This is a genomic window from Pseudomonas fragi, from assembly GCF_002269505.1.
GTDB classification, from domain to species: Bacteria; Pseudomonadota; Gammaproteobacteria; order Pseudomonadales; family Pseudomonadaceae; genus Aquipseudomonas; species Aquipseudomonas fragi_D.
Genome location: NZ_NQKQ01000005.1, coordinates 114,006 through 214,075 on the forward strand (window position 1 = coordinate 114,006; position 100,070 = coordinate 214,075).

General features: G+C 57.3%; 84 protein-coding genes (1 of these 84 only partly in view). 48 read left to right on the plus strand and 36 right to left on the minus strand.

The genetic code is table 11. The annotated features are described in order from the left end of the window. The 13 genes from fdx to CJU81_RS06765 all read left to right on the plus strand — a co-directional run. Positions 1–149 carry the end of an ISC system 2Fe-2S type ferredoxin gene (gene fdx / locus CJU81_RS06705; protein ID WP_003443365.1) on the plus strand. It extends 193 nt beyond the left edge of the window, so only the last 149 of its 342 coding nucleotides appear in the window; its start codon lies beyond the left edge, outside the window; it ends in the stop codon at positions 147–149. A gap of 12 nt (positions 150–161) precedes the next feature. Further along, on the plus strand, positions 162–362 hold the full coding sequence (gene iscX, locus CJU81_RS06710) for a Fe-S cluster assembly protein IscX (RefSeq protein WP_016779607.1): 201 nt from the start codon (positions 162–164) through the stop codon (positions 360–362). 94 nt (positions 363–456) lie between these two features. Continuing rightward, positions 457–882, plus strand: coding sequence for a nucleoside-diphosphate kinase (gene ndk, locus CJU81_RS06715; RefSeq protein ID WP_016779608.1), 426 nt, complete (start codon positions 457–459; stop codon positions 880–882). 28 nt (positions 883–910) lie between these two features. Continuing rightward, on the plus strand, positions 911–2,059 hold the full coding sequence (gene rlmN, locus CJU81_RS06720; RefSeq protein WP_095035995.1) for a 23S rRNA (adenine(2503)-C(2))-methyltransferase RlmN: 1,149 nt from the start codon (positions 911–913) through the stop codon (positions 2,057–2,059). 12 nt (positions 2,060–2,071) lie between these two features. Continuing rightward, positions 2,072–2,830: a type IV pilus biogenesis/stability protein PilW gene (gene pilW / locus CJU81_RS06725; RefSeq protein ID WP_095035996.1), complete on the plus strand. Its 759-nt coding sequence runs from the start codon at positions 2,072–2,074 to the stop codon at positions 2,828–2,830. After that, on the plus strand, positions 2,830–3,831 hold the full coding sequence (locus CJU81_RS06730) for a RodZ domain-containing protein (RefSeq protein WP_095035997.1): 1,002 nt from the start codon (positions 2,830–2,832) through the stop codon (positions 3,829–3,831). Before pilW ends, CJU81_RS06730 begins: the two co-directional genes overlap by 1 nt. A gap of 3 nt (positions 3,832–3,834) precedes the next feature. Then, complete coding sequence (ispG, locus tag CJU81_RS06735; RefSeq protein ID WP_086795918.1) at positions 3,835–4,944, plus strand: flavodoxin-dependent (E)-4-hydroxy-3-methylbut-2-enyl-diphosphate synthase; 1,110 nt, start codon at positions 3,835–3,837, stop codon at positions 4,942–4,944. A gap of 22 nt (positions 4,945–4,966) precedes the next feature. Further along, positions 4,967–6,256 (plus strand): histidine--tRNA ligase, encoded by a 1,290-nt coding sequence (hisS, locus tag CJU81_RS06740; protein ID WP_016779612.1) that lies wholly within the window; start codon positions 4,967–4,969, stop codon positions 6,254–6,256. A gap of 40 nt (positions 6,257–6,296) precedes the next feature. Next, entirely contained in the window at positions 6,297–6,938 is a 642-nt protein-coding gene (locus CJU81_RS06745) for a YfgM family protein (protein ID WP_095029241.1), read from the plus strand. Beyond that, positions 6,931–8,082, plus strand: a complete 1,152-nt coding sequence (gene bamB / locus CJU81_RS06750; protein ID WP_095035998.1) for an outer membrane protein assembly factor BamB — start codon at positions 6,931–6,933, stop codon at positions 8,080–8,082. Before CJU81_RS06745 ends, bamB begins: the two co-directional genes overlap by 8 nt. Before the next feature lie 138 nt (positions 8,083–8,220). Beyond that, positions 8,221–9,690, plus strand: a complete 1,470-nt coding sequence (der, locus tag CJU81_RS06755; RefSeq protein WP_016779615.1) for a ribosome biogenesis GTPase Der — start codon at positions 8,221–8,223, stop codon at positions 9,688–9,690. A gap of 123 nt (positions 9,691–9,813) precedes the next feature. Further along, positions 9,814–10,962 carry a pyridoxal phosphate-dependent aminotransferase gene (locus tag CJU81_RS06760; protein WP_095035999.1) on the plus strand — a complete coding sequence of 383 codons (1,149 nt, stop codon included), beginning with the start codon at positions 9,814–9,816 and terminating at the stop codon, positions 10,960–10,962. Next, positions 10,950–11,741 (plus strand): amidohydrolase, encoded by a 792-nt coding sequence (locus CJU81_RS06765; RefSeq protein WP_095036000.1) that lies wholly within the window; start codon positions 10,950–10,952, stop codon positions 11,739–11,741. Before CJU81_RS06760 ends, CJU81_RS06765 begins: the two co-directional genes overlap by 13 nt. A 210-nt stretch (positions 11,742–11,951) precedes the next feature. Here the strand turns inward: CJU81_RS06765 and leuA are convergent, their stop codons facing one another. Continuing rightward, positions 11,952–13,631: a 2-isopropylmalate synthase gene (gene leuA, locus CJU81_RS06770; protein ID WP_095036001.1), complete on the minus strand. Its 1,680-nt coding sequence runs from the start codon at positions 13,629–13,631 to the stop codon at positions 11,952–11,954. Positions 13,632–14,065: 434 nt separating this feature from the next. On the opposite strand from leuA, the gene CJU81_RS06775 reads away from it, so the two are divergent. The 6 genes from CJU81_RS06775 to CJU81_RS06800 all read left to right on the plus strand — a co-directional run bounded on the left by CJU81_RS06775 (position 14,066) and on the right by CJU81_RS06800 (position 21,066). Next, a complete protein-coding gene (locus CJU81_RS06775) occupies positions 14,066–14,971 on the plus strand; it encodes a hypothetical protein (protein WP_254924804.1) in 906 nt (301 codons plus the stop codon). 60 nt (positions 14,972–15,031) lie between these two features. Further along, positions 15,032–15,559 (plus strand): CS1 type fimbrial major subunit, encoded by a 528-nt coding sequence (locus CJU81_RS06780; protein WP_095036003.1) that lies wholly within the window; start codon positions 15,032–15,034, stop codon positions 15,557–15,559. Positions 15,560–15,707: 148 nt separating this feature from the next. Continuing rightward, positions 15,708–18,215, plus strand: a complete 2,508-nt coding sequence (locus CJU81_RS06785) for a TcfC E-set like domain-containing protein (RefSeq protein ID WP_095036004.1) — start codon at positions 15,708–15,710, stop codon at positions 18,213–18,215. A 102-nt stretch (positions 18,216–18,317) separates the two neighbouring features. Beyond that, complete coding sequence (locus CJU81_RS06790) at positions 18,318–19,508, plus strand: hypothetical protein (RefSeq protein ID WP_095036005.1); 1,191 nt, start codon at positions 18,318–18,320, stop codon at positions 19,506–19,508. 245 nt (positions 19,509–19,753) lie between these two features. Continuing rightward, positions 19,754–20,545, plus strand: coding sequence for a winged helix-turn-helix domain-containing protein (locus tag CJU81_RS06795; RefSeq protein ID WP_095036006.1), 792 nt, complete (start codon positions 19,754–19,756; stop codon positions 20,543–20,545). Next, positions 20,545–21,066: a hypothetical protein gene (locus CJU81_RS06800; RefSeq protein ID WP_095036007.1), complete on the plus strand. Its 522-nt coding sequence runs from the start codon at positions 20,545–20,547 to the stop codon at positions 21,064–21,066. Before CJU81_RS06795 ends, CJU81_RS06800 begins: the two co-directional genes overlap by 1 nt. Here CJU81_RS06800 and CJU81_RS06805 read toward each other — a convergent pair. Further along, positions 21,063–21,887, minus strand: a complete 825-nt coding sequence (locus tag CJU81_RS06805; protein ID WP_095036008.1) for a M23 family metallopeptidase — start codon at positions 21,885–21,887, stop codon at positions 21,063–21,065. The two genes, CJU81_RS06800 and CJU81_RS06805, sit on opposite strands and share 4 nt — an antisense overlap. Positions 21,888–21,890: 3 nt before the next feature. Continuing rightward, a complete protein-coding gene (gene xseA / locus CJU81_RS06810; protein WP_176464807.1) occupies positions 21,891–23,270 on the minus strand; it encodes an exodeoxyribonuclease VII large subunit in 1,380 nt (459 codons plus the stop codon). 80 nt (positions 23,271–23,350) lie between these two features. On the opposite strand from xseA, the gene CJU81_RS06815 reads away from it, so the two are divergent. The 5 genes from CJU81_RS06815 (at position 23,351) to CJU81_RS06835 (ending at position 29,598) form a co-directional block, all read left to right on the plus strand. Next, positions 23,351–24,094: a sulfite exporter TauE/SafE family protein gene (locus CJU81_RS06815; protein WP_095036010.1), complete on the plus strand. Its 744-nt coding sequence runs from the start codon at positions 23,351–23,353 to the stop codon at positions 24,092–24,094. Positions 24,095–24,144: 50 nt separating this feature from the next. After that, positions 24,145–24,693 (plus strand): sugar ABC transporter ATPase, encoded by a 549-nt coding sequence (locus tag CJU81_RS06820; protein ID WP_095036011.1) that lies wholly within the window; start codon positions 24,145–24,147, stop codon positions 24,691–24,693. Positions 24,694–24,922: 229 nt separating this feature from the next. Beyond that, the gene (gene guaB / locus CJU81_RS06825; RefSeq protein ID WP_095029226.1) at positions 24,923–26,392 is read left to right on the plus strand and encodes an IMP dehydrogenase; all 1,470 of its coding nucleotides are present in this window, start codon (positions 24,923–24,925) and stop codon (positions 26,390–26,392) included. A gap of 103 nt (positions 26,393–26,495) precedes the next feature. Next, positions 26,496–28,073, plus strand: a complete 1,578-nt coding sequence (gene guaA / locus CJU81_RS06830) for a glutamine-hydrolyzing GMP synthase (RefSeq protein WP_095036012.1) — start codon at positions 26,496–26,498, stop codon at positions 28,071–28,073. 307 nt (positions 28,074–28,380) lie between these two features. Then, a complete protein-coding gene (locus CJU81_RS06835) occupies positions 28,381–29,598 on the plus strand; it encodes a tyrosine-type recombinase/integrase (protein WP_003443327.1) in 1,218 nt (405 codons plus the stop codon). A 23-nt stretch (positions 29,599–29,621) separates the two neighbouring features. Here the strand turns inward: CJU81_RS06835 and CJU81_RS06840 are convergent, their stop codons facing one another. Next, positions 29,622–30,452, minus strand: coding sequence for a helix-turn-helix domain-containing protein (locus tag CJU81_RS06840; protein ID WP_003443326.1), 831 nt, complete (start codon positions 30,450–30,452; stop codon positions 29,622–29,624). 109 nt (positions 30,453–30,561) lie between these two features. Here CJU81_RS06840 and CJU81_RS06845 point away from each other — a divergent pair, with 109 nt between their 5' ends. Both CJU81_RS06845 and CJU81_RS06850 read left to right on the plus strand, forming a co-directional pair. Further along, the gene (locus CJU81_RS06845) at positions 30,562–30,789 is read left to right on the plus strand and encodes a helix-turn-helix transcriptional regulator (protein WP_003443325.1); all 228 of its coding nucleotides are present in this window, start codon (positions 30,562–30,564) and stop codon (positions 30,787–30,789) included. A gap of 108 nt (positions 30,790–30,897) precedes the next feature. Further along, positions 30,898–32,010: a replication initiator protein A gene (locus CJU81_RS06850; protein WP_003443324.1), complete on the plus strand. Its 1,113-nt coding sequence runs from the start codon at positions 30,898–30,900 to the stop codon at positions 32,008–32,010. A 153-nt stretch (positions 32,011–32,163) separates the two neighbouring features. Here the strand turns inward: CJU81_RS06850 and CJU81_RS06855 are convergent, their stop codons facing one another. The 5 genes from CJU81_RS06855 to CJU81_RS24355 form a co-directional block, all read right to left on the minus strand. Then, entirely contained in the window at positions 32,164–33,141 is a 978-nt protein-coding gene (locus CJU81_RS06855) for an IS5 family transposase (protein WP_095036013.1), read from the minus strand. Between the two features lie 719 nt (positions 33,142–33,860). Beyond that, complete coding sequence (locus CJU81_RS06860) at positions 33,861–34,175, minus strand: hypothetical protein (RefSeq protein WP_047282256.1); 315 nt, start codon at positions 34,173–34,175, stop codon at positions 33,861–33,863. Then, positions 34,172–35,845 (minus strand): P-type conjugative transfer protein TrbL, encoded by a 1,674-nt coding sequence (gene trbL, locus CJU81_RS06865; protein ID WP_003443313.1) that lies wholly within the window; start codon positions 35,843–35,845, stop codon positions 34,172–34,174. Before trbL ends, CJU81_RS06860 begins: the two co-directional genes overlap by 4 nt. Before the next feature lie 195 nt (positions 35,846–36,040). Further along, positions 36,041–36,781 (minus strand): P-type conjugative transfer protein TrbJ, encoded by a 741-nt coding sequence (gene trbJ, locus CJU81_RS06875; RefSeq protein WP_003443308.1) that lies wholly within the window; start codon positions 36,779–36,781, stop codon positions 36,041–36,043. Next, on the minus strand, positions 36,778–37,011 hold the full coding sequence (locus tag CJU81_RS24355; RefSeq protein WP_003443306.1) for a TraK family protein: 234 nt from the start codon (positions 37,009–37,011) through the stop codon (positions 36,778–36,780). Before CJU81_RS24355 ends, trbJ begins: the two co-directional genes overlap by 4 nt. Before the next feature lie 373 nt (positions 37,012–37,384). Between CJU81_RS24355 and CJU81_RS06885 the strand changes: the two genes are divergently transcribed. Both CJU81_RS06885 and CJU81_RS06890 read left to right on the plus strand, forming a co-directional pair. Then, positions 37,385–37,759: a plasmid mobilization protein gene (locus CJU81_RS06885; RefSeq protein WP_095036014.1), complete on the plus strand. Its 375-nt coding sequence runs from the start codon at positions 37,385–37,387 to the stop codon at positions 37,757–37,759. A 101-nt stretch (positions 37,760–37,860) separates the two neighbouring features. Further along, positions 37,861–42,741, plus strand: a complete 4,881-nt coding sequence (locus CJU81_RS06890) for a DEAD/DEAH box helicase (protein ID WP_095036015.1) — start codon at positions 37,861–37,863, stop codon at positions 42,739–42,741. Positions 42,742–43,888: 1,147 nt separating this feature from the next. On the opposite strand, the gene CJU81_RS06895 is transcribed toward CJU81_RS06890, so the two are convergent. Then, entirely contained in the window at positions 43,889–44,764 is an 876-nt protein-coding gene (locus tag CJU81_RS06895; RefSeq protein WP_010655639.1) for a LysR family transcriptional regulator, read from the minus strand. A gap of 132 nt (positions 44,765–44,896) precedes the next feature. Between CJU81_RS06895 and lldD the strand changes: the two genes are divergently transcribed. Continuing rightward, positions 44,897–46,036 carry an FMN-dependent L-lactate dehydrogenase LldD gene (gene lldD / locus CJU81_RS06900; protein ID WP_003443295.1) on the plus strand — a complete coding sequence of 380 codons (1,140 nt, stop codon included), beginning with the start codon at positions 44,897–44,899 and terminating at the stop codon, positions 46,034–46,036. Between the two features lie 13 nt (positions 46,037–46,049). Beyond that, the gene (locus CJU81_RS06905; RefSeq protein WP_003443292.1) at positions 46,050–47,078 is read left to right on the plus strand and encodes an FUSC family protein; all 1,029 of its coding nucleotides are present in this window, start codon (positions 46,050–46,052) and stop codon (positions 47,076–47,078) included. Between the two features lie 508 nt (positions 47,079–47,586). Here CJU81_RS06905 and CJU81_RS06915 read toward each other — a convergent pair. The 4 genes from CJU81_RS06915 to CJU81_RS06930 form a co-directional block, all read right to left on the minus strand. Beyond that, entirely contained in the window at positions 47,587–48,129 is a 543-nt protein-coding gene (locus CJU81_RS06915; protein WP_095036016.1) for a hypothetical protein, read from the minus strand. A gap of 25 nt (positions 48,130–48,154) precedes the next feature. Next, positions 48,155–48,481, minus strand: coding sequence for a hypothetical protein (locus CJU81_RS06920; protein ID WP_095036017.1), 327 nt, complete (start codon positions 48,479–48,481; stop codon positions 48,155–48,157). 24 nt (positions 48,482–48,505) lie between these two features. Further along, entirely contained in the window at positions 48,506–48,817 is a 312-nt protein-coding gene (locus tag CJU81_RS06925; RefSeq protein ID WP_095036018.1) for a hypothetical protein, read from the minus strand. A gap of 93 nt (positions 48,818–48,910) precedes the next feature. Continuing rightward, positions 48,911–49,222, minus strand: a complete 312-nt coding sequence (locus CJU81_RS06930; RefSeq protein WP_095036019.1) for a hypothetical protein — start codon at positions 49,220–49,222, stop codon at positions 48,911–48,913. 116 nt (positions 49,223–49,338) lie between these two features. Here CJU81_RS06930 and CJU81_RS06935 point away from each other — a divergent pair, with 116 nt between their 5' ends. Together CJU81_RS06935 and CJU81_RS06940 are read left to right on the plus strand one after the other, a co-directional pair. Next, positions 49,339–49,896 (plus strand): hypothetical protein, encoded by a 558-nt coding sequence (locus CJU81_RS06935; RefSeq protein ID WP_095036020.1) that lies wholly within the window; start codon positions 49,339–49,341, stop codon positions 49,894–49,896. A gap of 301 nt (positions 49,897–50,197) precedes the next feature. After that, the gene (locus CJU81_RS06940; protein WP_095036021.1) at positions 50,198–50,854 is read left to right on the plus strand and encodes a trypsin-like peptidase domain-containing protein; all 657 of its coding nucleotides are present in this window, start codon (positions 50,198–50,200) and stop codon (positions 50,852–50,854) included. Positions 50,855–50,915: 61 nt separating this feature from the next. Here CJU81_RS06940 and treR read toward each other — a convergent pair whose 3' ends face one another. Further along, positions 50,916–51,620 (minus strand): trehalose operon repressor, encoded by a 705-nt coding sequence (gene treR, locus CJU81_RS06945; RefSeq protein WP_095036022.1) that lies wholly within the window; start codon positions 51,618–51,620, stop codon positions 50,916–50,918. A gap of 194 nt (positions 51,621–51,814) precedes the next feature. Between treR and treP the strand changes: the two genes are divergently transcribed. The 7 genes from treP to tadA all read left to right on the plus strand — a co-directional run bounded on the left by treP (position 51,815) and on the right by tadA (position 61,244). Then, entirely contained in the window at positions 51,815–53,257 is a 1,443-nt protein-coding gene (treP, locus tag CJU81_RS06950) for a PTS system trehalose-specific EIIBC component (RefSeq protein WP_095036023.1), read from the plus strand. A gap of 27 nt (positions 53,258–53,284) precedes the next feature. Next, a complete protein-coding gene (treC, locus tag CJU81_RS06955; protein ID WP_095036024.1) occupies positions 53,285–54,928 on the plus strand; it encodes an alpha,alpha-phosphotrehalase in 1,644 nt (547 codons plus the stop codon). 113 nt (positions 54,929–55,041) lie between these two features. Beyond that, a complete protein-coding gene (locus CJU81_RS06960) occupies positions 55,042–56,265 on the plus strand; it encodes a maltoporin (protein WP_095036025.1) in 1,224 nt (407 codons plus the stop codon). Positions 56,266–56,324: 59 nt separating this feature from the next. Then, positions 56,325–58,850: a phosphoenolpyruvate--protein phosphotransferase gene (gene ptsP / locus CJU81_RS06965; protein ID WP_095036026.1), complete on the plus strand. Its 2,526-nt coding sequence runs from the start codon at positions 56,325–56,327 to the stop codon at positions 58,848–58,850. A 2-nt stretch (positions 58,851–58,852) separates the two neighbouring features. Continuing rightward, positions 58,853–59,128, plus strand: coding sequence for a PTS transporter subunit EIIB (locus tag CJU81_RS06970; RefSeq protein WP_095036027.1), 276 nt, complete (start codon positions 58,853–58,855; stop codon positions 59,126–59,128). A gap of 251 nt (positions 59,129–59,379) precedes the next feature. Continuing rightward, a complete protein-coding gene (locus tag CJU81_RS06975) occupies positions 59,380–60,756 on the plus strand; it encodes a multicopper oxidase family protein (RefSeq protein ID WP_095036028.1) in 1,377 nt (458 codons plus the stop codon). Continuing rightward, entirely contained in the window at positions 60,756–61,244 is a 489-nt protein-coding gene (tadA, locus tag CJU81_RS06980; RefSeq protein ID WP_095036029.1) for a tRNA adenosine(34) deaminase TadA, read from the plus strand. The genes CJU81_RS06975 and tadA overlap by 1 nt, the downstream gene beginning before the upstream one ends. A 98-nt stretch (positions 61,245–61,342) precedes the next feature. Here the strand turns inward: tadA and cmoB are convergent, their stop codons facing one another. The 6 genes from cmoB to lon all read right to left on the minus strand — a co-directional run bounded on the left by cmoB (position 61,343) and on the right by lon (position 67,363). Then, entirely contained in the window at positions 61,343–62,299 is a 957-nt protein-coding gene (gene cmoB / locus CJU81_RS06985) for a tRNA 5-methoxyuridine(34)/uridine 5-oxyacetic acid(34) synthase CmoB (RefSeq protein WP_095036030.1), read from the minus strand. Next, the gene (cmoA, locus tag CJU81_RS06990) at positions 62,296–63,039 is read right to left on the minus strand and encodes a carboxy-S-adenosyl-L-methionine synthase CmoA (RefSeq protein ID WP_095036031.1); all 744 of its coding nucleotides are present in this window, start codon (positions 63,037–63,039) and stop codon (positions 62,296–62,298) included. The genes cmoB and cmoA overlap by 4 nt, the downstream gene beginning before the upstream one ends. A gap of 84 nt (positions 63,040–63,123) precedes the next feature. Beyond that, complete coding sequence (locus CJU81_RS06995; RefSeq protein ID WP_095036032.1) at positions 63,124–63,759, minus strand: lysoplasmalogenase; 636 nt, start codon at positions 63,757–63,759, stop codon at positions 63,124–63,126. Between the two features lies 1 nt (position 63,760). Beyond that, positions 63,761–64,153, minus strand: a complete 393-nt coding sequence (locus CJU81_RS07000) for a protease inhibitor I42 family protein (protein ID WP_095036033.1) — start codon at positions 64,151–64,153, stop codon at positions 63,761–63,763. Between the two features lie 75 nt (positions 64,154–64,228). Further along, positions 64,229–64,723, minus strand: coding sequence for a hypothetical protein (locus CJU81_RS07005; protein ID WP_095036034.1), 495 nt, complete (start codon positions 64,721–64,723; stop codon positions 64,229–64,231). Between the two features lie 210 nt (positions 64,724–64,933). Next, positions 64,934–67,363, minus strand: a complete 2,430-nt coding sequence (lon, locus tag CJU81_RS07010) for an endopeptidase La (RefSeq protein WP_095036035.1) — start codon at positions 67,361–67,363, stop codon at positions 64,934–64,936. 313 nt (positions 67,364–67,676) lie between these two features. Here lon and CJU81_RS07015 point away from each other — a divergent pair, with 313 nt between their 5' ends. Continuing rightward, the gene (locus CJU81_RS07015) at positions 67,677–70,019 is read left to right on the plus strand and encodes a putative bifunctional diguanylate cyclase/phosphodiesterase (protein ID WP_095036036.1); all 2,343 of its coding nucleotides are present in this window, start codon (positions 67,677–67,679) and stop codon (positions 70,017–70,019) included. Positions 70,020–70,118: 99 nt separating this feature from the next. Here the strand turns inward: CJU81_RS07015 and CJU81_RS07020 are convergent, their stop codons facing one another. From CJU81_RS07020 to CJU81_RS07035, 4 genes are all read right to left on the minus strand, one after another. Beyond that, the gene (locus CJU81_RS07020) at positions 70,119–70,763 is read right to left on the minus strand and encodes a hypothetical protein (protein WP_141232583.1); all 645 of its coding nucleotides are present in this window, start codon (positions 70,761–70,763) and stop codon (positions 70,119–70,121) included. 259 nt (positions 70,764–71,022) lie between these two features. Continuing rightward, entirely contained in the window at positions 71,023–73,440 is a 2,418-nt protein-coding gene (locus tag CJU81_RS07025; RefSeq protein WP_095036038.1) for a glucose/quinate/shikimate family membrane-bound PQQ-dependent dehydrogenase, read from the minus strand. A 130-nt stretch (positions 73,441–73,570) separates the two neighbouring features. After that, complete coding sequence (locus tag CJU81_RS07030) at positions 73,571–74,917, minus strand: carbohydrate porin (RefSeq protein WP_217902751.1); 1,347 nt, start codon at positions 74,915–74,917, stop codon at positions 73,571–73,573. A gap of 303 nt (positions 74,918–75,220) precedes the next feature. Beyond that, complete coding sequence (locus CJU81_RS07035; RefSeq protein ID WP_095036040.1) at positions 75,221–77,257, minus strand: TonB-dependent receptor; 2,037 nt, start codon at positions 77,255–77,257, stop codon at positions 75,221–75,223. 218 nt (positions 77,258–77,475) lie between these two features. Here CJU81_RS07035 and CJU81_RS07040 point away from each other — a divergent pair, with 218 nt between their 5' ends. Together CJU81_RS07040 and CJU81_RS07045 are read left to right on the plus strand one after the other, a co-directional pair. Beyond that, positions 77,476–77,706 (plus strand): VF530 family DNA-binding protein, encoded by a 231-nt coding sequence (locus CJU81_RS07040; RefSeq protein WP_095029204.1) that lies wholly within the window; start codon positions 77,476–77,478, stop codon positions 77,704–77,706. Between the two features lie 7 nt (positions 77,707–77,713). Continuing rightward, positions 77,714–78,358 carry a Pr6Pr family membrane protein gene (locus tag CJU81_RS07045; protein WP_095036041.1) on the plus strand — a complete coding sequence of 215 codons (645 nt, stop codon included), beginning with the start codon at positions 77,714–77,716 and terminating at the stop codon, positions 78,356–78,358. Positions 78,359–78,452: 94 nt separating this feature from the next. Here CJU81_RS07045 and CJU81_RS07050 read toward each other — a convergent pair whose 3' ends face one another. The 3 genes from CJU81_RS07050 to CJU81_RS07060 form a co-directional block, all read right to left on the minus strand. Beyond that, positions 78,453–79,232, minus strand: a complete 780-nt coding sequence (locus CJU81_RS07050) for a siderophore-interacting protein (protein WP_095036042.1) — start codon at positions 79,230–79,232, stop codon at positions 78,453–78,455. Beyond that, on the minus strand, positions 79,229–79,807 hold the full coding sequence (locus tag CJU81_RS07055; protein ID WP_095029201.1) for a PadR family transcriptional regulator: 579 nt from the start codon (positions 79,805–79,807) through the stop codon (positions 79,229–79,231). The genes CJU81_RS07050 and CJU81_RS07055 overlap by 4 nt, the downstream gene beginning before the upstream one ends. Before the next feature lie 121 nt (positions 79,808–79,928). Continuing rightward, positions 79,929–83,039, minus strand: coding sequence for a transglycosylase domain-containing protein (locus CJU81_RS07060; RefSeq protein ID WP_095036043.1), 3,111 nt, complete (start codon positions 83,037–83,039; stop codon positions 79,929–79,931). A gap of 394 nt (positions 83,040–83,433) precedes the next feature. Here CJU81_RS07060 and CJU81_RS07065 point away from each other — a divergent pair, with 394 nt between their 5' ends. Continuing rightward, positions 83,434–84,846, plus strand: a complete 1,413-nt coding sequence (locus CJU81_RS07065) for an amino acid permease (RefSeq protein WP_095036044.1) — start codon at positions 83,434–83,436, stop codon at positions 84,844–84,846. A gap of 116 nt (positions 84,847–84,962) precedes the next feature. On the opposite strand, the gene CJU81_RS07070 is transcribed toward CJU81_RS07065, so the two are convergent. Beyond that, entirely contained in the window at positions 84,963–86,063 is a 1,101-nt protein-coding gene (locus tag CJU81_RS07070) for an OpgC domain-containing protein (RefSeq protein ID WP_176464810.1), read from the minus strand. 192 nt (positions 86,064–86,255) lie between these two features. Further along, positions 86,256–87,875: an FMN-binding glutamate synthase family protein gene (locus CJU81_RS07075; RefSeq protein ID WP_095029196.1), complete on the minus strand. Its 1,620-nt coding sequence runs from the start codon at positions 87,873–87,875 to the stop codon at positions 86,256–86,258. Positions 87,876–88,180: 305 nt separating this feature from the next. Here CJU81_RS07075 and CJU81_RS07080 point away from each other — a divergent pair, with 305 nt between their 5' ends. From CJU81_RS07080 to CJU81_RS07090, 3 genes are read left to right on the plus strand one after another with little or no spacing between them, the layout of a single operon-like run. Further along, positions 88,181–88,618 (plus strand): NUDIX hydrolase, encoded by a 438-nt coding sequence (locus CJU81_RS07080; RefSeq protein WP_095036046.1) that lies wholly within the window; start codon positions 88,181–88,183, stop codon positions 88,616–88,618. Further along, a complete protein-coding gene (locus CJU81_RS07085) occupies positions 88,618–89,256 on the plus strand; it encodes a LysE family translocator (protein WP_095036047.1) in 639 nt (212 codons plus the stop codon). Before CJU81_RS07080 ends, CJU81_RS07085 begins: the two co-directional genes overlap by 1 nt. Positions 89,257–89,268: 12 nt before the next feature. Next, positions 89,269–89,808, plus strand: coding sequence for a GNAT family N-acetyltransferase (locus tag CJU81_RS07090; RefSeq protein WP_095036048.1), 540 nt, complete (start codon positions 89,269–89,271; stop codon positions 89,806–89,808). Between the two features lie 18 nt (positions 89,809–89,826). Here the strand turns inward: CJU81_RS07090 and metR are convergent, their stop codons facing one another. Further along, positions 89,827–90,744: a transcriptional regulator MetR gene (metR, locus tag CJU81_RS07095; protein ID WP_016779668.1), complete on the minus strand. Its 918-nt coding sequence runs from the start codon at positions 90,742–90,744 to the stop codon at positions 89,827–89,829. A gap of 107 nt (positions 90,745–90,851) precedes the next feature. Between metR and metE the strand changes: the two genes are divergently transcribed. Beyond that, positions 90,852–93,164, plus strand: a complete 2,313-nt coding sequence (metE, locus tag CJU81_RS07100) for a 5-methyltetrahydropteroyltriglutamate--homocysteine S-methyltransferase (protein ID WP_095036049.1) — start codon at positions 90,852–90,854, stop codon at positions 93,162–93,164. A gap of 89 nt (positions 93,165–93,253) precedes the next feature. Here metE and CJU81_RS07105 read toward each other — a convergent pair whose 3' ends face one another. The 5 genes from CJU81_RS07105 to CJU81_RS07125 all read right to left on the minus strand — a co-directional run bounded on the left by CJU81_RS07105 (position 93,254) and on the right by CJU81_RS07125 (position 99,420). Continuing rightward, a complete protein-coding gene (locus CJU81_RS07105) occupies positions 93,254–94,645 on the minus strand; it encodes a sigma-54-dependent transcriptional regulator (protein ID WP_095036050.1) in 1,392 nt (463 codons plus the stop codon). Further along, positions 94,642–96,402, minus strand: coding sequence for a sensor histidine kinase (locus CJU81_RS07110; protein ID WP_095036051.1), 1,761 nt, complete (start codon positions 96,400–96,402; stop codon positions 94,642–94,644). Before CJU81_RS07110 ends, CJU81_RS07105 begins: the two co-directional genes overlap by 4 nt. Positions 96,403–96,471: 69 nt before the next feature. Beyond that, complete coding sequence (locus CJU81_RS07115; RefSeq protein ID WP_095036052.1) at positions 96,472–97,341, minus strand: alpha/beta hydrolase; 870 nt, start codon at positions 97,339–97,341, stop codon at positions 96,472–96,474. Next, positions 97,338–98,732 (minus strand): aspartate aminotransferase family protein, encoded by a 1,395-nt coding sequence (locus CJU81_RS07120; protein ID WP_095036053.1) that lies wholly within the window; start codon positions 98,730–98,732, stop codon positions 97,338–97,340. The genes CJU81_RS07115 and CJU81_RS07120 overlap by 4 nt, the downstream gene beginning before the upstream one ends. Further along, entirely contained in the window at positions 98,725–99,420 is a 696-nt protein-coding gene (locus CJU81_RS07125) for an MtnX-like HAD-IB family phosphatase (protein ID WP_095036054.1), read from the minus strand. The genes CJU81_RS07120 and CJU81_RS07125 overlap by 8 nt, the downstream gene beginning before the upstream one ends. Positions 99,421–99,649: 229 nt before the next feature. Here CJU81_RS07125 and CJU81_RS07130 point away from each other — a divergent pair. Beyond that, positions 99,650–100,070, plus strand: a 421-nt coding sequence (locus tag CJU81_RS07130) for a MipA/OmpV family protein (RefSeq protein ID WP_141232584.1), incomplete at its 3' end; no start/stop codon positions are given.

Here is a 100,070-nt window from a genome sequence, read left to right on the forward strand (position 1 = left end):
CTGACGAGCTGGAAGAGGACTATCTTGATAGAGCATGGGGTCTGGAAGCGACTTCGCGCCTGAGCTGTCAGGCCCGCGTTGGCACTGAAGACATCACTGTCGAGATTCCGAAGTACTCGCTCAACCATGCTGCCGAAGCGCCGCACTGATAAGGAATTGTCATGAGCCTTAAATGGGTTGATGTGCAGGAAATCGCGATCCAGCTGGCTGAAGCTCACCCGGATGTCGATCCGCTCTCGGTGAATTTCGTCACGCTGCGCAATCTGGTCATGGCGCTGCCGGAGTTTGACGATATCCCTGATCGGGGTGGCGAGAAGGTTCTCGAAGCCATCCAGGGTTTGTGGATCGAAGAAGCCGACTAAGCTTGCAACGCACGTAATTATGCAATACCCAAGAACCCGCGTATAATTCGCGGGTTTAATTTTTCGCTTAAATCACTGTTTCTGGAGTTACACCATGGCTGTTCAACGTACTTTCTCCATCATCAAGCCTGACGCCGTTGCTAAAAACGTTATCGGCAAGATCGTTACCCGTTTCGAAGACGCTGGCCTGAAGGTTGTAGCTTCCAAACTGAAGCAACTGTCCAAAGCTGAAGCTGAAGGCTTCTACGCTGAGCACAGCGAGCGCGGCTTCTTCGGCGACCTGGTTGCTTTCATGATCTCCGGTCCTGTTGTTGTTCAGGTTCTGGAAGGCGAAAACGCTATCGCTCTGAACCGCGAGCTGATGGGCGCTACCAACCCTAAAGAAGCAGCTGCCGGCACTATCCGTGCTGATTTCGCTGAATCCATCGACGCTAACGCTGTTCACGGTTCCGACTCTGAAGCCGCTGCTGCTCGTGAAATTTCGTACTTTTTCGCAGCTACTGAAGTAACCACTCGCTAAGTATTGGCTTGTGAGTGAGGGTGAAGACATGATTGCAACGACTGGCAAAACCAACCTGTTGGGTTTGACTCAACCGGAAATGGAGAAATTCTTCGACTCAATCGGGGAGAAGCGTTTCCGTGCCGGTCAGGTCATGAAGTGGATTCACCACTTTGGCGTCGATGATTTCGACGCCATGACTAACGTCAGCAAGGCCTTGCGCGACAAGCTCAAGGCTATTGCTGAGGTTCGTGGACCTGAAGTCGTCAGCGAGGACATCTCCAGCGATGGCACCCGTAAATGGGTGGTACGTGTAGAGTCCGGCAGCTGCGTCGAGACCGTTTATATTCCCTCGGGCAAACGTGGCACCTTGTGCGTTTCGTCCCAGGCTGGCTGTGCCCTGGACTGCAGTTTCTGCTCCACCGGCAAGCAAGGCTTCAACAGCAACCTCACCGCCGCCGAAGTGATTGGCCAGGTGTGGATTGCCAACAAATCCTTTGGCAGCGTCCCGGCAACCATCGATCGTGCCATCACCAACGTGGTGATGATGGGCATGGGCGAGCCGCTGCTGAACTTCGACAACGTCATCGCCGCCATGCATCTGATGATGGATGATTTGGGCTATGGCATCTCCAAGCGCCGGGTGACCCTGTCTACCTCGGGCGTGGTGCCGATGATCGATGAGCTGGCCAAGCACATCGACGTCTCTCTGGCGTTGTCGCTGCACGCACCCAATGACGCATTGCGCAGTCAATTGGTGCCGATCAACAAGAAGTACCCGCTGGCCATGCTGCTTGATTCCTGCCGCCGCTACATGGCGACCCTGGGCGAAAAGCGCGTGTTGACCGTGGAATACACCTTGCTCAAGGACGTGAACGATCATGTTGATCACGCCCGCGAAATGATCGAGCTGTTAAAAGATACACCGTGCAAGATCAACCTGATCCCGTTCAACCCGTTCCCGCATTCCGGCTATGAGCGCCCGAGCAACAACGCCATTCGCCGTTTCCAGGAACTGTTGCAACAGGCCGGCTACAACGTGACTGTGCGCACCACCCGTGGTGAAGACATCGATGCGGCGTGCGGGCAACTGGTAGGGCAGGTCAATGACCGTACTCGCCGCAGTTCGCGCCTGATCGCGGCCCGTGAGCTGAGTGCCGACGCCGATACAGCGCAAAACGCTGCCTCTGCGCCCTGAGAGAGGACATCCATGATCCTGCGCGCTGCGCTCCCGGTTGTTTTGGTCGGCTTTTTGGCTGGCTGCGTGTCATCGGGCGACTCAAGCTCGATGGCTGGCGACAAAGGGCGTAGCGAGGCGCGTCAGGCCTATGTTCAACTGGGCCTGGGCTATCTGCAGCAAGGGATGACCGAACAGGCCAAAATCCCTTTGCGCAAGGCACTTGAACTCGACAAGAACGACCCGGACACCAACGCCGCACTGGCCTTGGTGTTTCAGTCTGAAATGGAATATGCCCTGGCCGAGCAGGCATTTCGTACCGCGCTGAACGGTCGGCCTGGCGATGCCCGGATTCTGAATAATTACGGCAGCTTCCTGTTTGAGCGTCAGCGCTATCTGGAAGCCAGCGATCAGTTTCAAAAAGCGGCGGCAGACAACCTTTACCCGGAACGTTCCCGTATCTACGAAAATCTGGGTATAACGTCGCTCAAGTTGGGGCAGCGTGAAACGGGGCGCCAGCAGCTTGAAAAAGCCCTGCGCCTGAACCCTCGGCAACCCCGTGCACTGCTTGAAATGGCCGAGATGGCCTATCAGGACAAGCAATATGTGACGGCGCGTGACTTTTACGATCGTTTTAGCCTGCTTAGCGGGCAAAATGCACGTAGTCTATTGCTCGGTGCGCGACTGGCGAGTGTTTTCGACGAGCGCACCCCAACTGCCAACCCTGGCCAGCAACTACAACGACTCTATCCCGGCACGCCGGAATATCAGCAATACCTGTCGGAGCAATGATGAAAGCGGCGCAACCCGAAGTTCTAGCAGCGACTCGTGTCAATCCCGGTGAGACCCTGCGTCAGGCCCGTGAAAACAATGGCTGGACGCTGGCTGAAGTCGCCTTGAAACTCAATCTCACGGCCAGCTCCCTGAGCAACCTTGAGACGGGCGCGTTCGACAAGCTGCCCGGGCATACCTTTGCCCGTGGCTACATCCGCGCCTATGCCAAATTGCTGGGCATGGACCAGGCAGCCCTGGTGCGTGAATTTGACCTGTACACCGGCACTGACGCCAACGGCAGCAACGTGCACAGCCTGGGTCGCATAGAAGAGCCGGTGCGTGTGTCGCATACCATCTTGCGTATCGTCAGCCTGTTGTTGCTGATTGCCGTAATCGGTGGCGGCTTTATCTGGTGGCAAGACCAGACGTCCATGCGCGCCAAGGACCTGATCGGCCTGGCCCCGGAACACGTTGAAGTCGAAGGCGCTGACGGCACAACCCGCATTCATCCGCTGGACGAGCCTGAAGATCAGGCAGTCGCCGAGGCCAAGGCCGAAGGCGAAACCCCGCCAGTGACTGAAACGATGCCAGAGCAGGGTGCAACCACCGCACTGGCGCTGCCGGGTGCTGCACCCGCTGAGTCCCAGACGCCAGCCGCCACTGCAGCTCAGCCTGCTCCTGTAACGGCGCCTGCACCTGCACCTGCTGCTGTTGCGCCGGTAGCGGCACCTGCAACGCCAGCCGCACCTGCAGCCACGGCTAGCGCCCCGGTAGCCGGTGCTGGCAAAGTAAGCGTGCAATACACCGCTGATTGCTGGACTCAAGTCACCGATGGCACGGGCAAAGTGCTGTTCGGCGGCTTGAAGCGCAAGGGCGAAAATCTAGAAGTGAGCGGCAAGCCACCACTGAGCTTGCGCCTGGGCTATGCCCGCGGTGCTCAGGTGAGCTACAACGGCCAGCCTGTGGACGTCGCTCCTTTCACCAGTGGCGAGACTGCTCGCCTGAAGTTGGGTCAATAAGTCATGCACGGCGAATCACCAATCAAGCGTCGCGAATCTCGCAAAATCTGGGTCGGCAATGTGCCTGTAGGTGGCGACGCCCCTATTGCTGTACAGAGCATGACCAACAGCGACACCAATGACGTCGCTGCAACCGTTGCGCAAATCAACCGTCTGGAAGCTGCGGGCGTCGATATCGTGCGGGTTTCCGTGCCTGATATGGACGCGGCCGAGGCGTTTGGCCGGATCAAGCAACTGGTCAAGGTGCCATTGGTCGCCGATATCCACTTCGATTACCGTATCGCCCTGCGCGTTGCGGAGCTGGGTGTGGATTGCCTGCGAATCAACCCGGGCAATATCGGTCGTGAAGACCGCGTGCGTGCCGTGGTTGATGCTGCACGCGATCGGGGTATCCCAATCCGTATCGGTGTAAACGCCGGCTCCCTGGAAAAAGACCTGCAAAAAAAATACGGCGAACCGACGCCGGCCGCTCTGGTCGAATCGGCACTGCGTCACGTTGAGCACCTTGAGCGCCTGAATTTCAAGGACTTCAAGGTCAGCGTGAAAGCCTCCGACGTGTTTATGGCGGTTGAAGCCTACCGTCTGCTGGCCAAGGAAATCGTCCAGCCGCTGCATTTGGGCATTACCGAAGCCGGTGGTTTGCGTTCAGGCACAGTGAAATCTGCCGTGGGCCTAGGTATGCTGCTCGCCGAAGGAATTGGCGATACCATCCGCATCTCCCTGGCAGCAGACCCGGTTGAGGAAGTAAAAGTCGGTTACGACATCCTCAAGTCCTTGCACCTGCGCTCGCGTGGCATCAATTTTATTGCGTGCCCAAGCTGCTCGCGGCAGAACTTCGACGTGGTGAAAACCATGAACGAACTTGAAGTTCGCCTCGAAGACCTGCTGGTGCCGCTGGATGTTGCCGTGATCGGTTGTGTGGTCAACGGCCCGGGTGAAGCCAAGGAAGCCCATGTGGGGCTCACCGGTGGTACACCCAACCTGATTTACATCGACGGCAAGCCGTCGCAGAAACTGACGAATGACAATCTGGTGGATGAGCTCGAAAGACTGATCCGGCAGAAGGCGGCCGAAAAGGTCGAAGCTGACGCAGCCGTTATCGCGCGCGGCTAACCAGACGAATAAAGGATTTATTGTGAGCAAGTCTTTGCAAGCCATTCGTGGCATGAACGACATCCTGCCGGAGCAGACGCCTCTGTGGCGCTACTTTGAAAGCAAGGTTTCGCGTTTGCTGGATAACTACGGTTACAAGCAGATCCGCATGCCAATTGTCGAATTCACCGAGCTGTTCAAGCGCTCGATCGGTGAAGTGACCGATATCGTCGAAAAAGAGATGTACACCTTCGAAGACCGCAACGGCGATTCGCTGACGCTGCGTCCTGAAGGTACCGCGGCGTGCGTGCGTGCTGTGCTTGAGCACGGCATCACCGGTGGCGGCCAAGTGCAAAAACTCTGGTACATCGGCCCGATGTTCCGTCACGAGCGCCCGCAAAAAGGCCGTTATCGCCAGTTCCACCAGATCGGTGTCGAGGTGTTCAACCTTGATGGTCCGGACATCGATGCCGAGCTGATCGTGCTGACCTGGCGCCTGTGGGGCGAGCTGGGTATCCGCGACGCGGTCAAGCTCGAACTCAACAGCCTGGGCACCAGCGAAGCCCGTGCGCGCTATCGTGCCGCCCTGGTCGAGTATTTGTCCTCGCGTCTGAGCGAGCTTGACGAAGACAGCCAGCGCCGTCTCAAATCCAACCCGCTGCGTGTGCTCGACACCAAGAATGCCGATACCCAGGCTGTTCTGGTCGATGCACCGAAGCTGGTGGACTATCTGGACGAAGAGTCCCGCGTGCACTTCGAGGGCCTCAAGGCACGCCTCGATGCCGCCGGTATCCCGTACACGATCAATCCGAAACTGGTTCGTGGCCTGGATTACTACAGCAAAACCGTATTTGAATGGGTGACCGATAAACTGGGCGCCCAGGGCACCGTCTGTGCGGGCGGCCGTTATGACGGTCTGGTCGAGCAGATGGGCGGCAAGCCTACTGCCGGTGTCGGTTTCGCGATGGGCATCGAGCGCCTGATCCTGCTGCTCGAAACCCTTGAGCAAATCCCCGAAGAAATCGCACGTCAGGTCGATGTTTACCTGTGCGCTTTCGGTGAGGCCGCTGAACTGGCCGCCCTGGCGTTGAGCGAGCGTGTTCGTGACCAACTGCCGAACCTGCGCCTGCAGATCAATGCCGGTGCGGGCAGCTTTAAAAGCCAGTTCAAAAAGGCTGACAAGAGCGGCGCACTGTATGCGCTGATCCTGGGTGACGACGAATTGGCCCAGCAAGTGGTAGGTGTAAAACCCCTGCGTGGCCAGGGCGAACAACAAACGATTGCCTGGGATGCTCTAGCTGAGCACTTGGCCACCTGCATTGTGCAGGGTTGAAGCTGCAAAACAGCCGATTTAGCGAATAAGGAGTGTTGGGGTGTCGAGTAACGAAGATGATCAGCTGGGCGAGTTGAAAGACTGGTGGCAGCGCAACGGCAAACCCCTGCTGACTGGCGGCTTGCTTGCGCTGGTAGTGGTGTCCGGCTGGCAGCTCTGGCACAAATATCAGACGAATCAGTCGCAAGGTGCGTCGGTTCTCTACCAACAACTGCTGGAAACCACGCTTACCCCTGACGGCAAGCCGGATGTGGCCCGTGTGGCAGATCTGGCCAACAAGTTGAAGAGCGAATACGCAGGCACTGCCTACTCGCAATTTGGCGGCCTGTTCGTGGCCAAGGTGGCAGTGGACAACGGCAAGCTCGATGACGCAGCAGCCGAACTGAAAGCCATTGTCGACAAGCCGGCTAATGCCACTCTGGGTGAAGTGGCGCGTCAGCGTCTGGCTCAGGTGCTGGCGGCACAGGGCAAGGTTGACGATGCCCTGAAGCTGCTGGAAGGTGATTCGGACAAGGCATTCCAGGCCAGCCGTGAAGAACTCAAGGGCGACCTGCTGGTGCAGCAGGGCCGTACTGACGACGCTCGTGCAGCTTACGAAAAGGCTAAGGCCGGATTGTCGGATGAAGCAGCAGTAGGCGGCTTGCAAATCAAGCTTGATGACCTGGCCAAAGGGGATGCGTGACGTGATGCGATGGAAACATGCGGCATTGCTGGCTCTGGTCGTTTTGGCCGCGGGTTGCAGCAGCAACAGCAAAAAAGAACTGCCACCGGCCGAGCTGACCGACTTCAAAGAAGAAGTCGTGCTGCAAAAGCAGTGGAGCCGGTCGATCGGTGACGGTCAGGGCAAAACCTACAACATGCTGGTGCCAGCGGTTGAAGGCAACAATATCTACGCTGCTGACGTAACGGGCGTGGTGATGTCTCTGGACCGCATGAACGGCGACGTTGAGTGGAAAAAAGACCTTGATCTGCCTGTTTCCGGCGCAGTTGGCCTGGGCTATGGCCTGGTCATGCTCGGCACCTTGCAAGGTGACGTGATTGCCCTGGATGCCAGCACCGGCGAAGAAAAATGGCGCTCTCGCGTTAACAGCGAAGTGCTTGCACCTCCTGCGACCAACGGTGATGTGGTGGTGGTACAGACCCAGGACGATCGCCTGATCGGCCTGGATGCTGACACCGGCAATCAGCGCTGGACGTATGACAGCACGCCGGGCGTGCTGACCCTGCGTGGTACGGGGGCGCCACTGGTGACCAATCACCTGGCCATCGGCGGTTTGTCGACGGGTAAAGTGGTCGCTCTGGATACGCGCAACGGCGTACCTGTGTGGGAGCAACGTGTTGCCATCCCGCAGGGTCGCTCCGAGCTTGAACGCATTGTCGATATCGACGGTGGCCTGCTGATGTCCGGCGGTACACTGTACGTCGCCAGCTATCAGGGCCGCATGGCAGCACTGGAAATGGAATCGGGTCGCGTGCTCTGGCAACGCGATGCTTCCAGCTATGCCGGTGTCGCACAAGGTTTTGGCAGCGTCTACGTCAGCCTGGCGTCGGGCACTGTAGAAGGCGTTGACGAGCGTTCGACCACCGCACTGTGGAGCAACGATGCTCTGGCTCGCCGCCAACTGTCGGCACCGGAAGTCTTCTCCAGCTACGTGGCGGTCGGTGACATGGAAGGCTATCTGCACCTGCTGAGCCAGGTCGATGGTCGTTTCGTGGGCCGTACCCGCGTTGACAGTGATGGCCTTCGGGCACGTCCGCTGGTGGTCGGTGACATGATTTACGTGTTTGGTAACAGCGGCAAACTGGAAGCCCTGACCATTCGCTAAGGCGTCTATGCTTGAGGCTTCAGGGCCTCGGGCAGCCTTGCTCTGGCAAGGTTTGCGGCACATTTGTGCTGTTCCGAACTCTGGCCGCTGCCTTGCAGCGGCTTTTGTATTTTCTGAAATAACGAAGTGGAGAGCCGCATGGTTCCCGTAATCGCCCTGGTGGGCCGACCAAACGTCGGCAAGTCCACCTTGTTCAACCGCCTGACCAGGACTCGTGACGCCATCGTTGGCGACTTGTCCGGTCTGACCCGTGATCGCCAATACGGTGAGGCCAAGTGGCAAGGGCGTTCCTACATTCTGGTCGACACCGGCGGTATCTCCGGTGACGAGCACGGTATGGACGAAAAGATGGCCGAGCAGTCGCTGCTGGCCATCGAAGAAGCTGACGTCGTTCTGTTCCTGGTAGATGCAAAGGCCGGCTTCACCGCCGCTGACCAGATGATCGGCGAACACCTTCGCAAACGTAACAAGCGTTCTTACGTGGTGGCCAACAAGGTCGACAACATCGACCCGGACATGGCTCGCGCCGAGTTCGCACCGCTGGGCATGGGCGACGCGATCCCGATCGCCGGTGCCCACGGCCGTGGTATCACGCAGATGCTGGAAATTGCCCTGAGCAACTTCCCGCGTGACGAAGAAGAGCCGGAAGACGGTGAAGAAGAAGTCGTTCTCGAAGGTGAGGAAGCCAAGCGCATTCCTGGCCCTAGCGAAAAAGACGGCATCAAGATAGCCATCATCGGTCGTCCAAACGTCGGCAAATCGACACTGGTCAACCGCATGCTCGGTGAAGACCGGGTTATCGTGTATGACCAGCCCGGCACCACTCGCGACAGTATCTACATCCCGTTCGAGCGTAACGACGAGAAGTACACGCTGATCGACACCGCCGGTGTGCGCAAGCGCGGCAAGATCCACGAAGAAGTTGAAAAATTCTCCGTGGTCAAAACCCTGCAAGCGATCAAAGACGCCAACGTGGTGATCTTTGTGATGGACGCCCGCGAAGGCGTGGTTGACCACGACCTCAACCTGTTGGGCTTTGCCCTTGAGGCTGGTCGGGCGCTGGTTATCGCGATCAACAAGTGGGACGGCATGACCCCGAGCGAGCGCGAGTTCGTCAAGGTTGAGCTGACCCGTCGCCTGTTCTTCGTCGACTTCGCCGATATCCACTTTATCTCGGCGCTGCACGGCACTGGCGTGGGCAACCTTTACCAGTCGGTGCAGAACTCCTTCAAGTCGGCGGTCACCCGCTGGCCGACCAACCGTCTGACCCAGATTCTGGAAGACGCGGTCAGCGAGCACGCACCACCGATGGTTAACAGCCGCCGGATCAAACTGCGTTATGCCCACTTGGGTGGTGCCAACCCGCCGATCATCGTGATCCACGGTAACCAGGTTGAGAAGGTTCCGAAGTCTTACGTCCGTTATCTCGAAAACACCTACCGTCGTGTCTTGAAGCTGGTCGGTACGCCGATTCGCATCGAGTTCAAAGGTGGCGAGAACCCGTACGAAGGCAACAAGAACTCGCTGACCGACCGTCAGGTCAACAAGAAACGCCGCATGATGTCGCACCACAAGAAAGCCGAGAAAAATCGCAAAGACAAACGCTAATCGCGTAAGGTCAAAGCGTAATGAGAAAGGGTCCGAAAGGACCCTTTTTCGTGTCCGGCGTTTGGGCTATTCTCGGTGGGTCCTGTGCCGCAGTCAGTGCCGGGAACTCAACAGGGAACGGCCATGATCACCAGCAAGTTGCCGAACGTCGGCACCACCATCTTCACGCGCATGTCGCAGCTCGCGGCAGAAACCGGCGCAATCAACCTGTCTCAGGGGTTCCCTGACTTCGATGGCCCGCAGGCGTTGCGTGATGCCGTTGGCCAGCACATTGCCAGTGGCCATAACCAATATTCCCCTATGACCGGCCTGCCCGCGTTGCGTCAGCAAGTGGCGGCCAAGATCGCCCGCAGTTATGGCGTGCAGGTCGATGCCGATACCGAAGTGACCATCACTCCCGGTGCGACCCAGGCCATTTTCTGCGCGATCCAGGCCGTGATTCATGCAGGCGATGAAGTTATCGTGTTCGATCCGTGCTACGACAGTTACGAGCCTTCTGTCGAGCTGGCGGGTGGTCGTTGCGTGCATGTGCAGCTAGGGCTGGATGACTTTTCGATCGATTGGCAAAAACTTGAAGATGCGCTGAGCCCGCGCACGCGCATGATCATCCTCAACAGCCCGCACAACCCTAGCGGTGCGTTGATCAGCCGTGCCGAGCTGGACCAGTTGGCCCGCCTGATTGCTGGCCGCGATATCTACATCATCAGCGATGAGGTGTATGAACACCTGGTGTTCGATGGCGTGCCCCACGTCAGTGTTTTGTCCCACCCTGAACTGTACGATCGCGCTTTCGTTGTCAGCTCATTCGGCAAGACCTACCACGTAACCGGATGGAAAACCGGTTATGTCGTGGCTCCGCCGGCCCTGACCGCCGAGTTGCGCAAGGTTCACCAGTACGTCAGTTTTTGCGGGGTGACGCCCCTGCAGTATGCCTTGGCTGACTTTATGAGCGCCCACCCCGAGCACGTTGAAGAGTTGCCCGGGTTTTACCAGGCCAAGCGAGACCTGTTTTGTGATTTGCTGAGCCCATCGCGTTTTACCTTCAAACCGGTGGCAGGGACGTATTTCCAGTTGGTGGATTACTCCCGTATTCGTCCGGACCTGAATGATGTCGACATGGCTGTGTGGCTGACCCGCGAGCACGGCGTGGCGACCATTCCGGTATCGGTGTTCTACCAGACCCCGCCCGCAGGGCAGCGGCTGGTTCGCCTGTGTTTTGCCAAACGCGAGGAGACGCTGCGTGAAGCAGCAGAAAAACTATGCGTGATCTAAAGGGATTACCCGATCTAACTGTGGCGCTGGTACAAACCACGCTGGCCTGGCATGACCGTCAGGCCAACTTCGATCATTTTGACGAGCTGCTGGAGCAGGCCCGCGGCGCCGACCTGGTGGTGTTGCCGGAAATGTTCACCACCGGTTTCAGCATGGAGTCCAGCACCCTGGCTGAGCCTGAAAACGGCCCGAGCACTGACTGGCTGCGCAAGCAGGCCAAAAGGCTGAATGCCGTGGTGACGGGCAGCGTGATTGTGCTCGCTGCGGATGGCAGCCACCGCAACCGTCTGTTGTGGGCGCGTCCAGATGGCGAAGTGCTGCACTACGACAAGCGCCACCTGTTCCGCATGGCAGGTGAACATGAGCATTTCACCCCGGGTGAGCGTCAGGTCCAGTTTGAGGTCAAGGGCTGGCGTATTCGCCCGCTGATTTGCTATGACCTGCGCTTCCCGGTGTGGAGCTGTGACCCCCATGACACTGATCTGTTGCTATACACCGCCAACTGGCCAGGTGCGCGACGGCTGCACTGGAACCGTTTGCTGCCTGCGCGGGCCATCGAAAACCTGTGTTATGTCGCTGCGGTAAACCGGGTGGGCACGGACGGTAAGGGTCTGGTGTATACCGGAGACAGCCATATCCTCGATTTTCAGGGCGAGTCGTTGCTCAGTGCCGGGGAGGCGGACGGCGTGTTCACCATGAGCCTCAATGCGGCTGATCTGGGCGCCTATCGTGAGCGGTTCCCGGCCAATCTGGATGCGGACGATTTCGTGCTGCGCTGATTTGTAGAAGCAGTTATCAGACTGTGTGTACGACGTAAAACCTGTGGGAGCGTGGCTTGCCCGCGATGGCCTCACCGCGGTCTGCCTGCCAAATCGCGCCGCCTGAATCGCGAGCAAGCCCGCTCCCACAGGGGCTAGTGATTGCCGGTCATGCAATAAAAAGCCCCCAAGGCTCTCGCCTTGGGGGCTTTTGCGTTTCAGGCCAGCTGCTTACGCAGCTTTCGCCTCGGTTTCGCTCAAGGAGCGGTTCAGGGCGCTGAACAGGGCCTTGAAGCTTGCCGTGGTGATGTTTTCATCAATGCCCACGCCATGCACGGCACGCCCACCATTGACCCGCAGTTCGATGTAGGCCGCAGCCTTGGCGTTGGTACCCGCGCCAATCGCATGCTCGTTGTAGTCCATGATCTCGGCATTCACTGGCAGGCCGGCAACCAGGGCTTCCAGCGCGCCGTTACCTTTGCCGCTCCAGCGCAGGTTGGTCTCGCCATCACCCTTGGCCGACACTTCGACTTCGACTGCACTGTGACCGTTTTCTTCCTGCAGGCGGTGGCTGACCAGCGCGTACGGGGTGTTGGCCTGCAAGTATTCGGTGCGCAGCAAGCTGTGAATCTGCTGGGCTGTCATTTCCAGGCCCAGGCGGTCGGTTTCGCGCTGTACCACCTGGCTGAATTCGATCTGCATCCGGCGTGGCAAGCTGATGCCGTATTCCTGCTCCAGCAGGTAAGCAATCCCGCCTTTACCCGACTGGCTGTTAACCCGAATCACGGCTTCGTAGCTGCGACCGATGTCGGCGGGGTCGATTGGCAAGTACGGCACTTCCCACAGGGCGTCCGGTTTTTGCTGGGCGAAGCCTTTGCGAATGGCATCCTGGTGCGAGCCGGAGAACGCGGTGTGCACCAGGTCGCCCACATACGGATGACGCGGGTGAACCGGGATCTGGTTGCACTCTTCGACAACCTTGCGCACACCATCGATGTCCGAGAAGTCCAGTTGCGGGTCCAGGCCCTGGGTGTACATGTTCAGGGCCACGGTCACCAGATCGACGTTGCCGGTACGCTCGCCATTACCAAACAGGCAACCTTCGACGCGGTCGGCACCCGCCATCAGACCCAGCTCGGTGGCGGCAACGCCGGTGCCACGGTCGTTGTGGGTGTGCAGGCTGATCAGTACGCTGTCACGGCGGTTGATATTGCGCCCGAACCACTCGATCTGGTCGGCGTAGATGTTCGGCGTTGCACATTCAACCGTGGCAGGCAGGTTGAGGATCATTTTGTGCTCAGGGGTCGGGTTCCACACCTTGATCACCGCGTCACACACTTCCTTGGCGAACTCCAGCTCCGTGGCGCTGAAAGTCTCTGGCGAATATTCGAACGTCCACTGGGTGTCCGGCTGCTGGGCGGCGTATTTGACGAACAGCTTGGCCGCGCTGACCGCGATTTCCTTGATGCCGTCTTTGTCCTGGTTGAACACGATGCGGCGGAAAGCAGGGCAGGTGGCGTTATACAGGTGAACGATGGCTTTTTTCGCCCCGCGCAGTGACTCGAATGTACGGGCGATCAGGTCTTCACGGCCCTGGGTCAGCACCTGAATGGTGGTGTCGTCCGGGATGTGACCGTCTTCAATCAGGGTTCGCACAAAATCAAAGTCGGTTTGCGACGCAGCCGGGAACGATGCCTCGATTTCTTTAACGCCAACGCTGACCAGGGTCTTCCAGAAACGCAGCTTCTTTACCGCATCCATCGGTTCGATCAGCGACTGGTTGCCGTCGCGCAAATCGGAACTGCACCAGATTGGCGCCTGGGTGATGGTTTTAGACGGCCAGGTGCGGTCGGGCAAATCAATGACCGGGAAGGCGCGGTATTTGGAAGAGGGGTCTTTGAGCATGGTCATCAGGCAATCCTTAATATGCGAGCCGACGATTCAGACGCGGCCAGCCGGAAAAATACAAAGCAGAAGGCGAGGCACCGCAACTAGCTTTGCAGTCGTGCACTGACGAGGCAAAGGCTGCGATGTTGGCGAAGCAGAATGAGGGTCTGTGATGTGTTCATGACCTCAACCCTAACCATTGGTGAGAAGGATGGCAAGCCAACAAAAAAGATTGAGATAACTGCTCGTATATTGAGCGAATTCGGTTTTTTATCGCGCTTTTAAGTTACAGGCATCCTTAATGTTGCGCGGCTTTAGTGTCTAGCTTGCATTCGATGCTGTTCGCGGCAGGCAATATCGGTCTTCACCGGTTGAGCCTGTCAAAGGTGTTTGCAGATCAACAGGGGTTTGAGCGTCCCAAAGCCGCGTGCAGTCGTTGTCATAAACCATGAAAACCCGTGAAAAGCCTTGTTTTGCAGTGCTCAAGCGTGAGCGCTGATGAGGCTTTTAGCTTCACTGCTCAAATTGTCGCAATACTTGATTCCGCTTCCACAGCAGCAAACAGTGCTGTTGAAGAGAACTGTAATCAGCTGCCGAGTATGACGATGCGTATCTATAGCTCTCTCTTTGTGATGGGTTGCATATGGTGCTTGAGTGCACAGGCAATTGCTTCGCCAGCCATCAACCCTGGGCCGATGTTCGGTTTTCTGGAAAGTGGCAAAAGCGCTGTGTTGAAACGTATTTACAACTCGGGAAGCAGTACTGCGTTCGTCAAGGTCGTGGTTCAGGAAATTATTTACGACGCCCATGGCCAGCCTGCAGAGCAGCCAGCCAAGGCGCTCTCGGCGGGGCCCTTGACCGCGCAAAATACCCTGCTGGCGAGCCCGGCGCGGATGATAATTCCCGCCAATGGCATGCAGTCCACCCGTTTGCTGTTTATGGGCAAACGTGAGCATGAGCGTTATTACCGGGTGCGTTTTATTCCCGTATTACCGACCAGTGCCGACAGTTTTGATCAGAGTGCTGACGATCAGAAGGGCTACGAAAAAGAACTGGCTGCACAAGTAACGCTGTTAACGGGCTTTGGCACTTTTTTATTTGTCAGGCCGGACAAGGTCACGTTTGATACGCGTTTTAATGATGGCAAAGATACGTACAGTGTTCATAACGCTGGCAACAGTGTCATCGCACTGGATTTCGTGAAAACTTGTCATGTTGAAAGAACTGCCGAGTGTTCGGGTATCGCCCAACACTATGTACTGCCCGGCAGTACTTATATCTTCACCAAAGAAGACAATAAACTTCACAGTTTTGTACTTCAAGAAGGCACGGCGGAACGAAAAATATCATTCACCCGAACGTGAGTATAAATCGCAATAAAAATGTAACACCCCTAACTATAAACCTGAAAAAAGGATGCAAAAATGCAACGCACTTTTATGGCTACTATCAGTCCACTGGCCCTTGCCTTGTCCGCCATGCTGGGCGCGACCCAGGTGTCTGCAGCCGACCCTGTTGAAATACAAGTTCAATTGGTCGCCAGTGTTCCCACCACCGCATTTTATGTCGTACCTGCTGAAACCGGCTGGATTGGTGTTCCGCAGCGTATGGAGTGGACACCCGATCCAGTTCTGGGCGGTAAATTGAGCACTCTGCGCAAGGCGTTTGACGTCAAAAACAGTTCGGGTGCAATCGCCGCTCGTTTGACCGACAGTACGGGTGCGTATTTGTCCGATGGTGCGAACCGAATGGTGCCACTTGACGTTTATTTCAATAACAAGGAACTGAATCAGGTTACCAGCCAGGAAGTTGTCAGTGCCACTGAAGCGGCTGCCGGAAAACGTGTTGACCTGAGTATTGCCGCTGTCGAAACGGGGAGCCCGATCCCGCCGGGTGAATACACCGGTATTGTCAACATGACCTTCGACGCCGTTCCGCCTGTCGCACTGTAAACCGTCTTTAGTAATACCTGAGTCATTGCGCTCTCTTTTCAGGTGGTCGAACAACGGCTGACAGTTTCGGCCGCCTGAAAAGTGCAATCAAGCGGGTTTTACATAAACGAAGTCCGTTCGTTTTGGATAACTACTATTGAACTCTGTCATGGGTCGAACCCTGATTGTGTGCTGCTCGATAATTCTTTCGGTTGGCATCAAGGCTGACGTTGATACACCGTCAACTTTGGGTGTGTTAAGTCAGGCCGAACACTTGCCTGCCGGTTTTGAGGAACACTTCTTCGATGTGCCCCTGGCCGTGCGCATCGATGTGAATGCCACGATGCTCGGGGACGCTCTGGTCATCCTCGGCCGTGATGAGACAGTCCGCCTGCTGAGCTTTACCGATACCGGGGACAGCCCATTGCCCGAGGCCGATCGCGCCGAGTGGCTGGCGCTGTTGTCCACGGCCACTGCGCTGGGCAGTTGTACGCAAAACTGTGCAAATGGCCTGGTGGCTCTGCATTACAACTTGCAGGATTCACAGCTGTCGATTTTGACCGATGCGGCTGAGCGCGAGCGCGCTCCCGCTCAATACCATGACCTGCCCCAAGACGGCAGCAATGGCCTGATTCTGCACAACCAATTGAATATTGCCCGCAGTGGAGGTTCCGCCACCGGCACCGCGGCGCGCTATAACGTCCAGGCCACTGGCAGCCTGGGTAACTGGACCCAGGTGGCGTCAGCCGAACTGGCACGAACCGGCGACCCCGACGCCCCGACTTACCATTCGCTTAACCAGCTTTATGGTCAGCGCGAATTTGCCGGCAATTTTTTCCGTCTGGGGTACTTCACCCCGGATGCGCTGGGGGTTTATCGACGACCGCGAAATTTTGGCGCCAGCCCGGACACCACCCTCGGTTTCATGTACGGCACCAGCGACAGCCTGGCCGTCAACAGCTCCAGCCCCAGCACCTACCCCATCTATGTGACGCCAAGCCGTCAGGGCCTTGTCGAGGTGTATCGCGATGGAGTGCTGATTTACAGCCAGGCCGTCGCCAGCGGTTTGCAGACCCTGGACACCCGCCGTTTGCCCGGTGGTATTTACCCGGTGCAGGTGCGCCTGATTGAAGACGGACAAGTAACGTCCAGCAGCGAAGAAATGATCTACAAACCCAATAACTGGCGTAATGCCGATCAACCCTGGCGGTACAGTTTTTTTGCCGGCAAGCGGCGTCAGTTATTCAATAACTGGGGCGATGACGTTCGTTACGATCAGGGTTTGACCTACGGTGCTCTGGTCAATTACCTGCTGCATCCGCGAGTGATCCTGGGCGTTGACGCGCAGCGCGTTGCACAAAAAATGCAGTATGGCAGCTCGCTAGACTGGGGGCTGTCGGACCATTTCAGCCTGTATGCCAATGTGTATCAAACGGCCGGTTACGGTACCGGCATGGATGTGCAGGCCCGCTATCAATACCAAGGCGGCAGTGTGATGTTTTCCCATTCGCGATCCTGGCTGGATACCCGCGATGATTTTGATTATCTGGATACCGTCGCGATCCGTGCGAAAAGCCGCTACACCGGCCGTACGCAAAACTCGGCCCTGTCGGTGACCCAGCGCCTGAGCCTGACCAGCAGCCTGACCGGGCGGGTCAGCCACAGCAGTGGTAATACCAACGGCACGGGGGTTGATCTGAGCTGGTTGCGCAATGGCAAGCTGTTTGGCAGCGACATGAGCTGGCAGGTGTCGGTGTTTGACCGGCCTGCGAGCATCAGCACCGGGAGCCGGCGCAATCGCGGGATCGACCTGAGCATCAATATGGCGCTGGGCAAGCCTGGCGGCAGTCTGTCGGCCAGTATCGGCAGTCGCACGTCCCGCGATGGCGAGCGTGAGCTCAATGGTTCGCTGGGATACAACAAGACCCTGAGCGGCGACTTTTTCAAGAGCTACGCCACCGGCCTTACCGCCGACAGTTACGGCGTAGGTCTCAATGGCTCGACCCAGTTTGAAACCCGGGTAATTAACGGCGATGCCTACGCTCAACGCTCTTCTTATGACGGTGAGTTGAGCGGTGGCTTGAACCTCAACAGCACCGTAGCTGTCGGCGCGGGCAACCTGGCGGCCAGCGGCAGTTTTTATGGGGGCGAGGGGGCAATGATTGTCGATCTGGACTCGGACATCGACAACCTGATATTGCGCGCTGATGACATGGGCGGCAGTTATGGCGCGCAGCTCAAGCCCGGCCGCAACATGGTGCCTGTGAGTGCCTATAAAAGTGGCTCGGTGCATTTCGACTTTGCCGGCAGCGACGCTCATGCGGCGACGATTCATCCCAACGTCAGCCGTTATCACGTCAACAAGGGTGGCGTGGCTTATCAACAGGTGCGTGTGCTTAAAACATTGTCGGTGCTGGGCCGCCTGGTGGATCCGCAGGGGCGCCCGTTGGGGGGCGCCCATATCCTCAATCACGCCAGTAGCAGTGTCTCTGAGGCCGACGGGTTCTTTGTTCTGGAGATGAGCGAGTCTTCGCCAACCCTGCATGTTCGCCACAGGGGGCAACCCGCCTGCAGCGTTGTGCTGGAGCCGACTAAACACAAGCGCGAAAACAATGTGCTGGTAGTGCCCGATATCGTTTGTACGTCGGTTTCAACCGTTGCCTCCAAGGGAGTTTGATTGGTGAATTTTTTATCCGGCAGGTGTATGCAAGGTTGGCTTAAACGGCTGTTAGTGCGGGCAGGGGCTGTTTGCCTGGTATGGATATGCACTGCATCGTTGATGGCCAGCGAATACACCGTCACGGCGCAGTACACGCCAGACCCTGGCAACCCCGGCAATACGATGTTTATCAACACCAGCGTCGACAGCGGGGTGTGTGCTGAAGTGCCTCGTCTCTGTACGGCGGACAGGTTGAGGAGCTTTATGACCTCGATTGACGCTGTTTCGGACGTTGGGCTTATTGCCAGAGAGGCATATACCAATGAACGTTATGGTGCTTTTTTCAGCCTCGACGGCCTTTTCCGGTTTGTAACTTTGACCAACGAAGCCACTGGCAGCACGCGGACTCTGAGGTTTGCCGTGGCCGGCTATGGAGGGCGCTATGAACTCAGTAAATCGGTGGACGGTGGCAGTGGGCACAACGCTTTATGGTGGGGTAAAACTGAGCCGGGCGGTGCCTGGTGGCAGGCGCCCATTCCTTGTTTCGGCGGTGGCACGCCCGGGTATACCAACCTGAGCTTTGATTTCTTTTGGCGAACGCCGCATGAAAAACGTTCGTGTGTGAAACTTCCGGTCTTTGATATTCCGGGGCCGTTCAAATACACCCATTTCAACCTGGCGTATTCATTGCTGACCCCCAACCCGCTGGATATGGATGCCGGTGTTTATAGCGGACGTCTTGTGTATAGCGTAGGCCCGGGGGGCGATATCGATTTTGGTGATCGAACGGTTGCCAATGACAACAGCCTGACTATCAACTTTCAGTTGAAGGTCAATGCGTCGCTTAAAGTCGATTTTCCGCCGGGGGCTTATCGGGCTGTTTTACAACCGGTACAAGGTTGGCAAGGCTGGATGAATAGTGGCAAGCCAGTGCCATCGCTGAGTGCCAGTCATGTGTTCAGAATCGCCGGGACCGGTTTTTTCAAGGCCTATCTGAACTGTGAACATTTGATCGGTCAGGACTGTGCCATTAGTACCGATACGCAAAGTGGCGCCTCGCAGGTACCAGTGGATATTGCGGTCAGCTTACCGGCCAGTATCGTGCAGTGGCCGGGTAATCAGCCTGCGTTGAAGGTGCCTTTAAAGTATGGCGTTGAAAATGCGGCGCTGTTCAAAATGGGCGGTTTACACGGCTCGCAGTCGGCAAAAATGCACTATGACGTGCGTGCCGAGCACGTGGCTGAAATGGTCGAAAATCCGGGCAGTACGTACAGGGGGCTGGCGACTATTATCTTTGATGTGAACCTGTGACGGTGATTAACCGCATTAAACATTTTTTGCAAGGTGGGTTTATGGCGTGTCGGCAATTTTCATAAAGGTGGAAAGTATGGGTCTTAATATCGGTTATATCTGACACGTCATGATCGCGCGGTGTGTAACGAATCATCGTGTTGTAGGTGGCTGGTTAGGGTGCTATTAAAGCTTTTTGGTCTTTGTTATATAAGTCTGTAAGCGAGGGGTTTACACTTCAGCGGACCGAATTTTAAGGCTGCAATATGGCCCGGTATTTAATAGCCAATGTGATGTTGTTTGATGATGAGTTGTACGAAGTTTCAGATTTGGGCAGTACTGTCGCACCTGTGGTAATAGGGGCGGCAGCCAGCCGCTGTTTTTCTACATTGCTTGAAGCCCAGGGGGCGATTGTCACTAAAAAGGCGTTGTTGCATGCGGGGTGGGAACGCTATGGGCAGCAAGTGTCCACCAACAGTGTAAACCAGTCCATTGCCCAGATCCGCCGCTGTCTGTCCACCGTCGGGCATAGCGATTTCGTGGTGACAGTGCCGCGAATCGGCTACAAAATCAGCGATACCCTGTCAATTGAGAAACTCGGTGAGAGCTCACCTTCAGTCGACAGTGCACCCTTGCCGAAATTGATGGCTGATCAGGCTTCAGTGGCGACAGTCGTCAAGTATAGGGGGCGCCAAGCGCTGCTTTGCTTGAGCGGATTATTGTTGTTTAACGCGTTGCTGGCCTTTGGCTGGCAAGGTGGGCAGTTGAGTTCACCGTTGGCGCCGGCTATCGAATTCAGCTACTTACCCATACCGGGTACGGCCAACCTGCATCTGTTTTCAGCACCGGGCTTAAATATCAGCCCTGAACGCATCAATGCCCATTTGTTTAAGTTAAAGAATAAACCTCCCGCGTTTACCGGGTTGGCAAGTTACGCCTATGTGTATTTGAACGGTGCGTTAAGAGATAACGCCTACGGGTATTTTTTATGCCGCGATCCGATAGAGGTCAGTATGTCGGGGTGTATTTCATATATGGTTGTGGATGAGTCCGAGTAATGGCAGCTGCTAAGTGGAGCTCGTTGGGGGTGATGGTCTTTGCTCTCATCAGTTTGCCCTGGCTGGCGGCAGCCTGGATTTACTCGGCAGATCAGGTGGTGTGGGAGTGCCATCTGGACTTTGAAGTATTGGCCATTGCATCCGATCAGACTGCCGAGCGCACACTGGGCTCGTACAGCCAGTTTTTTCACGGAAACCACAGCGGTTTTTCGCGGATCAGCGGCCGTAAGGTAAGCACCCTTGCGGACGGTCAAACCCGGGTACAGAACTTTCACCGATTTGTCGATTTCAAGTATGTGCAGGCCGGGCCTTATCTGAAGAATACCGTCGCCAAGATCACGCGCAAAAAAGGTGACACCTTGAGTGACGGGCAGGAACTGGTGTTTATCAGTTCACCGGGAGAGGACGTGTATATGCAAGTGCTGAAACTTGGCCCCAGCACCTATTCGTTTGGTGGCCTGGGCATGCCCCGGCAGATCTGCCAGGGCAGGCAGGGTTGGCTGATGCCCAGGTTGCGTTAGGGCTGGAATGCACCAATGAAAATCGCCGGATCGACCCGGGCATCGTTGAGGCTGACATTCCAGTGCATGTGCGGGCCCGTAGCGCGGCCTGTCGAGCCGACCTTGCCGACCACATCGCCGCGCGCCAGTTGCTGACCAACTTTGGTGTCGATTTTCGACATATGGCAGAACATGCTGATAAAGCCCTGGCCATGATCCACAAACACGGTATTGCCATTGAAGAAGTAATTGCCGATCAGGATCACCTTGCCCGCTGCCGGGGTCTTGATCGGTGTGCCAGCAGGCACCGCGAAGTCGAGACCGGCGTGAGGGTTGCGCTCTTCGCCATTGAAGAAGCGGCGCACGCCGAACTTGCTCGACAGCGGGCCATTGACCGGTTTGTCCAGCAACAGGTTGCTCGGGGTATTGGGGCTGAAGGTGCGGTAAGCCTTGATCTGGATCGCCAGTTCGTTGTTGATGCGCTTGATATCGGCCGGGTCGGGATTGACCTGACGCTTGTTTTTCAAGGTGATGTGCTGCTCGGGGTATTTTTTGCTGCCCACCGCAAAGCTCAGGTTGCGCCCGCCGGAGGTGATCTGCTGGGTACCGGGTTTGACTGTCAGCGGGATGCCGACAATCGCCCGCCAGGTGTCCTGCTCCTTGATCACCATGACCGGCTTGCCGTCATAACTGGCCTTGGGCGCTTGGGCGCCGGAGCCCAAATCAATCACGGCCACACCGCCCGGCACCGGTTTGTTCAGCAAGCGGGTGATATAGCTGTCAGCCGCCTGAGCATTGAGGGTCAGGCACAGCAACAGCACAACAGAGAAAAAACGCGGCATTGGTCAGTCCAGTAGAGAAAGGGTGACGGGCGTGAGGTGATTGTCCTCGACACGCACTTGCAGTTCGCCTTCGCCCAGCTTGGCCCTCAAACGTTGACCGTTTTGGGTTTGCGCGGCGCTGTGGATGGCATTGCCCTTTTCATCGAGCAGGATGCTGTAGCCACGGCCCAGAGTGGCCAGCGGGCTGACCACATGCAGGGTTTGCATCTGGTTTTGCAGTTGCATGCGGCGCGACTTTAGGCCTTCTCGCATGGCCCGTGGCAAGCGCTCGGCCAGGCTGTCCAGGCGCTGGCGCAGCATGGCCAGTTGGCGGCCCGGATGCTGCGCGGCCAACCGTGTTTCGAGGCGGATCAGGCGTTCGCGGCGAGTATTGAGGCTACGCTCGAAAGCCCGGCGCATACGCATGTCCAGGTCATCCAGGCGCTGGGCCTGCTGGCGCAGGCGTTCGCCGGGGTGACGCAGGCGTCGCGCCAGGCCGTCGAGGCGCAAGCGGTCGCGCATCAGGCGGTCGCGGATACGCATCACAAGACGACGATGCAGGCTGTCGATGCGCCGTTGCAGGTCGCTGGAGTCCGGTGCCAGCAACTCGGCTGCGGCGGACGGAGTCGGGGCGCGCACATCCGCGACAAAGTCGGCGATCGATACGTCGGTTTCATGGCCGACAGCGCTGACGATGGGCGTGACACAGGCATCGATGGCGCGGGCCACGGCTTCTTCGTTAAAACACCACAAATCCTCCAGCGAACCGCCGCCACGGGCCAGGATCAGCGCATCAAAGCCCCGTGCATCGGCCAGCTTGAGCGCCCGGACGATCTGCGCCGTGGCTTCGCGGCCTTGTACGGCGGTGGGGATCAGCGTCAGCTCAACTTGCGGTGCTCGGCGACGGAACACGCTGATGATGTCGCGGATCACCGCGCCGGTGGGCGAGCTGACGATGCCGATGCGTTGCGGGTGAGCGGGCAGGGCGATCTTGCGTTCGGGACTGAACAGGCCTTCGGCGCTGAGCTTTTCCTTCAGCGCATCGAAGGCCAGACGTAGCGCGCCATCGCCGGCGGGCTCCACGGTGTCGAGGATCAACTGGTAATCGCCACGGCCTTCAAACAGCGAGACCTTGCCGCGTACCTTGACCGCCAGCCCGTCTTTCAAGGCCTGACGCACCCGTGCCGCGTTGTTGCGAAACAACGCACAACGCACCTGGGCGCCGCTGTCCTTGAGGGTGAAATACACGTGGCCAGAGGCCGGGCGGGCGAGGTTGGAGATTTCGCCCTCTACCCAGATATTGCTGAATACGTCTTCGAGCAGCACCCGCGCCCGGCCATTGAGCTGGCTGACGGTCAGGACTTCCCGGTCGAGATTGAGTCTTGCAAAGGGGTCTTTAATCATGCGGGCCATCATAAGGGCGGATTGTTATCACTGCACCTGTCTGATAGAAGTCTGCGCACTAAAAACAAGGAAGCAGAGCAATGGATTTGCCGTTTAGTGGTGGTGAGTGGGTGTTGCTGGAGCTGGCCATTGCCCTGGCCTATATCGTGTTTGGGGTGGCGGGGTTTGGTACCGCGCTGGTGGCCGGGCCACTGCTGATCCTGTGCTTGCCGCTGTCGAAAATCATTCCGCTGCTGGTGCTGCTGGATTTCGTCGCGGCGTTTGGCAACTGGCTGCCGTCGCGCCGGGATGTGGCGCGGCCCGAGCTGCTGCGATTGCTGCCGTGCATGGCCATCGGCTGTGTGGTCGGCGTGACATTTTTGCTTAACCTCAAGTCCGACCTGTTGCTGCTGTTGATGGGGCTTTTTATCACCGCTTACGCCTTGTACAGCCTGGCGGTCAAGGTGAAACCGGCACAGGTAGCTGCCGGCTGGGCCATCCCTGTGGGGATCACGGGCGGATTGTTTGGTGCGCTGTTTGGCAGTGGCGGTTTTCTGTATGCGCTTTATCTGAATGCACGCTTGCCCAAAGACGCTGCCCGCGCTACCCAGAGTGCGTTGATCAGTTGCAGCACCGTGGTACGCCTGACGCTGTTTGTGCTTGCGGGCGTATATGCCGACGGCGAGTTGCTGTTGCTGGGCGCCTGCCTGTTACCGGCAATGGCATTGGGGTTGTGGGTCGGCCGACGACTGACGCGCAAATTATCCCGTGAGGCTTTTGTGCGAGTGGTGACGTGGTTGGTGCTGGCCAGCGGGATTGCGCTGATTGCGCGTTACCTGAGTTAAACTGCGCGGCCGAACCCTGCAGTCGCTCTCATCCATATGTGCCGTACCCCATGAACTCGCAAAGCATCATCGTTCCCAAAATCTCCACCTTGCCGGTACACGAGCCGCGTGCCCGGGCCATCGTGCGCTGGCTGGTGCGCAAGAACATCATCGAAGAAGAACTCACCACCTGCGGCCGTACTGGCAATGGCATGGCCTACGCCATCGCGCCCGGTGCCCGTGAGGTGGTGCTGCACCCCGAGGCGCTGCCTTTCGGGCAGCCGGTCAATGGCCTGGAGATCATCACCAAGCGCTGCATCTACACACCGGCCAAAGGCTTTCTTGAAGAAGCTGGTTGCGCCGAGTGCCGCAAGGAAGTGGGTGAGGCGCTGTTCGACAGCCTTGAAGACTGGATGCCGGGGCGTACCGACAATTTCATCTGCCCGCTGTGTACCCATGAAGACGACATCAACGGTTTTCTGTTTTTACAGCCGTGTGCGTTTTCCAATCTGGGTTTTATTTTCAACAACTGGGCCGAGGCGGGGTTCAAGCAAAGCTTTCTCGACGAGTTTGCCGACTGGCTCGACCAGCCGGTGGCGTGGGTGAAAGTCGAGCTGTGAACCTGTAGTCGCTGCCGAAGGCTGCGAAGGGCATCGCGCGGCCTCCAGTTAACGGGTTGCTCCGCAACCCTTCGCAGCCTTCGGCAGCGACTACACGACTGTTTTTCTGCCTTCAAAGTCAGCTAATCATTGGCCCTTAGCGAAAAACTCTCTAAAGGTTTCCGTTGAGAGACTCAGGTGTTTTGAGTACAATGGCGCGCTTCCATTTTCCCGCTCGGGAGCCCCAGCGATGCTGCGTATCAGCCAAGAAGCACTCACATTCGATGACATCCTTCTCGTCCCCGGTTATTCCGAGGTTCTCCCGAACGAAGTCAATCTAAAGACTCGTTTGACCCGTGGCATTGAACTGAATATTCCGCTGGTTTCCGCTGCAATGGACACCGTAACTGAAGCCCGTCTGGCAATCGCCATGGCTCAGGAAGGCGGTATCGGTATCATTCACAAGAACATGACCATTGAGCAGCAAGCTCACGAAGTTCGCAAGGTCAAGCGTTTCGAAGCCGGTGTGGTTAAAGAGCCGATCACTATCGAGGCGGATGCCACGGTACGTGAATTGCTTGAACTGACCCGCCAGCACAACATCTCCGGCGTTCCTGTACTGCACAATGGCGACCTGGTCGGCATCGTGACGTCCCGTGACGTACGCTTTGAAAACCGTCTGGAAGCTACCGTTCGTGACGTGATGACGCCAAAAGAGCGTCTGGTCACGGTCAAGGAAGGCGCCGACAAGGAAGAAGCCCGTGAGCTGCTGCACAAGCACCGCATCGAGCGCGTGCTGATCGTCGACGACAACTTTGCCCTCAAAGGCATGATGACCGTTAACGACATCGAAAAAGCCAAGGCTTACCCGTTGGCCAGCAAGGACGACCAGGGTCGTCTGCGTGTGGGCGCAGCGGTCGGTACCGGCAAGGACACCGCTGATCGTGTGGCCGCCCTCGTGGCTGCCGGCGTTGACGTGGTTGTAGTCGACACCGCTCACGGTCACTCCAAAGGCGTGATCGACCGCGTTCGCTGGGTCAAGCAGAACTTCCCGCAAGTTCAGGTCATTGGCGGCAACATCGCCACTGGCGCTGCCGCTCTGGCCCTGGCTGAAGCCGGCGCTGACGCAGTCAAGGTCGGTATCGGCCCTGGCTCGATCTGCACCACCCGCATCGTTGCCGGTGTTGGCGTTCCGCAAATCAGCGCAATTGCCAATGTGGCCGCTGCCCTTGAAGGTACTGGCGTACCGTTGATCGCCGACGGCGGCATCCGTTTCTCGGGTGACCTGTCCAAGGCCATCGTTGCCGGTGCTTCCTGCGTGATGATGGGTTCGATGTTTGCCGGTACTGAAGAAGCGCCGGGCGAAATCGAGCTGTACCAGGGCCGTTCGTACAAGGCTTACCGCGGCATGGGTTCGCTGGGTGCGATGTCGCAGTCCCAGGGCTCCTCTGACCGTTACTTCCAGGACTCCTCCGCGGGTGCCGAGAAGCTGGTACCGGAAGGTATCGAAGGTCGTGTGGCGTACAAAGGCTCGCTGACGGCGATCATTCACCAACTGATGGGCGGTCTGCGTTCTTCGATGGGTTACACCGGCTGTGCCGACATCGAGCAAATGCGTACCAAGCCGGAGTTCGTGCGTATCACCGGCGCTGGCATGGCTGAATCCCACGTCCACGACGTGCAGATCACCAAAGAAGCACCTAACTATCGCGTAGGTTGATAGTGGTCGCGCCCGGGTTCACGCCCGGGTGCGATACGAATTAAATCACCGGGGCTGTTTGATTCAGCCCCGTGTCGTTTCTGAAATTAATCGAGATTTTGTCATGGCCCTCGACATTCACGCTCACCGCATCCTGATCCTGGACTTCGGTTCCCAGTACACCCAGCTGATCGCCCGCCGCGTGCGCGAAATCGGCGTTTACTGCGAACTGCACCCGTTCGACATGGACGACGCAGCGATCCGCGAATTCGCCCCTAAAGGCATCATCCTGGCCGGTGGCCCGGAGTCGGTACACGAAGCCGGCAGCCCGCGCGCCCCACAAGCTGTATTTGACCTGGGCGTACCGGTTTTCGGTATCTGCTACGGCATGCAGACCATGGCCGAGCAACTGGGCGGCAAGGTTGAAGGTTCCGAGCTGCGCGAGTTCGGTTACGCCCGCGTTGACGTGGTTGGCAAAAGCCGCCTGCTGGACGGCATCGAAGACCATATCGACGCCGACGGCCTGTTCGGCCTGGACGTGTGGATGAGCCACGGTGACAAGGTCACCAAAATGCCTTCCGACTTCCACATTCTGGCCAGCACTCCAAGCTGCCCGATTGCCGGTATGTTCAACGACGAGCGCGGCTACTACGGCGTGCAGTTCCACCCGGAAGTGACCCACACCAAGCAGGGCGGTCGCATCCTGTCGCGCTTTATCCTCGACATCTGCGGCTGTGAAGCCCTGTGGACGCCGTCGAAAATCGCTGAAGACGCGATTGCCAACATCCGTGCCCAGGTCGGTACCGACAACGTATTGCTGGGCTTGTCCGGCGGCGTTGACTCCTCGGTCGTTGCGGCTTTGCTGCACAAGGCCATCGGCGACCAGTTGACCTGTGTATTCGTGGACAACGGCCTGCTGCGCCTGCACGAAGGTGAGCAAGTGATGGCCATGTTCGCCGAGAACATGGGCGTCAAGGTGATCCGTGCCAACGCTGCCGACCAGTTCCTGAACAACCTGGCTGGCGAAAGCGACCCGGAGAAAAAGCGCAAGATTATCGGCCGTACCTTTATCGACGTGTTCGATGCCGAATCCTGCAAGCTGGACAACATCAAGTACCTGGCCCAGGGCACCATCTACCCGGACGTGATCGAGTCAGCTGGCGCCAAAAGCGGCAAGGCTCACGTGATCAAGTCGCACCACAACGTGGGCGGCCTGCCGGACGAAATGAACCTCAAGCTGGTTGAACCGCTGCGTGAGCTGTTCAAGGACGAAGTCCGTCGTCTGGGTCTGGAACTGGGCCTGCCGTACGACATGGTCTACCGTCACCCGTTCCCGGGCCCGGGCCTGGGCGTGCGCATCCTGGGTGAAGTGAAAAAGGAATACGCCGACATCCTGCGTCGTGCTGACCATATCTTTATCGAAGAACTGCGCAAGGCCGACTGGTATCACAAAGTGAGCCAGGCATTCGTGGTGTTCCAGCCGGTGAAATCGGTTGGTGTTGTAGGCGATGGCCGTCGTTACGCCTGGGTAGTTGCCCTGCGTGCCGTAGAAACCATCGACTTCATGACCGCTCGTTGGGCGCATCTGCCTTACGAACTGCTGGAAACCGTCAGCGGCCGGATCATCAACGAAATCGAAGGCATCTCCCGCGTAACTTATGACGTGTCGAGCAAGCCGCCGGCAACGATTGAGTGGGAATGATTGGACGTCCGGCACTGACCGGCACCAACTAGCAAGAAACACCCTGAAGCCCGCGTAATTGCGGGCTTTTGGTTTTTTGGGTCTGGCAAGTTCTGGCAGCTTTGTGCATCGCCAAGCACCGTGTTTATGTGGCATGGTACGGGGCATTGACTGAGCCAAATGCCATGCTCGGTGTTCGATACCATGTCGCCTTTGTGGGTAAGGGCATGGTATCAAGACTCATAATCCACCCGGTTTTATTGGGTTTTCTCGCGGTTTTGGGTGTGTTTCTGAGCATGGTATTTTTTGAACGGAATTCGCGAGCCTCATGCTGACCGATACCAAGCTACGTAATCTCAAACCGAAAGAAAAACTCTACAAAGTGAACGACCGTGATGGACTTTACGTAGCTGTCACGGCTGCGGGCGCAATCTCGTTTCGCTACAACTACTCCATCAATGGACGACAGGAGACGATCACGTTTGGTCGCTATGGTGTAGGTGGAATCACGCTTGCAGAAGCGCGAGAGCGGCTTGGTGAAGCCAAAAAGATGGTTGCGGCTGGCAAGTCACCTGCCAAGGAGAAAGCCCGTGACAAGGCACGTAGCAAGGGAGCAGAAACGTTTGATGCCTGGGCCGAGAAATGGCTTCGCGGGTATCAGATGGCTGACTCGACCCGTGATATGCGGCGCTCTGTTTATGAGCGTGAGCTGAAACCGAAGTTTGGTAATCAGAAGCTGGTGGAAATCAACCATGAGGACCTGCGAGCGCTGACCGATGCAATCGTGGAGCGAGGTGCTCCAGCAACGGCGGTGCACTCCCGTGAGATCGTAATGCAGGTTTTCCGATGGGCGATTGAGCGTGGCCAGAAGGTCGAGAACCCGGCCGATCTGGTACGTTCTGCGAGCATCGCTAAATTTGAGCCTCGTGACCGCGCTTTGGGTCCAGACGAAATCGCGTTGATGTACCAGTACTTGGACCGTATCGGCACCGCCTCCTCCGTGAGAGCGGCGGCTAAACTGCTGTTGCTCACCATGGTTCGAAAAAGTGAGCTGACCAACGCCACCTGGGATGAGATCAATTTTAGTGAAGCCCTGTGGACCATTCCGAAAGAGCGGATGAAGCGACGCAACCCCCATTTGGTGTTCTTGTCTCGGCAGGTGCTGGATTTCTTCATCGCGTTGAAGACGTTTGCCGGTGGTTCAGAATACGTCTTTCCTTCCCGGTACGATTCTGATCTGCCAATGAGTACCGCAACCATCAATCAGGTACTGACGCTGAGCTATCGGCTCGCGCAGAAAGAAGGGAAGCCGCTGAGTAAGTTCGGACCGCATGATTTGAGACGGACAGCTAGCACGCTGCTGCACGAGGCGGGCTACAACTCAGACTGGATTGAGAAATGTCTTGCACACGAGCAGAAGGGTGTTAGGGCTGTCTATAACAAGGCCGAGTATCGAGAGCAGCGTACTGCGATGTTACAGGACTGGGCCGATATGATTGATGAGTGGACAGCCAATCGGCCCCGTTCGGGCGACGGTTACAGATAATCAAGTTAGAGCTTCGGTCGTTTTTATCTCATTGCCTGTTTTCGCCCCCGTCGCTTGATGGCGGCAGAAACTGCTTGGCGTGATACGCCAAGTTGGCGGGCGATTTCCGCTTGATTCGTAATGCCTTGGTTTAACAAATCATCCATTGAGCTTGTTGGTGACTTGAGTGCCTGGAGCTGGTTATAGGCATTTTTCCTGACTTCTGCCCATGTCTCGATATCCCACCTAGGGAGGACGGCAGCTCCTTGGGACCAGATTTTTTCAATTAAATCCTCATACTCTAGTGTGAACCTCCGGTCGCGCTGGTAAGCGCGGCGAGCTTCATCGCTACGCCGCGGATTGTGAACTTCACAGTAGAGTTTACTCGGTCTCGCTGCGCCCTCGGGATGGGCCGGTAGGGCTGAAGGCCGCAGTAATTCGCCGTGGCGTGCCCAAGTAGAAACCAGCATTCGGCGCTCCACATGCTCACGGAATGCTGCGACCGAAAAGTCCCCGCGCAACTCCTGCATGTCGCAGTATCTCCCCAGCATGCGCGGGGGTTCGTACTTGCCGAACTCTCCCTTCAATGCTCGTTCATAGCGAGCCACCAAGGTATCGGTTTTTTTCCGGGCTTCTGTACGAATAGATTCTGTTAGCGGCACTGCTTTGATATTTCCGCGTTTTAGACGCTTGAAGACCTTTGGCGCCGCCATGCTGATCGCATATTCGGTAGATCGCCAGCATAGCTCGCAGAAGCACCACTCGTAGTGGTTGCTCAACTTCGCACGGATGCGATCAGACGATGTATCGCTTTCTCTAACCAGCACTTTCAGAAGCGGATCGTATGTGCTCGACGCTTTTTCATATTTTCCCATCGCCCGATGATAGCTCTGGATGACAACTAAATTCTAACTTTTTTGCGTCCTGATTCTGGCGTTAGAAGGCATTGTCAAGCATCTGATAACTCTGAAGGAAAGTGACCTCATGGAGAACAAGCCAAAGAGTAAGACGCTCATCAACCGCAAGAAATTGCACGCGATGATCCCGCTTGCTGAGCGCACCATCTACAACATGGAGCAGCGGGGCGAGTTCCCGCGCCGTATCGCACTAACCAGTCGGAACGTTGCGTGGGATCTGACTGAAATCGAAGAATGGATTGACGCGCGCAAATCGTCGGGCACTCACGCTATTCGCCCAGGAATGGGGGTTTAGCCGTGGCGAGTGATGTACTGGCGGTGTCCGGGAATGAACCGCTTGTGCTGAGTTTTATGCTGCCGGTTGTAGATGGATCTGAACTTGATTGCGGGATGAGCTGTTGGCATGCATCGCGTCATATGCTGGGCCAATCCCTTGACTAGCGGCGGCCATGGGCAACTTCTAGTTGGCAGTCTGTTGTCACGGATCGAAGAAAATCACGCCGCGTACCGCAAGAAGCTGGAGGCCGCAGCACTTCCGGGCGAGTCGATTAGGGAAATAGAGGAGCGACTGCGTACCGAAGAAAAAAAGAGGCCTCCACGCCAGGATCTGCCAACGCCAAGGTCGCCAGTTGCAGCTAAAAAGGCGATACCTTGCCCGCGTGAACACGAAAGGCAGGCTGATTCCGTTGTACCTTCGCGGTACGAAGTAAGCGCCCGCGATAGCCGCAGCATGATGGATGTGGCTGTGTTCCGAATATCCAAGCAGAAAAAACGGGCGGGAGAAATCAGCCGCTACAACCTTTCAGACGGTTACGTCGAGGTCACAGCTGGCCCATATGGCATGGCGTCAATTTGGGATTATGACATCGTGCTAATGCTGATTTCTTATCTAACAGAGGCTATGAATCGCTACCGAGAAGGGAAGGGTGAGAAGCCGTGTCGTGTGTTCAAATCGCACGTGTCTGACATTTTGAAATTCTGCCGGAAGGGCGACGGAAGCCGCCAATTTAAAGAAGTAGAGGGTGCTCTAGATCGCCTCAAAGGTACGACTATCAAAAGCGTGCGGGAAAGCTCCCCACGAAACGGTAAGCGCAGCATGCGGGAGGTAGAGTCCGAGGGATTGATTAGCCACTATCGCGTAATTTCGCGTACTGACACCGGCAAGGTGGCCAGTGTCGAGATTGAGGCACCTAACTGGATATATCGGGAAGTCACTTCGGGGGCAAAGCCGGACATTCTGACAGTGCACCCTGATTATTTCCTGATCGAATCGGGAATAGGGCGTTTTGTCTACCGATTGGCGCGCCGTGCCGCAGGTAAAGACGATGCAAAGTGGGCATTTAAAACTCTATATGCGCGTAGCGGCAGCACCGGGACGCTCAAAAAGTTCTCGGAGAACCTGCGCAAGGTCATCGCAACAGATGATTTACCCGAGTACGGCTTGGTGGAAGAAGTTGGCCTGAGTGGGCCGCAGCTTGTAATGATGCGTCGATCAGATAAGAAAATACTGAAATAAGGTCCCTAAGGAAGGTCTGAAGTAAGCAGCCGTTTTTAACGGTCTCGCTGTCTGAGGTGCAAAAAACACCGACTTAATCGAAAAACAGACCTTTCCTCCTGTCAGTTCACTATTTTTTGCGGAAGAGCACCTTTTCAGGGCTCATTGTCCACATCACAGGCGCACCTCGCCTGCATTCAATAGTCGTTTTCGCATCATCCAAAGGTTCGATAAGGCAAACAGTGTGGTCTGCTGCGCGGTGTTTTTCACCAAGCCTCGGAAGCGGACTTTCGTATAACCAAACTGGCGCTTTATTACCCGGAAGGGATGCTCAACCTTGGCCCGGACTTGGGCTTTCGCGTATTCGATTTTGCGGCGCATGCGACCGATCAGGCTCTTTTTTGCATGCTTCTTATAGCTGCTGGGTCGCGCTGCGATCGACCAGATCATCTGGCGATGTTGATGCTCCGCACGCTTCTCCACGCCGGTGTAACCGGCATCGCCAGAGACGTAAATTTCCTCGCCATGCAGCAACTGATCGACCTGAGTCACGTCCGCCACATTCGCCGCCGTACCCACTACGCTATGCACCAGACCGGATTCAGCATCGACACCGATGTGCGATTTCATCCCGAAATAGTACTGATTTCCTTTCTTTGTCTGGTGCATTTCGGGGTCGCGTTTACCGTCCTTGTTCTTGGTCGAACTGGGCGCATGAATGATCGTCGCATCGACCACAGTTCCTTGACGTAGCAGCAAACCTCGGTCGCCCAAATAGCCGTTGATGACCAGCAAAATCCCACCGGCCAGCTCATGTTTTTCCAACAGCCGGCGGAAGTTGAGGATAGTGGTTTCATCCGGAATCCGATCCAAATGCAGCCCGGCAAACTGGCGCAGAATCGTGGTTTCGTAGAGGGACTCTTCCATCGCCGGGTCGCTGTAGCCGAACCAGTTTTGCATCAGATGAACCCGCAGTATGGCCATCAACGGATACGCCGGACGACCGCCTTCACCCTTCGGATAATGCGGCTCGATCAACGTAATCAGGCCTTTCCAGGGCACGACCTGATCCATCTCAATCAGGAAACGCTCACGGCGGGTCTGCTTAGGTTTGCCTGCGTACTCGGCATCAGCGAAAGACATTTGCTTCATCGGGGCTCAACCGTTCAGTTCGTGGGACAGGCGTATTTCACCAGACTTGGAAGTCTTTTTCAGAGTTTCCCTAATAGACGGTACTCCAGAACACTAAAGGCCCGGAGATGGCCATTTTTCCGTTTGAATGTGTACTCCTGTGGATAGACCGTCTATTGGGGGCCATTCACCGTCCATTAGGGGCTGATCCACCGTCTATTAGGGGGCGCATCACCGTCTATCAGGGACTGCATATTGTTGTAAGTGATTGAAATCAATGGGTAATAAAACCGTTTTTCTTCCTAAATCTTTATTTAAATCTATTAAATCTCTTAAAGCCTATTTTGCTTTGGCAGTGTCCGTCCTCTAAGCACCTGCCCTCTCTGATATGAAAAAGCGTTCCCTACGCTCACAAACTGTTGCTTGAGATCGACTGCGGCCGTCGTAGCGCACATCCATATCATCGAACCAGATTCCGGCAGGTCTGCCACCAGACAGATCGTAGAGAGCAACGACGGACACCAAAAAGAGAGCATGTGAGCGATTTCAGGTAATTTGGCAGCCAAGCAGCCAGCACCGACTATTACGTAACACACTGGACGAGCTCTCGATCTATTCAGTGATTTCATTGGCAATGCAAGGGCGCACTTTCTGGCTCGGGCTTCGCACAAGATGGTCTAGAGAGTCTTGGTGGTGTGTAATAGACGGGAATAAAAAGCCCCGCAAAGCGGGGCATGTCATCAATGCTTGGATTCGTTGAGCCTCTGCTGTTCAGCAAGCAGGTCCAGCCGGATTTCGTCGAGGTGCTTGCGTTGACGTCTGGAACCAAAGAATGGCAACAGATGAAGATCGCCCAAGTCGGAAAATGTCTTTATCCCCACAGGTACCATCCCCAGTTGCACCTCCGCGTGTAGGCGGATGTAACGTCCGTCAAGCGTATCTAGTAAAGGGCCATGCCCTTTGGCTCGCAGAAGTCGTCCAAGCGCCCAGAAACCTACACCAAGAACGAAGAAGCTACCCAGCATGAAAAAGCCAAACAGAATGTCTGCAATCATGATTGTTCACCCGGTGATTGAGTCTTAGGCGACGGAGCCGCTTCTTTGGTGCCGCTTTCAGTTTCTGCAGCTGTGGCCAAGTCAGCTCCATGTATTACGTTTGCAGGCTCCCTTCCTTCTCCGTTGTCCACGTTGTCACCACCTGAGTTAGGAACAGCTTGTGGAGTACCGGCGCCCAGCGAAATTCCTGCGGTCCCCTCCATACCGGGCACAGACATAGCGGCCATGAGTCCAACTGCTCGGGTTGCGGCTGATGCCACGTTATGGGCAGACAACCCTCCACCATTGTCTTGCGCACCTCCTGCGTACTGCTGAGAGGCTTGCAAGGTCGATTGCAAACTACTGCCGCCCTGATCCTCTTGTGGATTCGTCTGCGGCTGCGCGGCGGCTTTGCCCTTGGAATCGTCGCCGTTGCCTAGCGCAGCTTTCGCCGCCTTTTTGGCTGCCTGCTGCACGCCTTGGCTTGGCTGCGTCAGTGGGCTGCCGCCGCTAGGGCCACTAGAGGCGCTACCGCCGATTTTAGCTCCGGCTGATTTAGCGGCAGAACTACCGCCAGTGCTGGACCCGAGGCCCGAGCTAATAGCGCCAGTGCTGGCTGTGCCACCACCACCGGCAAAGCTGGAGTTGATTGCGCTGGCCAGACCTCCGGTGCCAATACCCCCGGGCGCGGCCGCTACACTTGCGCCACTACCACTACCACTCGCACCGATTGCCCTGGCCGCTGCCGGAGCTAATGCGCCTGCCGTGGCAATGGTAGCCGCCGCGGCTGCTGCACCAGCTACACCAGCCGCGGCCATGCCGCCAATCGCACCGCCGCCACCCGAAGAAACGCCGCTAATCATGCCCGCGATCAGTTCGGGAATGGTCTTGGTCAGGTAGGCGCATACCAGCGATAACCCCACCAAGGTCATCAGAGAGGCTTCGTCATTGGTATAAGCAACCTGCCACTTCTTCGCGACAGTCAGAATCAAGCCGACTATCAACGTCACCATAAATAGCTTGGCACCCACGGAAACTGCGTAGCGAATAACAGCCATCGTGTATTCCCGTGTCCACTGCGATGCGCCGAAAGCCATGAATAGAACAGAGGCGTTGATAACGACATAAGCCTCGACCAATGTCACAAAAATGAATGCCGCGATGAAAGCAAAAGCCATCAGAACGAGGATGGCAGCCAAGGCAACGACGATACTCTGCGAAGGGTTGAAAACGCTCATTCCGGTCAGGATGGCACGAGAAAACTCGACCGCCGTCGCAAACATATCTCCTGGCATTAGCTCAGGGCTTGGCAAGCCTGCTGCATGTGCCCCAGCTTGTCGGAAACTGTTCACAACCGCGCTTGCCCACTCCGTTGAGTGATCGAGCAGTATCAGGAAAAAACCGATGACCATGATGAAGCGGATTAGCTCGCCAACTAGCTCGCCGAAGTCGACTTGTTTGAATACCATCGGGAAGAATGTCCACACAAACTGGATGAGTGCCAGACTCCAAAATAGGTTCACCGCATAGCCATGAAGGCGAGGGGCCCATTCGTTAGAAGCCTCAAGAATCATGTCCAGCAAGCCCTGCATTGAGGTGTCGCTTTGGGCTAGATCGACTCCTGCAGCTGCACTCCCTGCAAGCAGCATTAGAAATAGTCCGCTGCAGCCAGCAATCATAGGTACGCGCATGTCAGTACCCCTTGGCGCCACCGCGACTGTTCGGGCGCTCATTGAATTGTTTGTCGGCGGCATGAGACTGGTTGATCTTTTCGGTAACCACTATGCGGTCATTAGAGATGGAACATATGATGCCGACCAGAGCTGCCCCTCCAAGTCCAGATGCTACACACAGCACAATAAGAAGCCATTTAGAGAACTTCATAGTCAGTACCCCTTCGCGCCGCCGCGAGTATTTGGGCGCTTGTTGAATTGCTCGGAGGCGGCGTCGCCGACCGACTGACGCGCGGTTTCTTGGGCTATGTAATTGCCCTGCAGGGTAATTTGAGTCGCCACCAAGTCGCGCAGTTTCTGAAGCTGCTGCACGTTTGAAGCGGCAATCTCGTTCCCAGCTTGGATGGCCTGCATCCGACCCGATGATGACTGCGAACGGTTCACCAGTTGTTCCAAGTGTGCATCTTCCGTCTCAAATGTGCTGGTATTCATGCCTGCTGCCTGCATAGCTCTTTTTGCGTTATCAAAGCCTTGCGCCGACCATTTTTCGTAGCGATCCGGCATTACGTCAGTCGCCTTACTGCTCGACTGGAGAAATTTCTGCAAATACGCCTCATACCCGGGAAACTGCGTATTGAATTGCGAATCGAGATTCGCCACATTGCGGCCTAATGACTGCGCCCTGTTGTAGATGCTTGTTACACGCTGCATGTCTTGGGTGATCCGGCCAAACATGCTGTTTGGCAACGGAGTCCCCTGCGTGACCATATTGTTGTATTGCTGAACTTGTGTCGAAAGCTGCTCTGCAGTGTTCAACGCCGTATTGACTGCTTCTGCGTACTCGAACATCTGTTGATAGAATGTAGAGCAGTTTGTGCAGTAGATAGCAAAGGCGTTCTGCCATGTAAAAAGCAAAGTAAAAACTGTTATTAATAATCTCCATCCATTTATCATTTTTGTCTCCAATGCGAGCCTGTCATGATAAATGAACGCGATTGCTTACAATAGCGAGCGACGTAACGTGTGAACTGCACATATCCAAAGCTAAATCGATCAGCGTATTCGGTGTAGAGCCGAGTAAGGGGGTGGCCGAGCAGTATTTTCGTTTCTAACTCCTTCCTGATCGAGAAGAACTCAGCACGGCCAGCTCTTCTTTTGATAGGCTTTAGACTATTACTTTGCATCGACTTTCTCCGTTTGTTCCTATTGGTTTTAGCACGGATAAAAGCCTAGGGAAACATACAATAACTGCGCAGCTAAAATTAATGAAATTTAGCGTGATTGTATGCAGCTCAAGGAAGTTTAAGGCAACTCTAGGCAATTCAATGCGACTGTATGCGATTTAGCGAAATTCAAAGCGATTGATGAGTTTTTAGTTTTAAATCGCATTAAATCGCTTACAACAGTATGGCAAGATGTGTGTTGTACGGGTACGGGCAAGCCCGAACCCATCCAACACCGCCCCTTATTCGCCTGCGGCTCAACGGTATCTTGCTCTGCGAGGCCCGCCGCCGCTGCCTCGTCTAAGAGCGAAAAGCAACAACAGGAGCAGAAGCAATGACAGAGGACACCAAAGGAAAAGCCCAGCCTCGACGGCGCGGAAAGCCGATAGAGGTGTGGGTTACAGATGAGGAAAAGGCGACCATCAGTGAGCGTGCCGAAGAGGCTGGTATGTCCCGCTCCGGTTACCTCCGAGCATTGGGTCTGAATACACCCATTCGCTCGGTCGTCGATCTGAAAGCGGTGGCTGATCTTTGCAGAATTAACGGCGACTTGGGGCGGGTTGCCGGTTTGTTGAAGCTGTGGCTTTTGGAGAAAAACGGGCAGGGAGCAAGCTCGGTCGAGATCGAGCGGATGATGGTCGAGTTTCGAGAGCTGCAGGCGGGTGTTCGGGAAAAGATGAGCGCTGTCGTTTTTGTTAGAAAAGCGTAGGGCTTGACGCCGAAACTCTTTGGATTGTGCAATCCAATTCAGTGCTGAAAGTTGCTAGAATTGCGCATTTTTCCCGTTAGCCGCTTTGAAAGGAAATGCACATGTCGGCTCTTGCTGCGCTTTTGGATTCTTATCGTTCTGCCTCTGTCACCGAGCGCGAGAAGGGCACCTACTTTGAGGAACTGATCTGCGTTTACTTGCGCAATGAAGCGACCTACCGCGATCTGTACGATCAAGTATGGACGTATGCCGACTGGGCCAAGGAGCAGGGCTTGAGTGGTAAGGATGCAGGCATTGATCTTGTGGCTCGTACCCAGGGCACCGGCGAGTATCACGCCATCCAGTGCAAGCTGTTCGCCGAGGACTACAAAGTCCAGAAGAAGGACATCGACAGTTTCTTCACCGCCTCGGGCAAAGCGCCGTTCTCGCACCGCATCATCGTTACCACCACCAACAACTGGAGCGAGCACGCCGAGGATGCCTTGCAGGGCCAACAGCCTCCGGTCAGCAAGATCGATCTGCAAGCCTTGGAAGACAGCCAGATTGACTGGGCCAAGTACCAGTCCAGCAAAGCGGTCGCACTCAAATCCAAGAAGCAACTGCGTGAGCACCAGCAGACAGCATTGAATGCTGTAGCCGCAGGCCTCAAGGATGCTGAGCGCGGCAAGCTGATCATGGCTTGCGGCACTGGCAAAACCTTTACTAGCTTGAAGATTGCTGAGCGCCTAGCTGGTAAGGGCAAGCGTGTGCTGTTTTTGGTGCCTAGCTTGTCCCTGCTGTCGCAGACACTAACGGAGTGGACGCAGGAAACTGAAACCCCGCTGCACAGCTTCGCAGTCTGCTCTGACAGTGACGTAGGCAAGAAGCGCAAGGCCGAGGATGACGCGGTTCAGGTGTTCACCCACGAGCTGCGCTACCCGGCCACCACCAAGGCGGATCGTCTGGCTGCGGAAATGCTCAAGCGTCATGACGCGGAGCACATGAGCGTGGTGTTCTCCACCTATCACTCAATCGACGTGATCAGCCGTGCTCAGCATGAGCATGGCTTGGCTGACTTCGATTTGGTGATCTGCGACGAAGCCCACCGCACCACTGGCGCGACCTTCGGTGACGACGACGAAAGCAATTTCGTACGGATTCACGATGGTGCCGATATTCGCGCTGCCAAGCGCTTGTATATGACAGCCACGCCACGCATCTACGGTGACACTGCCAAGGTCAAGGCTGAATCCGGCGAAGTCACGCTTTGCTCGATGGATGACGAAGCCCTGTACGGCAAGGAGTTGTTCGTCATCAACTTCTCCGAGGCTGTCCAGCGTGGCCTGCTCACCGATTACAAGGTGCTGGTACTCACCGTCGAGGAGAGCACTATCAGTCGCCGCCTTCAAGACATGCTGAAGGACGAGAACAACCAGCTCAAAGTAGATGACGCGGCCAAGATCGTCGGCTGCTGGAAGGCGTTGGCCAAGCAGGGCCTGCATGAGCAGCTACTCGGTGATGATGAGCCGATGAAGCGTGCGGTCGCGTTCTGCCAGGTCATCTCGCCCAATTACAAGGGCACCAAGCACAAGGTCAGCTCCGTCAACATTGCCGACATGTTCCAGTCGGTCGTAGAGGCTTATCAGGAGTCCGAGGAGATCGACGAGGCTGCGCGTCTGACCTGCGAGGCCGAGCACGTTGATGGCGGCATGAATGCCAGCCAGAAGGAAGCCAAGCTGAAATGGCTGAAGGCTGAAGCACCTGCCAATACTTGCCGTATTCTCAGCAACGTGCGCTGCCTTTCTGAGGGCGTGGATGTGCCGGCATTGGACGCGGTTCTGTTCCTCACCCCGCGTAACTCCCAGGTTGATGTGGTGCAGTCCGTTGGCCGGGTGATGCGCAACGCGCCGGGTAAGAAGCGTGGCTATGTGGTGTTGCCGGTGGTTATCCCGGCCGGCATGGAGCCTCACGAAGCGCTCAACGACAACCAGACCTACAAGGTGGTCTGGCAGGTGCTCCAGGCGCTACGCTCGCACGACGACAGCTTCGACGCCATGGTCAACAAGCTCGATCTGATTGGCTCAGACCCGCGCAAAATGGAAGTCATCGCCATCACCGACAAGGCTGAGAAAAAGGCCAAGAAAGCCACTGGCACGAGTAACGGCAAGGCAGGTAAAGGCCAGTACGGCATCGGCAGCAAGAACCATGATGCTCCCGGCCAGATGACTCAACAGGCCGAACTGACCTACGAAGTAGGCGAAATCGAGAAGGCCATCTACGCCAAGATCGTCGAGAAGTGCGGCAACCGCCACCACTGGGAAGACTGGGCCAACGACATTGCCAAGATCGCCCATACCCACATCGACCGTATTCAGGGCATTCTGGAGAACCCGGAATACACCAACGAAAAAGCCACTTTCGAAGCGTTCGCCGCCGAGCTACGCGACGACCTCAATGACAGCATCACTGATGGCGAGATTGTCGAAATGCTCGCTCAGCATCTGGTTACCAAGCCAGTTTTCGACGCATTGTTTGATGAGTACAGCTTTGCCAGCCACAACCCAATGTCAAAGGCCATGCAAGGCGTTCTTGATGCACTCCACGAGCACCACCTGGCCAAGGAAGCGGATACCCTAGAGAAGTTCTATGCCAGTGTGCGTCAGCGCGCAGCGGGTATCGACAGCGCTCAGGGCAAACAGAAAATCATCGTCGAGCTATATGACAAGTTCTTCCGCAACGCGTTCCCAAAAATGACCGAGCGGTTGGGCATCGTCTACACCCCGGTCGAAGTGGTGGATTTCATCCTCCACAGCGTCAACCACCTGCTGCAACAGGAGTTTGGCCAAACCCTTGGTAGTAAGGGTGTCCATATCATCGATCCGTTCACCGGCACCGGCACTTTCATTACTCGCCTGATCCAGTCGGGTTTGATCAAGTCGGATGAGCTGCCACACAAATACCGGCATGAAATACACGCCAACGAACTTGTACTGCTGGCCTATTACATTGCCGCGATCAATATCGAGGCGGCCTACCACAGCGAAGTTTTAGCCGACTACACACCGTTTGAAGGTATCTGCTTGACCGACACCTTCCAAATGTATGAGAAGGACGATCTGGTAGATGTACTGCTGGAGGACAATAGCGCCCGGCGCAAGCGGCAGAAAGCACTGGATATTAGGGTAATTGTAGGGAATCCGCCGTATTCAATTGGTCAAGGTAGCCAGAACGACAATAACCAGAACGTTAGTTATCCTTCTTTGGATAAGCGCATCGAAGAAAGCTACGTTGCGCGCTCTGAAGCAATCCTGTCCAAAGGGATGTACGATAGCTATATCCGGGCAATTCGTTGGGCTAGTGACCGGGTTGGTGATGCAGGTATTATCGGATTTGTCACCAATGCGGGCTTTCTCGAGGCTAATACCGCAGATGGTTTGCGTAAGTGCCTAGCAGATGAGTTCTCCAGTCTTTATGTATTTCATCTGCGTGGTAATCAGCGCACCAGTGGTGAAATCTCGCGCAAGGAAGGCGGCAAGATTTTTGGCAGTGGCAGTCGTGCACCCATTGCCATATCAATATTGGTAAAGAATCCTAGCTCACAGGCCTCTGGACAGATTTACTTTCATGATATTGGGGATTACCTGAGTCGCGAAGAGAAACTGGAGAAAATCGGTAGCTACGTCAGCGTGGCAGGTATTCCGCAATGGCAGCAAATCAATCCCGATGAACACGGCGATTGGCTAAAGCAACGTGATAACAGTTTCAGTCAGTTCATTGTATTAGGTGACAAGAAGGGCGATGCACCTAAGCTATTCGAGAATTTCTCGCTCGGGGTGGTAACTAATCGCGATGCCTGGGCTTATAACTCCAGCTCGAAAAAGCTGGCGACCAACATGAGTAATATGATTGGATTTTATAATGCTGAGTCTGAGAGTTTTAATCTAGTTAATAAAGAGTTGGATACAAAGGCTCGGCAGAAGAAGGTAGATGAATTTATTGATACCAATCCGGCTCGTATTAGTTGGTCTCGGGGTCTTAAGCAAGCTGTTGCTCTAAATAAGCGATATCAGTTCGCCCCGGAGCTTATTGCCCGGAGCGTAATCAAGCCCTTCTCAAGGCAGTGGCTGTACTTCAGCAGGGACCTCAATGAGATGGTGCTGCAAATGCCGAAAATTTTTCCAAATGAATCTGCGAATAATAGCGTTATTTGCGTTCCTTCATCCGGCGGCACCGTTGGGTTCAGTGTGATGATTGCAGCGTCTGTCGTGAATCTAAAGTTCGTCGGTGATGGTGGTACTCAGTGTTTCCCTCTCTACCTATATGACGAAGCAGCTCAGGCCTCAGATGACGACCTTTTTGGCGAGCCGCTTGAAGGCGGCCTGCGCCGCCGTGATGCTGTCACCGACGTGGGTTTGGCGCATTTCCAGAGCGCCTATCCCGGCGAATCGCTTAGCAAAGAAGACCTGTTCTACTACGTTTACGGCATCCTTCATTCGTCGGACTACCGGCAACGCTATGCAGACAATCTGAGTAAGGAACTGCCACGCATTCCGGCAGTGAAGAAGGCCGCCGACTTCTGGGCTTTCAGCAAGGCTGGCCGCACATTGGCTGAGCTCCATCTGGACTACGAAACTGTCGAGCCGTATCCACTGACCATCGAAGCCAAGGCTCCGCTCACCAATGCCGACTACCATGTGGAGAAAATGAAGTTCGCCAAGAAGGGCGACAAGAGCACGGTCATCTATAACCAGCGCATCACCCTCAAGGGCATCCCCGAGGCGGCCTGGGACTATGTGGTGAACGGCAAGGCCGCACTGGAATGGGTGATGGAACGCCAGGCGGTGCGTACCGACAAGGCCAGTGGAATCGTCAATGATGCGAATGATTGGGCTGTCGAGACTATGGGTAATCCCAAGTACCCGCTAGAGTTGTTCCAGCGAGTAGTGACCGTGAGCCAGAGAACCCAGGACATCGTGAACGGTTTACCGGCTCTCGATATCTGACCATTGAGCGTGTGATGCGCCGAGCAGAATGCAGAGGTAGCGATGAAAGACCGTAGTCACGATGAGGCAATGGCAGAGCTTTTCCAGGCTGATCCGTCATATGCGGCGGAACTGCTAGCCGAGGTTGTTCGTTATGGTAATGCGGGTGAGTTGGTCATCCTGGAACGGCAGCTATCGGCAGCTTTTGCTACGAGAGAGGCTAACCCTGCTTCTTGAGCGGGGTTTGACTCTGTATGGCATTTTCCATGGTTTTTTCATTTTGTTATGTCTGAATGTATTGTTTTATAAGGCGTTTATTGGTCGATTGATAATAGAGTGGGAGTTAGCCTGAAGTTGGTATATGCGAACTTAGTCGTTTTCTGATGTATATAGGGCCCGCGAATTGCGGGCCTTATTTTTGCAAGTCTGTAGTGAGGCGAGTATTCCCATTGTTGTGAGCTGTGCCCAGCGTTGGCTTGATTTTGGTTAGCCTAAACCGGTGTGAGTACCTGGTTGCTAAATTCATGAGCGCTTATCTGCGGAGTTTGATCGCAGTGTAGTCATATATGCCTCGTAAGTTGGCGCTGTTTTCTAACTCCATCTTAAAGGCACTCGTCATGCGATAAGATGTCATGGTTTATCGCGGGTTATTCGCGGGTGACAAGGTCAATGACTTCAACACCAAGAAGGTTTTTAATGGCAGTCGGGAAGCAGGAAATTTAGACTCCAATACTAGTAGTGCGCGGACATCCTTTATCTGCGAATGCGCAAGTAGTACTGCCTCCATCACAGTCCGGTATTTTACGCACTGGAACAGGCCTCTAGTGATATCGGGGACCGAAGAGATTGAGAGGGGGTTGTGTGCTACGAAATCCTTTAATTTCTTATGGTGCTCGCTTTCACCTCCTCCGGCGATTTGACAAGCCAACTCAAGAGCGTGCGAGAAATCGGTTTCGGTCAGTTCAAGGTCTAAAGTTTTTAGGACCTTGTCCCATTGTGGAAACGTAAAAACGTGATTGAGTTCGGCTTTGACAATTACCTGCTTCTGATGGCGGGGCAGAGTAGCGAACTCTTCTTCCTTAACTAAAAACCACCCGACCCCTTCACCAGGTAGGCCGGTGTTTTTATTGACTACCAGCGCTTGGATATCCGAGCAAAAGCCATTGCACTATCTCAGCTCTTTGGCCAGATCTAACCAAGCCATTGCAGCCGGAGGCAAATGCGCACCGGCACGCCAAGCGAGTGCAATATTCCAATCCGTGTGTGGCTCTTCAAGAGGTACTAGAGCGATGCCCGCATGTTTATGTTTTTGCGCAAGCATTCGCGGTAAAAATGCCACCCCTAAACCTGCAGCTACCAGGTCGGCGATGAAATCAATCTGCCCGCTGCGGGCCGTCACCCGGGGCACAATCCCTCTTCGATCACAAGCGGCCATAATTAATGCGTTAAGCGCAAACCCCTCATCAAAGAGGATGAATGGCGAATCCGCCAGATCACTGAAGTTCATTCGCTTGCGTCGCGAAAGCGAATGGGCGCTAGGCAGCACAACCACTAAAGGCTCGTTGCGCACTTCCTGATAAGCGAAAGTTTCATCGATCGGAATCAGTAGTGCTGCCAAGTCCACCTCTCCGGCCTCCAGGCACTCACACAGTTTCTTACTACCGTGCTCTATCAGTTCTATATTCACCATCGGATAGCGGCTGCGATAAGTAGCAAACATCTCAGCGAACAATACCCCGGAGCCTACAGGCGGCAAGCCGATCCGCAGCGTACCGCCCTTCAGGTCGCGCAGTTCATTGATCTCTGCGATCAGATCGTTCCGCTCTGCGAGTAATACCAGTGCGCGCCGATAGGCAATCTCACCTGCGGCCGTCAACTCGCTTTTATGGCCGATACGGTTCAGCAGTGGCGTACCTAGCTCATCCTCGAGCGTCCTGACTGCCTTGCTGACTGAGGACTGAGTCAAAGACACAACCTCCGCAGCTTGGGAGAAACCTCCCTGGCGCACCACTTCTACAAACACCCGCAGCGTTCTGAGATTCATGTGTATTCCAATAGCGACTCAATTCGAGTAGAAAAAGTTATTTTTATCATACTCAACAATCCCTTATCGTGAAATTCACTCAGCAACGTCCTACGTCGCTGAAATTTTCTAGAGACCTAGGAGTTGTAGATAATGATTATTTCATCGGCATCCGACTATCGAGAAGCCGCGAGACGCAAATTGCCGCGATTTCTGTTCGACTACATCGACGGCGGCGCCTATGCCGAACACACAATGCGTGCCAATAGCGCTGACCTCGCCAGCATCAGCTTGCGTCAACGCATCTTGAGAAATGTTGACAGTTTGAGTCTCAAGACGACGCTCTTTGGAAAGGAACAGAGTCTGCCGATCATCCTCAGCCCCGTCGGACTGACCGGTATGTATGCCCGTCGTGGTGAAGTACAAGCGGCCAAGGCTGCGGCCACGAAAGGCATTCCCTTTTGCCTGTCCACAGTATCGGTCTGCTCGATTGAAGAGGTTAGTTCCCAGAGTTCGCAATCGATCTGGTTTCAACTCTATGTGCTCAAGGATCGCGGATTTATGCGTAATGCCCTAGAGCGTGCTCAAGCAGCCGGCGTTACCACGCTGGTGTTCACCGTAGACATGCCGACGCCAGGCGCTCGTTACCGTGATGCCCACTCGGGCATGTCTGGGCCACTCGCAGCTTCACGGCGCATCCTGCAAGCCACCACTAGGCCGGATTGGGCGTTTAATGTCGGTATCCTCGGTCGTCCGCATGATTTGGGCAACATCTCCAAGTACCTGGGCAAAGCCACCACCCTGGAAGATTATGTTGGCTGGTTAGGCAATAACTTCGACCCCTCTATCAGCTGGAAGGACCTGGAATGGATCCGCGAGTTTTGGAAGGGCCCGATGATTATCAAGGGCATCCTTGATCCACAGGACGCCAAGGACGCAGTAAGTTTCGGCGCTGATGGCATCGTGGTCTCCAACCACGGCGGTCGCCAATTGGACGGTGTGCTGTCCACCGCTAGGGCTTTGCCTCCCATCGCCGAAGTAGTGGGTGATGACCTGACGGTGCTGGTGGACTCTGGCATTCGTTCCGGGCTGGATGTTGTGCGCATGCTCGCCTTAGGCGCCAAGGCATGCCTGCTGGGGCGCTCGACGGTTTACGCTCTGGCCGCCGACGGACAGCACGGGGTAGAGAATATGCTGGATATCTTCTCGCAAGAAATGCGCGTGGCAATGACGCTCACTGGTGTTACCTCGATTGACAAGATCGATCGAACCGCATTGGTTCCAGTTGAGTAATGAAGGTTCGATCATGTCGCAATCACTGACCGTTAAGATGTTGGAAGCGGTACGCAATGTACCGATTGGCTACGTAGTGTGTGGTGGTGTTGTCTGTACTGTGCCGGCGCTCCTCGCGGCTCGCTTACACAACCCCTTGTTCTGTTGGTCAGCGATTGCCGCATTCTGGAGCTATCTGTCGATTCCGAGCGATAAGTCCCCAAAGGGTTGTATCTTCGGCCTGGTTTTCGGCATCACCGGCGCCGTGGCGTCAGGGCTAGGTGCTTGGACGATGGTATGGCCGCAACTGGCTATAGCACTGTCGGCCCTCTTTGCGTTTGCTGGCGCTTACGCCCAGGTTTGCGGCGCGCGCATTAGCATTCCCGCTTTGCTGACAGCGACGGCATTTGCGGTATCCACTGCATTCCCGGCAAAGGACTTTGCCCAGGGATTTGCTTATGCACGTTACTTTCTATATGGCAGCCTATGGGCTACAGGCTCCGCATTGCTGTTCCAATGGTGTCAGTACGACCAGCCTGATGCTGCAAAGCGGCCAGTTTTATGGTCGGCACTCAGAACAAATTTCACACCGAAATCTAACTTCTTTCTGCATGGGCTTCGCGTTGCGCTGTCGGGAGCACTGTCAGTTTGGTTGGTTCAATTGTGGTCGTTGCATTACGGATACTGGATGACCCTTACGGTGTTTCTGATCATGCAGCCCTACATGCATTCAACGTTGAGGATGTCTCTGGAGCGAGTCGGCGGCACCTTCTTAGGGGGAGCCATTGCTGCCGTTCTTGGTTACGCAATCCATGATCCGTTTTTGTTGGCTGCACTGATACTGCCTGTTTCTATTGGCACCCTGGCAGGGCGCTCTGTGAGCCACATCAGCTATTTGATGTTCCTCACTCCACATTTCATACTGGTCGCGCAGGTTGGCCAGTCAGGAGGATCGGAGCTGGATTTGGTATTTCTACGAATGCTCTACAGCACCGGTGGTGCACTTTTAGCGATCATCGCTTCGCTTGTGATTTTTCCTCGCTGGCAAACGGCTGAGCCGTAGAGGACTAGGGGAGTGTTTCCTAGACCGCCGGTTTGAAAGCCCCTTCCCGTGCAGCCAACCAGTAACACCGCGCAAAAACTCAGTAATAGGCTCCGCGTGAACATGGCGTTCTTCCTCATGGTTTGACTCGGATGTTTGTAGGCCCTGATCGTGCCGTAGTCACGTGCGCCCTATCAAAGAGCGCTATACCCCCTCTACAGGTGCTTGTCATGCGATGAGAGGCGGGAGGGCTGAGCATCTAGAGCGTCGTTCGGGAATGGTTCTTTTCATGGTATGCCTTTTGTTTTGTTTGATAGTTATCTGCTTTTAAAGGTTTTATTGCGCTTGTTGATAATAGAGTGGGAATGATTAGACGTCCGGCACTGACCGGCACGATCTAGCAAGAAACACCCTGAAGCCCGCTTAATTGCGGGCTTTTGGCTTTTTGGGTCTGGCAAATTCTGGCAGCTGTGTGCATCGCCAGGCACTGTGTTTAGGTGGCTTGGTATGGAGCCGCGCTGATTACGGGCTAGAAGTTATCAATCGCGTTACACATCGACACCTTGCCATCAGGCTTAGGCTCGACAGCTACCCATTGCTTGCCGTCAGCTGAAAGCTCATCCAGCAGGAATGAACAGTCTGCCGACATCGATGCCTGCACCTGGTAATCCACCCCGGGCCGAGGTACGAAGGTCATGGTTTTGGCACACTGCCGGGCATATTGCAGGCGCCCCAGGTAATGGAACGCGATCGGCTTGTTCGCCGGCACCACAAGCTCTGACGAGACTGCACCTGCCAACGAATAGATCGGCCCGGCAATGCCGAGGTTTTCGCCGTTATGGTCGGGGAAGCCGGATTTCGCCGATGCCATCACTCCCGCGCCGGGCACATTCCAGTCCAGGCAATCACGCCCCGGCACGGCGCGCACCAGGCCGTCGGTGAGCAGACGAATACGGGCAGTCTCGCCGCTCTGCGGGGGTATGTAGCCGGAGGACAGCGAACGCACGTTTGCCACTTGGCCGCAGCCACTGAGCGCTAGCAGAACCGCGGGGATTACAGTGAACAGTCTCATCAGGCAATCGACTCGCAGGGGCAGGTTAAGGCTGGCGGCAGTTCTGGCTGACTGACAGATGCGGCGCAGGTTCATAGGTCACGCGCTGCAAACCATCGCCGTCCTGGAACAGGAAGTACTTGGTGCGACAGTCCTTGAACATTGTCGAGTAACCCTCGGCCCGGAAGCCTTGACCGTCCACCTGTTTGGTCACGGTATTGTTGCGGCTGACCACTTCAAGCACTTTTTGATAGCTGTCCCCCATGTTGACCCCGGGTTCGCCGGTGATGGCGGTCGAGGAGGTGCAGCCGCCCAGTGTTGCTGCCGCCAACACCAATGCGGTGCCGTACAGTCCGTTGCGTAGATCGTTCATTCCCTGTGTCCTTTTGGTGACGGATTAACGGCGGCCGTCGCACACCGGCGATTCTCCGATACGACCGAGCTTGCACATGTCCACGTTATCTTTGCGTTTGTAGCCTGCGTCTTTCATGCAATAGAAGTTCAGTAACCTCACATCGATTGGCGACCTGTCTCCTGCGCCATCAACATTGGTATATCCGCACGCACGCATCGCAGCAATGATCCCGGTCTGCGATACGCCCTCCTTGTACCATTTTGTGTAATCCGGAGCCGGCGGTTGAAAGCCCCTGCCTGTGCAGCCGATCAGTATCAAAGCGCAAAAACTCAACAGCAGGTTTCTGCTAAACATGGCGTCCTTCCTCATGATATGACTCGGACAACCTGTGATACGCCGTTGCCTGATGCTTTCTGGACAGGCCAGAGCATTCCGGCGCGCAGATCATTACCGGCGGCCTTCGCACACGGGTGACTCGCCAATACGGCCTAGCTTGCACAGGTCGATTTTATCCCTGCGCGAGAACCCTGCATCTTTCATGCAGTAGAACCGGGTCAGCACAACATCAATCGGCGAGGTATCTCCCACGCCATCAAGATTGGTATATCCGCAAGCACGCATGGCGTTGTCGACGCCTGATTGAGTGACCCCCTTTTTGTACCACTGCGTGTAGTCGCCTGGCGGAGGTTGAAAGCCTCTTCCTGTGCAGCCAACCAGTAACACAGCGCAAAAACTCAGCAACAGGCCCTTCGTGCACATGGCGTTCTTCCTTGGGTTTTGACGCGGGTAGAGTGTGATGCGCCAACATCGTATAGGGAACTTTCATTCAACAAATGGTTCCATACTGTCCTTCACTCAGACTGTTCAAGGATCGAATGAAAACTTATCTGGCAGTTCCGTTAGCAATCACACTCGCCCTTGTGATGACCGGTTGCAGTAGCCGTAAGGCGGGTGATCTCACTTCAACGCCGGTCGTACCACTGGTCATGAATGACCATCAAGCCAGCTTGACCTTCCGTACCATCGGCGGGGAGGGTGATCACCCTGTCAGTTACATGTACGGGTATTCCGACGGTCGAATGGATGACGCGGGTGATCGTGTTTATGACACGGCTTACTTCAAACGCATACCGGCCTATCTGAAGAGAATTGGCGGTGGCACTGACAGCATCAGCAAGCTGGTCGATGCAGACAAAGTGGTGCACGTGGAAGGGACGGTCAAGGCCAAGCAGTTCACCTTCAACGGTATTCCAATGCCTACGCCGTTCGACAAAGAGCAGCCTGTTGCGCAGCAATTCACGCCACAAGCCAAGAAGAATTACGTGGTTGAAACCGTTATCGCCGACACTTGGGTCATGAGCGTGTATGAAGTCAGCGCCACCGGTGAGCGCAAAAGTATTGGCGTTCGAAAAAATGATGGCGCCGCAGACTGACTGAGCAGGCAAGAGCATAAGTCCGGTGTGATGTGAAAAAGGCGATCATCCCTTGGTGTTGATCGCCTTTTTTGTGGTCGGCGTTCTAAACCATCAAACTTTCGACGCCAATTATTTGAACGTCGCACTTGCTCAAAAGGCAATTGAGCTTAGTTCGATTGATTCATACGCGTTATTAAAACTTCATCCATAAATAATAAGGTATCAACCAAAACAATTGGTTAGGCGTGCTGTTTTTGCTGAAGTCAAAATACTGACAATAAAAGCCAGTTGCATCCTCCCTATAAGTCGGTGATTTATCATGATCAAGATCATGGCCTTCTTGTTAATAGGAGTTGTTACTGCAGGATGCAACGGATTCGTGAAACCCGACCTGTCGGGGCCGGTTAATGACGCGTACTTTCCAGTCTTTTCAGGCTTTCCCATGCCGTTTATGTACATGGCCTCGGCCGTGCAATGGAATGAGGATTACGCCGTCACAACAGGGCACACGCCCTTTATCCCCAACGTTGCATACCGTTGCAGCACACACTGCGATCTGGTCTTTATCAAGCATAAAGCCAATGGCCACTACCCTGCATGGCGTGCATCGCGCGTGGGCGAGAGCATTACGGCCGTGGGCGTGAGCCCTTACCTTGTGACCACAACGGGCAAGGGCAGGGTTTATAAAACACCCTTCAGCAATACCGAAGAACGTAGCGGTGACCTGTATGCCATCCATGATGCCCCGCTGGTCAAGGGCATGTCGGGTGGGCCGGTAATCGCCAGTGACGGTTGTGTGGTGGGGATCAATGCCGGTTTCTATTCGACCAGCCTGAACAGTGCGATAACGTTGCCCGAGCTGAAAAGCGCGCAGAGGGTCAGCATCTTTATTCCGTACTCTATTGTTGCCCGCGAATGGCGGATGTTGCAGGCGCAGCTTGATGGGGGGCATGGCTCGAAGTTTGCGACCAAGTAAAAAAGCCCCTCAACCAGCCCTCTCCTGGAGGGAGAGGGCTGGGGCAAGGGTGCTTTTGATGTCAACGCCGCGCCACATCCGAAAAGTAGAACTTGTCCAGCGTGTGCCGTGACTCGGTGTACTCGAACTGGCGCCCATCTTGTAAAAACGTCTGGTTGCTCACCACGATCACATGGCTCTGACCGTCCAGGTCCAGGTGCTGCTGGTCGTCCTTGCTGCGCGGCACCGCTTCGATGGTGCGCTGGGCATAGCTGATCTGCAGGTTCAGGGTCTGCTCGATGTAGGCGTAGATCGAGTGCTCGGCAATGTCCTGATCCAGCCCCGGGATCAAGTCATTGACAAAATGGTTGATGTCCAGAATCACGCGCTTGCCATCAATATGGCGTACACGCTTGATCCGGGTGATCAGGCTGCCCGCTTCAGCATCGAACTTTTCGCACAGTGCGCCTTCGAGCGGGAAACGGGTGAACTCCACCACGTTGGTACAGACGTTGCCGCCCAGGCGCGGGTAAGTCTCCTGAAAGCTGACGATACCGCCTAACTGGAACTCGATCGGGCTGGATGACAACACGAAGGTGCCCTTGCCGTGGATTTTCTGTGCAAAACCACGCTCCTGCAGTTGTTCTATGGCCTTGCGCACTGTGCCACGGCTGGCCCCGTAGCTCGCCATCAACTCGGCTTCGGACGGCAGGCGGGCACCGCGGGCCAGGCGTTCAGTGGTGATACTGGCAAGCAGATCCGTGTAGATCTGATTGTATTTAGTCATGGCGAGGGCTCTATACCGATTGGGCTCGGGGCCCGGAACCTTAAGGGCTGAAGGGAAGGCAGCGCAAGTGCGCGGCGGATAAATCGCAAACTCGTCTGTACCAGTTGTTGCTTTAACTCGTACAGACGAGTATTTTTTACTTCGGCGTGCTGCCACAACGACGCTCCATAATAAAAATCAAGCGGAGAACACGCATGAGCCACGACTATTCCCAGATCGCCAGCGAGCTGCTGCACAGCCTCGGTGGTGCCGCCAACGTTGAGCAGGCCGCGCATTGCGTCACGCGCTTGCGCGTGGCCCTCAAAAACCCGGACCTGGTCGACAGCGCCACCCTTAACCAGATTGATCTGGTGAAAGGTTCATTCTTTAACGGCGGCCTGTACCAGATCGTGATCGGCCCCGGCGAAGTCGAGAAGGTCTACGCCGCCCTGCGTGAGCAGACCGGCCTGGCCGCCGCCACCATCGCTGACGTCAAGCAGCAGGGCGCCGACAAGGCCAACGCCATGCAGCGTCTGGTACGGGTGTTCTCCGATGTGTTTATGCCCATCCTGCCTGCCCTGATCATTGCCGGCTTGCTGATGGGTGTTAACAACCTGCTCGGCGCCAAGGGCATGTTTATCGACGACAAAACCCTGCTCGACGCTTATCCGCAACTGGACGGGGTGTGGAGCCTGATCAACCTCATGGCCAATACCTCCTTTGTATTCCTGCCTGCGCTGGTGGGCTGGTCGGCGGCCAAGCGTTTTGGCGGCAGTGAAATCCTCGGCATTGTGCTAGGTCTGATGCTGGTTCACCCCGACCTGCTCAATGCCTGGAACTACGGTAAGGCCGTGGCCGGGCTGGAGGGCCAGAGCCTGCCGTATTTCAACATCCTGGGCCTGTTCCAGATCGAGAAGGTGGGCTACCAGGGGCAGATCCTGCCGATCCTGATGGCCGCCTATGTGATGAGCGTGATCGAGAAATGGCTGCGGGCACGGGTGCCCAATGCCATCCAGTTGCTGGTGGTGCCCATCACCACCATCGTTATCACCGGTGTTCTGGCGCTGGCGATCATCGGCCCGGTGACCCGTCACCTGGGCATCCTGATTACCGAAGGCGTGGTGCTGTTGTTTGACGTGGCCCCGGTGCTCGGCGGGATGATTTTCGGCCTGCTGTATGCGCCGCTGGTGATTACCGGCATGCACCACATGTTCCTCGCCGTGGACCTGCAGCTGATTGCCAACCACGGTGGCACCTTTATCTGGCCGATGATCGTCATGTCCAACCTGGCCCAGGGCAGTGCCGCGCTCGGGGTGTTCTATATGAGCCGCAATGTGCGTGAGCGCGGCATGGCCTCTACCTCCGCAGTATCCGCGTACTTCGGTATCACTGAACCGGCGATGTTCGGGATCAACCTGCGCTACAAATTCCCGTTCTACGCGGCGCTTATCGGCTCGGCACTGGGCAGTATTTTCCTGTCGCTGAACAAGGTGCTGGCCTCGGCCATCGGTGTCGGCGGCTTGCCCGGCTTTATCTCGATCATCCCGCAGTACATCCCGATGTTTGTGATCGGCATGCTCATAGCCATTGCCGTGCCTTTTGTCCTGACCTGCGCCCTGAGCCTGAAAATCATTCGCCCCGGTTATCGCGTCGCCTGATCGATCACCCCACTTCAAGGAATCCCCATGCAAGACTGGCAGCGCTCGGTGATCTATCAGATCTACCCCAAAAGCTTTTACAGCCACGCCGGCAACGCCACCGGTGACTTGCTGGGGGTGGTCGACAAGCTCGATTACCTGCAGTGGCTGGGCGTCGATTACCTATGGCTGACACCCTTCTTGCGCTCGCCCCAGCGCGACAACGGTTATGACATCAGCGACTACTACGCCATCGACCCGAGCTACGGCAGCATGGCCGATTGCGAGTTGCTGATCCGTGAAGCCGGCGCCCGTGGCCTCAAGCTGATGCTCGATATCGTGGTCAATCACACCTCCATCGAGCACGAATGGTTCCAGCAGGCGCGCAGCAGCCTCGACAACCCTTACCGTGACTTCTACATCTGGCGCGACCAGCCGAACAATTGGGAATCCAAGTTCGGCGGCTCGGCCTGGGAATACGAGGCGCAAACCGGGCAGTACTATCTGCACCTGTTTGACCACACCCAGGCCGACCTCAATTGGGACAACCCGAAGGTGCGCGCAGAGGTCTACAAACTGATGCGCTTCTGGCGGGACAAGGGGGTGGGCGGTTTCCGCCTGGACGTGATCAATCTGATCTCCAAACCGGCGCACTTCCCCCAGGATGACAGCGACGGGCGCCGCTTCTATACCGACGGCCCCAACGTGCATGAGTACTTGCAGGAGATGCACCGCGAAGTGTTTGCCGGCCACGATCTGGTCAGCGTCGGCGAAATGTCGTCCACCAGCCTGGAGCACTGCATCCGTTATTCGTGCCCCGACAGCCAGGAGTTGTCGATGACCTTCAACTTCCATCACCTGAAGGTCGATTACCCGAACATGCAGAAGTGGGTGCGGGCTGATTTCGATTTCCTGCAGCTCAAGGGCATCCTCTCGGCGTGGCAGGTTGGCATGCAGGCCGGTGGCGGCTGGAACGCGCTGTTCTGGTGCAACCACGACCAGCCCCGTGTGCTTTCACGCTTTGGCGATGACGGTGAATACCCTGTGGTCTCGGCCAAGATGCTCGCCACCGCGCTGCACTTCCTGCAAGGCACACCCTATGTGTATCAGGGTGAAGAAATCGGCATGACCAACCCGGGGTTCGAGCGTATCGAGCAGTACCGTGATGTCGAAACCCTGAATATCTATCGCCTCAAGCGTGAAGCCGGGGTGCCCCACGACGAGTGCATGGCCGCGATCAAGCAAAAGTCGCGGGACAACAGCCGCACGCCGATGCAATGGGACCATCAGCTCAACGCCGGTTTCAGCAGCGCCGAGCCGTGGATTGGCATCCCTGCCAACGCTGCGTTTATCAACGTTGAAGACCAGCGCAATGACCCGGCTTCGGTGCTGCATCATTACCGTCACTTGATTGCCTTGCGTCGCGAGGAGCCGTTGCTGCAGCACGGTGAATACCGTCTGTTGTTGCCCGAGCATAAGCAGGTGTGGGCCTATGTGCGTGAGGGCGATGGCGAGAGTTTGCTGGTGATCAACAACTTCTACGGCACGCCGTGCGACATCGAATTGCCGCAAGGGGTGATTGACGCGGGCATGAGCCAGCGGCTGCTGATCAGCAATTACGACGACTGCCCCGTGAGAACAAGCGCCGTGCATTTGCGCCCCTACGAGTCCTTCGTCCTGCATCTGAAGTAACCCTCTGTGGGAGCGAGCCTGCTCGCGAAAAAGGCTACCTGGTCTTCGCGAGCAGGCTCGCTCCCACAAAATTGACTACCGGTTTTACCCATAACAATAAAAAAGGTCGTGCCATGAAATCATCACTCAACTACAGCATCTGTATCGCCAGCCTGTGCCTGTTGGCTCCGTTGTCGGCCAACGCCCTGGAGTTCGCCGGGTATTTGCGCAGTGGCGTGGGCAACTCGCTCAATGGCGGCAAGCAATCCTGCTTCAAACTGCCCGGCGCCGAGGCCAAGTACCGGCTGGGCAACGAATGCGAACAATACGCCGAGCTGGAGCTGCGCGAGGACGTGTACAGCTTTGACGATGGCTCGGTATTGAGCGTCGATGGCATGGCCTCGCTGTACAACCAGTACGATCGCCAGCTGACCTTTCAGGGTGACAACGGTTCGGCGCGCCTGCCGCAGTTGTATGCGCAATGGTCCAATCTGCCGGGCCTCAACGGCGGCTCGCTGTGGGCCGGGCGTCGCTACTACAAACGTAATGATATCCATATTTCCGACTTCTACTACTGGAACCAGAGCGCCACCGGTGCCGGTATCGAGGACGTGTTGATCGGCGGTCTGAAATACAGCTACGCGCTGTCGCGCAAAGACAATCTCTACCAGGAAAACTACGTCACCCGCCACGACTTCAACGTGGCCGGTTTCAATACCAACCCCGGCGGGGAGCTGGAGTTGGGCCTCAGTTATCTGGACAAACCCGAGCGCACCGATGCCCACAGCGGCTGGGCCATCACCGCGCAACATGTGCAAAGCGAGTTTCTGGGCGGCAAAAACAAGTTTGCCGTGCAGTACGGTGAAGGCTCGGGCACCGGCCTGGGCTATACCGGCGACTTCCGTCTGGATAACAGCAGCAAGCGCTACCGGATTGTCGAATTCTTCGACTGGCAAGTGACGCCCCGTTTTGGCGGGCAGGTCGAGGCGGTGTACCAAAAGGATTTTCGCCCCGACGGTGGCAATCAGGAGTGGCTGTCTTTGGGCGTGCGCCCGACCTATGCGATCAGCGAGCAGTTCAAGCTGGTCACCGAGCTGGGGCATGATCAGGTAAAAGCGGCGGACGGTACGCGCAAGCTGAGCAAGTTCACCTTTGCGCCCACCTGGTCACCCAAGGGCCCGGGTTTCTGGACGCGCCCGGAATTACGCCTGTATTACACCTATGCCAGCTGGAACGCCGCGGCACAGCGTGCGGCCAATGAGTTCGACGCAGGCTCGGCGCTGTCCGACAGCGGTGCATTCGGCTCGGCCCGGCACGGTTCCAACGCAGGTTTGCAAGTCGAGTACTGGTGGAAGTAAGCGAGCTGTCGGGGCTCGCGCTCCATCGGCATTTAACCGAATCAACTGCAGGTGAAGTCATGGTCACATCCCAACAAGTGGAATTGCTGGCACCGTTGTCCGGTGTGTTGATGGTGCTGGATAACGTGCCCGACCCGGTGTTTGCCAGTCGTCTGATTGGCGACGGCCTGTGTATCGATCCGACATCGCAGGTGCTCTGTGCACCGCTGGCCGGGGTGATCAGCAACTTGCAGCACAGCGGTCACGCTATCAGCATCACCCATGCCGATGGCGTGCAGGTGTTGCTGCATATTGGTCTGGATACCGTCAACCTGGGGGGCAAGGGCTTCACCGCGCTGGTCGAGGAGGGTCAGCAGGTGAGCGCGGGGCAGGCGCTTATCGAGTTCGATGCTGACTACATTGCCCTGCACGCACGCAGCTTGTTGACGCTGATGCTGGTGGTCAGCGGCGAACCCTTTGAGGCTCCGCCGCCCGGCAGTGTTCAGGTCGAAACTGGCCAGCCGCTGCTGCGCCTGCAACGGCAGCAGGCCCGGGCGCAGACCGAAACGCAAACCGGCAGCTCACAGCACTCGCAGCCGCAGCGTCTGCCCAATCCCAACGGCTTGCACGCCCGTCCAGCAGCGGTGTTGGCCCAGGCGGCGAAAGGCTTTGCGGCAAGCATCCAGCTACACAAGCAGGGCGAGAGCGCCAATGCCAAGTCGCTGGTAGCGATCATGGCCCTGCAGACGGCTTACGACGACAGCGTACATCTCAGTGCCTGTGGCTCTGATGCCGAGCAAGCGCTCAAGGTGCTGTGTGAACTGCTGGCTGGCGGTTGCGGTGAATCGGTCGCGGCTGTGGCGCCAGAAGCACCGCCGCTGGCCGCGCCAGAACCTGTGGCCAGTGACGAGTTGCGCGGGGTCTGTGCGTCACCCGGCTCGACCTTCGGTCATGTGGTGCAACTGACTGCAAGTGCGTTACAGATCAGCGAACTGGCAACCGACCAGCCCCACGAACGCGAGCAGTTGCAACTGGCCCTGGCAGATGCTGCAGCGCAGTTGCAAGCGCTGTGCGACAACGCGCCGGGCAAGGCTCAGGCCGAGATTTTCAAAGCCCACCAGGAACTGCTCGAAGATCCGGGTTTGCTGGAGCAGGCTTTAGGCTTGATCAAGCAGGGCAAGAGCGCAGCATTCGCATGGCAGAGTGCCACGTACGAAACCGCGACCCTGTTCAAAGGCCTGGGCAACCGCTTGCTGGCCGAGCGGGCGCTGGATCTGGAAGATGTCGGCCAGCGCGTGCTCAAACTGATACTCGGGGTTCAGGACAGTGCGCTGGAGTTGCCGGAGCAGACCATCCTGATTGCCGAACAGCTGACCCCGTCACAGACCGCAACCCTGGATACCCGCAAGGTCGCAGGCTTTGCCACGGTCGGTGGCGGTGCCACCAGTCATGTGGCTATTCTGGCCCGGGCGCTGGGCTTGCCGGCGCTTTGCGGGATGTCGCCGCAGGTGCTGGCGCTGGCCAATGGTACGGCGGTGTTGCTTGATGCGGATCAGGGGCGGTTGCACCTGGAGCCGGATCCGCAGCAGGTGCAGCAGTTGACCCTCCAGCGCGCCCGCCAGCACCAGCGCCAGCAGCAGGACTTGCAACAGGCGGCACTGCCAGCCTGTACCCGTGACGGGGTACGTGTCGAAGTCAGCGCCAATATCGCGTCCCTGGCCGAGGCAGAGCAAGCGCTGACCCTGGGGGCAGAAGGCGTTGGCTTGCTGCGCTCCGAGTTCCTCTATCTGGAACGCAGCAGCGCCCCCAGCCATGCCGAGCAGGTTGCCACCTACAGCGCCATCGCCCGTGCCGTAGGTACTGAATACAACCTGGTGGTGCGCACGCTGGATGTGGGTGGCGACAAACCACTGGCCTATGTATCGATGGCACACGAGGCCAATCCATTTTTGGGGATGCGCGGCATTCGCCTGTGCCTGGAGCGCCCGCAACTGTTGCGCGAACAGTTCAGCGCGATTCTGGCCAGCGCCGACCTGACCCGTCTGCATATCATGCTGCCGATGGTCACGCAGCTGTCCGAGTTGCGTATGGCCCGCCAGTTGCTTGAGGAGCAGGCGCTGGCGCTGGGGATCACGACTCTGCCCAAGCTGGGGATCATGATTGAAGTCCCGGCTGCGGCGTTGATGGCGGACCTTTTCGCCCCCGAGGTGGACTTCTTCTCGATTGGCACCAACGACCTGACCCAGTACACCCTGGCGATGGACCGTGACCATCCGCGCCTGGCCAGCCAGGCCGACAGCTTTCATCCGGCGGTATTGCGCCTGATCGACATCACGGTCAAGGCCGCCCATGCCCATGGCAAATGGGTCGGGGTGTGCGGCGCGCTGGCCTCCGAGCCGCTGGCAGTGCCAGTTTTGCTGGGTTTGGGTGTTGATGAGTTATCGGTGAGCGTGCCCTTGATCCCGAGTATCAAGGCGCGGGTCCGGGAGCTGGATTTTGCCGCATGCAAGGCCCTGGCGCAGCGCGTGCTGGGCCTGGAGAGTGCAGGGCAGGTACGGGCTGCATTGCAGCCAATGGTGCAACCCATGACCGAGTTGGAGTATTGAACATGTTCGATAAAGCGCTCAAAGCATTCTGGAAGGCCCTGACCCCGGATCTGGTGGCTGATGAAACAGGCCAGTCGGCATCGATTCTGGACGAAACTGTAATCACGGCGCTTGGCGGCGCCAGTAACGTCAAGTCCGAACAGCGGGTGGCCTTGACCCGGATTCGTGTGGAGCTGGCCGATATTACCCGCCTCGATCCGCAAGCCCTGCGTGTGGCAGGGGTGCCTGGAATCTTGAGCCTGCCGGACGGGGTGGTGCATCTGGTGGTGGGGGTGTAAACCTGTAGTCGCTGACGAGGTACGAGGCTGCGATCGGCTGCGCAGCAGTCGTAAATCAGCGGGTTCGGTGCATCAGATGCATTGAATGCTAAAGGTTTACGGGCGCTTCACCCCCGATCGCAGCCTCGTACCTCGTCAGCGGCTACAAAGGGCCGCACCCTGTTGCCCTTACTGTTTCGCAACTGCAGGTGTATCGTATTCGCCTTTTGCGGGCCCAACGCCCGCGCCGGATACGAGAGGTAGTTGAATCCATGTCCTTTACCCGTCGACAAATACTCGGTGGTCTGGCCGGCCTGGTAGTGGTGGGTGTTGGCGCAGGAGGCGCTTCGCGTTACTGGCTGGGCAAGGTGGCCGCCGAGAACGCCGGTCACGATTACGAACTGATCAGCGCACCACTGGACGTCGAGCTGGTGCCAGGTCATATCACCCAGGCATGGGCTTTCGGTCCATCGGCTCCAGGCACCGAGCTGCGGGTACGTCAGGGCGAATGGCTGCGGGTGCGGTTTATCAATCACCTGCCGGTCGCGACCACCATTCACTGGCACGGTATCCGCCTGCCCCTGGAAATGGACGGCGTGCCTTACGTCTCGCAATTGCCGGTTCTGCCCGGTGAGTACTTCGATTACAAGTTCCGGGTGCCCGATGCGGGCAGCTACTGGTATCACCCCCACGTCAACAGCAGCGAAGAGCTGGGCCGTGGCCTGGTGGGGCCACTGATTGTCGAAGAGCGCGAGCCCACCGGCTTCAAGCATGAGCGCACTTTGAGCATCAAGAACTGGCACGTCGATGAAGAGGGCGGCTTCCTGCCATTCAGCATCACCCGCGAAGCCGCTCGGGGTGGTACGGCGGGGCGCCTGTCGACCATCAATGGCAGCCATGTGCCGACCATCGACCTGCCTGCCGGGCAGATCACTCGCGTACGCATTCTCAACCTCGACAACACCCTGACCTATCGTTTGAATATCCCTGGTGTGGAAGCGATGATCTACGCGCTGGACGGTAATCCCGTTGAACCAAGGCCATTGGGCAAGGATTACTGGCTGGGCCCGGGCATGCGTATTTGTCTGGGGATCAAGGCCCCGGCGGCGGGCGAGGAGTTGTCGTTGCGTGACGGCCCGGTGCGCCTGGGCACCTTGCGTTCGGTCGCCAGCACCGATGCACCGGGCGAATGGCCCCCGGCGTTGCCCGCCAACCCGATTGCCGAACCCGACGTGGCCAAAGCCGAGAAGATCAACTTCAACTTTGAGTGGGTCGGCTCGATGTCCGAGGACCTGGGCCCCGATCAGCCGCCGAGCCTGTGGCAGATCAACGGCGTGGCCTGGGATATCAAGGACAAGACCTGTGCCGATCGTCCTATCGCCAAGCTCAAGCTGGGTCAGAGCTATATTTTCGAATTGAAGAACATGACCCAGTACCAGCACCCGATCCACTTGCACGGCATGAGTTTCAAGGTGTTGGCGTCCAATCGCAAAAAGATCATCCCGTATTTCACTGACACCTACCTGCTGGGCAAAAACGAACGTGCCCGCGTGGCGCTGGTGGCGGATAATCCCGGTGTGTGGATGTTCCACTGCCATGTGATTGATCACATGGAAACCGGCCTTATGGCCGCCATTGAGGTTTCCTGATGCGACAAGGGCGTCAACCCCTGATTATCGACCGTAGCCGCGATCAAGACTTTATGCGTGAAGCGCTGGCCCTGGCCGCCCAAGGCGCAGCACTGGGCGAAGTGCCGGTGGGTGCGGTACTGGTGCAGGACGGTGAAATCATTGGTCGTGGCTTCAACTGCCCGATCAGCGGCAGCGACCCCAGCGCCCATGCCGAGATGATGGCCATTCGCGCCGCTGCCACAGCAGTCAACAACTACCGGTTACCGGGCAGCACGCTGTACGTGACGCTGGAGCCGTGCAGCATGTGTGCGGGGCTGATCGTGCATTCGCGAGTGGCGCGGGTGGTTTATGGCGCGCTGGAGCCCAAGGCCGGGATTGTGCAGAGCCAGGGGCAGTTTTTTACCCAGGGCTTTCTGAATCATCGGGTGCTGTTTGAAGGCGGGGTACTGGCTGAAGAATGTGGGGCTATCCTCAGCGAGTTCTTCAAGGCCCGCAGGGCTCGCTGAACCTGTGGGAGCGGGCTTGCTCGCGATACAGACGCCTCGATATGTCTGATACACCGAGGTGATGCTATCGCGAGCAAGCCCGCTCCCACAGGTCGTGGTTATTTCTTCGCGATGATCACCGCCCGCATCGGCGCCGGCAGGCCTTCAATGGTTTTGCTGTGGTCGTTCGGGTCCAGGTAATCGCTCAGCGACTGGTATTTCATCCATTCGGTGGCGCGCTGTTCTTCAACCGTGGTGACGCTCACGTCCACGCATCGCACATCGCTGAAACCGGCACGGCGCAACCAGCGCTCCAGCGCCGGGATCGAGGGCAGAAACCACACGTTGCGCATCTGCGCATAACGGTCCTCAGGCACCAGCACCTGGTTCACGTCACCTTCGATCACCAGGGTCTCCAGCACCAGTTCGCCACCTTTGACCAGACAGTCTTTCAATGCCAGCAAATGCTCGATGGGCGAACGGCGGTGGTAGAACACTCCCATGGAAAATACAGTGTCGAAACCTTCCAGGTTCGGCGGCAGGTCTTCGAACGGGAACGGCAGGTGCCAGGCCGCTTCCTGCTGCAAAAAGCGTTGCACGGCCTGGAACTGGCAGAAGAACAGCCAGTTGGGGTCCACACCGATTACGCTATGGGCGCCTGCACCGAGCATGCGCCACATGTAGTAGCCGTTGCCGCAGCCCACATCAAGGATGCGCTTGCCCTTGAGGTCGATATGCGGCGCAACCCGAGACCATTTCCAGTCCGAGTGCCATTCGGTATCGACGTGTACGCCAAACAGGTCGAACGGGCCTTTGCGCCACGGTGACAGGCCCATCAGGGCTTCGCGCATCTGTGCACGGGTGGCGTCGTCGCAGTCGGTGTCTAGGGTCAGACCGTTCAACAGGTCGATTTCGCTCGGCTTGACGTCGGGCAAGGCATCCAGCGCGCTTTGCCAGCGCTCCAGGTCGCCGTGGCCTTTCTCCATTTTGACGTCGAGCTGGGCTTGCAGGGTGTTGGCCCATTCAGCCAATGGAGTGCCGGCCAGACGCCGGGCAAGAGGGGACAGATCAATCATGGCAAGGCAATCAACGAGGCAAAGTTAAGACACTGGAACCACGGCACGACTTTCGAGAACCCGGCCGCCAACAGGCGTTCGCGGTGTTCTTCGAGGCTGTCGGGCTTCATGACGTTTTCGATGGCGCTGCGCTTTTGCGCGATCTCCAGATCGCTGTAGCCGTTGGCGCGTTTGAACGCCACATGCAGGTCGGTCAGCAGCCCGTGCTCTTCGGGATCACTGAAACGCAGCTTTTCCGAGAGGATCAGGGCGCCACCCGGCAGCAGCGACTGGCGGATACGGCCCAGCAGCGCCAGGCGCTCTTGCGGGGCGATAAATTGCAGGGTGAAATTCAGCGCCACCACCGATGCAGGCTCGAACGCCAGGGCCAGGATGTCGCCTTCGATCACTTCAACCGGCAGCAGCTCCTGAAACATCGAGTTCTGCCCATTGAGGTACTCGCGGCAGCGCTCGACCATCGCCGCCGAGTTGTCCACCGCAATCACCTTGCAGCCTTCAGTGCGCACATGGCGGCGCAGCGCCTGGGTGACCGCGCCCAGCGAACAGCCCAGGTCGTACAGCACGCTATCGGGCTGGGCGAACTGGGCGGCGAGCACGCCGAGGTTCTCGACAATGGTCGGGTAGCCGGGCACCGAGCGTTTGATCATGTCCGGGAACACCCGCACAACGTCTTCGTTGAAGGCGAAGTCCGGCACCTGGGTCAGGGGCTGGGCGAAAATACGGTCGGGTTCTTTGCTCACGGCGGTTCCGGCGGTGGAATTTTCAAAAGGGGCGGCATTTTAGCCAAGTTGGCGCCGGGATGCGCGGTCTGTCTGATAAACCGTTCAGCGTCTGTCCTGGCTGAATGTCGAAGCGGCGATGCCCCATTGGCCCAGCCAGTAACTGAGGATGATCAGGTAGGGCGCTGCGGTGAACGGCAATACGAAGCGGTCGATGCCAATCAGGCTATCCGATATCACAAACGCCAGCGCCCCGGCGGCGGCCAGCCCGGCCGAGCGTTTCGGTACGCTGCTGCCCAGGCGGGCCAGGGCACGCCAGAGCATGGCGCTGATGGCCAGGGCATAGACACTCACTGGCACCAGCAAATCGCCCAGGCCCTGACTGGCCATGACACTCAACAAACTGCCACCGGCAAGCAGCGCCAGGATCAATGCCGGCACGGCTGCGCGGCGACAGTCCACCAGATAGGCCTTGAGATAGGCCAGGTGGGCGACCAAAAACGCCCCGAGGCCAAATACAAACAGGTCCTGTGGCCAGGCCAGCAGAATGTCACCCAGCAGGGAAAACCCCAGGCCGATGCTGATCCAGCGCCGATAGGTGCTTGCAGGCCCGCTGTGCAGCCAGCCGAGTAACGCCAGTACCGGAATGGGCTTGGTCAGCAGGCACAGCAACATGGCGTGCGTGCTGACGCCATAGAGGTAGGTGGCAGCACCCATGATTGCAAGGATCAGCCACGCCATATCAGTTGACCGTAATCGGGCAGTCGAACACCTGTGCCGGCTCGGCTTCGGGTTCCCACGGTTGTTGAGAGGTCAGGCGCAGACGCCCGCTGCCAGGGGCAAATACCTGAAAGCGCCAGGTCGATTGACCGCCGCTGCCCAGTAACTGGCCATTGTCGCTGCTGGTGTAGACCTCCGGGCCCAGGCTGCGCAGCACGCCGCCTGCAGAGTCCTGAATGGCCCAGCGGTAGCCGGTGGTGGGGTTGCTGGGCAGGGAGACGATCAGCTGCTGGCCCACATGCAGTTGCTGGGGGCAGTCACTTTGATCTTCGAGGGTAACGTTGTGTGCAGGCTGTTGGGCACAGGCCGTCAGCAGGCTGAGGCCGAGCAGGGGAATAAGGCGTACTGGGGGCATTGAAGGCTCCGGTCGGGCAAACACAATGGCGCAGCATAACCCATGACGGGCGCTGTGCCATTTGTCCTCGGCCGGCTAGAAAGACGCATGGGGCGGGCTGATGCTGAAGTCGCCGCACATCTCCATGCTGTTGCCGTTGTGGTCCAGCCCTTCCATGGTGAATAGCCGGGCGCTGTAGCAGCTCTCGACCACGCTCAGGTGCAGGCTGCCGACATCGGCCTGGTTCAAGTGATAAACCTGGCGCCCGTCGATTTCAACGCACTCGATGTAGGACATGGATAGGATGGGGCCGTGCTCGTCTTTTTTGTACAGGTAGATGCCCGACTGGATATTGATATCCAGCGTGAAGGCCACCGCACGATAAGCGGTTGAGCCAAAGTCATCGAACTCGCCGGTAATGACGATTTTCTTTTGGCTGCTGGCAAAGGTCATTTCCTGCGCGGTAAACGCGGGTCGGTCCAGCAGATCTGCCTTGAGTTCGCCCCGGGTTCTGGGATTGAAGATTTTTTGTCCTGACTCCTTGAGCCTCAGGACATCCGGGTTCTCATATACAGGATGATGAAGTGCCATATTCTTTTCCTGCATTATTTTTGTGGGAATTGGCTCTATTAAGGATGGGAAATGAACAATCGTCTACTGTCATAAATGACAGTAGACCTGTCTAGTTCGCGACTTACGCGGTTTTTTGGATCCAATGTTTGGGTGTTGATACAGGCAGCCCGACTTGCCTGTTTGCCTGCAGTGATGCGATCGCAGGCAAGTCGGGGCCTACAAACAGTTTTAAAACAGCACCTTGGCCACATCGGTAAAGCGCTTGGCGAAGTGTACGGTGATGCCTTCTTTCAGATATTCGGGCAGTTCTTCGAAATGGCCGCGGTTCGGTTCGGGCAGAATCAGTTCGTTGATTTTCTGTCTGCGTGCGGCAATTACTTTTTCGCGCACGCCGCCAATCGGCAACACATGCCCGGTCAGGGTCAATTCGCCGGTCATGGCGATGCCTTTTTTCGGCGGCTGATTGCGTGCCAGGGACAGCAGGGCACTGGCCATGGTTACGCCCGCGCTTGGGCCGTCTTTGGGCGTGGCGCCTTCAGGTACATGCAGGTGGACAAAGGCTTCATCGAAGAACTTGGGATCGCCGCCAAACTGCTTAAGGTTGGAGCTGATATAGCTGTAGGCAATTTCAGCCGACTCTTTCATGACTTCGCCCAGTTGCCCGGTCAGCTTGAAGCCGCGATTGAGGGTGTGAATGCGGGTTGCCTCGATCGGCAACGTTGCTCCCCCCATGCTGGTCCAGGCCAGGCCGGTAATGACCCCGGTACCGCTGATTACCTGCTCGTTACGGAACACCGGCATGCCCAGTGAGGCTTCAAGGTCTTTGGGGCCGATCTTGATCACGGCTTTGGGGTCGGCAAGCAACTTTACCACGGCCTTGCGTACCAGTTTGCCCAGTTGTTTTTCCAGCTGGCGTACCCCGGCTTCGCGGGCATAACCGTCAATCACGGCGCGCAGGGCGCTGTCGCTGATGCTCAGTTTGTCTTTGGCCACGCCGGCTTTTTCCAGCTGCTTGGGCCACAGGTGACGCTTGGCGATCGCGACTTTCTCTTCAGTGATGTAACCCGAGAGTCGAATCACTTCCATACGGTCAAGCAACGGGCCAGGGATCGAGTCCAGGGTGTTGGCAGTACATACAAACAGCACTTTGGACAGGTCCAGGCGCAGGTCCAGGTAATGGTCGAGGAAGTCGACGTTCTGCTCAGGGTCGAGGGTTTCAAGCAAGGCCGAGGCGGGGTCGCCCTGGAAGCTCTGGCCCATCTTGTCGATCTCGTCGAGCATGATCACCGGGTTCATCACTTCAACATCTTTAAGTGCCTGCACCAGCTTGCCCGGCTGGGCGCCAATGTAGGTGCGGCGATGGCCCTTGATCTCGGCCTCGTCGCGCATGCCGCCGACGCTGAAACGGTAGAACGGACGGCCCAGGGACTCGGCAATCGACTTGCCGATACTGGTTTTACCCACACCCGGCGGGCCGACCAGCAGCACAATTGAACCGCTGACCGAGCCTTTGTAGGCCCCCACGGCGAGGAATTCGAGGATGCGCTCTTTAATGTCATCGAGCCCCGCATGGTGAGCGTCGAGCACCTTGCGCGCGTGCTTGAGGTCAAGTTTGTCCTGCCCCAGCACGCCCCATGGCAGCGCCGAGGCCCAGTCCAGGTAATTGCGGGTGACGGCGTATTCCGGAGATCCGGTTTCCAGGATCGACAGTTTGTTGAGCTCGTCATCGATGCGCTTTTGCGCCTGGGCCGGCAGCGTTTTGCCTTCAAGGCGCTGCTTGAACTGTTCGATATCGGCGCTGCGGTCATCCTTGGTCAGTCCAAGTTCCTGCTGGATTACCTTGAGCTGCTCTTTGAGGAAGAACTCGCGCTGATGTTCGCCGATCTTGAGGTTAACTTCGGCTGAAATTTCTTTTTGCAGCCGCGCGACCTCAACCTCCTTGCGCAGCATGGGCAGGACTTTTTCCATGCGCTTGAGCATCGGCACGCAATCGAGCACCTGCTGCAGCTCGTTGCCTGTGGCCGATGTCAGGGCTGCCGCGAAATCGGTCAGCGGCGATGGATCATTTGGGCTAAAACGATTGAGGTAGTTTTTCAGCTCTTCGCTGTACAGCGGGTTGAGTGGCAGCAACTCCTTGATCGCATTGATCAGGGCCATGCCGTAGGCCTTCACCTCATCGGTGGGCTCTTTGGGCTGCTGCGGGTATTCGACCTCAACCAGATACGGCGGGCGGTGATGCTTGAGCCACATGCTGATACGCACGCGGCTCAGGCCCTGGGCCACGAACTGCAGTTTGCCGTTTTCGCGGCTGGCGTGATGCACTTTTACCAGCGTGCCGTATTCAGGAAGGCTTTTGGTATCGAAATGACGAGGGTCATCAGGTGGCGTGTCGACAAAAAACAGCGCCAGGGAATGATGAGGGGATTTGCTGACCAGTTCCAGGGTCTCGGCCCAAGGCTCTTCATTGACGATGACCGGCAGTACTTGCGCCGGGAAGAACGGCCGATTGTGTATCGGGATGATGTAAACCTTGTCCGGCAAGTTCTGCTCAGGCAACGCCAATTCAGTCCCTCCAGAATGGGGTTGATGTACGGATTCGGTATGTTCTACATCGGTGTACTCGGTTGTATTGTCCGGAAACTCTTGCTGGTCGCTCATGGGGCACCTGCGCAATTGGGTATGAGGATTAGATGGGGCGTGGTGCCAGTGGTTTCAATGGTGAAGAGACTTTCATCCTGAATTGCCCTGGGAGGGGCGTTGTGCGGATTATTTAGAGGCGAATTGCAAACCTTGATCGCCAATAACTTGACTGTAGACGCCCAACATTTATTAGGTGATCTTCTGTTGTGCGGACGCGGAACAGCGAAAAATAAAAAGACGGATCAGAAAGTCATTTATTTGACTTTCGTCAGGATGCAGAGGGAACGCTTATGTGGAAGTTGGCATTCACTCAACGGATTGAGGATGCAGCATGAAGCTGCGTAACAGTTTTCAGGCGCGTATCAGCCTGTTTCTTGCCTTGCTCCTGCTGCTGGTAATAGGTGCGGTGTACTTCGCCGTTAAAGCCGTAACCATTACCGTGGCCAGCGACCAGGCGCAAGAGCAGCTCAAAACCGGCACCCGGGTATTTGAGCGCTTTATGGAGTTGCGCTGGCGCCGTATCCAGTACGGCCTCAACTGGCTGACCAATGACTCGGATTTTCGTGAGGCGACGATCAATGGCAGCCCTTCGCTTATAGAGCACGCCCTGCGGGAGTTCGAGTCGAGCCTGCATGGCAGTGAGCTGTTTGTGCTGGACCTGGACGGCAATATCATTACCAGCACCCTCAAGGGCCTGCCCCCCGGGCAGGAGTTCCCTTATGCCAAGGCACTGCGGCTGGCCCGTCGCAACACGCAAACCATGGTCATCGGCATCCTTGCGGGGCGCCCCTACATGCTGGTGCAAGGGGTGGTGCTGGGGCCTTTGCCAGTAGTGCGCGTGGTCTCGGGGATGCCGATGGACGACGTGTTTGCCCATGAATTGAGCTCGCTGAGCAACCTTGAAGTGTCGTTCATGACGGTCAAGCCAGGCGAAAGCGGCATACTGAGCAGCACCCAGCCGGACTTTATGAGCGCCAGCATCGTCGAATTCGTGCAGGAGCACACACCGGGCGCGGCGATCCACTTCAGCGAATTCCACGGCCAGCGCTTTCTGGGCCAGATGCTGCAACTGGCCAACTCCGGCGACCCGGACAACGGGCAGGTAATGGCGGTGTTGCAAAGCCCGCTGGATCAGACGATGCAGGCATTCAACTCACTGGACCGCAAGTTTCTATGGATCTCCGTGGGGGCATTGCTGGCGTCATTACTCGGTGCATTGTGGCTGGCGCGGGCAGTTTCGCGCCCGGTCAGCCTGTTGGCGGAGGCAGCGCAGCGCATTGGCCGGGGCAACTATGAAACGAGGGTGGAGCTAACACGCAGGGACGAACTGGGATTTCTCGCCCGGGCGATCAACGCCATGCAAAGCGGGATTGCCGTGCGCGAGCAGCAACTGGCGCATAACGCCTTGCACGACCCGCTTACCGGCTTGCCCAACCGTGCCCTGGCCATGGAGCGCCTGGGCAGCGCGATCAGCGCAAGGCGCAGTGTGGTGTTGATTTACCTGGGGATCGAAAACTATCGTGTGATCAATGAAGGCTTCGGCCCCGAGGGTGTGGAGCTGATCATGCGCGAATCCGCCCGCGTGATGCTCGACGCCTTGCGTGAACGGGATACGGCGGCACGCATCACTGGCAACGAGTTCTTGTTACTGCTTGAAAGCACCCAGATCGATGTGGGTGTGGCGATGGCGGATAGGTTGTATGCATTGCTCAAGCGTCCGCTGAGCATCGATGGGCATGAGGTGGCGCTGGAGGTCTGCATGGGCATTGCGATCTACCCGCTCAATGGGCAGAGCGCCGAAGAGCTGATCAACCGCGCAGCGATTGCACGCCGCGATGCCGCCGCTTTGCCAGGTTATTTACAGGTGTACCAGCAGGATCGAGACCTGGCCCATCAACGGCAAATTCAGCTGATCAGGGACTTGCGCAGTGCCGCCAGCGAAGGCCAGTTGCAATTGTATTACCAGCCCAAAATGGATATCCGCAGTGGCCATGTGCGCCAGGCTGAAGCGCTGTTGCGCTGGCAACACCCGGAACTGGGCATGGTCTCACCGGCGGAATTTATCCCGCTGGCTGAGCGCACTGGCAGCATGTTCCTGCTGACGGGCTGGGTCATCGAGGAAGGTATTCGCCAGTTGGCCGAGTGGAACCGCAAGGGCCTGTATCTGCAGCTTTCGCTGAATATTTCGGCGGAGGATTTGCACGGTGAAACGCTGTTGATGACAGTCGAACGCCTACTCAAACGTTATCAGTTGTCGGCCGAGCAACTGATATTCGAAATCACCGAAAGCACGGCCATGCGCGACCCCGAACATTCGCTCAGCGTGCTCGAAAAGCTGCGTGATGGCGGCATCAGCTTGTCGGTGGATGACTTCGGCACCGGTTATTCGTCGCTGGCGCACCTTAAGCGCTTGCCGGTGCAGGAGCTGAAAATCGATCAGTCGTTTATCCGCAACCTCGACGAGACCAGCGAAGACGCGGTGATCGTGCGCTCAACCATCGAAATGAGCCACAACCTGGGGCTCAAGGTGGTGGCTGAAGGCGTGGAGTATCAACATACCCTCGAACTGCTGGAGCGTTGGCACTGTGATACGGCCCAGGGCTATCTGATCAGTCGGCCCATGGATGCCGTGGCGTTCGAGGCCTGGACGTCGAAGTTTCGGGCTGTTGTCTGAGGCACATAAACGGTGGCTATCCACAGATAGCCGCCGTTTTCAATGGCAGCTTAACCACTTGCTCATAGGGTTGAACCTCATTAAACCCTTACTGGTGTGTTAACGCCAAATGACTAGCTCGATATTTCCTTTGTCGATCATACCGTCTTGTTGATCGGCTCTGCTGTGCTGGTCCAATTGTCTGTTGAGGTCGGGGCGACTCAGGATTTCTCGGGCCAGCGATACATTCAAATCATCACCTGCACGGCCGCTCATGGGTTTGTTGGCCATCTCGCGAATACTGTTTTGCGTGATAAAGCCCGGCTTGTTTTTATCTTCGAAGGCATCCCAGTTGTTTAGCAGGCCCTTGGCAAGTTGTTTGTCGTCCATGCCTGCAGGGTGACTGGAGAGTGGCCCCTGCTCTGGAAAATTCTGCCTGTTATCGAAGTTCAAAGCTTGCATGTTGGAGGCTCCACCGAACGCCGGATTACCCATCATAGAGCTTATAAAACTCTTGAATTGTTCGAACATGTTTGACAGGAAACTGCTTTGGAAATTGTTGTTGCCATTGTTGCCATTGTTGGCATTGTTGTATTGCTCATACTGAGCGGGGGAAGGGGCGCTTCCAAACGGGATGGTGTTGTTGAACGACGGTGATTGCCCCTGATTCAGCGTCATGAACGGTAGGGGCTTTGTGTTGGTATTCCAGGCCCCGGAATTTCCACTATGCCAACTGCTATTTATTCCGTGGATAGATGATGTCATCGGTTATCTCCAATAGATTTCAAGGGTGTGACGCGCAATCCAGATGAGGTGCACTGACAATAAGTGCTGACTTCAAGCATCCGGCAAGGTCACTCGGTTGTGTGTGGCGCCGGAGCCGATTTAAGTTCAGTGTCTGCCAGTGAAGGCGGGTTTAAGTTATGTCACCGGTTAACTCGAAACCTTCCCTTGTTGATCTGAAGACCACAAAAAAAGGCGGCTATCTCTCGATAGCCGCCTTTTTCAGTACCCGCTGTAAAGCTTACTCAGCGAGTTTGAACGCCATGACATAGTCACCTTTTTTAGTGCCCAGACCGCCATGACCGCCCGCCATGACCAGCACGTATTGGGTGCCGTCCTTGCCGGTGTAGGTCATTGGAGTGGTCTGGCCGCCAGCAGGCAGGCGACCTTCCCACAGTACTTTACCGTTGCTTACGTCGTAAGCACGCAGGTACTGGTCAAGGGTACCGCTCAGGAAGGCCACACCACCTGCGGTGGTGAAGGTCCCGCCCAGGCTTGGAACACCCATGGACAACGGGATCGGAACCGGCGAGCTGTCACGCACGGTACCGTTTTTGTGTTTCCAGATCACTTCGTTGTTGGTCAGGTCGACTGCAGCAACATAACCCCACGCCGGTGCCTGGCAAGGCAGGCCCAGTGGCGACAACAGTGGCTCCAGAATCACGCCGTAAGGTGCGCCTTTGTTCGGTTGAACGCCGGAGGTTTCGCCTTTGCGCGGGCCCATTGCAGCCACGTCGGCCTGCGGAACCAGCTTGGAGGTGAACGCCATGTAGCTCGGGTTCAGGAAGGCAATCTGGCGAACCGGGTCAACCGAGATGCCGCCCCAGTCGAACACGCCGAAGTTGCCTGGATAAACGATCGAACCTTGCAGCGATGGCGGGGTGTACATGCCGTCATAACGCAGGGATTTGAAGTTGATCCGGCACAGCATCTGGTCGAATGGAGTCACGCCCCACATGTCACGCTCGGTCAGTACCGGCGGGATCATGTTCAGGTCCGAACGAGGCTGTGTCGGTGCAGTGTGGTCACCTTCTACAGCGCCGCCCGGGGCAGGGATCTCGGTGATCGGCACAATGGCTTCGCCAGTGCGACGGTCCATGACGTAGATGCTGCCTTGTTTGGTGGAAGCCAGCAGGGCCGGTTTCACGCCATCGGCGGTTTTCAGGTCCATCAGGGTTGGTTGACCACCTACGTCCATGTCCCACAGGTCATGGTGAGTAAGCGGACGGTACCAGCGGACTTTACCGGTGTTGATGTCCAGGGCGGTGATGCCAGCGGCATAACGTTCGGAATCTTCGGTACGGTCGCCGCCAAATTGGTCAGGGGTCTGGTTACCCATCGGCAGGTACAGCATGCCGAGGTCTTCGTCGACAGCGAACATCGACCACATGTTGGGCGAGTTACGGGTGTAGGTTTCGCCTTCAGCAATCGGAGTGGTTTTCTCCGGGTTGCCGCTGTCCCAGTTCCAGACCAGCTTGCCGGTACGTACGTCGTACGCACGGATCACGCCCGACGGCTCGTCGTTGGAAATGTTGTCGGTCACGTGGCCGCCAATCACGACCAGATCTTTGGTCACGGCAGGTGGCGAAGTGGAGTAGTAACCACCCGGTGCAAAGTTGCCGATGTTGTGACGCAGGTCTACCGCACCATTGGTACCGAAGTCTTCGCACACTTTACCGGTGTCGGCGTTCAGGGCGATCAGACGGGTGTCGGCAGTCGGCAGGAACAGGCGACGCGGGCACGAGTTGCTGGATGTGGCAGCAGCAGGCTCGGCAGCGCTTTGTTCAGTGCTGGCTTTGGCGTAGGCATTTTCGTCGTGATAAGTCACGCCGCGGCAGGTCATGTGTGCCCAGCCTTTGAAGTTTTCAGCGTTCTGAGTGCTGATCTTCGGATCGTAACGCCAGATTTCCTTGCCGGTGTCCGGGTCAAGGGCAATTACCTGGCTGTGTGGAGTACACACATACAGCATGCCGTTGACTTTCAGCGGGGTGTTCTCGGCGGTTGTTTCGCCGGGATCGCCTTCACCTGGCATGTCACCGGTGCGGAATGTCCAGGCTGGAACCAGCTTGTGGGCATTCTCAGGGGTGATTTCTTTCAGCGGCGAGTAACGGTCACCAAAAGCGGTGCGGCCGTAGGACTGCCAGTCGCCATCGGGCATGGCCGGTGCGGCGTTGGTCATGCCGGGTACGGCATCACGATCCAGTTGGCCTTTGATTTCACCCGGGCTGGTGAATTGGCTGGCCAGTGCAGCAGCACCTGCCAGAACCACGGCAACGCTCAGTGCGCCGGTAGCCAAAGGTGCCGACTGACCGCGCAGAACCGGACGACGGAACCATGGCAGCAGCAGGACGATACCGATGGCGAACCACATGGCCAGGCGCGGCACCAGTTGCCACCAGTCCAGACCGACTTCCATCAGTGCCCATACGGTGCTGGCGAACAGCGTCAGCGCGTATAGAGCCAGTGCGGCGCGGCGACCGGCAATCAGCAGCGCGCCCGACAAGCCAAAACCGATACCGGCCAGTAGGTAGTACCACGACCCGCCCAGCGTGACCAGTTTGATACCCCCGGCCAACATGGCCAGGCCCATTAGCAGCAGCAAGATACCGAGGAGGCTCGGTAGCAGGCGGCTTCGACTGAAAGCACCTTCAGTGCTCATAGTGTGGTTCTCCGTTACGTTAGAGGTGTTCCCGCGAGAGTGGGTCTTTAAGGGACGAACTGGCACGGGAGTGAATCAGCTAAATAGGTTCTTGAATGCAACCTTCAAGGTTGCCGTTGCAGTCCGTTTGTCAGAACGAACTTTGAATTTTCAGACCGCCAATCAGTGCGTCATCCAGCTGGCTGACGCCGCCCGGGTGACGGATGTATTGCAGGTTCGGTCGAACGGTCAGCCAGTTGGTCACGTGGACGCCGTAGTACAGCTCGGCGCTGTATTCAGTGTCCTGGGGAGGCAGGTAGTCCGGGTTGTCGAAATCGTAGATGGCGCGGGCCTGGTTGGTGGCCTGGGCGTTTTTGCGATAAGCCGGGTTGACGTGTACGCGGGCCATTGCAAAACCGATGTCGTCTTTTGGTCGTGCATCGAACACGCCTTTATAGACGACGCCCGCCTGGACATAGTTGTCCACGGCGTTGGTTTTCTTGTCGTGCATAGTGGCGTTGGCGAACACACTCAAGCCCCTCGACTGATCGCTGGCGCGGGTTGTGAGCTGCTGTTGCACACCCAGCCACATCCCGTGTTTGCTCGAACTGCTGCGATACGCTTCACCAGTCAAGGCCGCTGGCTGGCCGTTGGCATCTTTGTAAGCATCGGTTGCCTTGGCATTACTGTAGTAGTAACCCGCGCGGTATTCCCCTGGCAGGCCATTAACTTTTGGCGTCCATACCAGTTCGATCGGCAGCACCGCGCCCTGGGTGCCGCTGCCGCTGAGCTTGAAGCCGTTGCCGCGATCCAGGTTGGACGGGTTTTGCTCATAGGCGCCGACCTGTGCGTACAGCTCGGGGGTCAGGTGATACTTGACCCGCAGGGCCCACTGGCTGACGGGCCAGTTGTACCAGATGCTGCCCGCCCAGTTACCGACCTGCGAGCCGCAGAACGCCAGGTTCTGGAAGTCGCAAGGGAACGAGTTGAAATCCTCGCCCTGGCCAAAACGGCCGACTTTGATGTCGAGCTTCTGGTCAAAGAACTTCTGCTGGTACCACATTTGCGTCAGGCGCGTGGTCTGGCCACGGCCCCAGACTTCCTGGGCCGAAGTGAAACCGCCCACCCGCGGATCGTTGATGCGATCGTTGCTGATGTTGTTACCGCTGCGGTGGGTAATGGTCAGCTGAAATTCAGCGTCGTCCCAGCCCAGGATTTTTTGCAGGTCCAGGTGCGTGCCCAGGCCGAACTGGTCGCTGTAGCGCGCGGTGCGGTCATGGTCATAGCCGCCGTGCAGGTTGGAGCCGACTTCGCCTACATAGTCGAGGGAAAAGGAGTAACCCTGCTTTTCCAGTTCGCTACGGGTACCACCCCAATCGCCGAGCATCCATTTGGAGTCGGCGTCAAAAGCAGGGGCCGCCTGTACGCATGTAGCCAGGCCCAGAGCGGTAATGCCGCCGATCAACGCCAGGGCTTTTTGCCCGGCAACAGGAAGCATCGCGCTGTGTTTGCGCATATTCAGGAATGTGGACATAGGTCGAGATGCGAGTCTTTATAGGTATGGCTGTGGCAGTGGGTAGCGCTGTCTTTGGAGGCAGGGCTGACACTTCAGAATTGAGGGCAGAATGAATCGTTTCAGCCCTCTATGCGGAAATGATAAAGCCCCGAAACGTTTAGAAACAGCACTTTAAGTGACATGGATCATTTCTGATTCAGTAACAGTGTGCTGCGACGGTTCGTCCCAGGGCTCTTTTGTCGCGCCCCACCTTGGTTGCAGGCCGCGTATTTACTGCTGTGCAGCTTAGAACGTGGTGCGCAGGCCGACCTCGATGCCACGCCCTGGCGCGGGGGCGATGTCACGCAAAATAGAGCTGGCATAACGCACGGTCTGGTTGGTCAGGTTGTCGCCTTTGACGAAAGCCAGCCACTGGCTGCTGCCCACATCGAAGTGATAACCGGCGCTGGCGCCCAAGGTTGTGTAGCCATCGGTGCCCGATTCGTTGGCCGGCACACGGCCCTGATTGCTGGCGTGCTCGACGTCGATTCGGGCTTGCCAGCGGTCCAGTTCCCACAGCAGGCCACTGCTCAGTCGCAGGGGGGCGATGCGAGGCAAGGCTTCGCCCGTGTCGAGGTTGGTGGCGCGGGTGTAGTCGCCGGACAATTCCAGGGCAAATTTACCGTAGGCGTTTTCGCCGAGCTTCCAGTGATCCTTGGCTTCAAAGCCAGTGAAGCGCGCCCGAACCCCGGAATAGGTGTATTCAGGAATGCCGTCGGCGTCCGGTTCACCTTCGTCGTTCAGCGTACGACCAGTGCCCAGCAGGCCGATGTAATTGGAGAAGTGGCTGTAGAAAACGCCAACGCTGCCCTTGTGGGTGCCATTGTCAAAGCGCAGGGCCAGGTCGCTGGATACGGCTTTTTCCTTCGACAGATTGGCGTTGCCCACTTCATAGGTGCCGGTCGCGACGTGAGCGCCATTGGCGTACAGCTCGTAGAACGTCGGGGCACGTTCTGTGTAGCCCAGGGTGGCAGCCAGCGACCAGATCGGGGTGAGGGTGAACACGGCACCTGAAGACAGGCTGCCTGCGGTGAAGCTTTTGGAGCGGTCGGCCGCGGCAAAGCGTTCGTTGCCCTTGGCATCCGGGTCGACCACGGTGCGTTCAAGACGCCCGCCGAGGCTGAGCTTGAGGCGTTCAGTGGCTTGCAGCTCTTCGAGCACAAACACCGCACCGCTATTAGTGTCGGTTTGCGGCACAAAGGCCTCTTCGCCCAGAGCGGAAAACTCGTTGCGGTTGACCTGGGCGCCGATCACGCCTTCAACCGGGCCGATCGGCACATGGCGCGCTTCGACGCGAGCTTCGTAACCCTTGTTCTTGAACGTGGTGCCGACTTCGCCGCCCTCTATTTCGCGGTGTTCGTAATCGGTGTAGCCGGCGTCTACTTTCAGCGAGCTGAACGGGCCTTGCAGGTTGCGGATTTCGGAGGCGAAGGCGTAGTGATCCTGCTTCATGCGGATGCGTACATCCTGCTCCGCCGGTGAGCCGTAATTGGCGTCGTAAGTGCTGTACGACAAGCCTGCGTAGCCATCCTCCCATGTGTAGGAACCGCCCACGGCACCGCCGTCCTGGCGGCCATTACTGTTGCCCAGGCGGCCTTTTTTCTGGTCAGCGTCTTCGCTTTCCGGGGCATGGCGGCTACGGGCATAACCCGGGATTTTCAGGTCATTGAACTCGCGGGCGTTGGCATCCAGATGCAGCGCGAAGGTGCCATCACCGGCTTCCAGTTTGCCAGCGCTGCTGCGCGTGGTGTTGGCGCCGCCGTAGCGCAGTTCGCCTGCACCCTGGATACCTTCGATGGCTTCGGTGGGGATGCGGTTGTCGAACGTATTGACCACGCCGCCGATGGCGTTGCCGCCGTACAACAGGGCCGCCGGGCCACGGACGATTTCGATGCGCTGAACATTGACCGGGTCCAGCGGCACCGCGTGATCGTATGACAGCGATGAAGCATCCAGCGCTCCCACACCGTTACGCAGGATGCGAATACGGTCGCCATCCAGGCCGCGAATGATCGGTCGGCTGGCGCCCGGGCCGAAGTAGGACGAAGACACGCCCGGCTGTTTATTGAGGGTTTCGCCCAGGCTGCCTTGCTGTTGCAGGGTCAGGTCGTCGCCTTCCAGAACCGTGGTCGGCGCAGCCAGCTGGCTGTTGCCCAAGGGGTTGCCGGTGATGACTTGCGGTTGCAGCTCCAGAGCATAGGCAGGGGAGGCGAGCAATAGTGCGGTGGCGAGCGGAGTTAGACGAAGGCGTCGCAGGTGACGCGGGAAAGCAGGGGAGGACATTGCAAGTTCCTTGGCAAGGTGACGGCAGAAAGCGGCGCTGAGCGCTCTTTGAGTGGCATGTTATGGTTACAATATAACATCACTTTAATCTGTCCAAGCGGAACTTTCATTCGGGGCTCCGGTCACGGCTAGACTTGCTGCATAGCGAATGCACTTCCCCCTGAGCAGGTGCTCGGCTAAGGTGCGCGGCTTTCTCTCTTCTGCTTTAAAGGCCCGGCATGACTGAACCCAACAACAACCCATTGCACGGCGTGACGCTGGAACAGATCCTCACTGCGCTGGTAGCGCACTACGAGTGGGCAGGGCTGGCCGAGCGTATTGATATTCGCTGCTTCAAGAGCGACCCGAGCATCAAGTCGAGTTTGACGTTCTTGCGTAAAACCCCTTGGGCGCGGGAAAAGGTCGAAAAGCTCTACGTGAAATACGCCCGTACCAAACGCGAGCTGTGATCGGCGCATGAGGGTGTTGTCCAGGCACAGGCTTTGTCTGCTGCTGGCGATCCTGGGCTGGAGTGGCCTGGGGATTCAGCTTGAGCTGGTTCTGCTCGCCCGCTGGGAGAGCGGCGCGAGTGTGGTGGGCGGATTGCTGAGCTACTTCAGCTTTTTCACTATTTTGACCAATACTCTGGCCGCCTGCGTGCTGACTTATGCGGCGGATAACCGCACGTCAAAGGGCAAGACGTTTTTCTTGCAGCCGTGGGTCAGCAGCGGTATTGCCGTGAGCATTGTCGTCGTGGGTGCGGCATACAGCCTGCTGCTGCGCCAGCTCTGGCAACCCGAAGGCCTGCAGTGGCTGGCCAATGAAATACTGCATGATGTAATGCCGGTGCTGTTTACGCTGTACTGGTGGTTTTGCGTGCCCAAGGGATTGTTGCGCGTGAGGCATATCGGGCTTTGGGTGCTGTATCCGTTGCTGTATTTCGCCTACATCCTGTTGCGCGGGCACTTGCTGGGTGTGTACCCGTATCCGTTTGTCGATGTCGAAAAACTGGGCTATGCGCTGACGTTTATCAATGCTGGGGGGATTCTGGCGGGGTTTGTGGCGGTGGCGCTGGTGGTGGTGGCGGTGGATCGCTACAGGGGGAGCGTGCGTAGTCGCTGACGAGCAGCGCGAGGCTGCGATTGAAGCCGATTTTGCGGCGGCTTCAAGAAAACGGGTTGCTCCGCAACCCTTCGCAGCCTTCGGCAGCGACTACCTATTCCTCTGAACCCTCCAGGCGCCAGTAGCCCACAGCTTTGACGAACTCTTCGTTCAAACCATGGGTGTCCAGCAGCACTCGGCGCACTTTGCGCGACAGCGCACTTTCGGTAGCAACCCAGGCATACAGCTGACCTTCGGGAAGGCTCAATGCTTCGACGGTCTTGAGCAGGTCTTCGCCCGGCACATCACGGTGCACCCAGATCACGTCAATCGCTGCGGCGCTGTGCAAGGGTTGTTCTTCCTGCGCGTTTTCAACCTCGATAACCACCAGGGCCCGACGGTTGGCAGGCAGTTCCTCAAGGCGGCGGGCAATGGCCGGTAGCGCCGTTTCGTCACCGATCAGCAGGTAGCTGTCGAAGATGTCCGGCACTACCATCGAGCCCCGCGGCCCGCCGATATGCAGGTATTGGCCGGGCGCGGCCTGGGCGGCCCAGGTGGCGGCAGGGCCGTCACCGTGCAAAACGAAATCGATATCCAGCTCAAAGGTGTTCAAGTCAAAGCGGCGCGGAGTGTAGTCGCGCATCGGCGGCATGTTGCCCTTTTGCCCGGCGCTCAGCTCCAGAGTCTCCAGCGCGGCCTGTTCTTCAGCAGTTTGCGGAAAAAACAGCTTTACGTGATCGTCACTGCCAAGGCTGATAAACCCTGCCAGTTGCGGGCCGCCGACGGTTATGCGGCGCATGCGCGGGGTCAGGTCGACCACGCGCAGCACTTCGAGTTTACGACGTTTGATTTCATGCATGACCCGATGGATGGTCTGTGGGCTGGCAGCATTCATTCAGCGTTCTCCTGCGCAGGCTGGGCAGATACAGGGCCATCGACGATGGCTTTGGCGGTGTTGTTGAGCAAGTCGCGTACCCGCAGGATTTCTGCCGGGCTCCAGCGACCGTGGTGCATTTGCAGGGCATGGCGCAGGTTGTGCACGGCCTCGTGAATCTCGGCCGGACGATCATGGCCACGCAGTGAGCGCTTGCTCACATCGATGCGCATGCGCACACCGTCCAGCGCCACGGCCTGGTCACTGAGAAATTGACGACCGACTTCGGTCACGGTGTAGCGCTTTTTCCCGCCTTCTGCGTCGCCCTGGATCAGTTCGCTTTCTTCAAGGAAGGTCAGGGTCGGGTAAATCACACCGGGGCTGGGGCTATAGGCGCCGTCAAACAGGCCTTCGATCTGGCGGATCAGGTCGTAGCCGTGGCAAGGCTGTTCGGTGATCAGTGCCAACAGCAGTAATTTCAAATCGCCCGGGGCAAAAACCCGGGGTCCGCGGCCACCGCGTTCACGACCGGGACGTTTTTCGAAGCCGTCTTGACCCGCGCCATGTTCGCGGTGATGGGGATGATGGTCTCTCATTGTCTTTTCGCTCTTTCATTAAGTTAGACATAACTTAAGATATATCTTAAGAAATGTAAAAACCCAGTCGACGAACGGTAATGATTCTCAATAGTCAACACTGGCTGTGGGAGCGGGCTTGCTATTTTGCTGCGGTTTGTACCGGCGCTGGTGCCTGGCACAAGGTGTTGGTGCCCGGTTGCAGGTAGGGAGTAAGGATGGGTGCCATGCCCTTAAGCACTTGCACCGGCAGTGCAGAGGTGAATTTGAAGGCTTCGGCCGAGCGCCCCGGAACGAACGCGGTCAAGGTGCCGAAGTGATGTTCGCCGATATAAAACACGAAAGTAGCTGTGCGATTGATCGACTTGGAACTCAGTATCCGCCCACCGGCCCCCATGTTTTCGATACGGTTGTCGCCGGTGCCGGTCTTGCCGCCCATGGCCAGCGGTGTGCCGTCTTCGAGCTTGAAGCTGCCCGACACCCGCCGCGCCGTGCCGGCATCCACCACTTGTGACAGGGCTTCGCGCAGGGCCGTGGCGACTTCGCTGGGCATGACCCGCACGCCAGCGTCGGGGTCGTTGATCAGGCGGGTTTCATAGGGGGTATCAGCGGCGAAATTCAAGGTATCAATGCGCAACACCGGCAAACGTACGCCATCGTTGAGGATAATGCCCATCAACTCGGAGAGAGCTGCCGGGCGATCCCCCGAGCTACCAAGGGCGGTCGCAAGAGAGGGCACCAGATGATCGAACGGGTAGCCGACCTTTTGCCAGCGTTGATGAATATCCAGAAACGCTTCGATCTCCAGCATGGTGCGGATGCGGCTGTCGCGGGCGCTTTTGTGCCGACTTTTAAACAGCCAGCTGTAGACTTCCTGGCGCTCATGTTCGCTGGCGGCCACAGCTTGCTGGAAGGTAGCCTGCGGGTTATTGAGTAAATACCCCAGCAACCACAGATCCAGCGGGTGGACTTTGGCGATATAGCCCTGGTCGGGAAGGTTGTAGGCACCGGGACCATAGCCCTGATACAACTTGTCCAGGCGTTCGTCAGTGACCTTGTCGCTAGTCAAATGCGAGCGCACAAAGCGGTTAAAGGTGGCCTGGTCGGCATTGGGGAACAGGTAGCGATGCACCGCCGACATACGGATGGCGGTGGGGTGCATGCTGTCCAGGAAGGTGTCAAGGCGGGCCTTGGAGTCTTTACCGCGGTATTTCTTCCAGAACTTGAGCATGAATGTGGTGCCTTCGCGGTCGGCGAAGCGGCTCAGGTACTCCTGGCGCAGCGGGTTGCTGTCGTCACTGAGCAGGTCGGCGTTGTTGCTTGGCGATTGATAGCTGGTGTAACGCACCACGTCGCGCATCAGGCGCACAAAGGGCAGGTTGATCGATTCACGGATCGAGTCGCGCAGCGTCGCAATGCGGTTGTTGTCCTGGCTACGAAAGTTGTGGAAGTGATGCATGCCGCCACCGGTAAAAAAACCTTCGCCGGGGTTAGCTGAATACTGACGGTCGAGTGCGGCATTCAGCATGGACGATAGTGGTGCGCCGGGGTTTTCGATCAGGTACGACAGTGCCCAGCGGGTCAGTGGGTCCTGGTTGGTGATGGGGATTTTTTTCAGCGTTGCACCAGGCTGACTGCCATAGCGATCGTGCAGCTCGGAAATTATTTGCAGGTAGGTGGTCAGCACCCGCAGCTTGGCGGTGGAGCCCAGTTCCAGTTTGCTGCCTTCATTGATATCGAAGGGCTGGTCGGTGCTGTCGGTTTGCACCCGGGCGCGGGCGCCATCCGGTGTGAGTTCAAACAGGGTGAAGCTGTAGCGCACCTGCGCGGTGCTGGTGGGGGTGAGCAGATAGGGGCCGAGCAAGCCGATTTTTCCGGCAAAAGCGGGATCTGCCAGTTGACGCAGATAGTCACTGACCTGGCCCTGCAGGTCGCCTTGCAAGGTGCTGGTAGCAGACAGGTCAAGGCGGTCGAGGTCATACAGCGGGCGTTTGAGCAGCACCGAAAGGCGGCTGCGGGCCACGCTGATGCCCTTGTTTGTTTCGTTCGGTTGCAGGGTGGGGGCCTGTGCCCAGTCGCGATAGGTCACATGGCTGGCCAGCGCCGCAGCGGTCAATGCCGGCTCTATTACGTTGTTTTGCGCCAGCAGGCGGATATGGCTGTCGGTCAGTTGCGCCAGCTCCTCGCGGCCCTTGGCCAGATAGTGCGACGGCCTGCGCTGGGCAATCATCAGTGACAGCACCTCGCGCAGGGCCAGGCCTTTTTGCGCCAGGCTGTGAGGGTCAGAGGCGTTGCTGTTCAGTTGCGCGTTGACCTTGTTGAAATCGGCGTCGTACCACACCCGTAACCCTTCGGCCATGCCGTGGACTTCGCCGTGGCCGGGCACTGCCGACAGCGGCACGCTGTTGAGGTAATCGCGCACCACCTTTTGCCTGGCGTGAAGGGTTTTGGGGCCGTCCTGATAGGCACGCACACTGGCAGAAATCATCTGGCGCAATTTTTCGCTGCCTGACAGCGTCAGCCCGTCGGGGGAGTGCCGATACTTCTCCAACTGGGTGGCCAGGGTACTGCCGCCTGCTGATTGTCCCGGCAGGTGCAGCAGTTTTGCCGCCTGGGAGTAAGCCGCCACGGCAAAGCGCGGCCAGTCCACGGCGGGGTTGGCCTGTGGCTCATCAGGGTTTAGCAGGTCGCGGTTTTCGATAAACAGCAAGCTGTGAACCACCAGCGGGGGGATGCTGGCAAAGCTCGAATAGAGCTGCTGCGGGTAGTTGTACTGATAGAGCGGGCTGCCTGCACAGTCGGTGATCGAGAGTCCGGTCTGGATTTTTTCTGAGTAGGGTACGAAAAACCCTTTTTCGCTATAGCTCAGGAGCGCGGGTGAAAAGCGGCTTTGTTGAGTAATAACGTAATCACGTTTTTGCAGGCGTGACAGAAAGTCGCCCAGCGCGCTGTAGCCCAAACGTTTATCGAAGGGGCCTTCGCCGGGATAAAATATTGCGTCGCTGGGCCCTGCATGCATCGAATAGCTCAGGGACGCGGCAAAGCTGCTGAACTCGCGGGCCTGCATTCTGGAGCTGCGCACCTCCTGGGCAATCACAAGCCCCAGCACAACCAGGGCGCCCAGCACGATAAGCCCGAGCACAAACCATCCAAAGCGCCTTGGCTTAGGAGGGGGTGGCGGGGGGGCGGCATCGTCCATGTCTGCTGATGACCCCGTCGTTTTTTTGGAGCTGGAGTTCCACAGTACGCCCATAGTCGACAGATCCACATACGCATATTGGTTGCGCTTGATAGAAGCGTAGACGTTGGCAGATGCAGGTGAAAAATTTGTGAGGCTTATCTGGTAACTCTGTAGGCATGGACTGTTGAGAGGTTGTCATCTATGCAAAGCCGGAATGTATCGGCAGCTTGGTTTGCTCATGTAAGTACAGGAATAGAGCTCTTGCGGCAGGTAAATAGGTCGTAGGTAGGGGCATGACTGTGCACCAACGCTGTGCAATACTCGCCGCCGATCTCAGTAGGGCACTTCTCTTTTGACCTATCGACCTACAAGGTCAGGGCCGGTCAGGGGGCAAGGCAGGTGACCCACCCGTCTTTTCGAGCGCTTTGTTGATGTATATCCAATAACAATACGAGGTTGTACTTTTATGCCAGTCGGCAACCACCAGCCCCACACAGACAGCGTGCAGGGCGGTCCACTCAAACGCGAACTGGGCGAGCGCCACATTCGCCTGATGGCGCTTGGCGCCTGTATCGGCGTAGGCCTGTTCCTGGGCTCGGCCAAAGCAATCGAAATGGCCGGCCCGGCCATTATGCTGTCCTACATCATCGGTGGCCTGGCCATCCTGGTGATCATGCGTGCACTGGGCGAAATGGCCGTGCACAACCCGGTAGCCGGTTCGTTCAGCCGCTACGCCCAGGATTACCTCGGCCCGTTGGCCGGGTTTTTGACCGGCTGGAACTACTGGTTCCTGTGGCTGGTGACCTGCGTGGCGGAAATCACCGCCGTGGCGGTGTACATGGGCATCTGGTTCCCCGATGTACCGCGCTGGATCTGGGCCCTGGGGGCGCTGATCAGTATGGGCTCGATCAACCTGATCGCGGTCAAGGCGTTTGGCGAGTTCGAGTTCTGGTTTGCCCTGATCAAAATCGTCACCATCATTGCGATGGTCTTCGGTGGTATCGGCATTATCGCGTTCGGCTTCGGTAATAACGGTGTTGCACTGGGTATTTCCAACCTCTGGGCCCACGGTGGATTTTTGCCAAATGGCATCCAGGGCGTGTTGATGTCCTTGCAGATGGTGATGTTCGCCTACCTCGGCGTCGAGATGATCGGCCTGACTGCCGGCGAAGCCAAGAACCCGCAAAAGACCATCCCTAGTGCGATTGGCTCGGTGTTCTGGCGTATTCTGCTGTTCTACGTCGGCGCACTGTTCGTGATTCTGTCTATCTACCCGTGGAACGAAATCGGCACTTCGGGCAGCCCGTTTGTGATGACCTTTGAGCGTCTGGGTATCAAGACAGCGGCAGGCATCATCAACTTTGTGGTGATTACGGCGGCACTGTCTTCGTGCAACGGCGGTATTTTCAGCACCGGGCGCATGCTCTACAGTCTGGCGCAAAATGGCCAGGCCCCGGCCAACTTCGCCACTACCGCAAAAAACGGTGTGCCCCGTCAGGCCTTGCTCCTGTCGATTGCCGTGCTGTTGCTGGGCGTAGTGCTTAATTACATGGCGCCGGAGAAGGTCTTCGTCTGGGTAACGGCCATTGCGACTTTCGGCGCGATCTGGACCTGGCTGATGATCCTGCTGGCGCAACTGCGCTTTCGCAAGAACCTGAGCCCGCAGGAAGCGGCGGCCCTGAAGTACCGCATGTGGCTGTACCCATATAGCTCGTACGCGGCATTGGGGTTCTTGCTGATGGTAGTAGGGCTAATGGCTTACTTCGAAGAAACCCGAATCGCACTGTTTGTAGGTCCGGCATTCCTGATTCTGCTGACTGTGCTGTTCTATGTGTTCAAGCTGCAGCCTACGCAGCGCACAGCGGCCAAGGCCCTCTAAGGGGTTGAATGTGGGAGCGAGACTGCTCGCGATGAGATCCCCCCGGTCTGTCTGACAGGCCGCGGCGTTTGCATCGCGAGCAGGCTCGCTCCCACAGCAGCAAGAGCTACATCTGCTCAGGCCTTGCCCAGACGTTTGTTCCAGTCCAGCCAGGCCGCCAGTACGGCCATGATCCCCACGCCCATCAAGGCGCTGAATACCTTTACGACAAACCCGTCACCGCCCAGTGCATTGAGCATGTCGGCCAGCGGCGCCAGGATCACGCCCAGGCAGAACACTTCCAGCGAGTAACGACCCATGCGGCATGATTGGCGGGCAAACCAGTTGTTCAGCCAGCCACCGTGGGGCACCACTTTGGCCGCGACATAAGCCAGGGCCAGAAAATGCAGCAGGCGCACCGGTGAAAGGTTGGTCTTGCTGATCGGGTACAGGTGCTCGCCCAGCCAAAGTGGCATAAGTGCATCGTGCAGTTGCGGCCATCGCCATGACAGTGCCAACAACCCCGTCACCAGCAGATAGGCCACCGCACCCACAAACACCGGCTGACGTGACAGGGGGCGGTTTTGTGCTGCTTTAGGTTGCTGCCCGTGAATCGCCGCTGCACCGCCCAGAATAAACAGGAACTGCCAGGCCATAGGGTTGAAAAACCACACGCCGCCTTCCTGTGCTGCGAGGTTCCACACCGGTGCCAGCAAGTACAGGGCCAAGGACACGGCAACCACATAGCGGGCCTTGCGCAGCAGCATCGGCAGCACCAGCGGCAAACCCAGCAACAGCACGATATAGAGCGGCAGCGGGTCCATCAGGTTAGGCTTGAAGCGCAGCAGCAACTCGTCGGTGAGGGCCTGTTGCGGGTTGCTCAGGAAGTACTGTAGGCCCATTTCCTGAACCAGATCACGGGTCTCGACGTGGCTGTTGGCAAAAAACACGATGCCCATCAGCACCGCCAACAAGAAAATATGTACCACATACAGCACCCAGGCGCGGCGCAGGATTTTCACGCAGGCGACCAACAAACCGTCTCGTTGAGCGATTTTGCCGTAGGCCAGTACGGCGGCATAACCGGCCAGGAAGACAAAAATCTCCGCTGCATCACTGAGGCCGAAATTACGCACCGTCAGTTCGGCCAGCGGGTTGTGCGGGATGTGATCCCAAAAAATAAAAATCAGCGCCAGCCCGCGAAAAAAATCAATGCGGTGGTCGCGTCCGTTCAGCATCACGGCGAGTACTCAAACAAAGGGTTTAATTAAGACCGATGGGCGCTGCAGAGGTTGCGCGCCGCGTATCGGCGGCGCGCAGGGTGAGGGTATTGCGGGCTAAATGCAAAGGTTGGGTATTACTTAATGTCTCAGCAGTTGCTGGCACAAGCCTGGCAGCGCGCCATTGCCGCGCTGCCAGTTGGTGGAGCGTCAGGCTGCCGCTATTTCATTGGCCTCAAAGCTGTCGGCACGGGCCATTTGCCACATGCGCGAATAGAACTCGCCATTGACCTCGCCGGTCAGCAGTTCGCCGGGTTTGAGGAACACATGCAACTGTGAGAACAGTTTGATTTCGGTGGCAGACATGCGTCGTACCAGATGCTTGGCCTTGAGCTGTGCCGGGTGTTCGAGGCCTGCTGCGGCGAGCATTTCGGCCAGGGCTTTGAGGGTGTTGCGGTGGAACTGCACAACCCGTTGGGCCTTGTCCGGCACTACAAGCGCGCGCTGGCGCAAGGTGTCCTGGGTGGCCACGCCGGTGGGGCACTTGTTGGTATGGCACGATTGCGACTGAATGCAGCCGATGGCAAACATAAAGCCACGCGCCGAGTTGGCCCAATCGGCACCAATGGCCAGCACGCTGGCAATATCGAAGGCGCTGACAATCTTGCCGCTGGCGCCGAGCTTGATCTTGTCACGCAGGTTCAGGCCCACCAGGGTGTTATGCACGAACAACAAGCCTTCGCGCAGCGGTGCGCCGATATGATCGGTGAACTCCACGGGTGCGGCGCCGGTGCCGCCTTCCTTGCCGTCAATCACGATAAAGTCCGGCAGGATGCCGGTTTCCAGCATGGCCTTGGCAATGCCCATAAACTCCCATGGATGACCCAGGCAAAACTTGAAGCCTACGGGTTTACCGCCCGACAACTCACGCAACTGGGCGATAAATTGCATCAGCTCGATCGGCGTTGAAAAGGCGCTGTGGCGCGAAGGCGAGATGCAGTCTTCGCCCATGGGCACACCGCGGGTTTCGGCGATTTCTGCGGTCACTTTGTGCTTGGGCAGAATGCCGCCGTGGCCCGGCTTGGCGCCCTGGCTCATCTTGATTTCGATCATCCGAACCTGTGGCGTACGGGCCTGGGCGGCAAAACGCTCAGGGTCGAAACGCCCGTCCGAGGTGCGGCAACCGAAGTAGCCACTGCCCAGTTCCCAGGTCAGGTCACCACCATTCTCACGGTGATAGGAACTGATACTGCCTTCGCCCGTGTCGTGGGCAAAGTTACCAAGTTTTGCACCTTGATTGAGGGCGCGGATGGCGTTGGCGCTCAGCGAACCAAAGCTCATGGCCGATATGTTGAAAATCGACGCTGAGTACGGCTGGCTGCATTGCGGGCCGCCCACCACGATGCGAAAGCTGGCGGGGTCGGTCAACGGGGCCGGGCGCATGGAGTGGCCGATAAATTCAAAGCCGGGCTGGTAAACGTCAACCAGGGTGCCGAAAGGTTTGTCGGCACTTTCATTCTTGGCCCGTGAGTACACCAACGATCGTTGCGCCCGTGAGAAGGGCAGCGCGTCGCTGTCAGACTCCAGCAGGTATTGGCGAATTTCCGGGCGGATAGCCTCCACCAGATAGCGAATGTTGCCCAGGATCGGGTAATTGCGGCGCACCGCGTGGGGGCTTTGCAGCAGGTCAAAAATCCCCAGCAGGCTCAAGGCCAATGTCACGGCGGTGAAGGGCCACAGCCACTCATGGTGCATAAAGGGCAGGCTGGCGAGGGTGAAGACTACGCAAAATGCAAAAAACGCATAACGGCTTAACAGTGACAGGCTCATACGGTTTCCTGTTTCAGGCTGATCTGTTCCGTCAGGCGGGGAGCCTGAAGTGGTCGAGAACAGAAAAAGGACAATAGAACCCTCTCTTTGAGTCGGAGGTTTGCAGGGGGAGTGTTGGCCATCTATCACGCAAATGCCAACGCCCTGTCAGATTATTCATTGAACGGGATTTCATCTGCGCCGGCATCCCGACCAAAGTCGGGCGTTTCATACAGAAGGCGCGGGTAAAAATGCCATCTGTGTATTTTCAGGGGCGTCGGGTCATGTAATCCTTCTCGGCCTTCCTGATCTGTTGGCCGAAATCCGTGACCTCTTTTGAATCTGCAACCTGCAAAATCATCCGTATTGCCGCTGCCGTATTGATCGGCCCTGATGGCCGAACCCTGCTGGTGCGCAAGCGCGGCACCCAGGCCTTTATGCAGCCCGGTGGCAAGATCGATGCCGGTGAGCAGCCGGTCGAAGCGCTGGCCCGCGAGCTGGAAGAGGAGCTGGCACTGGTGATCGACCCGGCCAGCGCCACCTGGCTGGGCCATTTCGCCGCCCCGGCGGTCAATGAGCCGGGTTTTGAGGTGCAAGCCGAGCTGTTTCTGGTGCATATCAGTCAGCCAGTAGTGGCTGCGGCAGAAATTGAAGAAGTGCAGTGGATCGATCCTCAAGGCGATGGTGGCCTGGTTCTGGCGCCCTTGACCCGGGATCTGGTCCTGCCGTTTTATCGCAAGACGTTGCTGACCAGGACTGCCTGATGATTCCAGCCCATGATCTGCTGATTTTTGCTGCGGCCTGCCTGCTGCTGGTGCTGACGCCGGGGCCGAACATGATTTATCTGATATCGCGCTCCATCTGCCAGGGGCGCAAGGCCGGAGTCACGTCGTTGCTCGGGGTGGTGGCGGGTTTTTTCGTGCACATGTTCGCCGCAGCTGCGGGGCTGACGGCGGTGTTTATGGCTGTACCGATGGCCTATGAGTTGCTCAAGTGGGCTGGCGCCCTGTATCTGCTGTGGATGGCCTGGCAAGCGGTACGCCCGGGTGCCCGATCGCCGTTCCAGGCTCAGGAACTGGCGCCCGATTCCACCTCGAAATTGATGACCATGGGCTTTATGACCAGCGTATTGAACCCCAAGGTGGCGGTGTTCTATCTATCGGTTTTCCCGCAATTCATCACCCCGGAACACGGTTCGATGTTCACACAGAGTATTGTATTGGGCCTGACGCAAATCAGCGTCAGTTTCACGGTTAACCTGCTGATTGCACTGTTTGCCAGCGGCATCGCCGTATGGTTTGTGCGTAATCCGCTGTGGCTGGCGGTGCAGCGCTATGTGATGGGCTGCGTGCTGGCTGCACTGGCGGTGAGATTGATGCTGGAACAACGTAAAACCGTATGATCTGGACCTGTAATGGCTATAGAACTGCTTGAACCTGCAAACGCCAAGGCTTACCGCCAGTTGATGCTGGAGGCCTACGCGCTGCACCCCGAGGCTTTTGTTTCCTCCATAGCCCGGCGTGAGAAATTGCCGCTGAGTTGGTGGGAAGCCAAATTGGACGATGAGCTGAGTGCCCAGTTTGGTGCTTTTGTCGATTCGCAACTGGTGGGCATTGTCGGCCTTGCTTTCGAACCCTGGGAAGATGCCCGGCACAAGGCCACGCTGTTTGGCTTGTATGTGAACGAGGCTTTTCGTGGGCAGGGGCTGGGTGAGGATCTGGTGCAGGCGGTGCTGTCACTGGCCGAACAAGAGCCTGAAATCAAGATGATTGAACTGAGCGTCAGTGCCAACAGCCATGCTGCACTGGCGTTGTACAAGCGCTGTGGTTTTGAGCAGTCGGGGCTGGAAGACAGTGCGATCCGGGTAGGGGAGGCCTATTACGACCGGGTGCATATGCGCCGGCCTTGCCCTCACCCCAACCCTCTCCCGGAGGGAGAGGGGGCTAATTCCTAGTGTTCTTGAATTCAGTACTTACCTGACGGCACTCACCCCGTCCAGCGTCGAAAATGACGTGTCTTTGGCAGTCAGCAAAAAGTCGCGCATGTACGGGGCATCCAGCATGTCGGCGCGGATCGCGGCGTACAGCGTCGCAAACAAGCCTTTCTCGCCCAGGCGCTTGGCCTTCACATAACCCCGTGAGCTGTATTCATGCAGCGCCCAGTGCGGCATCCCGCACACGCCCCGGCCGCTGGCAACCAGTTGCATCATCATTACTGTCAGCTCCGAGGTGCGTACCTGTGCGGGTTCGACATCGGCCGGTTCCAGGAAGCGGGTAAAGATATCGAGCCGGTCGCGCTCCACCGGGTAGGTGATCAGGATTTCAGTGCTCAGGTCTTCAGGCACGATAAACGGCTTGCTGGCCAATGGATGCTGGTTGGCTACCGCCAGCATAGCTTCGTAGGTAAATAGCGGTACATAGGTCAGACCGGCGATTTCCTGTGGGTCGGATGTCACCACCAGATCCAGGTCACCCCTGGCCAGTGCCGGCAACGGGGCGAAGGCAAAGCCGGAAGCCAGGTCCAGTTCGACCTCGGGCCAGGCATCGCGGAACTGATCGATGGTTGGCATCAACCACTGAAAGCAGCTGTGGCATTCAATCGCCATGTGCAGACGCCCGGCCGTACCGCCGACCAGGCGCGCGATATCGCGCTCGGCACCGCGCAGCAGTGGCAGCATGGCATCGGCCAGTTGCAGCAGGCGCAATCCGCCGCTGGTGAAGCGAACCGGTTTGGTTTTGCGCACAAACAGGGGCATGCCCATGCGCTCTTCGAGTTCTTTGAACTGGTGGGATAAAGCGGACTGGGTCAGGTGCAGGCGCTCGGCTGCTTCGACCAGACTGTCTGACTCGCGCAACGCGTGCAGGGTTTTGAGGTGACGAATTTCCAGCACAGTGGCTCCATGAGTAACTTTGATGATCAACACGAAAACGTTGAGTTTGTCTCATGTTGCAGCGGGTGTCGATAATAGTGCCATTACTTACACGAAGGAATGTTGTTATGGCCCTGGCACACAATCTTGGTTTCCCGCGTATCGGCGCAGACCGCGAGCTGAAAAAAGCACTCGAAGCCTACTGGAAAGGCGATATCGATCAGGCCGCGCTGAAAAACGTTGGCTGTCAATTGCGGGCCACACACTGGCAGTTGCAAAAGGATGCAGGCATCGATTTGCTGCCGGTCGGTGACTTTGCCTGGTACGACCAGGTACTGACCCACTCGCTGACTTTCGGGGTCATCCCTCAGCGCTTCGCCAGTACCCTGGACGAGCAACGCCGTCCGACGCTGAACACGCTGTTTGGCATGGCTCGCGGCGCCAGCCAGAGCTGTTGCGGCGGTGAGCACAGCAAGGGCCAGTACGCCCAGGAACTGACCAAGTGGTTCGATACCAACTACCACTATCTGGTGCCGGAATTCAGCTTTGACCAGCGTTTCGAGTTGAGCTGGAACCAACTGTTCGAAGAAACCGCCGAGGCACTGGCTCTGGGCCATAAGGTCAAGCCGGTCATCATTGGCCCGCTGACCTACTTGTGGCTAGGCAAGGCCAAAGGCAACGAATTCAACAAGCTCGACCTGCTGGAAAACCTGCTGCCGGTTTACGCGGACATTCTTTCCCGTCTGGCGGAGCAGGGCGTGGAATGGGTGCAGATCGACGAGCCGATCCTGTCGCTCGACCTGCCACAGGAATGGAAAAACGCTTTTGAGCGCGCTTATCACATTCTTCAATACTCGCCACTGAAGAAGCTGGTTGCTACTTACTTCAGCGGCCTGGAAGACAACCTTGGCCTGGCGGTTGGCCTGCCGGTCGAAGGTCTGCACGTGGATCTCGTGCGTGCTCCCGACCAGTTGCACGGGATTCTCGATCGGCTGCCGACTTACAAAGTGCTGTCCCTGGGCCTGGTCAACGGTCGCAACGTATGGCGCTGCGATCTAGAAAACGCCCTGGCACAACTGCAGGAAGCCGAAGAGCGTTTTGGCGACAATCTGTGGGTAGCCGGCTCCTGCTCGCTGTTGCACAGCCCGGTGGATCTGGACCGCGAAACCAAACTGGATGCCGAACTCAAAAGCTGGCTGGCCTTTGCCAAGCAAAAGTGCGCTGAAATTGCCGTATTGCGTGATGCGCTGAACATCCCGCAAGACCCCAAAGTACAGGCAGCCCTGGCCCAAAGCCGCGCCGTACAGCAAAGTCGGGCCAACTCGCCGCGCATTCACAAGGCCGCGGTACAAGCCCGTATTGCAGCGATCACTGACGCCGACAGTCAGCGTCAGTCACCCTTTGCTGCACGAATTGAAGTGCAGCGCGCCCGCTTGAATCTGCCGGCATTCCCGACCACCACAATCGGCTCGTTCCCACAAACTGCGTCGATTCGTCTGGCCCGTCAGTCGTACAAACAAGGCAGGTTGTCGGCCAGCGAATACACCGACGCCATGCACAGCGAAATCCGCAATGCCGTTCAAGTACAGGAGCGTCTGGGGCTGGATGTGCTGGTCCACGGTGAAGCCGAACGCAATGACATGGTCGAGTACTTCGCCGAGCAACTGGACGGCTATGTATTTACTCAATACGGCTGGGTACAGAGCTACGGTTCACGTTGCGTGAAACCGGCGATCATCTTCGGCGACCTGAGTCGCCCGAAAGCCATGACTGTGGAGTGGATCAAATACGCTCAAGGTCTGACCGACAAGGTGATGAAGGGCATGCTGACAGGTCCGGTGACCATGCTGATGTGGTCGTTCCCCCGCGAAGACGTGTCGCGCAAAGTGCAGGCGCAACAACTGGCGCTGGCCATCCGCGATGAAGTGGTCGACCTGGAAAAAGCCGGCATCAAGATTGTGCAGATCGACGAAGCCGCGTTCCGTGAAGGCTTGCCGCTGCGCCGCGCACAATGGCAGGAGTACCTGGACTGGGCGGTGGAAGCGTTCCGTCTGTGCGCCTCGGGCGTGGGCGATGAAACCCAGATCCACACCCATATGTGCTACAGCGAGTTCAACGACGTGATCAAGTCGATTGCCGAAATGGACGCCGATGTCATCACCATCGAAACCTCACGTTCGGACATGGAACTGCTGGAGGCCTTTGAAGCGTTCGACTACCCGAACGACATTGGCCCGGGTGTGTATGACATTCACTCGCCACGGGTGCCGGACACGGCCGAGATGGTCAAGTTGCTGAGCAAGGCAGCGCAGCGTATCCCGGCCGAGCGACTGTGGGTCAACCCCGACTGCGGCCTTAAAACCCGTGCCTGGGCCGAGACCGAAGCCGCACTGATCAACATGGTGGCGGCGGCACGGCAACTGCGCTTGCAAGCCGCTTAAGATCAAGATCCCCTCAACAGACGGTTTGCCTAACGTCAATCAAGCTCCCTCTCCCTCCGGGAGAGGAGTGGGTGAGAGGCTTTCGGGTGTTACCTGACAATTTTATCGACATGAATATCCAGCTTTTTCAGACGGTACCAGAAGCTGCGCTCTGAGATGCCGATCAACTGTGCCGCTGCAGCCTGTACGCCATTGGCCTGTTGCAGAGCGTTCAGGATGTAGGCTTTTTCGACTTCGGCCAGTGCCGCTTCCAGATCGACGGGCACGCCCGTTCCAGGGGCAAGCAGAGCACTGCTCTGGCCGGGCTTGGAGCTGAACAGATAGGGCGGCAGATCGCTGTCCTGGATGATGCTGCTGTTGGCCACAATGGTGGCGCGCTCGACGCAGTTTTGCAGTTCGCGGATGTTTCCTGGCCAGTTGTACTGGGCCATCGCCTGCAAGGCGGCGGGGCTGAACCCGGTGATGCGTTTACCTGCCGTTGCCCCCAGGTTATGGGCAAAGTGCCGCGCCAGCGGGGTGATGTCTTCAACGCGCTCGCGCAAGGCCGGCAGAGGGATCGGAAAGACATTCAGCCGGTAGTACAAGTCTTCACGAAACTCCTTGTCAGCCACGGCTTGCAGCAGATTTTTGTTGGTCGCGGCGATCACCCGTACATCCACCTTGCGCTCTCGCGGATCACCCACCGGCTCAATTACCCGCTCTTGCAGCGCCCGCAGGATCTTTGCCTGCAAGGCCAGGGGCATATCGCCCACTTCATCGAGAAACAGGGTGCCTTTGTCAGCCTGCATAAAGCGCCCGACCCGGTCTGCTACAGCGCCGGTAAAAGCGCCTTTGCGGTGGCCGAACATTTCGCTTTCAAGCAGCCCCTCGGGAATCGCCGCACAGTTAACCGCGACAAAGGGCTTGTCGGCGCGGCTGCCGTGCTTGTGGATGGCGCGGGCAACCATCTCTTTGCCAGTACCGCTTTCGCCGGTCAGCAGGATGGTGGCATTGCTCTCGCGTACCGAGTCGATGGCCTGCAGCACCCGGCGAAAGCTGGGGCTGTCACCAATCAGGCTGTCGATGTGCTGGTGCTCGTCCAGCTCGGCGCGCATGCGCGCGTTGTCGCACAGGATGTCGCGAAACTGCAGGGCTTTGCTGACGGTAATATCCAGTTCGTCGATGTCAAAGGGCTTGGCGATGTAGTCGTAGGCGCCGTTGCGCATGGACTGTACGGCGTTTTTTACCGTGCTGTAGGCAGTCATTACGATTACAGGCACATGGGGGTAGCGCAGTTTGACCTCGGCCAGCAGCTGCGGGCCATCCATTCCGGGCATGCGCCAGTCGCTGATCACCAGGTCGATGTCTTCCTGCTCCAGAACTTCCAGGGCCTGCAGGCCGTTGCTGGCAGTGAAGACCTGAATCTGGTTCTGGCTCAGTGCCGAACTGAGCAGATCGCAGAGTTTCGGTTCGTCGTCGACCACCAGCACGTTATGACTCATGTCTGATCCCCTCCGTGGGCCGGGATATACAAGTTGAATGTTGCTCCGGCGCCTTTTTCGCTGATGCATTCGATACGACCATCGTGGCTGTCCATGATGGAAAATACCTTGGCCAGCCCCAAACCTGTGCCTGAAGCTTTAGTGGTTACAAAGGGCGTGAAAATACGTTCAAGCATATCGGGTGCTATCCCTTCTCCAGTGTCGGCAATGCCAATAATCGTGTAGTCATCTTCACGGGTAATGCGTACGGTCAGGTGCCCGCCGTCGGGCATGGCGTCAATGGCATTCAGGATCAGGTTCAGGCACGCCTGTTTCAATTGGCCGGCATCGGCATACAGAGTGGCGCCCGGAGCCTGATCGTCGATCAGGGCATCGATGTTGTGGCTTTCCAGTTCCGGTTTGCAGAAGCCCAGGATGTCTTCCACCAAAGGTCGTGCGGCCTGTTGCGCGCGCACCGGGGCGCAGGGCTTGGCGAAGTCGAGAAACTCGGTTATCAGGTCGTTGATACGGGTCACTTCGCTGACCACGTATTCCAGATGGCGCTTGTCGGTTTCGCCCAGGTCGGCGCGACGGTGCAGCAGCTGCGTCGCGGTTTTGATAATGCCCAGCGGATTGCGGATTTCGTGGGCCAGGCCCATGGCCACTTCGCCCAGGGCATGCAGGCGGTCGCGACGGCGCAATTGGGCTTCGAGATGATGCAACTGGTCAAGCCTTGCCGTCATATGGTTGAAGGTACTGCTCAGTTCGGCCAGTTCGTCGTTGCCCGAGACCGCCACGCGCTGGTTGTAATCCCCGGCAATCACCGCGCGTACACCTTCGGACAGACCGCGCAACGGCCGGGTAAGGCGTTCGGAAACCAGCCAGCCAACGGTCAGGGACAGCACCGAGCCGAGCAGAAAGATCAGCGTGAACAGGTTGGTCTGGTTGACCAGCCCCACCAGGCTGGTATGGCGCAGCAAACCGCTGTAGATCACACCTTGCAGTTCCCCCTTATCGCTGAGGATCGGCCAGTAAAGGCCGCTGTAACGGCTGGTGAACTGTTCGCTGGGCTGGCGCGTGCTGCGCAGGATTTGCTCGATGGCATGGGGCACCATCGGCTGGCGGTCTTCAAAACGCTGGCTGGAAAAAATCTCGGCAAAACCCTTGGGGTTGGACAGGTACAGGCGCAAGTCGAGGGAGTGCACGTCAGCCACGCTGGTCAGGAAGCTGCTGTCCATATAGGTGGCCACCAGCAGTTGATAGTCGTCGCCATCCTGATTGCTGGCAAAAGTTGAGACCACAGTGCCGGTGGGCACGCCGTCAACATCGATGGTTTGCAGTACCGCATCGGGAGCCAGGCTGATCTGCTCGACGATGTTATCGCTGACCGTGCTGTACACCACCTTGTGGTCGCTGTCGCGAATCAGTGCCACCACGTCGATGCCCATGGCGTCGGCAATATCGCTGCTCAACCGGTCATGGCGCACGGCTTTATTTGAGGATGGCGGGTGGGTGTATTGCAGGAGCAATCTGGCGGCCCGGGCGTTATCCGCGAGGATCTCGCTGATCTCGTCCTTGACGATTTTGGTCGACTCCTGCAGCCAGACCCGTACGTTGCTGTCGAAAATTTGCGACAGGGTTGTCGCCGCCAATTCGGCGGCGATCATGGTCGGGATCACGCTGACTAGCCAGAACGCCAGCACCAGTTTGCGCTGTACGGTCCAGCGCGACACCTTGAAGGGTAGGGGCTGGTGCGATGAGTCAGGGGTGCTAGGCATCAATGCTCTCTGGGTGCTGGCGCAAGGGCGGATGAACAGTGTGTCTTGATCCGCAGCTGCCCGTCGAGTCTAGACCTCATGGGCAATGCCCGGCAGGCGGGAAGCGGCAGTGCTGCTGTTTTTCTTGATGAAGGCATCACTCAATTCGATCACGCTGCGGTATTGCAGGTCGACGGTGATCATGTGGTAGCAGTTGTCGAGCAGCACCTTGGTCACGGGCCCGCCCAGATGACGCTCGACGTAATCAGCGTTCCAGCGGCTGGTGATGTCGTCTTCGATGGAATGCACCACCAGGGCTTTGGTGGTGATCGAAGGCATGCGTTTTTTCACGACCGCATTCATCCGGTGCAGCTCGCGCACGGTGACGCCTTCCATCGTCAACAAGCCGGCATTGTTGCTTTCACCGGCTTTCATCTGGCGTTCGACAATGGCTCTTAATCGCTGGTTTTTAATACCGTAGGGCGGCTTTTCCTCAAAACTGCACAGGTGTACGCCAAAAGGGATTTTCATCAGCAGCGGGGTCATAAAGGCCAGCTTGTTGATGCTCCAGCCGTCGTAACGCAAGGTGGTGGAGTACATCAACAGCCCGGCGACCTGGCCCGGGTGTTCGGATGCCAGATACATCGACATTACTGCGCCCATCGACAGCCCGCCGACGAACACCTGCCCGTGGCGCTGGCGGATCCCGGCGAAGGTTTTACGCACCCCTTCGTACCAGTCCAGCCAGCCGGTGGCCTGCAGGTCGCTGTTGTCACCGCAGTGCCCGGCCAAGGTTGGGACGTACACCGTGCACGTCCCGTCCCTGGCCAGGCCCTGGGCCACCCGGCGCAACTCCGTCGGGGTGCCGGTGAGGCCGTGGATCAACAAGACCCCGACCTCTCCCGTGCCGAGAACGAAACCGGCGTCGCCTTCGCCCAGATCGATCTCAGCCCTGTTCATCGTTTCATGGCCCGGGCCAGCAGGCGGTCGAGCAGAGCGATGCCCAGATCGATTTCCGGGTAGCTGATTTCCAGCGACGGCGCCAGGGTGATCACGTTCTTGTAGTAGCCGCCCACGTCCAGAATCAGGCCCAGACGCTTGCCGTCGATTTCGATGTCGCCCTTCATGCCTTCTTCAACCATAAAGTCGAGGGTGGCCTTGTCCGGGGTGAAACCGTCCGGGCCGCAGATTTCGCATCGCAGGGCCAGGCCCAGACCGTCGACGTCACCGATGATCGGGTAGCGTTTTTGCAGATCTTGCAGGCCCTCGAGGAAGTACTTGCCCTTGGCCATGACCATCGCGCCGTAGTCGAATTCGCTGGTCATCTTGAACATTTCCAGGCCCACGGCGGTGCCCAGCGGGTTGGAGGCGAAGGTGGAGTGGGTCGAGCCCGGCGGGAACACTTTCGGGTTGATCAGCTCTTCACGGGCCCAGATGCCGCCCAGCGGGTTGAGGCCGTTGGTCAGTGCCTTGCCGAACACGATCACGTCGGGTTTGACGTCGAAGTGTTCGATGGACCACAGCTTGCCTGTGCGCCAGAAGCCCATCTGGATTTCGTCGACCACCATAAGGATGCCGTGCTGATCCAGCACGTGCTTGAGTTCGCTATAGAAGTTCATCGGCGGGATGACATAGCCGCCGGTGCCCTGGATCGGTTCGACGTAAAACGCGGCGTATTCGCTTTGCCCGACTTTCGGGTCCCACACACCGTTGTATTCGGTCTCGAACAGGCGAGCGAATTGCTGTACGCAGTGGCTGCCGTATTCTTCCTTGGTCATGCCTTTTGGCCCACGGAAGTGGTACGGGAACGGGATAAAGTTGGCACGTTCGCCAAAGTGGCCGTAGCGGCGGCGGTAGCGGTAGCTGGAGGTGATCGACGAGGCGCCGAGGGTACGGCCGTGGTAGCCGCCTTCGAAGGCGAACATCAGACTTTTGCCGTTGCTGGCGTTGCGCACCACCTTCAGCGAGTCTTCGATCGATTGCGAGCCGCCGACGTTGAAGTGCACGCGGCCGTCGAGGCCGAACTTGTTTTTGGCGTCAACCGCGATGCGCTCCGACAACTCGATCTTGCCTTTGTGCAGGTACTGGCTGGCGATCTGCGGCAGGGTGTCGATCTGTTGTTTTAGCGCATTGTTCAGGCGCGGGTTGGAATAACCGAAGTTGACCGCCGAGTACCACATTTGCAGGTCGAGGTAGGCCTGGTCTTCGGTATCCCAGACGTAGGAGCCTTCGCAGCGGCTGAAAATACGCGGTGGTTCGATGTAGTGAACGGTATCCCCGTAGGAGCAGTACTTGGCTTCTTTTTCCAGAAGAATCTGGTCTTCAGGGGTAGCGATTCGGATATCAGACATGATTGATGAGTTCCTGCTGTTCACGAGAATAGTGGGGGGCGTTGGCGGCGTGGCTCGGCAATTTGGCGAGCAGGGCCGGGAGTTCGGCAAAAGAGTCAAAGCGTGCGTAGGGGATACCGTTGCGTTCGCAGTGTTCGGCCAGGCTGTCCTTGGCAAAGACGAAGTCGGCGCTGGAGGCCACGCACATGTCGGAGCGGCCATCGCCAATCACCAGCACACGTTTGCCGCCGGGGGTGGATTTGCATTTGCAGTTGCCGGAGGCCGCGCGGCAGGCGTCGCTGGAATAAGGAAAATCAATGCGCCAGCTGTTCTGATCGACTTGACGCAGGCGGTTGGCTAGGATCGGCAGCAGGCTCACGTAGTTGCGGGCCAGGATGCGTGCGATGCCTTGTTCGATGCCGTCACTGACCACCTCGATGGAGGCGCCCAGGCCGATCACCTGGTCGACGAAGTCGGGGAAGTCGGGGTCAATCTCAACGCTGTCGAAATAGGCCAGCAGTTCGGCTGGCGTGGCTTTGACCAGCGCCAGCTGGCGGCTCAGGCATTCACGCGAACCGATTTTACCCTGCAACCATTGCTCTTCGATCGCTTCCCAGCTGGGGTCGGCGAAGCGTTGAAGAATGTTGTCGATGACGTCGGTGCCGGTAATGGTCCCGTCAAAATCACACACGATATGCCATTGCATCATCTGCATTGTCCTGTCGAAAAGACGCGCTTTTTGCGCTTGCTACAGGGCATTGCATTGACTGTGCCAATCGCCATAAGCCCCAGTTTATGGCGATTTTAGCGAGTTTTTTTCGAGATTTTCAGAGTGCCAGGCTACAAAAATTGTATCTTGCTACAAACAACATCAGTGCTTGCGCGAAGTGTATGAACAAGGGATTGATGCGCGTATGAATCCCTGTGGAACCCTGGCCATGAAAACCTCTGTCTGTACTTTTTTGCTGCTCATAGTGGTAGGGGCTGGCGCGCATGCCGCAGACGGCCCGAGTGGTGAGGCGGGGGTGGGGGTCGGGTATCAGCCCTATGATCCAAGTGGCAGTCGCTATCAGACAGTGCCGCTGCCGTACTTCGATGTGGACTGGGGGGATGTCAGCTTGGATACCGATGATGGCCTGACCTGGAGTGCCTTCAAGGTTGCTGGCTGGAGCGCGGGGCCGTTTCTTAACTACTTGTCGGGACGCAATGCCAATGGCTCGTTGCGCGGGTTGCGTGATGTCCCGGACATGGCGCAGGTGGGGGGCTTTGTGCAGTACAGCCCTGCCGAGTATTGGCGTGTGTACGCGCAGCTTGGCCAGGCAGTGGGTGGTGCGGGTGGTCAGGGCGGGGTATTGGGGC

Coding starts and splice junctions, on each gene's coding strand:
- ispG (WP_086795918.1), top strand. CDS start 3,835: ATGCACGGCGAATCACCAATCAAGCGTCGCGAATCTCGCAAAATCTGG.
- guaB (WP_095029226.1), top strand. CDS start 24,923: ATGCTGCGTATCAGCCAAGAAGCACTCACATTCGATGACATCCTTCTC.
- CJU81_RS06760 (WP_095035999.1), top strand. CDS start 9,814: ATGATCACCAGCAAGTTGCCGAACGTCGGCACCACCATCTTCACGCGC.
- lldD (WP_003443295.1), top strand. CDS start 44,897: ATGATTATTTCATCGGCATCCGACTATCGAGAAGCCGCGAGACGCAAA.
- CJU81_RS06895 (WP_010655639.1), bottom strand. CDS start 44,764: ATGAATCTCAGAACGCTGCGGGTGTTTGTAGAAGTGGTGCGCCAGGGA.
- CJU81_RS07075 (WP_095029196.1), bottom strand. CDS start 87,875: ATGAGCCTGTCACTGTTAAGCCGTTATGCGTTTTTTGCATTTTGCGTA.
- CJU81_RS07050 (WP_095036042.1), bottom strand. CDS start 79,232: ATGAATGCTGCCAGCCCACAGACCATCCATCGGGTCATGCATGAAATC.
- CJU81_RS06860 (WP_047282256.1), bottom strand. CDS start 34,175: ATGATTGCAGACATTCTGTTTGGCTTTTTCATGCTGGGTAGCTTCTTC.
- CJU81_RS06920 (WP_095036017.1), bottom strand. CDS start 48,481: ATGAACGATCTACGCAACGGACTGTACGGCACCGCATTGGTGTTGGCG.
- CJU81_RS06885 (WP_095036014.1), top strand. CDS start 37,385: ATGACAGAGGACACCAAAGGAAAAGCCCAGCCTCGACGGCGCGGAAAG.
- CJU81_RS06970 (WP_095036027.1), top strand. CDS start 58,853: ATGTTCGATAAAGCGCTCAAAGCATTCTGGAAGGCCCTGACCCCGGAT.
- trbJ (WP_003443308.1), bottom strand. CDS start 36,781: ATGATAAATGGATGGAGATTATTAATAACAGTTTTTACTTTGCTTTTT.
- CJU81_RS06785 (WP_095036004.1), top strand. CDS start 15,708: ATGGGTCGAACCCTGATTGTGTGCTGCTCGATAATTCTTTCGGTTGGC.
- leuA (WP_095036001.1), bottom strand. CDS start 13,631: ATGACCATGCTCAAAGACCCCTCTTCCAAATACCGCGCCTTCCCGGTC.
- CJU81_RS07020 (WP_141232583.1), bottom strand. CDS start 70,763: ATGACATCATCTATCCACGGAATAAATAGCAGTTGGCATAGTGGAAAT.
- CJU81_RS06845 (WP_003443325.1), top strand. CDS start 30,562: ATGGAGAACAAGCCAAAGAGTAAGACGCTCATCAACCGCAAGAAATTG.
- der (WP_016779615.1), top strand. CDS start 8,221: ATGGTTCCCGTAATCGCCCTGGTGGGCCGACCAAACGTCGGCAAGTCC.
- CJU81_RS07105 (WP_095036050.1), bottom strand. CDS start 94,645: ATGAGTCATAACGTGCTGGTGGTCGACGACGAACCGAAACTCTGCGAT.
- CJU81_RS07000 (WP_095036033.1), bottom strand. CDS start 64,153: ATGCCCCCAGTACGCCTTATTCCCCTGCTCGGCCTCAGCCTGCTGACG.
- lon (WP_095036035.1), bottom strand. CDS start 67,363: ATGAGCGACCAGCAAGAGTTTCCGGACAATACAACCGAGTACACCGAT.
- CJU81_RS06820 (WP_095036011.1), top strand. CDS start 24,145: ATGAACTCGCAAAGCATCATCGTTCCCAAAATCTCCACCTTGCCGGTA.
- CJU81_RS24355 (WP_003443306.1), bottom strand. CDS start 37,011: ATGCAAAGTAATAGTCTAAAGCCTATCAAAAGAAGAGCTGGCCGTGCT.
- CJU81_RS07085 (WP_095036047.1), top strand. CDS start 88,618: ATGATTCCAGCCCATGATCTGCTGATTTTTGCTGCGGCCTGCCTGCTG.
- CJU81_RS06795 (WP_095036006.1), top strand. CDS start 19,754: ATGGCCCGGTATTTAATAGCCAATGTGATGTTGTTTGATGATGAGTTG.
- CJU81_RS06975 (WP_095036028.1), top strand. CDS start 59,380: ATGTCCTTTACCCGTCGACAAATACTCGGTGGTCTGGCCGGCCTGGTA.
- CJU81_RS06835 (WP_003443327.1), top strand. CDS start 28,381: ATGCTGACCGATACCAAGCTACGTAATCTCAAACCGAAAGAAAAACTC.
- CJU81_RS06890 (WP_095036015.1), top strand. CDS start 37,861: ATGTCGGCTCTTGCTGCGCTTTTGGATTCTTATCGTTCTGCCTCTGTC.
- guaA (WP_095036012.1), top strand. CDS start 26,496: ATGGCCCTCGACATTCACGCTCACCGCATCCTGATCCTGGACTTCGGT.
- CJU81_RS07035 (WP_095036040.1), bottom strand. CDS start 77,257: ATGTCCTCCCCTGCTTTCCCGCGTCACCTGCGACGCCTTCGTCTAACT.
- treP (WP_095036023.1), top strand. CDS start 51,815: ATGAGCCACGACTATTCCCAGATCGCCAGCGAGCTGCTGCACAGCCTC.
- treR (WP_095036022.1), bottom strand. CDS start 51,620: ATGACTAAATACAATCAGATCTACACGGATCTGCTTGCCAGTATCACC.
- metE (WP_095036049.1), top strand. CDS start 90,852: ATGGCCCTGGCACACAATCTTGGTTTCCCGCGTATCGGCGCAGACCGC.
- CJU81_RS06855 (WP_095036013.1), bottom strand. CDS start 33,141: ATGAAGCAAATGTCTTTCGCTGATGCCGAGTACGCAGGCAAACCTAAG.
- CJU81_RS07115 (WP_095036052.1), bottom strand. CDS start 97,341: ATGAACAGGGCTGAGATCGATCTGGGCGAAGGCGACGCCGGTTTCGTT.
- CJU81_RS07045 (WP_095036041.1), top strand. CDS start 77,714: ATGAGGGTGTTGTCCAGGCACAGGCTTTGTCTGCTGCTGGCGATCCTG.
- bamB (WP_095035998.1), top strand. CDS start 6,931: ATGCGTGACGTGATGCGATGGAAACATGCGGCATTGCTGGCTCTGGTC.
- CJU81_RS07110 (WP_095036051.1), bottom strand. CDS start 96,402: ATGCCTAGCACCCCTGACTCATCGCACCAGCCCCTACCCTTCAAGGTG.
- CJU81_RS06905 (WP_003443292.1), top strand. CDS start 46,050: ATGTCGCAATCACTGACCGTTAAGATGTTGGAAGCGGTACGCAATGTA.
- CJU81_RS07065 (WP_095036044.1), top strand. CDS start 83,434: ATGCCAGTCGGCAACCACCAGCCCCACACAGACAGCGTGCAGGGCGGT.
- cmoB (WP_095036030.1), bottom strand. CDS start 62,299: ATGATTGATCTGTCCCCTCTTGCCCGGCGTCTGGCCGGCACTCCATTG.
- ptsP (WP_095036026.1), top strand. CDS start 56,325: ATGGTCACATCCCAACAAGTGGAATTGCTGGCACCGTTGTCCGGTGTG.
- CJU81_RS06995 (WP_095036032.1), bottom strand. CDS start 63,759: ATGGCGTGGCTGATCCTTGCAATCATGGGTGCTGCCACCTACCTCTAT.
- CJU81_RS06780 (WP_095036003.1), top strand. CDS start 15,032: ATGCAACGCACTTTTATGGCTACTATCAGTCCACTGGCCCTTGCCTTG.
- CJU81_RS06765 (WP_095036000.1), top strand. CDS start 10,950: ATGCGTGATCTAAAGGGATTACCCGATCTAACTGTGGCGCTGGTACAA.
- treC (WP_095036024.1), top strand. CDS start 53,285: ATGCAAGACTGGCAGCGCTCGGTGATCTATCAGATCTACCCCAAAAGC.
- CJU81_RS07125 (WP_095036054.1), bottom strand. CDS start 99,420: ATGATGCAATGGCATATCGTGTGTGATTTTGACGGGACCATTACCGGC.
- CJU81_RS07005 (WP_095036034.1), bottom strand. CDS start 64,723: ATGGCACTTCATCATCCTGTATATGAGAACCCGGATGTCCTGAGGCTC.
- CJU81_RS06805 (WP_095036008.1), bottom strand. CDS start 21,887: ATGCCGCGTTTTTTCTCTGTTGTGCTGTTGCTGTGCCTGACCCTCAAT.
- CJU81_RS06730 (WP_095035997.1), top strand. CDS start 2,830: ATGAAAGCGGCGCAACCCGAAGTTCTAGCAGCGACTCGTGTCAATCCC.
- trbL (WP_003443313.1), bottom strand. CDS start 35,845: ATGCGCGTACCTATGATTGCTGGCTGCAGCGGACTATTTCTAATGCTG.
- xseA (WP_176464807.1), bottom strand. CDS start 23,270: ATGATTAAAGACCCCTTTGCAAGACTCAATCTCGACCGGGAAGTCCTG.
- CJU81_RS06940 (WP_095036021.1), top strand. CDS start 50,198: ATGATCAAGATCATGGCCTTCTTGTTAATAGGAGTTGTTACTGCAGGA.
- CJU81_RS07055 (WP_095029201.1), bottom strand. CDS start 79,807: ATGAGAGACCATCATCCCCATCACCGCGAACATGGCGCGGGTCAAGAC.
- tadA (WP_095036029.1), top strand. CDS start 60,756: ATGCGACAAGGGCGTCAACCCCTGATTATCGACCGTAGCCGCGATCAA.
- CJU81_RS06815 (WP_095036010.1), top strand. CDS start 23,351: ATGGATTTGCCGTTTAGTGGTGGTGAGTGGGTGTTGCTGGAGCTGGCC.
- CJU81_RS07070 (WP_176464810.1), bottom strand. CDS start 86,063: ATGCTGAACGGACGCGACCACCGCATTGATTTTTTTCGCGGGCTGGCG.
- CJU81_RS07015 (WP_095036036.1), top strand. CDS start 67,677: ATGAAGCTGCGTAACAGTTTTCAGGCGCGTATCAGCCTGTTTCTTGCC.
- pilW (WP_095035996.1), top strand. CDS start 2,072: ATGATCCTGCGCGCTGCGCTCCCGGTTGTTTTGGTCGGCTTTTTGGCT.
- iscX (WP_016779607.1), top strand. CDS start 162: ATGAGCCTTAAATGGGTTGATGTGCAGGAAATCGCGATCCAGCTGGCT.
- CJU81_RS06935 (WP_095036020.1), top strand. CDS start 49,339: ATGAAAACTTATCTGGCAGTTCCGTTAGCAATCACACTCGCCCTTGTG.
- CJU81_RS07090 (WP_095036048.1), top strand. CDS start 89,269: ATGGCTATAGAACTGCTTGAACCTGCAAACGCCAAGGCTTACCGCCAG.
- CJU81_RS06960 (WP_095036025.1), top strand. CDS start 55,042: ATGAAATCATCACTCAACTACAGCATCTGTATCGCCAGCCTGTGCCTG.
- CJU81_RS06840 (WP_003443326.1), bottom strand. CDS start 30,452: ATGGGAAAATATGAAAAAGCGTCGAGCACATACGATCCGCTTCTGAAA.
- ndk (WP_016779608.1), top strand. CDS start 457: ATGGCTGTTCAACGTACTTTCTCCATCATCAAGCCTGACGCCGTTGCT.
- CJU81_RS06800 (WP_095036007.1), top strand. CDS start 20,545: ATGGCAGCTGCTAAGTGGAGCTCGTTGGGGGTGATGGTCTTTGCTCTC.
- CJU81_RS06915 (WP_095036016.1), bottom strand. CDS start 48,129: ATGAGACTGTTCACTGTAATCCCCGCGGTTCTGCTAGCGCTCAGTGGC.
- CJU81_RS06925 (WP_095036018.1), bottom strand. CDS start 48,817: ATGTTTAGCAGAAACCTGCTGTTGAGTTTTTGCGCTTTGATACTGATC.
- CJU81_RS06850 (WP_003443324.1), top strand. CDS start 30,898: ATGCATCGCGTCATATGCTGGGCCAATCCCTTGACTAGCGGCGGCCAT.
- CJU81_RS06790 (WP_095036005.1), top strand. CDS start 18,318: ATGGCCAGCGAATACACCGTCACGGCGCAGTACACGCCAGACCCTGGC.
- CJU81_RS07060 (WP_095036043.1), bottom strand. CDS start 83,039: ATGGGCGTACTGTGGAACTCCAGCTCCAAAAAAACGACGGGGTCATCA.
- CJU81_RS06930 (WP_095036019.1), bottom strand. CDS start 49,222: ATGTGCACGAAGGGCCTGTTGCTGAGTTTTTGCGCTGTGTTACTGGTT.
- CJU81_RS07030 (WP_217902751.1), bottom strand. CDS start 74,917: ATGCTTCCTGTTGCCGGGCAAAAAGCCCTGGCGTTGATCGGCGGCATT.
- CJU81_RS07025 (WP_095036038.1), bottom strand. CDS start 73,440: ATGAGCACTGAAGGTGCTTTCAGTCGAAGCCGCCTGCTACCGAGCCTC.
- CJU81_RS07040 (WP_095029204.1), top strand. CDS start 77,476: ATGACTGAACCCAACAACAACCCATTGCACGGCGTGACGCTGGAACAG.
- CJU81_RS07120 (WP_095036053.1), bottom strand. CDS start 98,732: ATGTCTGATATCCGAATCGCTACCCCTGAAGACCAGATTCTTCTGGAA.
- rlmN (WP_095035995.1), top strand. CDS start 911: ATGATTGCAACGACTGGCAAAACCAACCTGTTGGGTTTGACTCAACCG.